The following is an 85,629-nucleotide window of genomic DNA, read 5'->3' as shown; positions in this document are numbered from 1 at the left end:
GACCCCGCACCCGCTTCCCCGCGTCGTAACCGATTGCCTCGCCACCCTCGCAACTCCTCACCGACTGGGAATCCAGCACCGCAGCCGAGGGCTGCGGGTCACGCCCGTCCACCGCCCGAACCCGATCGCGCAAGGTGTCGTGCACCCGCTGCCACGAACCATCCAGCGTCCACTCACGAAACCACCGGTACGCCACACTCCACGGAACCAAATCATGCGGCACCATCCGCCACGCACACCCACTGACCAGCACATACAAAATGGTGTCCACCACCAGCCGCCGATCATGCACTCTCGGTCGACCACCCAATCGCCGATGCACCACCGGCAACAACGGCTCGATCACCGACCACTGCGCATCAGTCAACGACGAGGCATACACAGGCACACAGCTACACCGACACACCCACAAAGATGACCACAAACCACCCAACAAAGATCAACTACCACACCCGCGTCCACCAACAGAGCCGGGTTTCACCACACCCTCTCAGCCCTCGCGGGTGATCACGGTGAACGGGCCGACGTCCTGCTTGCGGAACGCCGGATCGTCGAACAGGGCGGCGTCGAACGTCACCTCGCGGTACCCGATGTTGGGCTCACGCGGGAAGATGTCGAACGAGACGCGCATCGTGTACCCCTCGTCGGAGCGCCGGAAGACGAAGGCCTCGGGATCGCGGAACCTGCTCTCGTCCAACGCTTTCTTGAACGAGGCCGCGTCGGTGCTCGCCGCCCAGGTGTCGATCTGCTCGTTGCGGCCGAGGTAGTCGGCGAGCGGGTTGGCCCAGCCGGAGATGGTCGTCTGGAACCCGTGGTACGGCCGCAGCGCGAGCAGGTCGGTGAACGTGGTGAGCAGCGTGATGTCGGTGGGGGCCTTGCCCGTCATCGACTCGATCGTCCGCGTCAGCTCACCGGACCAGTAGCCGTCCTGGTCGGTCTCCCGGTCGGCGAGGGCGTTCGTGCCGTCGAGGTCGTAGTCCTTGGCGGCCGCGTCCAGGTAGCCGGGCACCAGGCTCCGCTTGTCCCCGCGTGCCTCCTGCCCGACGGCGACGACGGCCAGCACCGCGACCACGCCCATCACCAGGTTGCGCTGCAGCACCCGGGACGCGCGCGGGGCGGGAACCGCGTCGAAGACGTGGCCGAACCGGGTGAGCAGCCACCGCAGTACCTCCGTGGCGGCGAGCGCGCCCGCGCACCACAGCGCCACCTCCAGCAGGGGTTCCACCCGGAACGGCAGCAGCGTCAGTGGAACGAGCAGGGCGGCCGTCGAGATGGCGTACCAGGCGTAGCAGGCGAGCACGACGCCGGACAGTGCCCTGGCCAGTGCACTGCGTCGCCAGGCGAGCAGCAGCCAGCCGGTACCGGTCAGGCAGACCAGGCCCGCCACGGAGAAGTCCAGCATCGGCGTCGGCAGCAGCGCGCCGATCTCCGGAAGGTAGCGCAGAGCGGTACTGCCGGACACCGGATCACGCAGTACGGCCAGCAGATACGGCGTCCACAGCAACAGCGTCAGCGGCAGAGCCGCGACACCGATGCCGAGCACCCGTGGCACGAGCGTCCGCAGCACTGCCCCGGCGGACCTGCCCGAACGCCTGCCCGCCACCAGCGCGGCGACGGCGAACACCGCCAGCAGGAAGCCGAAGAACCCGAAGGCGAGCGTGTAGACGGCCGCACTGACCCCGAGGAACCCGCCGATCAGCAGCACCGCACCGAGGACGGTGCGCCGGGACAGCGTGCCCGCGTCCCGGAACAGCGCCCAGGCGATCGCGGCCAGCGGCGGGATCACCGCCAGCGTCAGCCAGGAGTACGGCTCGTAGGCGGCGCCGCGGATGGCGACCATGCCCGTCGCGACGGCGAGCAGCAACGCGATCCGGCGCGGTACGACCACGCTCCACAGCACGAACACCAGCGCCGCCGCGACGGCGACGGTGGCGATGGCATACGGCTTGTAGAACTCGTAGCCGGGGACGCCGAACAGGTCCGCCAGCCGTCCGCCGACCCAGAACCAGCCTGCCGGGTAGAAGGGCGGCAGGTCGGCGTAGTTCAGGTCGGTCAGCGCCGGGGATTCGGCCAGCCGCGCCAGGTACTGCACCCGCGGGGTCTGGTCCCAGCTCACGCCGCCGAGGTAGAACCGGCTGCCGGCGAGCGCGAACGACAGCCACAGCGTGCCGATCGCTCCGGCGCCGCCCCAGGCGAGGGGGGTGGCCCAGCGCGGCCAGTGGCTGCGCACGGCCAGGAGCAGGAGCAGCCCGGCGGTGGCGGCGATGGCGAAGCCGGAGTACGCGTTGGGCACCTGCGAACCCGGCGGGATCGGCAGCGCCTCGACCAGGAGCTGGAGGGCGGCACTGACCAGCGCGGCCACCAGGACGGCTGGGAGCAGTTCGACGGCGGCCCGGCGCAGCGAGCCCGCCTCGATCTGGACGGTCATCGGTGTTCGGCGTTCCGTTCGTGCGTGTGCTGACTCGATCTCGCCGGCCACCCTCAGTCCTGGACCGGGGCGACGCCCTCGGCGTGCCTGCGGGCGAGCTGCCGGTAGATCTCGGCGTTGTGCTCCACCCAGACGCGGGCCGAGTCGGTCAGCGGAACGTGCTTCTTCGCCGGGCTGCCCATGGCGATCACCTCGGGCGGGACGACGGAGCCCGGCGTCACCGTGGCTCCGGCGGCGACCAGCGCTCTCGCCCCGATCTCAGCCTTGTCCAGCACGGTCGATCCGTTGCCGATCAAGGCCTGCTCGCCGACCGTGCAGTCGTGCACCAGGCACATGTGCCCGACGGTGACGTTGCGGCCGATCTCGCACACGCCGTCGTTGACGTGCAGCACGGAGTTGTCCTGGATGTTGGCGCCCTCGCCGATGACGATCCGGCCGAAGTCGGCGCGGACGACCACGCCGTACCAGACGGAAGCGTCCTTCTCCACGATCACGTCACCGATCAACGTGGCGGTCGGGGCGATCCAGGCGTCCGGGTGCACGGTCGGGCTGACGCCCTCGAAGGAGAACAGCGGCATGCGCCCAGCCTAAGCGCCGCCTCGGCGCGGCCGGATGGGGGCCGGATGGGGGCCGGGGCGAAACCGTGGCCCGCCCTCGGCGACCGTCCACCGCAATTCGTCGGCGCATCGCGGTCGGGAGAACGCGATATGCCGACGAATTGCGATGCGGCAACCTCGAGTGACCGGTTGTCGCACCATTTCCGGTCACGAATTCCGCGCGATCACCTGCGGTGACGAATTCACGAATTCGCCACCCGTTCGTGCACCTGGCGTCCGGTAGCGGACTCTCCTACCGTGGGACCCCCAATTCCCGTCGCCTGCACAACCGATCGTGCTGCCGTCGTGGCGTGACACAACGGCGACTCCCGGAATCCGCTCCGCAAAGCTCTTCGTATCGGGAGACATCCGCACATGCACGAGCCCTCATCGGCCGCCAGAGCCGGGCTGCTGACCAAACGATCCCTGGTGATCGCCTCACACGCGGTGGAGCACGCCGCGCTCGCCGACATCGACCTCGGTGACGCCGTCGTGATCGCGATGTTCCAGCGGCTGCCCTATTTCGACCGCGAACGGGAGGTGTACGCGAAGATCGCCGCCCGGGCCGCGGTGACCGTCGTCGGCATGGTCGACCAGGGCCGTCCCGATCTGCCGCCGGGCGTCACCCCGGTGTTGCTGCGGCCGGACGAATGGCTCTCCCGCGAATGGTCCGTGGTCGTCCTCTCGCCCACGTTCGGCGCCTCGGTGATCGCACACGACCTCGAGGACGTGGACGGGCAGGGCGTCTCGCTGGAATCGTCGCGCTTGTTCCGTGGCCGCTGGGGAATGCGCCGGGACGAGGCGTACGCCGAAGTGGTCCGGCTGCGCGACCTGCTCAGCGACCGCCTCCCGCCGATGGTGCGGCAGCGCATCGACGCCACGCTGAACAGCGTGCTCAGCCCGGCGGCGCTGGACATCGAGCAGCGCGCCGAAGCGGCACTGCGGCATGTGTCCGGACGGCTGCAGGTACAGCGCGAGGAAGCGGCGAGAGCGATCGAACAGGTCCGGCAGGAACGGGGCCACGGCAGGGATCCCGGCACCGGGCTGCACACGCTCGCCTCGATCGAACCGTGGGTCGGCGTCGCCGCCGACACCGTCTCGCTGGGACTGACACTGGTGCGCGTCGACGAACTGGCGGACGTGCACGCCCGTTTCGGCACCAGGGCGGGAATCCACACCGAACACAACATCGCCGAACTGCTGCGGCACGACCTGCGCCCGCTGGACCGGGCCGTGCGGATCCGCACCGAGGAGTTCCTGCTCATCCAGCCGGCGGTCACCGAGCGGGTACTGGACGACACCGGCCGCCAGATCAACGACCGGCTGAGTTCCCTGCAGGCCACCTATCCGTTCGTCGAGCTCAATCCGAGCATCGCCAGCACGCTCACCCGGCGCCGTCCGCTGCCGCTGCCCGCGTTGCGGGCACAGCTCCCGGCGGTCGCGCACGCTCCGGTGTGGCCGCGCGCGGAGCCCGCACCACCCCGCGGACACGGGCGCACGGCGCTGGCGACCCGCTCGCACCGCTGGTTCGGTTGACGGGTTCGGCTTACCGGTTCGGAACCGGATCACCGGCAGCGGCTCGCGAGGACGCAGAACTCGTTGCCCTCCGCAATACCGCACATGTGACATCTTCGAGCCGGCGGAAGGTGATCGGACGACATCCGTTGTCCTCTTGTCCGGCCCACGGCCCGCCCGATGGGTCAACGTGACCCCTCGGGTTCCCAGGTCGGCAAGCTGTGCGGCACGCCGCGTTCCCGGAGCGGGATTCCCACTCCTCCGGTTCCGATGGTGAATTCCGGTGCCCGGCCGTCTCCGGGGCGCGGCGCGCACCGCCCACAACTCGTCGTCGCCTTTAACGGCTTCGGCCGAACCACCGGACCATCAGTCCTGGAGTGGTCCAACCTCCTTGGAGATCATTTCGTTAGGAGCTCCAGCGCCAACGAGGCCGTCACGAAGTGTCGTTGCGGTACCAACTGTCCACATGCGCGAGCAAGCAACAGTGGCGCGGATGAGTAGTCCCACTCAGCCGCGCTGAGCAATCATCGGCACATGCCACCCGGTGGGGTACTCGAATCACTTCGATATGGCTGACAGCATCCGAACGGTGTCGTAACGTCACAACCACATCGGCTCGGGAGGGGAAGCCTGGTCATGTCTGGGTACGAAGCGGTCATCGAGACGGTGCGGCAGGCTGGACAAGCCGCCAGCGGCGCCTCCGAGGCGATCGCGGGGGTCGACGCCGCTGGCCGGTTGCCGACCGGCGAATCAGGCATGCCGGGCGGCCGGATCGTCGGCAAGATCGACGCTCTCCGCTCAGCGTGGCAGGAGCGCACCCGGAGCCTGAGTACCGGATTCTCCGAGGTGTCCGGTTCGCTCGGCCAAGCGGCGCAGCTCTACAGCTCGAACGAGCAAGCCGCGCAAACCGACCTCCATCACGCAGCCAGTGCCGGCGGACGGAAGGCGCTCTGATGGTCACCTGGGCAGACGTCCTGCGGTGGGACCCAGCGCCGGCCCAGCAAGTGGTCGGCCCCCTCAACGCCGAGTTCCAGGAACTTCACGGTGCGTCGGACGAGCTGCGTGCCGCCGCGAGCGTCGAAGGCTGGTCCGGCCCCGCGGCCGAGGCCGCGACCGGCCGGGTCAACCAGCTCGTGGACGCGGCCGAGGAACTTGCCGCCGAACTGGGCGCGGCACGCCGCGCGTTCGGTGATATCGGCGACGCGATCACCGGAGTCGTGCACGCTCGGGAAGAAGCACTCGGACTCGCCCAAGCCCAGTGCTTCACCATCGGCCCGGACGGGGCGATCAGCGACCAGGGGCCACCGCCGGGCACCCCGCCCGACCAGGCCGAAGCCGTAGCCGCCGAGCGCCAACGCACCGCCGAGGAACTCAAGGACCGGGTCGAACAGGTGCTCCGGCAGGCCGAGGACATCGACTCCGACGCCTGCGCCGTTCTCGACGAGATGCTCTCCGGCACGATGGTCGACAGCTCGGGCAACGACAACACCAACACCAGCCTCTCCTCGTTCGGCGACGCCGGATTCACCCTGGGCGGCCTGTCCATTCTTGCGCCGCCCGCCGAAGGCGCGACCGTCGCGCAGAACGCCGCCTGGTGGTCCACCCTGTCGCAGAACCAGCAACGCCGACTCATCGCCGACCGGCCCGAACTGGTCGGCAACCGCGACGGCGTCACAGGCTGGGCACGCAACGACGCCAACCTCGCCCTGATCGGCAAGGAACGCACCACCCTGCAAAGCGCACGCGCCGACCTGCAAGGCCAAATCGACAAACTCACCAACGGCCCCGGCCATCAAAACACCCGTAACGTCCTGCAAGCCGAGATCACCAAATTCAACGACAAACTCGCCGGACTCGACTCGGTAGACAGAATGATGCTCGACCCACGAACCAAGCAGCCAAAGCCGGACCACCAACTTCTGTCCCTGGATATGAGCGGCGACACCGCCATGGCCGCCGTCGCCACCGGCAACATCGACACCGCCAAACACGTCGGCGTCTTCACCCCCGGAATGAACTCCAACGTCCAAAACGGCATGGCTGGCTACGTCAATGACATGAACGAGATGCGTCAATACGCCAACCAAATGCTCAAGGATCCCAGCAGGCAGTCAGTTGCGATGGTGACATGGCTGGGTTACGAACCACCCACGACGCGGGTCGAGGATCTGGACGAACTCCTTACCGGTAATCCTGCCAACGAGGGCGCGGAAAAGCTCGCCAAGTTCCAGGAAGGGATCAACGCTTCCCGGCTCGACGACGATCAGCCCCATCTGACCGCGCTCGGACACTCCTACGGATCGACCACGACAGGTATCGCGCTCACCCAAAGCCACGGAGTGGACGACGCCATTTTCTTCGGCTCACCCGGAATCTCCGAAGGCGAGAATCCCGCCCAGGTAGCCGCAAACCTCCACGTTCCCGAAGGGCACGCTTACAACCTCTCCGCCGAGGGCGATGCCATCGCCAACGTCATACCTTACGGCGACCGATACGGACCACCCCTGGAACACATGCAAGGAATGAACCAACTCTCCACCGAACAACACGGCCCAATGATCGCCTCACAGGGACACAGTGAGTACGCCGTGGGCGACGGCCAGATGTCCACCAGCGAACACAATATGGCTGCAATTATAGCCGGACAACCAGAACTGGCAGTACAAAAACAATGAAACGGCCCTTCGTGATCCAACAACGTACACGGCCACTCGCAAAACTGGCGGTCGCACTCGCCTGCACCTCCGCACTAGCTGCATGCGGAGACAACGACGCCGACCGCTACCTCAACAACGACACCTCACGAGAAGACATGAGCCTGCAACAACAATGGGACGAACTCATGAAACGCCCCAACATAGACGAGGCTAAAACTCGACACGACGAGATGCTGCGAAAGATCACGGAAAAACTGAGTACTGACCTACAATTGCCTCCCTGGCAGCAAAGTGACGAAGTCAGCACAAACACTGGTTGCAATGATTTCAAGGAAGTTGATGCGTGGGATGCGGTTAATCTATTACTAGGAGGCAGCACGAACCCTGTTCCAATTTCCACTGATCAATGGCCACAAGCCATTGAAGTAGTAAAGAGCGTGGCCGGTCAGCATGGTTTCACCGCGCCAGGACTCGAAGTAAACAAGGGCGACTACCACGAGTTGAATATTTCCGACTCCTATGGGGCAAGTCTACGGATAATTGCTGGCGCAGGAGAGGCAGATGGCAAGAAAGGCACCATCGTGGGTATCAACACCGGCTGCCATTTGCTTCCTGAATCCAAGCAGCGCGGCGTCCCGGCCAATGGTGCTCAACCAGGCTCATAACGGCATCGATCTCGTCGGCTGCTATCAAGACTGGATAGGTGTCGTCCACCCCCTGGGCGGCCAGGAACTCCCGGCGCACCTATGCGCCGGGGCTCCGTTGCTGCTGAGAACGCTGTGTCACATGTGAGGCAATCCCTCCGGGTCCAGGAGCACGACCCAGCTCGCATCGCCCTGACCGAGGCCGGCGTGCCGCACCCCCAGTTCGAGCAGGCGGTGGACCTCCTCGTCCTGTTCCCTGTCGACCGGGTTGACGTCAAGGTGCAGCCGGTTCTTGACGGTCTTGCCCTCCGGGACGCGCGCGAACGCCAACGTCGGTGGTACCGGCCACCGACGGTCCGTGCCCTCCGGTACGGCGGGCGAGCCGATGGTGACGATCCGTCGGCCTCCTGCGGCTCGGCATCCCGCATCTCGTAGCCGAGGACCGCGCACCGGACACCGCGACCCCGGACGGTTCACCGGGATTCGAACGCGATGCCACCCGTTCGAATGAAATTCCGCGGACGGCCCCGGCACCTGAAGCGCGGCGGCTCGCCCGGCCTCGCGGGAGATGACGGGAGACAGCCATCCGGCCGGCCGGACACACGACTCGGGGCCCCTTTCCGCGACTGCGGAAAGGGGCCCCGAGCTGGGAGCCGCCTAGGGGAATCGAACCCCTGACCTATTCATTACGAGTGAATCGCTCTGGCCGACTGAGCTAAGGCGGCACACTTCTCACGAACTCTCGTTCGTGCGCGGCCAAGTGTAGCGGTAGGGCGCGCGTCACCTCACGCCCCCGGTGTCGTTAGATGAACCGACGCCGGTACGCACTGGCTTCCCGACTCTTCCTTCCAGGAGGAACCTTCTGATGCGCGGACGCCCGCCACGCTCGTTGGCCCTGCCTCTCACGGCGGCCCTGCTGCTGCTGACCGCAGGCCCTGCCCTGGCGCAGGAGACGACGATCCCCACCACGCCGATCCCGGAGCCCGGAATGCCGGGCCAGCCGCCGATCTCCTCGCCCCAGGTGCCGACACCGCTCGGCCGAGCCGTCGGTGACGCGGGGGCCGCACTCGGCGTGCTCCGCCTGCTGCCGGAGGCCGTGCAGACCAGCGCGATCCTGCCCGGGCTCGGCGAGGAGCTGCCGAAACAGGCGCTCGCCGAGGCGGGCCTTGGCCTGTCCAGTGCGCAGGCCAACTCCGAGGCGTACCTGACCTACGAGCGGTCGATCGCGCAGGCGTCCCCCACCGGCCTCAGCGTGGCGGGCAACGCCCCGCAGACGCCGGGGTCCCTCGTGCAGACCGCGCTGCCGGACAACCCGGAACCGACCACCGGGGGCTTCAACGCCCCGGAGAACCCGCTGCTCAACGTCGGCCTGCTGAACGGCAGCGCCCACGCCCGCTGGAGCGACACACTCGGCCCGTGCGTCGGCACCATCTCCGACGCCACCACCTCGCTGGCGAGCCTGTCCGCGGTCAACGTCATCCCGACGATCCCCGGCGCCGACCAGGTGACCGGCCCGCTGCGGGAAGGGCTCGAGAACCTGCCCGGCCCGCTCTCCAGCCTCGGCGGCATGCTCGGCGGCGGCGCCGAGCCAAGCCAGACCGGTGACGGTTCGCTGCTGAGCCTGCCGAACACGCTGTCCTCACGCTCCACGGTGCGCCTGGTGGACATGCCGGAATCGGAGCGCAAGGCCGTCGAGTCGACGTCCACGCTGCAGGCGGCGGACATCAACATCCTGCAGGGCACCCCGCTGCAGACGTCGATCAAGGTCGCCAGCCAGCCCACGCTGCGGGTGACCTCGACCGGCGACAAGGAGACCTCGAAGGTCGACTACACGGCACCGGTGCTGACCGTGGCGCTTCCCGGGCAGGACCCGATCACGATCGACGCGGCCAACCCGACGGCGGACATCCCGATCGGCATCCCGCTGCCCGGCCTGGAGCAGATCACCGGCTTCGAGGGAGTCGAGGACGTTCCGGTGCTCGGTGACGTCGCGAAGATCGCCGGCGAGGGTGGCGGCCTGTTCAAGCCGCTGACCGATCTGGCGCAGGAGCGCGTGCTCGACATCGGCGTGCTGAAGCTGAGCATCGCCGCCCTGGACGAGAAGTCGATGGACATGACGGACCCGTTCACCGGCCTGCAGCTCGGCGCCTCGGCGCGGCTGCTCGACCTGCAACTCCTGCCGACGAACGCGCTCAAGGACGCCCTTCCGGAGCAGGTCCGCGACCAGCTCCCGTCCTCGCTGCTGCAGCTCTCCCTCGGCGAGCAGGTGGCCAGGGCGTACGCCCCGGCCGGTGGCGTCGAGTGCGGCACGGCGGCACCGCCCGCCCCCGCCCCGCCGGGTGGCGGCGAGGCGCCTCCGGGCGTGCCGGACGAGCTGGCACAGACCAGCGCCGCGTACTCCTCGGTGCCGATGTTCTGGACCGGCACCGCGATGCTGCTGATCGGCGCCGTGCTGGTGGCTGCGCTGCCCGGCAGGCGCAGGCAGACGGTCACCCTGACCGACCCGCCGCGCCCGTCACCGCGGCCACGCGACTAGATCCTGTCCCGCCGACGGCGGCTTCCTGGGAAGGGGAGCCGCCGTCGGCGTGTCCGGGTGTCGCTGGTGGTCCGCTCAGCCCTGGCGCAGCGTGGTGACCATGGCCTCGACGGCGATGCGCGGTTTGACGTTCCACAGGATCGCCTCGCGGCAGGCGAGCACCGCTTCCAGCCTGCGCAGCGTCGACTCCGGGCTCCACTGGGCGGCCGCGGTGGCCACCTCGGCCGCGCGGTCGGGATGGGTCAGCACGGTGCCGGACCGGCTGGAGGCGACCAGCACGTCGCGGTAGAACCCGGCGAGGTCCACCAGCGCCAGGTCGAGGGTGTCGCGGTGGGTTCGGGTGGCCCGCGACTTCTGCCGCTTCTCGAGCTGCTTGACGGCCGCGTCGGCGGAGCGTTTCGCCGAGGCGACGCCCTTCCCGGTGCCGTCGCCGCCCATCGCGGTGCGCAGTTCGGAGCGTTCCGACTCGTCACGGACCTTGCTCTCCTCGCCCGCGTCGGCCTCCGCGGCGACGATCAGCTCGTCGGCGCAGGCGAAGACGTCCGCGCCGGAGCGCAGGCCGAGCGGGATACGCAGCACGGAGGCCCTGCGGTCCCGGGCGTTCTGGTCGGTGGCGAGCCTGCGGGCCCTGCCGATGTGCCCGCCGCACACCGAGGCCGCCCACTCCGCCATGTCCGGTGCGACCCCGTCGCGTTCGTTCAGCACCCGCGCGATGGCCTCCGGCGGCGGGGTCCGCAGCGTCACCAGCCTGCACCGGGAACGGATCGTCACCGAGACGTCCTCCGGGTGGTCCGACGGCGCGCACAGCAGAAAGACGGTCCGGTCCGGCGGCTCCTCGACGGCCTTCAGCAGCGCGTTGGCCGCGCCCTCGGTGAGCCGGTCGGCGTCCTCGATGATGACGACCTGCCAGCGTCCCCCGGTCGGCCGCCTGGCCGCGGCCTGCACCAGCGCGCGCATCTCCGCCACCGAGATGGACAGCCCTTCCGGCACCACCAGCCGTACGTCGGCGTGTGTTCCGGCGAGAGCGGTCCGGCAGCCGGGACACTCGCCGCAGCCCATCCCGAGTGTGCACTCCAGGGCGGCGGCGAAGGTCCGGGCCGCCACCGAACGTCCCGAGCCGGGTGGGCCGGTGAGCAGCCAGGCGTGTGTCATCGAACCGGCCGCCGGGGTCTCCCCCTCGACGATCCGGGCCGCAGCCGCGGCCGCCGCGGCGAGCGTGTCCACCGCCGGTTCCTGCCCGACCAGTTGCCGCCACACGCCGATGCGGGCGGCGGTGGCACCGGGCCCCGCCTCGGTCACGGTCACGCGTCCTCCTTCGGGGCCAGCCCGGGCTGCCTGCCGACCAGCACCGCTCGCACCGCCGTGCGCACCCGTTCACCGACCTCGTCCGCGGTGCCCTCGGCGTCCACGACGACGTACCGGTCGGGGTCGGCGGCGGCCATCTCGGCGAGCAGGTTCTGTACCTGCCACTGGTCGCCGGAGATCGGCATCGACTGCTCGATCAGGGCACCGGGGTCGGTGTCCAGCAGGATCGTCACGTCCGGGCGCAGCCTGCCGGTTGCCCAGTCGGCGAGCCCTTCGAGTTCCTCCGAGTCCAGGCCAGCCACGGCGGAGAGGTGTGCCAGCGGCGAGTCGACGAAGCGTTCCATCACCACGATCGCGCCGGCGTCGAGGGCGGGCTGCACATCGCGTTCGACGATGTCGGCGCGGACCGCCGCGGCGGCGAGCGCCCTGGCCCGCGCACCGGTCAGCGAGGCACCGGACATCAGCGAGGCGAGCCGGGCGTCGTCGAGTGCGGGATCGGCGGCGAGCACCACCGGGTGGGTCCCGGTGCGCAGCCAGTCGGCGAGCCGGTCGGCGTGCGCCGCGGTGTCGGTGGCGGTGCTGCCCTCGACGGCGATCAGCAGGCCGTTGGCGCGGCGCGGCCTTCGGCGCAACACGTTGCGCAGATCGGCCAGGATCGGCTCGCTGCGGCGGGAGTCCATCTGCCGGTAGGCGAAGACGCCGACGAGCGCGGCCAGCAGGCCACCACCGAGCAGCACCGGCCGGGTGCCGTCGATGGTGATCGAGTTGCCGAGGAAGTCGAACGTGCGCGGCTGCGTGATGGCGACCAGTCCGGGGACCGCGGAGGTGGCGCCGAACAGGATCAGCTTCATCAGCGACTGGTAGATCGCGTTGATCCGGCCGCGGACCGCGTCCTCGACCTGGGTGCCGATGATGGTCACGCCGGTGAGGAAGGCGACGCCGGCACAGGCGCCGACGACCGCGACCGCCAGCAGCGACACGGCGAGATGCGGCGACAGCGCGACGATCAGCAGCGTCAGCCCGGCGGCGACGATGGAGATGCCGAACAGCCGGTCGTGCGGCAGCCGCCGCGCCAGCTTCGGCGCGGCGGCCATACCCGTCGCCGCACCGAGGAACGCGGAGACGAACAGCAGGGCGAACGAGGCGTCGCCACCGAGCAGGCTGGACGAGTACGGCTTGAGCGTGCCGATCACCGCGCCGCCCGCGGCGAAGGCGCCCATCATGCCGATGAGCAGGCCGCGGATCAGCTTGTTCGCCCGGATGAACCTGCCCGCGTCGCGGACCATGCTCCACAACCCGGACGGGCTCTCGTGCGAGCGTGCGCTCTGCTTGCCCGGCGCCGGCGGGATCTCCCCCGCCGGCTCGCCCATCGCCTCGCCCGCGGGCTGTCCCACCGGCTTGTCCGGTCTCGGCTCGCGCCGGGAGATCTCCGGGATGCGGGTGGCGACGATCAGCCCGCTGGCGAGGTAGAGCAGCGCGTTGATGAACAGGGCGATCTGGGCGAGGCCGAGTTCGCCGAAGATGTCCGGGGGCAGCCGGAACGTCGTCTCGATGCCGTAGAGGATCGCGAACAGGCCGCCACCGGTGAACACCGCGAGCCCGTAGGTCATCACCAGGCCGAGCTGTCCGGCGGTCTCCACCTGATCCGGACGGCGCAGCAGGTTCGGCACCGCCGCGTCCTTGGACGGGATCCACATCATCGCGCAGCAGCCGACGAGGAAGTTGCCGATGAACAGCCACCAGTTCGTGCCGACGACGGCGATGGAGATCAGCAGCAGGCAGCGCAGGACGTCGCAGATCACCATGACCTTGCGCCGGTCGAAGCGGTCGGCGAGCAGTCCGCCCAGCGGCGCGAACAGCAACCCGGGCAGGAGCTGGGTCAGCACCACGGCGCTGAACGCGAAGTTCTGCGCGGCGTAGTTGTCGGTGAGCTTGGTAGCGAAACTGGTCAGTGCCAGCAGCAGCAGCCAGTCGGCGGTGCTGCACAGGTACGTGACGCCCCACAGCCTGCGGAACGGCTTGATCGCCAGCACCCTGCGGGCGCGGTGCAGGGTCGAACCGTCGGAGTGCGTGGACGCGCCCGCACCGCTCGCATTCGCCTGTTCGCTGATGCGTCCCACCCCACACGTCTGCCCGGCACCCTGCGCACCCCTGTCGGCTCACACCGACGGTGACGACCAGGGTACTTCCGCAGACGCGCAGCTCAGCGCCGCACCACCGTTAGCACGGGCGGTAGTCGCGCCCGTACTGGTGGCGAACCCGTCCGGTTACGCCGCGAGCTGCGGCCGCGGGACGGTCGCGAAGCCCGCGCACGGGACGGTCAGAAGAGCGAGGAGATGCTGCTGATGAGGCTGGACAGCATCTGGATCGCCACGATTCCGAACACGACCATCAGCACGATCGCGATGATCACGCCGGTCGACCCGCTGGACGGCCGGAGGAAGCCGTCCCGGCGCGGACGGGCGGGAGGGGGCCGCTCGGCGGACCCCTCCGCACCCCCGGGCGCGGCCGTTCCCGGTGCGGGGTCTCCCGGCGCGGGGGCTTCGGGCCGGACGCGAACGTTGCGGCGCATCAGGTTCGGCCGGGTGGGCCAGTTCCGGCGCTGCTGTTGCGGCAGCATGCCCAGCGGCTCGGCCTGCGAGCCGTACGCCTCGACGCGGCCGTGGTCGGAACCCGGCTCGGAACCCGGCCGGGCCGGGGCCGCCGCGGGCTGCCCGGACTGCGCCGGGATGCGCGGCGAGGTCTGCTCGGTGACGTCCGGAGCCGGGGCCTGCGCGGCTTCGGCGGACTCCTGGGCGGGCCCGTCGAGTGGTCTGGTGTTGAACACGGGTCCCTCGTCGGCCATGGCCGCGTCGACCATCTGCCGAACCGCATCCGGATCCGGGGCGACCGGGTCGGCGATCCGCACGACCGACGAGTCGTTCCGGGATTCCTGGCTCTCGAATCCGGTGACCAGCCCGGACAAGGGGTCGGCGAAGTCTGCGGACGTCCCGGAGGCCTGGGTGCCGTCTCCGTTCGCCTGCGCACGCTCTCGCACGGTAACCACTCCTATACGACAGGTTTCCGTGTACAGGGTAGCGATCGCCCTTGCGGGCGCATCCACCCAACGGGCGCTGTCCACGTCACACGCCACGAGGCGCGCGTACGCTCGGTCACCCTCGCCGATCCCGCGACCCGCTCGACGCGGCGCGCCCCCACCTGGCCCGACGACAGCTCGACCGTCCACACAGGACACGATGCACGGCGGAACCGTCGTCCGGGCGGCGGCACCGGCGCTGCGCCGAATGCCGCCACGGACAGAGCAACGGCGGGTCAGGACTTCTTCGCGGCCGCCTTCGCCGGAGCCTTCTTCGCCGGGGCCTTCTTCGCCGCCGTCTTGGTCGCCGTCTTCGCCGGGGCCTTACGGGCCGGTGCCTTCTTCTTCGGCGCGGGCCCCTTGGCGCGCTTCTCCGCCAGCAACTCGGCGGCGCGCTCGTCGGTCAGCTCCTCGACGCTGTCGGACTTGCGCAGCGAGGCGTTGTACTCCCCGTCGGTCACGTACGGACCGAACCGCCCGTCCTTGACGATCATCGGCTTGCCGGACACCGGGTCGTTGCCCATCTCCTTCAACGGCGGCTTCGCCTCAGCCTGGCGGCCACGGCGCTTCGGCTCGGCGTAGATCTTCAGCGCCTCGTCGAGAGTGATGTCGAAGATCTGGTCCTCGGTGGTCAGCGAACGGGAATCCGTGCCCTTCTTCAGGTACGGGCCGTACCGGCCGTTCTGCGCGGTGATCTCGTCACCGGACTCCGGATCCTTGCCGACCACACGCGGCAGCGAGAGCAGCTTCAGCGCGTCGTCGAGGGTGATCTCGCTGATCGTCATCGACTTGAGCAGCGAGCCGGTGCGCGGCTTCGGCGCCTTGGCCTTCGCCGCCTTCTTCTGCGCGGGTGTGGCGTCCTCGGGCAGCGGCTCGCCTTCGGGCAGCACCTCGGTGACGTACGGCCCGAACCGGCCTTCCTTGGCGACGACCTCGTTGCCACTGACCGGATCCGTGCCGAGGGAACGTCCCTCCTGCGGTGTCGCGAACAGCTTCTCCGCGATCTCCACGGTCAGCTCGTCCGGCGGCAGGTCGTCGGGCAGGTTCGCCCGCTGCGACTTCTCCTCGACCTCGCGTTCCAGGTACGGGCCGTAGCGGCCGACGCGCACGAAGACGGTGCGGCCCTCGGCGTCCGGGAACATCGGGATGGAGTTGATCTCCCGCGCGTCGATGTCCTCGACGCCGGTGCCGACGAGCTTCTTCAGCCCGCCCAGCCTGCCGATCGAACCGTCGCCGCCCATGTCACCGCCGAAGTAGAACTTCGTCAGCCATTGGGTGCGCTGCTCGTCGCCGGAGGCGATCCGGTCGAGTTCGTCCTCCATGCCCGCGGTGAAGTCGTAGTCCACCAGCCGCTCGAAGTGCCTTTCCAGCAGGCCGACGACGGAGAACGCGACCCAGGACGGGACCAGCGCGGAACCCTTCTTCCACACGTAGCCGCGGTCCTGGATGGTGTTGATGATCGAGGCGTACGTGGAGGGGCGGCCGATACCGAGTTCTTCGAGCTTCCCGGTGAGGCTCGGCTCGGTGTAGCGCGCGGGCGGCGAGGTGGAGTGACCGTCTGGGCTCAGCTCGGTGGCGGTCAGGCCCTGGTCCTTGACGAGCTGCGGCAGGCGACTCTGCTTGTCGTCGGCCTCGCCACCCGCCTCGGAGTCCACGGACTCGACGTAGGCCTTCAGGAAACCGGCGAAGGTGATGGTGCGACCGGACGCCGCGAAGGTGCACTCTTCTCCACTGCTCGCGGTGCCGGTGATGCGCACCGACATCGTGGTGCCTTTGGCGTCGGCCATCTGCGAGCTGATCGTGCGCTGCCAGATCAGCTCGTACAGGCGGAACTCGTCGGCGCCCAGCTCGTTCGCGACCTGACCGGGCGTCCGGAAGGTCTCCCCTGCCGGGCGGATCGCCTCGTGCGCCTCCTGGGCGTTCTTCGACTTGCGGGTGTACTGCCGCGGCTTGTCCGCGACGTACTCCTTGCCGTACAGCTCGGTCGCCTGCCTGCGCGCCGCCGTCAGCGCCGTCTCCGACAGCGTCGTCGAGTCGGTACGCATATAGGTGATGTAACCGTTCTCGTACAGCCGCTGGGCGATGCTCATCGCGCGGCTGGACGAGAAGCGCAGCTTGCGGCCCGCCTCCTGCTGGAGCGTGGAGGTCATGAACGGCGGGTACGGCTTGCGGGTGTAGGGCTTCTCCTCGACGCTCGACACCGCGAAATCGCGGCCGGCCAGCGCCTCGGCGAGCCTGCCCGCGTCGGCCTCGGCCAGCACGCGCACCTCGGCCGAGCCGTCCTTGAGCCTGCCCTCGGAGGTGAAGTCGCGGCCGGTGGCGAGGCGGGCACCGTCGACGGAGACGAGACGGGCGCCGAAAGTACGGGGCGCCGAGTCCGCCCCGGCGTCCATCGTGGCGGAGATGTCCCAGTACTCGGCCGAGGTGAAGGCCATCCGCTCACGTTCGCGCTGCACCACGATGCGCGTGGCCACCGACTGCACCCGGCCCGCCGAGAGCTTCGGCATGACCTTCTTCCACAGCACCGGCGAGACCTCGTAACCGTAGAGGCGGTCCAGGATCCGGCGGGTCTCCTGGGCGTCGACGAGGTCGGAATCCAGCTCCCTGGTGTCCGCGGCAGCGGCCAGGATGGCCTGCTCGGTGATCTCGTGGAACACCATGCGGCGGACGGGGATCTTCGGCTTGAGCGCCTCCAGCAGGTGCCAGGCGATCGCCTCGCCCTCCCGGTCGGGGTCCGTCGCGAGGTAGAGCTCGTCGACGTCCTTGAGCAGGCCCTTCAGCTCGGTGACCTTCGACTTCTTGTCCGGCGTGACGATGTAGAGGGGCTCGAAGCCGTTGTCCACGTCCACGCCGAGCCGGGCCCAGGACTGGCCCTTGTACTTGGCGGGCACGTCGGCCGCGCCACGCGGCAGGTCGCGGATGTGGCCGACGGACGCCTCGACGACGTAGTCCTTGCCGAGGTAGGGCGAGATCTTCTTGGCCTTGGTGGGCGACTCGACGATCACCAATCGCCGGCGCCCGGCACCGTTGGACCCGGTGCCACTCTTGCTCGTCCGTGCCGATCCAGCCACGCTGTCCCGCTCTCCGCTCATCTTCGCCGCCGCCGCGACGCCTGTTCGACCAGTCAGTGTGCACCGCCGGAACCCGTCGACGCGCGTCGAGGGGCCTCAACACGCCGCCGACGTTGCGTGATGCGCATCGTCCGCGACCGGTCCGGCGTTTCCTTTTCCACACCTAGCACGCCCCGGACGGGGCCACTCGAACGGGTACTCGCTAGTCCCTCCGTTAGACGGTGGCGTGGGTCACATAGTGGCAGTTGACTCGGACCACGACGAAGCCGGAACGCACCGCCGACCCGAAGGAAGCACCGATGACCCGACGCCGTTCGATCGCCGCGCTGCTGCCCGCCGTGGCCGGCCTCGCGCTGTGCACCACCGCCACCCCCGTCCTGGCTGCCGAGGATACGGCGTCCGCGCAAGCGGCCGAGGTGAATTTCGCCGGCACCGTGGCGCTGGACAACTGCTCCGGCTCCGTCGTACGGCTCGCGTCCGCCGCCCCGGAGGATCCCGCCGTCGTGCTGTCCAACGGCCACTGCCTGTCCGAGGGTTTTCCCGGCCCCGGCCAGGTGCTCGTCGACCAGCCCTCGGACCGTACGTTCGAACTGCTCTCCGCCGACGGCGCGTCCACCGTCGCCACCCTCACCGCCACCAAACTGCTGTACGCCACCATGACCGGCACCGACGCCTCCCTCTACCAGCTCGACACCAGCTATGCGGAACTCGAGCAGCAGACCGGGATCGCCGCGCTGGAGCTGTCCGACACCAAGCCCGCCGCCGGGGCCGACATCAACGTCGTGTCCGGGTACTGGAAGGAGATCTACACCTGCGCGATGGACGGCCCGGTGTTCGAACTGCACGAGGGCGGTTACGTCTGGCAGGACTCGATCCGCTACACACCGGAGTGCCAGACCATCGGCGGCACCTCGGGCTCGCCGATCGTCGACGGGGCCACCGGCAAGGTCGTCGGCGTGAACAACACCGGCAACGAGAGCGGCGGCGAGTGCACGATGAACAATCCGTGCGAGGTCGACGAGAACGGCGAGAAGACGGTCCGGCAGGGCATCAACTACGGCCAGCAGACCTACCTCTTCCACGGCTGCCTGGTGGCCGGCAGCGAGATCGACCTGGCCCGGCCGGAGTGCGCCCTGCCGAAGCCCGCGGCGGCACTGCCGGAGGCCGCGTAACCGGCGCTCAGGCGGAGAGCAGGTCGAGCTGCCCTTCGCCGCCGAGTTCTCTGCCGTCCGTGCCGCCCGGGGCCGGGTTGGGCGCGACGGCCGGCCGTTCGGCTCGGGCCGCACTCGGCGGCGGGCACGGCCACAACTCCGTCACGCCCCCTGGCGAGCTGCCGAGCAGTTCGGCGAGCTGCTCCAGCCTGCGCCGCCCCCGGACGCACACGCCCGGACCGCCCGCGCGTTCGGTCAGCACCCTGCCCGCGAGCCCCAGCGCGTCCACCGCGGCGGCGAGCGGTTCGTGCGTCCACGGGGCGCCGGGGTCGAACGGCAGCAGGTAACCGGTCTCGGCGGGCACACCCGCGGCGAGCGCCCAGAGGCGCAACGCGGCCCCGTCGAGCCGGAATCCCCCCGGCACGGTCTTGCCGGAGGCGTCGCTCCACTTCTCCGCGAGCGAGATCAGATCGGCGCGGAACGCGGTCCGCACCAGGAAACGTCCGCACTCGGTGCTCATCACCTCGGCATGCACCCGTCTACGGCGGTACTCGGCCGCCAGCGCACGAGCCCGCGAACGTTGCTCGACCAGCACCGACAGCCGCGCGGTCGTGCGCGCGAAGCTGACGATCCGGCCCGGCCCGCACAGCACGCCGGCCAGGTCCTCGACCGCTGGGCCGCTCGCCTCTGCGGAGAACATGGAGATCTGATCCACCGGAGTAGCGTAGAACACACGTTCGATGCTGTCTCCCCACCGCACCGGTCGGTCCGGGGGCGGGCAGGCAGGCGGGGTGCGTCAGCGCGGTGGCGGCTCGGCCGCCGGGTCCCGCTTCGCGAGGTCGGCGCAGGACGGTGCGCGACGGGTCGCGGTGTCCAGCGCGGGCGTCGCGTCGAAGCCCTTCAGCAACCGAAGCCCGGCCAGCGCGTCCAGCGGCAGCTTCACCGCCCCGATCGCCTCCCGGCCGTCCTCGCTGCTCGGCGGCGTCTCGTCCACGTCCGCCTTGGTGGCCACCGCCCGTTCGCGGATCCTGGTGAGGTCGGCGCTGACGTTCTGCCGGGCGAGGTCGCCCTCCTGGCCGGGTGCCGGGCCGAGCTCGCCCAGCCCGTCGATGGTGCGGTCCAGCCCACCGATCATCACCGCCAGCAGTTCGCTGGAGGTCCGCGCGGCACTCTCCGGGCTCGACGGGTCCACGGCCGGCATCGTCGTCAGCGTCTGCACCAGGCCGCCGACGGTCGTGCAGTACCCGGAGGCCCACCTCGTCGTCTCGTCCTGGCGAACCGCCTCGTCCGCCGTGATCCCCGGACCGCCCGCCGGTGGCGGCTGGGCGGCGGGCGACATGGCGCTCTGCTGCCCGCAGGCGCTGATCGACACGACGGCGCCGATCGCCATCACTGCGACTCCGGTACTACGCGGCCGCACCGTGAACCTCCTGACGCGCCGTGGACAAACCCCCTCGACCGTACCGACCGGCAGCGGTTTCGCACGCCGCCGCGTTCGGCGGTGAGGCAGGACTCACGGCGGCGTCCCATGGCGAACGTGGCTACTTGGCGAGCTTCTGGCAGTTCGGCGCCTTCTGCCCGGCGGCGTTGAGGGCGGGCGAGCCCTTGATGCCCTCGATCGGGTTCTGCGCCTTGGTCAGCGAACCGCTCAGTGACTGCAGGCCGCCGACCGCCTCGATCATCGGCTGCGGGTTCTGCTCGGTGGCCGAGTCGATCTTCGTCTTCGCGTCGGTCACCTGATCCCTGACCGGGGTGAAGACGTCCAGCAGCGCCTGTTTCGCGTCGTCGCCCGCGGGCTCCGGGGCGGGCCCGAGCGCGTTCAGCCCGTCCAGTGTCTTGGTCACCGAGCCCTCGAAACCGCCCAGCAGGTCGGTCAGCGCGGCCTTGCTGCCCGCGAAGTCGTTCGGCTGGATGTCCGGTGCCTGCATGGTCTTCAGGTCCGCCAGGTTCACCACGGCACCGCAGAAGCCGTTCACCCAGACCTCGGCATCGTCACCGCCGGCCTCGGCGGCGGAACTGCTCGCGGGCGCGGAGGGGGACTGCTCGGGCGCTGGGGCGGGCGGGGCTTGGGCGGCGGGCTGGTCGTCGGAACAACCGGCCAGCACGACCGCCAGGCACGCGCCGGTGGCGGTGACGAATCCGAGGCGTCGCCTCATTGCGTGCTCCTTCACTGCGGAAGTCGATGTGGTTCGGTGTGCGCCGCCCGACGCTACCCGCCTGCCCGGCATGGCTCGGGCCCGCCACGCGAGTGCGTGACGGGCCCGAGCTCCGGTGTTGCGTGTCAGGCGGAGGTGGTCTGCTCCGCCGGGCTGTCCGCGATGGTCGTACCGCGGCGCTTCGACACCACGATCGCCACCACGATGACGGCGACCGCGACGAGCGCGATCGCGACCCGCAGGCCGAGCGAGGCGTCCGGGCCGACCGAGAACTGCACGACCGCGGGGGCGATCAGCAGCGAGACCAGGTTCATCACCTTGATCAGCGGGTTGATCGCCGGGCCCGCGGTGTCCTTGAACGGGTCACCGACGGTGTCACCGATGATCGTCGCCTCGTGCGCGTCCGATCCCTTGCCGCCGTGGTTGCCGTCCTCGACGAGCTTCTTCGCGTTGTCCCAGGCGCCACCGGAGTTCGCCAGGAACACCGCCATCAGCGTGCCCGTCGCGATCGCGCCACCGAGGTAACCGGCGAGCGCACCGGTGCCGAGGCCGAAACCGACCGCGATCGGCGCGAAGACGGCGAGCAGGCCCGGCGTGGTGAGTTCCCGCAGCGAGTCACGGGTGACGATGTCGACGACCCGGCCGTACTCGGGCCGCGTGGTGCCCTCCATGATCCCCGGGATGTCGCGGAACTGACGGCGCACCTCGTAGACCACCGCGCCGGCAGCGCGCGACACGGCGTTGATCGCGAGACCGGAGAACAGGAACACGACGGCCGCACCGAGCAGCACACCGACGAGGGTGTTCGGGCTGACGATCGAGTTGATGAACGAGTCCGAATCTCCCACCGCGGCACCGATGCGGGCCAGTTCCTGGCCGATGGAGTCCTGGTAGGAACCGAACAGCGCGGTCGCCGCGAGCACCGCCGTGGCGATCGCGATGCCCTTGGTGATGGCCTTCGTGGTGTTGCCGACGGCGTCCAGCTCGGTGAGGATGCCAGCCGCCTTCTCGTCCACGTCACCGGACATCTCGGCGATGCCCTGCGCGTTGTCGGAGACCGGGCCGAAGGTGTCCATCGCGACGATGACGCCGACCGTGGTGAGCAGGCCGGTACCGGCGAGCGCCACCGCGAACAGCGCGACCATGCCGCCGATCAGGTAGGCACCGAAGACGGCGCCACCGATGACGATCGCGGTGTAGACGGCCGACTCGAAACCGACCGAGAGACCGGAGAGGATCACCGTGGCGGCACCGGTCTCCGAGGTCTTGCCGACGTCCTTCACCGGGCCGTACTCGGTGCCGGTGTAGTAGCCGGTGAGCCAGAGGATGATCCCGGCGAGCACGATGCCGATGATCACCGAGACCGTCGCGATGAGGGCCGGGTTGCCGGTGCTGGCGGCGAACTCCTCGCCGAAGTCACCGAAGGAGCCGGGCAGGAAGACGAACGCCGCGATGGCACACAGCACGGCCGAGATCGTGGCCGATATGTAGAAGGCCTTGTTGATCGTGGTCAGCCCGCTCTCGCCGACCTTCGCCTTGGTGATGTAGACACCGATGATCGCGGTGATCACGCCGATGGCCGGGACGATCAGTGGGAACAGCAGGCCGTCGACGCCGAACGCGACGCTGCCCAGGATCAGCGCGGCGACCAGGGTCACCGCGTAGGACTCGAACAGGTCCGCGGCCATACCGGCACAGTCACCGACGTTGTCACCGACGTTGTCGGCGATGGTGGCCGCGTTGCGCGGATCGTCCTCGGGGATGCCCTGCTCGACCTTGCCGACCAGGTCGGCGCCGACGTCTGCGGCCTTGGTGAAGATGCCGCCGCCGACACGCATGAACATCGCGATCAGGGCCGCGCCGAAGCCGAAGCCCTCCAGCACCTTGGGTGCCTGGCCCGCGTAGACCAGGACGACGACGGCCGCACCGAAGAGACCGAGGCCGACGGTGGCCATGCCGACCGCACCACCGGTACGGAAGGCGACGCGCATCGCCTTCTCGCGTCCGCCGTCCTCCCGCGAGGCGGCGGCCACCCTGAGGTTGGCCTGGGTGGCGAGCCACATGCCGAGATACCCGATGCCGAAGGAGAATCCGGCACCGACGAGGAAGAAGATCGAGCGGCCGATGCGCTCGCTCATGTCCTCCGCGGGCAGCGCGAACAGCAGCAGGAACACGACCACGCCGAAGATGGCGAGGGTGTTGCGCTGCCGTTTGAGATACGCGGCCGCGCCTTCCTGCACCGCCTTGGCGATCTCCTGCATCTTCTCGGTGCCCTGGCCTGCCGCCAGGACCTCCTTGACCAGGAAAAAGCCGACAACAAGCGCTGCCAGCGCGATAACGGCGACCACGGCAACGATGCCGTAATCACCTCCGGACAGCTCTAAGCCGTCCGCGAGGAACTGCCGGGACATGCGTCCTCCTGAACATCGCCGGTGTCAGACGACGGTCGAGAATGCGTCACATCTGACATGGGATCTATGCCACAGGTGCTGTGGATTGGCGGAGTCTATTGGTACTGCTGCCCCGCTTTGCAAGGCGTCTTAGGTCCGATACTCAACGTAAGTCTGTGACTCCGGTCACGAATGACGGTTAGCGGGCACTCACGGCCGCCGTGCGCGGTGGTCGCGGGCCGTTTTCGTCGCGGGTGTGTGCGAGGCTCGAAGGGTGGACGGCGTCGTGGAGAACGTGGCGGCGCAGCGACTCCTGCGCCGCGTGACGGCGGGGATCCCGCACGATCGCAGCCCGGTGACGCACGTGGCCGGGCTGCCCGCGCGGCCCGCCCGCTTCGCCGACTGGCCGGACTGGGCTCCATCCGCCGTCGTGGACGCGATCCGCGCGGCCGGCGTCGAACGGCCGTGGGCACACCAGGAGGAGGCTGCCTCGCTCGCGTGGTCCGGAGCGCATGTGGTGATCTCCACCGGCACGGCCTCGGGCAAGTCACTCGCCTACCAGTTGCCGGTGCTGTCCTCGCTCGCCGCCGACCCCCGGGCGTGTGCCCTCTACCTGTCGCCGACGAAGGCACTCGGTGCCGACCAGCTCCGCGCGGTGTCCTCTGTGGGCGTTCCGGATGTGCGGGCGGCCGGGTACGACGGCGACACCCCGATGGACGAGCGCGACTGGGTGCGGGCGCACGCGCGCTGGCTGTTCACCAACCCGGACATGCTGCATCGCGGAATTCTGTCGAACCACTCGCGCTGGGCCCGGTTCTTCCGCAAGCTCACCTACGTCGTGATCGACGAGTGCCACAGCTACCGGGGCGTGTTCGGCTCACACGTCGCCCTGCTGCTGCGGCGGCTGCGGCGGGTGGCGGCGCACTACGGCTCCTCGCCGGTGTTCGTGCTCGCCTCGGCCACCGCCGCAGATCCGGGCGAGTTCGCCCTTCGACTGTCCGGTGTGGACTGTGCCGCGGTCACTCGCGACCACTCGCCGCGCGGCGCACGCACGGTCGTGCTCTGGGAGCCGCCGCTGATGGAGAACATGTCCGGGGAGAACGGGGCGCCGGTGCGGCGGTCCGCGGGCGCGGAGGCCTCCCGGATTCTGGCCGACCTCGTGGTCGAGGGCGCACGCTCGCTCGCGTTCGTCCGCTCCCGGCGCGGCGCCGAGCTGACCGCGCTGACGGCACGCCGCATTCTGTCCGAAGTGGACGATTCGCTGCCGCCGCTGGTCGCCGCCTACCGGGCCGGGTTCCTGCCGGAGGAACGGCGCGCGCTGGAGCGCGACCTGCTGGCGGGCAGGCTGCTCGGCGTGGCCACCACGAACGCGCTGGAGCTGGGCGTCGACATCGCCGGGCTGGACGCCGTGGTGCTGGCGGGCTATCCGGGCACGCTGGCCTCGTTCTGGCAGCAGTCCGGTCGCGCGGGGCGCTCCGGCGAAGAGGCGCTCGTGGTGTTCATCGCCCGCGACGATCCGCTGGACACGTACCTGGTGCACCACCCGGCGGCACTGCTGGACCGTCCGGTGGAGACCGCGGTGCTGGATCCGGCGAACCCGTACGTACTCGGGCCGCAACTCGTGTGCGCGGCGGCGGAACTCCCGTTGACCGGCGGGGAACTCGACATGTTCGGTGGCCAGGCGGCGCGGGACGTGCTGGAGTACCTCGTGGCGGACAAGGTTCTGCGGCGACGGTCGAGTGGCTGGTACTGGACCTCGCGCGACCGGCCGCAGCACGAGGTGGGTATCCGCGGCTCGGACGCCGAGCAGATCGCCGTGGTGGAGGCGGACTCCTCCCGGCTGCTGGGTACCGTCGATCCCGGCTCGGCGTGCGCGACGGTGCATCCCGGAGCCGTCTACCTTCACCAGGGTTCGTCGTACGTCGTGGACGAACTCGACCTCGCCGAGGGACTGGCGATGGTGCACGCCGAGGATCCGGAGTGGAACACCTCGGCCAGGGAGCTGGTGGATATCGCGGTGCTGAACACCGTGCAGCGGCGGGACTTCGGCGGTGTGAGCGTGTTCCTCGGCGAGGTAGCGGTCACCTCGCAGGTGGTCGCGTATTTGCGGCGGCTGCCCTCGGGAGAGATTCTCGACCAGATTCCGCTGGACCTCCCCGCTCAGGAACTGCGCACCCGCGCCGTCTGGTACACGATCGACGAGAGCTTGCTGAAGGAGTCGCGGCTCACCGTCGACGTCGCGGAAAGTGTTGCTGGGGAACGTGTTGGCGGGGAAGGGAACGGCGATCCGGAGACTGGAAACGCACGCAGGACGCCGGGGGGCGCCGGACTGGTTCCGGCGCGCATCCCCGGCGCCCTGCATGCCGCCGAGCACGCGGCGATCGGCCTGCTACCGCTGTTCGCTACGTGCGACCGGTGGGACATCGGCGGGGTCTCTACCGCCTTGCACGGTGACACCGGGGAGGCGACGGTGTTCGTGCACGACGGCCATCCCGGGGGCGCGGGATTCGCCGACCGCGGCTTTGCCGCGTTGGTCCCGTGGCTGGCCGCTACGCGGGAGGCGATCGTCTCCTGCGAGTGCCCGACGGGCTGCCCGTCCTGCGTTCAGTCGCCGAAATGCGGGAACGGCAACGAACCGCTGGACAAGGCAGGGGCTGTGGTCGTGCTCGACATCGTGCTCGGGGCCTTGCGTCATCAACACGAGATCGAGCGTGACCACGGTGGTTCGTGATTCAGTTGTCGTTGATCTGCCGCGACTTCATCGTCGCGATCCTGCCGTGACCGGAGCCGGCCGCGAAGGGACGGTGGAAGCCGTGGGGCTCAGGCCGCGGCGACCTGGAGAGCGTGTGCCCGGTCGGCTTCCTCGACCGAGGCCACATCGGCGGCGAGCGCACGGACCAGTACGTCGTGCATCGCCTCCGCGGCGGGCAGCCGCCAGCCCCACACTTCCGGCTTCACGCGCCAGTGCACGACACCGTGCGGAAAAGGCGTGGGAGGCAAGGGAACCCAGCTCCCGTCGCCGTGCCAGGTGATGCTCTCGTGCGCGGCGAGTTCGGCCGGGAAACGATCGGCCACGGTGGTGAGGAACAGCCAGCGACCGTTGGGCATTGCCACGATCGGCGCCGGCTGCCCGGATGCGCGCAGGAGCCGCGCGGCGCGACGGCCGAGTTTGTCGTCGACCTCCACGGCGTCCAGGACTATCCCAGTGGCGACCAGAAGGCTGAACGGCTGGCCGGTCCACCAGGCGGCCACCCGCTGCGGGTGGGCACCGAGACGTTCGCGCCAGTTGTCATGAGCGGGAACGGGGCCGGCCCACTCGGTCTCGTTCCCAGCGGACAGTTCTGCCGGACGGGTGCCGGGAAACACCGGCCAGCCACGCGAAGCGAGACCGATGGCCGCGGCGCGCAACTCGATGCGAAATGCGCCGTGCCAGCCGTCCGACCAGTCCATTTCTGACATTGCTCCTCAGACCTCCTTGGAACTCTCGTGCCACCCGTCCGCCTCCGCCGAACTCGGCGTGCGTGGCTGGCGTCACATTCCAATAAACGGCAACCTGCACGTTGCCGGTAGTTCCCTCTCGACAACCGGTAGTTACAACACGTTGAACGAGTGGGTCCGCCCAGTGCGGGTGAACGCCGGGGACCGGTCGTCGCGCCGAGTGGGCATCTCGTGCCTCACGGTGGCCCTAACCGGACGCCGAGATCGCCTTTCCGGCCGAGGACTGCCGAGCACGCCCAGGCCAAGGGGCAATTCTGCCGTTCGTCGTATGCAGACGACCGCTGCTCGCCCGTCCGGCGCGGCAGCTCGGCGAACCGCAGAGCCGTCACGGTGGCCGGTCCACCGGCCCGGCGCGGGCGCGTCCCGTCGCCGGCCCGAGACCGGCCAGCGGCCCCGGCAGGTCGACCTCGACCCGGATGAGCGCGTCCCACTCCCGCAGGGTGCAGTCGCGGATCCTGGCACCCATCCGATCGCTGATCGCCGTGGCTCGGGCACACGCCTCCGTCACGCCCAGGTCCGCCCGCCCGGCCGCGGCGAGCGCGGCGAGGTCCGCCGCCCAGGTCGCCCGATGCCGGGCCAGTACGGCGGCACCCAGCCAGAACATCGCCGCTGTCACCACCAGCAGGGCCGCGATCGCGATCGCCGACCACACGGTGGCGAACCCCTGCTCCGCGCGCTCGCGGTCAGCGGCCGACACCGGCCGCTCCCTCCTCCGGTGGCACGGGCTCCTGCCCCACACCCGGTTCGAGCATCGCGTGCGCCTCGGCCCTCAGTTCGAGCCCGGGCAGCAGGTCACCGGGCTCGGCGACGACCCGCACCGCGACGGAGTCCCCCGCGTCGGTCACCACCAGCCGGGCTCCGGCGGGTGCGGTGATCCGGACCGCCTCCTCGGCGAGCCCGCGTTCACCACGAGCGACGAGCCGGGCGGCCTCCCGTGCGGCATCGGCACACCGGAGCTGACCGGTGACCGCGGCGAGACCGGCGGCGATCATCGCGAACACCAGAACGAGCGCGGTCAGCGAGATCGCCGCCTCGACAGTGACCGCACCCCGGTCGCCCGGATCCGCCCGGCTCGCCGCCCGCATCAGAGCTCCACCGACAGCGCCTGCTCGACGAGTCCGGTCAGGGCGCCGATCACGGAATCACCGGTGACGACGGTGTACAGCAGAGCGCCGAAGGCCGCCGCGGCGATCGTCCCGATCGCGTACTCAGCGGTGCTCATGCCCTCGTCACCGCGGAAACGGTGTCGGTGGCGCGGTATCGGGCGGAGCGGGAGGAAAGGCGGAAAACCGTTGGGGTACATCATGTTCTAGTCCTCTCGACGATGGTTCGGGGTAGCGCGGGCGAGGTGGTTCAACTCAGGACGGTCAGCCGGCCGGCGAGACCGAGTACGACCGGGATCACCCCCAGACACAGAAAGGCGGGCAGAAAGCAGAGTCCGAGCGGGCCGGTGATCAGCACGCCCGCACGCTGAGCGGCGGCCTCGGCCGCGTCGTCGGTCGTGGACCGGACCCTGACCGCCAGCGCCGTGGCGACCTCCGCCAGCGCGGTTCCGGATCTGGCCGTGCGGCAGGCGGCCCTGGCCAGCTCGGCGGTCACCGGAGAGTCGCGCGCCGGTGCCCATGCCTCGGCCGGGTCCGCACCGAGGGCGAGCAGGTCGGCGGTCGCGCGCAGGGACGCCACCGCCGGATCCCGGGCCCCGTCCGCCACGGCGCGGACGGCGAGTGGCACCGGCATGCCGGAATGCAGACAAGCGGCGAGCAGGTCCCATCCGGCGGCGAGCCGCATCGCGCGGATCGGACCCGGCGCCTCGATCCGGCGGCGCCGGGCACGCCGGATCAGCCAGTAGACGGTGGCACCGGCAGGCGGGGCGGCCAGGAGACCGGCGGGCACGCCGGCAACCGCCAGAGTGACGGCGGCGGCCAGGACCGCGCAGCCTGCCGGGCCGGTGAGCCGTGGCCGGAGGACTCCCGGTGGCCGGGAGGGCCCTGACTGCACGATGGCGGCCAGCCGCCGAGCGGCCGAAGCTCCCGGAGGGAGCGCGAGGACCGCGACCGCCAGCAGGACGAGGGCCACCGGGTGTGTGGTCATCGCAGCACCGCCACGGTCGTCAACCGGACGCTCCAGGCGATCCCCGCACAGATCAGGGCGCTCCCGGCAAGCAGCAGGACCTGCCCGGCCGCCGTATCGGCGAGGACGCCGAGCGGGTGTGCCCCCATCGCCTCGCCGAGAGCCACGCCCACGACGGGCAGCAGCGCGAGGACTCCCGCGCTGGCACGCGGGCCGGCCATCCTGGCCTGCGTCTGACCGGTGAATCGCGCACTCTGCTCGACATCACGCCGCACGGAGTCGAGGAGCTCGGACAGCGGCAGGCCGTGCCGCTGGGCCAGCCCCCACGCCCGCAGCAGCTCCTCGACCACCGGCCCGCGGGCGGCGTCGCCAGGAAGGCTGCCCGGATCGACCTCGCCGCCGAGGCGAGCCGCCCTGGCGAGCACGGTGAACAACCTCGCCGTGCCGGGCTCGGCATCCACGGCGGCCGCTTCCGCCGCGGCGGCCGGATGCGCACCCGCCCGGAGTTCCGCGACCAGCGTCCGGAGGGCTTCCGCGGTCGCCTCGGCGGTCGCGGCCGTGGCCCGCGCACCGGCCCTGGCGCGGAGCTGCCGCCAGGCCGCCAGCGCGAGGAACGCGAACGCCCCGGCTCCGGCCGGGCCGAGCCACCAGCCCGCGGCGGACGCTCCGGCGACCGAGGCGGCGAGGGCGAGCCCCCGCGGCCGGGCCGACGCCGGACGGCCAGGCGCGGTGAGACGGGCGAGCCTGCGCGAAGCGAGGTCTCCCGGCCAGGCGAGCAGCGCCAGAGCCACCAGCGAGAACGCGATCGTCATCACGCCGCCCGCATTGGGGCCCGGAGCAGATCGGTGAGCAGCGCTTTCCGCGCGGTCCACTGCCCTGCCCGCCAGACGGTGACGACGTCGACGCCCGCATCACCGCGCCGCATCACGCCGATTTCGACGAGCTTGCGCTCGTACTCGTTGTCCCGCTTCATGTGCAGCACCACCTGGACCGCCGCGGCGAGCTGGCTGTGCAGCGCTTCCCGGCCGAGTCCGCCGAGCGCCGCCAGGGCCTCGAGCCGGGCGGGGACCTCTCGCGGCGAGTTCGCGTGCAGCGTGCCCGCCCCGCCGTCGTGACCGGTGTTGAGCGCGTTGAGCAGTTCGCACACCTCCTGCCCACGCACCTCGCCGACGACGAGCCGGTCCGGCCGCATCCGCAGGGCTTGCCGGACCAGTTCGCGCAACGTCACCCGCCCGGCGCCCTCGACGTTGGGCGGGCGTGCGACCAGGCGGACGAACTGCGGATGTTCCGGCTGCAGCTCACCCGCGTCCTCGACGCAGACGATGCGTTCGTGGGCGGGGACCCGGCCGAGCAACGCGGCAAGCAGGGTGCTCTTGCCCGAGCCGGTCGCGCCCGTGACGAGAAACGCCAGCCGCGCCTCGACGATGGAGTCGAGCACCGCCGCACCCGCCGCGTCGACGGTGCCGAGGCGGCGAAGCGCACCGAGGTCGTGGGCGGCGGGGCGCAGCACACGCAACGACAGGCAGGTGCCGTCCGCGGCGATGGGCGGCAGCACGGCGTGCAGCCGGATACGGCCGTGCGGTCCCGAACCCGGTAGCCAGCCGTCGACGTAGGGCTGGGCCCCGTCCAGGCGCCGCCCCGCGGCGAGCGCCAGCCTGCCCGCGAGCCTGCGGACGGCGTCCTCGCCGGTGAAGCGGACATCGGTGCGGCGCAGCCCGTGCGCACCGTCGACCCACACCTGGTCGGGCGCGGTGACCAGTACGTCGGTGGTGGCCGGGTCGTCGAGCAGCGGTTCGAGTGGGCCGGTGCCGACGAACTCCTGCCGGAGCAGGCGCAGCGCGCGGAGCACCTCGTTGTGCGTGGCGACGCCGCCGGTCTCGGCCCGTACCGCGTCGGCCACGGCGGCGGTGTCCATCTCGGCGCCCTCGCCCGCGAGACGCCTGCGGACCCGCTCGATGAGTTCGGAGTTCATCGCGCCGCCCCCGCTCCGGCGGTCTCCGCGGACAGCTCGGTCAGCACCATCGAGGCCGCGACGGCCAGTGGCCCCTTGGCCCTCGGCAGGAATTCGCCCCGGTCGATGGCGCGTTGCAGGCCGCGTTCCGAGGCCATCGAGGTGAGCAGCGGAATCCCGACCGTGTCGGCGACCTGGTCCGGTGGCAGCGTCTCGCCCGCGGGGCCGCGAACGACCACACCGCTCCGGGTGGCCGGACCTCCGATTCTGCCGAGCACGCCCGCCGCCGACAGGCTCGCCCGGACCTCGGCGGGCACGACGACGGCTACCAGGTCGGACTTCCGGAGCACGGCCCTGCCGACGGCGCCGACGTGCCGCGGCAGATCGCAGACCACGACATCACCCGCCCGCCGCCCGGTGTCCACGATCGCGGTCACCGCATCCGCGGTCGGCCCTTCACCTTCACGGGCGCAGGACACCACGGCCAGGCGCCCGTCGCCGTGGTCCCGGCCCGGCAGCGCGGCACGCAGGCCGCTGGTGGGCAGCCGCCCGGATCCCGTGCGCAGCCCTGGCCAGCGCAGCCCTCCCTCCTGCTCCATGCCCAGGAGCAGGTCGAGGCCGCCGCCCAGTTGGTCGCAGTCGACGAGCAGCGCGTCCCGGCCGGTGCGGGCAGCGGCGATGCCGACGGCCGCGGCGAAGACGGACGCCCCGGCACCTCCCCGGGCGCCGATCACCGCCAGCACCGGCCCGTGCCGGGCCCTGGTGCCTTCGAGCGCGTCCGCGAGCGCGCTGAGAAGGGTGGACTCGGCGTCGGGAAGCGCGACGACGCGCTGCACACCGAGACCGAACGCGAGCTGCCAGGTTTCCGGTTCGGGTGTGCTCTTGCAGACGAGCAGTACGCCCGGCCGGTGCTGCAGGTCCGGTGCCCGGCGGGCGGCGGTGTCGTCGAGCAGCACCAGCGGCGCATCCGCCCAGCGGGGGCGGGCCGATTCGAGGTCGGGTGCGCGCTCGGTCTCGCAACCCACCGCGGCCGCGAGCCGCAGTACCTCGTCGAGCAGTGCCTCGTCGCTGATCACGACGAGCGGTCGGTTGTTTGTCACGTGCCTGCCCCCAGTCCAACGGTTCCGTCCGGCTCCCGTGCCGTGGTTCCACCGTCCGGCTCAGCAGGCGCCGCGGGCAACGGCGCGTTCCGCGACCTGTGGACAACCGGGTGGCTGTGGACAACTGGGCGCTCGGATGCCGGTTCGCGACCGGAAGTGTCGGTGCCCGCCGGAACGATCGCGTTGCGGAATTCATGGGCGGGCTGCGCGAGAAACTCGGAGGAGAACACGAGTGTTCGTCGGAAAGTGTGACCCAGTAAGAAAAGGGGCGACCCCCGCCAGGGGGGAGGAGCGGGGGCCGCCAAGGTTCAGCCCCGGGGGGAATCGGACTGAACCGGCCTGGACTGAGCCGGGCTTCACTCCACTGTAGCTCGCGAAAGTAGCCAGTGCCGGTTTCTTGGTAATCCACAGGGAGATCGCTGCCGCGGCCTCTCTATGGTGGGACCGTGGCCGATCCCAGCAGCACGCCGACGAACGCGACGGAAGCCCGCCCGGATTCCTCCCCGGTCGCTGCCTTCTTCGACCTCGACAAGACGATCATCGCCTCGTCCAGCGCACTGGCGTTCAGCAAACCGTTGCTACGACAGGGTTTGATCAATCGTCGTGCCGCACTGAAGAGCGCATACGCCCAGCTCGTCTTCTCGCTCTCCGGTGCCGACGCGGGGAAGACCGAGCGCATGCGGGCACAGATCTCGGCGCTGTGCGCCGGATGGGACGTGGCGCAGGTCCGGTCCATCGTCACCGAGACCCTGCACGACGTCGTCGAACCGCTGATCTACGCGGAGGCGGCCGAACTGATCGCCGAGCACAAGGCGAACGGTCATGACGTGGTGATCCTGTCGGCGACCGGGGACGAGGTGGTGACCCCGATCGCCGAGATGCTCGGTGCGACCCTCAGCGTCGGCACGCGGATGCAGATCGTCGACGGCAGGTACTCCGGCGAGGTGGACTTCTACTGTTACGGCGAGAACAAGGCGCGCGCCGCCGAGCGGCTGGCCGCCGGCCGCGGCTACGACCTCACGCAGTGCCACGCGTACACCGACTCCAGCACCGACGTCCCGCTGCTGGAGGTCGTCGGACGCCCGCACGTCGTCAATCCCGACCGCGCGCTGCGCAGGATCGCGGGCGAACGGGACTGGCCGGTCTTGGCGTTCTCGAATCCGGTGTCACTGGGCAGCCGCTTCAACGCACCGTCTGCGGCCGCGCTGGCGCTCGGGGTCGGTGTCGGAGCCGTGGCGGCGGGCGCGACCTGGTACGGACTCGCGCGTCGGCGCAGGACCGACTGAACGCTCCCACCGAACGTGCTCGCGCCGCCCGCGACGGCCACCCACTCGGCGGTATCAAACCCGGTGATTTCCTTGCCACGAGGGGAAAATCGTACCTCCTGGCGACCGTCCGATCACTAGATCGTGGCTCTGTACCGGTGCACCCGCTCCAGGCCTTGAAGTGACGCGCGTCACTGAGTAGAAATGGGGGTGCGGACATCTTGTCGGCCAGGGACGCGACAGAAGATAAGTCTCGTCCACCCCGAGGGATCTCCGTGCGCGGACTCCGGGCACCCACGCGCAGCACGCCGCGGGAGGCTTGTCGTCAAGGGACTGCGTACCGGGACGCCGGACGCCGAGTCCAGGTAGGTACGACTCGAGTTGCACGCTTGGTAACCCGAGTGGCCCGCGCTCAGGCGGCGCCCGCCGGCAGCGATGCCGGCGGCGCCGCCTTTTTCGTGTCCACGTTCCGACGGCCCTGCCGCACGAATCCTCCGCTCGCGACGGGCGCCGGCGACCTCGAACGGATCCGTTCGCGAAGCTGGTCGAACGCGATTTCCTTGGTGACGCTGGATTTGCCGCGCACGGTGGGCCGAACGGCAGAACCGGCCGTTGACCAGCACCCCATTCGGTGAGTAGCTTCCCGTTGCCGGTCCGATCAGGTGAGAATCTGTCGAACGGACCGCAGACTTCGGGTCGCGCGACATCTCCGTCGAGCGCGACAGAAACTGGGAGGCAGCAGTGACCACTCGCAGCCGCAAGAGACGTGCCCTGGTGGCTTCTGTCGCTAGCCTGGTAGCCGTGACCAGCATCGCGGGCGCCGGCTTCGCCTCCGCCACGGACTCGCCGGATGCCGAGCCCCAGGCAGGCACGGCGGCCGAGAGCAAGGACAAGCTCGACAAGAAGGCCGAGAAGTTCGCCAGGGAGAAGCTCCAGGACCTCACCCTCGAGCAGAAGATCGGGCAGCTCTTCGTCGCCGACGTGTTCGGCAAGGCGGCCGACGAGGCCCACCCGACCAACCAGGAACGCTACGGCGTCGACACGCCCGCCGAGGTCGTGCAGCGCTACGGCGTCGGCGGCGTCATCTACTTCAACAACCAGGAGACCGACAACGTTGACGATCCGGCTCAGCTCGCGCGCTTCTCGAACGGCCTGCAGGAAACCGCGCTCGCCGGGCCGCAGAAGCTGCCGCTGATCCTCTCCGTCGACCAGGAAGGCGGCCGGGTCACCAGGGTCGGCAACCCCGCCACCGAGTACCCGAGCAGCATGGCGGTCGGCGCCGGACGCAGCATCGAGGACGCCACCGCCCTCGCCGCCGTCAACGGCAAGGAGCTGCGTGCCCTCGGCGTCGCACAGGACTTCGCCCCGGACGCGGACGTCAACTCCAACCCGCTCAACCCGGTCATCGGTTCCCGTTCGTTCTCCTCCGACCCGGCGCTGACCGGCGAGATGGTCGCCGCGCAGGTCGCCGGCTACCAGGACTCCGGCAAGCCCACCGAGACGGTCTCCGCCGCCGCCAAGCACTTCCCCGGTCACGGTGACGCCGCCGAGGACAGCCACACCGGCCTGCCGGTGATCGAGCGGAGCGAGGAGGACTGGCGCAAGATCGACCTGCCGCCCTTCAAGGCCGCGGTCGACGCCGGCGCCGACTCGATCATGTCGGCGCACATCACCGTGCCGAGCCTGGACCCCTCGGGGGAGCCCGCCACGCTGTCCAAGCCGATCATCGGCGGCCTGCTGCGCGAGGAACTGGGCTACGAGGGCGTCATCGTGACCGACTCCCTGCAGATGGAGGGCGTGCGCCAGCTCCACCCCGACGCCGAGGTCCCGGTGCTCGCCATCGAGGCGGGCGTGGACCAGATGCTGATGCCACCGGACATGCCGGCCGCGATCAACGGCGTCCTGGAGGCCGTCAAGAGCGGGCGGATCACCGAGCAGCGCATCGACGAGAGCGTCGTGCGGATCCTGAAGCTCAAGTGCAAGCGCGGCATCGTGGAGCAGCCGCTGGTGGACGAGAACGCCGTGGCCGACAAGGTGGGCACGCCGGAGAACCTGGAGACCATCCAGCAGCTCACCGACCGCACCACCACCGTGCTCCGCAACGACGCCGGGGTCCTGCCGTTGCAGCAGGCGCCGTCGAACGTGCTGGTCACCGGATGGAACCGAGCCGACTACCCCGGCTACCCGGCCGAGCCGGTGAACGCGCTGGCAGGCGCGATCGGCCCGGCCGCGACCGCCCTGCCCACGGGCGCCAAGCCCGACCAGGCCGCGATCGACGGTGCCGTCGCCGCGGCCGGTGACGCCGAGCTGGCCATCGTCCTGACCAACGGGCTGCGTGCCGATGAGGGGCAGCGCAACCTGATCAGCGCCTTGCAGGCCACCGGCAAGCCGGTCGTCGCGGTGGCCGTCCAGGAGCCGTACGACCCCGGTTTCGCGAATGTTCCCACCTGGATCGCGACCTATGACTGGCGCGCGGTCACCATGACCTCGCTGGCCAAGGTCATCCTCGGCGAGGTCAAGCCGACCGGAAAGCTTCCGGTCGACATCCCGGCCGGCGAGGACCCGACCCAGGTGTTGTTCCCGTTCGATCACGGCCTGAGCTGGTAGGAGCCGGAAGATGACAGTGAATCGACGTCGATTCCTCACGGCCGGCGCTCTCGCGACCCCGGCCCTGCTGGCCGCCTCGGGAGCCGGCGCGGGCAGCGCGTCGGCGGCACCGTTCGCATCGGCGGCCGCCGGCAGGCCGGGCGGCAAGGTCGTCCCGGCCGCCGACCAGCTCGCCGCGGAAGGCTGGAAACGGTTCGCGGGCCGCAAGGTCGGTGTGCTGACCAACCCGACGGGGGTGCTGGCCGACGGCGAGCACATCGTCGACTCCCTCGTCGCCGCGGGACTTCCCCCGGTGGCGGCGTTCGGGCCGGAGCACGGTTTCCGGGGCAGCGCGCAGGCCGGTGGCTCCGAGGGCGACTACCTCGACCCGCGCACAGGGGTCCAGGTCTACGACGCGTACGGACTCACCGCCGACGAGTTGGCCGCGCTGTTCACCAAGTCGGGCGTGGACACCCTGGTCGCCGACATCACCGACATCGGTGCGCGTTTCTACACCTACATCTGGTCGCTCTACACGGCGATGGCGGCCGCGACCAGGGTCGGCGCCTCGGTGATGGTCCTGGACCGGTCGAACCCGCTGGGCGGCACGGCCTACGGGCCGATGCTCGACCCGGCGTTCTCCTCCGGCGTCGGCCTGAAGCCGATCGTCCAGCAGCACGGCATGACCTCCGGCGAGCTGGCGAAGCTGTTCGACGCCGAGTTCCTGCCGGAGGACGGTGGCAGTCTCGATCAGCTCGAGATCGTCGAGGTCGCGGGCTGGCAGCGGAACTCGGTCTTCGCCGAGTCGGGTCTGGTCTGGACCCCACCCAGTCCGAACGTCCCCACCCCGGACACGGCACTTGTCTACCCGGGCACCGGGATCTTCGAGGGCACGGTGTTCTCGGAGGGCCGCGGCACCACCAGGCCGTTCGAGATCATCGGCGCGCCCGGCCTGGACTGGCGCTGGCGCGAGGACCTACAGGCCCTCGGGCTCCCTGGCGCGCACTTCCGGGAGAACTACTTCGTGCCGACCTTCGGCAAGTTCGTCGACGAACCCTGCGGCGGTGTGCAGGTGACGGTGACGGATCCGCACAAGTTCGACGCGATCCGGACCGCGGTGTCGATGATCGTCACGGCGAAGAAGATCTATCCGGACGTGTTCGCCTGGCGGCCGGACAATTTCATCGACAAGCTCACCGGCTCCGCGAGGTTCCGCACCATGGTGGACGCCGGAGCGGGCGTCGACGAGATCATCGGCTCCTGGCAGGCCGAACTCGAAGACTTCGATCGGTTGCGGCAGAACTATCTGATCTACCGGTGAGGTGCACATGCGGAGCAGGGTGACGGCGCTGATCGCGATCGCGGCGGTGGTGCTGACCGGAACGGGTGCGGGTGCCACGGCGGCTCCCGGCGAGCAGGGTGGCCACGACGGCACCGGCCGCTTCGATCGTCCGCAGCAGGGGTTCGCCCCGGCCGCGACCGAGCTGCGGGACGGTGCGCCGGAGGACGTGGGGCTCGACCCGGCTCCGATCCGAGCGGCGGAGCAGCAGCTCACCGCGTGGACCCAGCCCGATCCGGCCACCGGCCACCCGTTGTTCGCGGGTGCCGTCGGCCTGCTCGCGCATGACGGCACGGTCGTCGACACCTTCACCACCGGCTCGGCGGTGCGTTACGCCGACGCCGAGGGCACCGAACTGCCACCGGAGCAGCAGGTGCCCATGCGGGCCGACACGATCTTCGACATGGCCTCCATCTCGAAGCTGTTCACCTCGATCGCCGTGATGCAGCTCGTCGAGCAGGGCGGGATCGACGTGGAGGCCCCGGTCGCGACGTACCTGCCCGAGTTCGGCGTGAACGGCAAGGAAGCCATCACCGTCAAGCAGCTCCTGACCCACACCTCTGGGCTGGAGCCGTTCCTGAACCTGTGGAAGGACTGGCCGGACAAGCCGTCCCGGATCAAGGCGGTCATGGACGTGGCGCCCAAGACCCCGCCGGGCAGCGCCTACGAGTACTCCGACCTGAACCTGATCACGCTCGGCCTGATGGTCGAGCGGCTGACCGGCAGCCCACTGGACGCGGTGGTCGCCGAGCGGATCACCGGACCACTGGGCATGCCCGACACCGGCTACAACCCACCGGCCGAGAAGCTCGATCGCATCGCCGCGACGGAGTTCACCTCCGATCCGCCCCGCGGTCTGGTGCGCGGCGAGGTGCACGACGAGAACGCCTGGTCGCTCGGCGGGGTCGCCGGGCACGCGGGCGTGTTCTCCACGGCACGGGACATCACCGTCCTCGGCCAGGCGATTCTCAACGGCGGAACCTACGGCGGGCAGCGCATCCTCGGCGAGGAGGCCGTGCGCTCGATGCTGACGAACTACAACCAGCAGTTCCCGGAGGACTCGCACGGACTCGGGTTCGAGCTGAACCAGATGTGGTACATGGGCGCGCTGACCTCACCCGTCAGCGCCGGGCACACCGGTTTCACCGGTACCACCCTGGTCATCGATCCTCTGTCGCGCTCCGTTGCCGTCCTGCTCACCAACCGCGTGCACCCGACCCGGGACTGGGGATCAGTGAATCCGGCGCGCCAGGCCTGGGCCACCGGCCTGGCCCGCGCCATGGCGGTGCGGCCGCGACACGGCGAGGACGCCTGGTTCACCGGAATCGGTAACGCCGCCACATCGACCCTCACGACGAAGCCGCTGACGGTCCAGGGCGATGCCCGGATCGAGTTCTCCGCCTTCGTCGACTCCGAGCCGACCGACACCCTGGTACTCGAGGCCTCGCGCGACGGGGCGAACTGGACACCTGTGCCCGTCACGGCCTCCGGAGCCGGTTCGCCGGAGTCCGAGGTGGACGCACTGTCCGGAACCGGGCACCGTCAGTGGTGGAAGGTTGATGCCCGCCTGCAAGGTGAAACACTTTCCGCCCTCGGTGCGACATCTGATACCACCGGCGTCACTCCACAAGAGCAGGTAACGCTGCGCTGGCGGTACACGACCGACACGAACTACACCGGACGCGGAATCCATGTGGACGGCATCTCAGTAACCGGAAGTAACGGCACGATCCTCGACGGCGAGCGCGATACCGCTGCGTTCACCGGTGTTGACTGGCAGCTACAGGGTCGCTAGCTCCGTTGCAAAGTCGTTAGCATGAGAAGTTAACGACTGGCACCTGGTTAGCGACTTTCTTGACATCGAAGTCAGTCGCCACCAGGACCTGCCATAGCGATCTGGTTGCGTTCATCTTGAAGGGTGTGGGTAGCCTTGTCGCAAACTCCTACGGTTAGTAAGTTTCCCACGATGGCTAGTTCAGATTCCGCCCCGGAGGTCACCGCCGAGGTGCCCGAGCCGATCGCTGCCACCTCGCGTGACGCCGACTCGAGCCCGCTGGTGCGTATCCGGTCGCTGCTTCCCGGACTTGCCCGGGCGGAACAGCGCGTAGCCAAGGTGGTCCTCGACGATCCGTCGACCGTCGCCCGCCGCAGCATCACCGAGGTGGCACTCGCCGCGAACACCAGCGAGACCACGGTGACCCGCTTCTGCAAGGCCATCGGCGTCGGCGGTTACCCGCAGCTCCGCATCGCCCTTGCGGCCGACACGGCCCGCACCGAGGCACGGTCCTCCCGCAACCTCGGCGGCGAGATCGCCCTGAACGACGACCTGGCCTCCGTCGTGAGCAAGGTCAGCTACGCGGACGCCCGCGCGGTCGAGGAGACGGCCGAGCAGCTCGAGGTCGGGGTCCTGGAGCGCGTCATCGACCTGGTGGCCAACGCGGGCCGGGTGGACGTCTACGGCGTCGCCGCCAGCGCGCTCGTCGCGATCGACCTCCAGCAGAAGCTGCACCGCATCGGCCGGATCAGCTTCGCCTGGTCCGACACCCACGTGATGCTCACCTCCGCCGCGGTCCTCGGCGAGGGCGACGTCGCGATCGGCATCTCGCACACCGGCGCCACCACCGACACCGTCGAGGCGCTCCGGGTCGCCAGGGAGCACGGTGCGCAGACCGTGGCCCTGACCAACTTCCCCCGCTCCCCGATCACCGAGGTGGCCGATCAGGTTCTGACCACCGCGGCCAGGGAGACCACATTCCGATCCGGCGCGACAGCCAGCCGGATCGCCCAGCTCACGGTCATCGACTGCCTGTTCATCGGTGTCGCACAGCGGCACATGGACGAGTCGGTCAACGCGCTCGATGCCACTCGCGATGCGGTGGGCGCGCACCGGCTCGGGGTCCGCCCCGACGGCAGGCGACGGCCGCGGGAGACCGGAAAATGAGCGACAAAGTGAGGCGCATGATGACAGTGCCGCGTCAGGTGGTGCACGTCGATTCCCCCACGGAACAGCGCAATCCGAGAACGACGGGCATCGATCAGATGTCGACCGCGGGCATCCTCGCCGCGATCAACGCCGAGGACCGGCGGGTTCCCGAAGCGGTGCAGGCGGTGCTGCCGCAGCTCGCCACGGCGGTGGACTACGCCGTCGACGCGCTGCGCAGCGGACGCCGCGTGCACTACGTCGGTGCCGGCACCTCCGGCCGCCTCGCCACCCTGGACGCGGCCGAACTCGTCCCCACCTTCAACGTCCCGCCGGACTGGTTCGTCGCCCACCACGCGGGCGGCGAGAAGGCCCTCAAGCAGGCCGTCGAGAACGCGGAGGACGACGCCAAGGCCGGAGCGGCGGAGATGACGTCCTGCGTCGTTCCCGGTGACCTCGTGCTCGGTCTGACCGCGTCCGGCCGTACCCCGTACGTCCTGGGTTCGCTGCAGGCGGCCAGCCGCCGCGGGGCGCGCACCGCGCTGGTATCCGGCAACCCGGCCGCTGTCACCCCGCCGGGCCTCGACGTGCTGATCGCGGTGGACACCGGCCCGGAGGCGATCGCGGGCTCGACCCGGATGAAGGCGGGGACGGCGCAGAAGATCATCCTCACCGCGTTCTCCTCCGCGACGATGATCCGGATGGGGCGCACGTACTCCAACCTGATGGTCAGCATGCGCGCTACCAACGCGAAGCTCCGCGGCCGCACGGTGCGCATCCTCGTCGAGGCGACGGGAATGAGCCCGCACGAGTGCTCGCAGGCGCTGACCGAGGCCGACGGTGACCTCAAGGTCGCGCTGGTCCACCTGCTGTCCGGGGTGGACACCAGCGGCGCGACGGACGCCCTCGCGCGCACGGACGGCCACGTCCGCAACGCGCTGGCCTCACTGCACGTACGCGCGAGCTGACTTCGCGGGCCACCTGGTCGCCGCCGGAGAAGACGGCCAGGTGGCGGATTCCCGGGCGGCGGGCTCAGCCGGCCGCCTCGGCGATGCCGCGGGCTTCCCTGGCGCCGGCCTCGAACGCCTCGCAGCACATCAGCAACCAGTCACGCACTCCGTCCGGCTCGCCGCTCGCGAAACCGGCGAGCGCCTCGGCGTAGCGTCGCGGATGCCGGTAGCAGTAGACCTCCGGCACCGTCAGCGATTTGGGGTCGAGCCCGCTGGCCACCATCGTCAGCCGGGCAGCCGCGCGGGCCACCACCCCGTCCGCGGTACCGAACGGACGCAGGGTGAGCAGTTCGCCGTGCACTACGGCGGTGAGCACGGCCCCGGGCACCTTCGTCTCCCCGGTGCAGAGCTTCGCGAGCAGTTCAAGCCGCCGCGCCACCCCGGCGCCGGACCGGGGCCTGCCCAGCAGATCCGGGTCCTCGGTCAGGTCGGCCGCGGCCAGCAGGTGCAGACGGGCCAGCGCCTGCGAGGGCGCACGCCGCCAGGTCGGCAGCAGTCCCTCCGAGGACTCCGCCACCCGCAGCGCACCCGCGAGCACCGGATCGCCGACGTCCCCCTCGGCGGGCAGTTCCGGGTCGGCCCCGTCGATGCCCGCGGACGCCCGCGCCGCGCGCACCGAGGCCTCCGCCGCCGTCACGGACCCGCCACGCAGATTCGCGCCGAACCGGTGCACGGCGAACACTGCGTCCTGCGCGGATTTCACCGCGTCCGCAACGCCGTCGAGGTCGAGCAGCGGGGCGAGGGGATCAGTCATCCCGGCAGCCTACGAACCCGCCGAGGGGCGGCGGCGCACCGGTGGCCCGGACGACCACGGGAACTCGATCCAGCGTTCGGTACGCCGCCAGACGTAGTCGCACTTCACCGCCGAGCGGGGCTTCTCGTAGATCACCGCGCACCGGACCTCGGCGACGTGCTCGGCACAGAAGTCGTGCACGAGCTTCAACGTCGCGCCGGTGTCGGCGACATCGTCGGCCACCAGCACCTTCTTCCGGGTCAGGTCCACCGCGTTGGGCACCGGAGGCAGCATGACCGGCAGGTCAAGCCGCTGGTCGACGCCGGTGTAGAACTCGACGTTCATCACGTGCAGGTTCTTCACCTCCAGCGCGTAGCCGAGCGCGCCGGCGACGAACAGTCCTCCCCGCGCGATGGACAGCACCAGATCGGGTTCGAACCCGTCGTCGGCGACCGCTTGGGCCAGCTCGCGGCTCGCCGAGCCGAACAGTTCCCAGGTCAGTTCTTCCCGTACCTCCGCCATCGGCGAGCACCCTTTCCGCACGTGAGCCCGAACGGTCGCGAGCATACGAGCGCACCCGGCGCCCGGCCCGCGAGCATTGGCCTTCCGATCCGCCGAACGAGTGGATCTGCACCCACCCGGTGCCACGGCATACGGTTGGCGGGTGCGGGAGCCAGGTGTGCGGGAGGCAGACGTGCGGGAGACGGCGTGGGCGCCCGCGGCGGACGGCACCGGTTCGCCGTGGCGCGAGCGCCCGGTGCTGTCCGGGAGGCACGTGCGGCTGGAACCCCTTGGCCCCGAACACGCCGGGGGCCTGCTCGCCGCGGGCGGTGACCCGGCCGTCTGGACCTGGCTGAGCATGTACCCGCCGGCGGATCTGGCCGCCACCGAGGCGATGATCGACCGTGCGCTGGCCGAGGACGATCGGCTCGCCTGGGCACAGATCGACCTGGCGTCCGGGGCGGTGGCGGGCACCACCTCCTACTACGAGATCGATCCGAGACACCGCGGACTCGCCATCGGGCACACCTGGATCGGCGCACCGTGGCAACGCGGCCCGGTGAACACCGAAGCCAAGATTCTGTTGCTGCGCCGGGCTTTCGACGCTCTCGGGGCCGCCCGCGTCGCCTGGCACACCGACATCCGCAACGAACGTTCCCAGCGGGCGATCGAGCGACTGGGCGCCGTCCGTGAAGGCGTCCTGCGCGCACACCGCATCCGCAAGGACGGTTCCCTGCGCGACACGGTCTCGTACTCGATGACCGCCGGCGAGTGGCCCGCCGCCGAGGCCGCGCTCACCGCCCGGCTCCGCTGAGGCCCGGCTCCCCCGACCCGCGCCACCGGTCGGCGTTGGTCGCGGTCTTCGACCCTTCGCCGCACAGGGACGCCTCCGGCCGCAACCTCGCTGCAACCTTTGTCATCGCGTACTAACGTCGATACCGTGCCTTTCCGGCGGGTAGCCGAGACACCGCGAACCAGGAGGTCAAAGCACGATGGCCGAGCAGTCCCCAGCGTTGGACAATCTTCTCAACGAGAGCCGGACCTTTCCGCCGAGTGAGGAGTTCAGCGCGCAGGCGAACGCCACCGCCGAGCTCTACGACGAGGCGAACGCCGACCGGGACGCGTTCTGGGCGAAGCAGGCGGAGCGGCTGCACTGGGAGACCAAGTGGTCCCAGGTCCTCGACTGGTCGGGGGCCCCGTTCGCGAAGTGGTTCGTCGGCGGGAAACTGAACGTCGCCTACAACTGCGTGGACCGCCACGTCGACGAGGGGCACGGCGAGCAGATCGCGATCCACTGGGTCGGCGAGCCCGGCGACACCCGCGACCTCACCTACGCCGACCTCAAGCGCGAGGTCTCCAAGGCCGCGAACGCGCTCGCCTCGCTGGGCCTGCGGGCCGGCGACGTCGTCGCCATCCAGCTCCAGATGGTGCCCGAGGCGATCATCGCGATGCTCGCCTGCGCCCGGCTGGGCGTGCTGCACAGCGTGGTGTTCGGCGGGTTCTCCCCCACCGCACTGCGTGCCCGCGTCGACGACGCCGCCGCGAAGGTCGTCATCACCTCGGACGGTCAGTACCGACGGGGCAAGGCCGCGCCGATGAAGACGAACGTCGACGAGGCACTCGAGGGCGCCGAGTCGGTGCAGAAGGTCCTCGTCGTCCGGCGCACCGGCAGCGACCTCACCGACGAGGTGCCGTGGACCGATGGCCGCGACCTGTGGTGGCACGAGCTGGTGGACGACCAGTCCGAGGAGCACACGCCCGAGGCCTTCGACTCCGAGCACCCGCTCTACATCCTGTACACCTCCGGCACCACCGGGAAGCCGAAGGGCATCCTGCACACCTCGGGTGGTTACCTGACCCAGGCGGCGTACACGCACAACGTGGTCTTCGACCACAAGCCCGGCAAGGACGTCTACTGGTGCACCGCCGACATCGGCTGGGTCACCGGGCACAGCTACATCGTCTACGGGCCGCTGGCCAACCGCGCCACGCAGGTCGTCTACGAGGGCACGCCGAACACCCCGCACGAGGGCAGGCACTGGGAGATCGTGCAGAAGTACAAGGTCTCCATCTACTACACGGCGCCCACGCTGATCCGCACGTTCATGAAGTGGGGCAAGGAGATCCCGGAGTCCTACGACCTGTCCTCGCTGCGCGTGCTCGGCAGTGTCGGCGAACCGATCAACCCCGAGGCATGGATCTGGTACCGGGAGAACATCGGCGCGGGCAAGGCCCCGATCGTCGACACCTGGTGGCAGACCGAGACCGGCGCGATCATGATCTCCCCGCTGCCCGGCGTCACCTCCGCGAAGCCGGGTTCGGCCCAGCGCGCGCTGCCCGGCATCTCGGCCAAGGTGGTCGACGATCAGGCCCAGGAGGTCGGCAACGGCGGTGGCGGATACCTGGTGCTGGACCAGCCGTGGCCGTCGATGCTGCGCGGTGTCTGGGGCGACGAGCAGCGCTTCCGGGACACCTACTGGTCCCGCTTCGCCGATCAGGGCTTCTACTTCGCCGGTGACGGGGCGAAGTACGACAACGACGGCGACGTCTGGCTGCTCGGCAGGGTCGACGACGTGATGAACATTTCCGGTCACCGCATTTCCACCACGGAGGTGGAGTCGGCGCTGGTCTCGCACCCGACGGTGGCGGAGGCGGCCGTCGTCGGCGCCGCCGACCCGACCACCGGCCAGGGCATCGTGGCGTTCGTGATTCTGCGCGGCAACGCGAAGGACGGCGGCGACGAGGCCGTGCAGGAGTTGCGCAACCACGTGGCGAAGGAGATCGGGCCGATCGCGAAGCCACGACAGATCATGGTCGTGCCGGAGCTGCCGAAGACGCGGTCCGGCAAGATCATGCGCCGTCTGCTGCGGGACGTGGCGGAGAACCGCGAGGTCGGTGACGTGACCACGCTGGCGGACTCCTCGGTGATGGACCTGATCTCCTCCGGCCTCGGCTCCGGCAAGGGCGAGGAGTAACCGGCCGCTCGCCCCTTCGACGAGAGATCCGCCCGCCGTCACCGGCGGGCGGATTTTTCGCGTCCGGTGTCGATCCGGTCGTGCCGTGTTCGACGCGTGGGTGCACGGACCCGCGGACGCGGGAACGGCGGACGGAAGGAAACAGCCATGAAGCTGGTCGTCACCACGTTCCTCTCGCTCGACGGCGTGATGCAGGCACCCGGCGGTCCCGCCGAGGACACCAGCGGCGGGTTCGAGCACGGCGGCTGGCTGGTGCCGCACTTCGACGACACGCTCGGCGAACTGATGGACGCCGGATCCGGCGAGCTGGACGGACTGCTGCTCGGCCGCCGTACCTACGAGATCTTCGCCGCGCACTGGCCGCACGTCACCGACGAGGTCGATCCCTTCGCCTCGAAGGCGAACACCGTCCCGAAGTACGTCGCGTCCCGCACTCTCGACTCGGTCGGCTGGCACAACTCCACGCTGCTCACCGACGTGGCCGAGGAGGTGGCGAAGCTGAAAACCCAGCCGGGAGACGAACTCCAGGTACACGGCAGTGGTGAACTGGTGCGAACGCTGATGCGCCACGACCTCGTCGACGTGTACCGGCTGTTCGTGTTTCCCGTCGTACTCGGCGGCGGGAAGCGCCTGTTCGCCGAGGGGACGGTACCGACCGGGCTGCGGCTGACCGGCACGAGTGTGTCGGCCACCGGCGTCGCGATCCACTCGTACGAGCGCTCCGGCCCGCTGTCCTATGGCTCCTTCACGCTGGACACCGAGGGCGTCTGACGGGGCGTTCACGGGGCCGGGGTGGCCGAGTCCTCGGTGTCGTGCAGGTCGGCCCAGCCCAGCCCGCCATCGTCGATGTCCCGGATCAGCCCGCGCAGCCAGGTCAGTTCGGCCCGCCGGATCGTCTGCGCGTACTCGGCCTCCAGGACCACCGCGCGCGGGATACCGGCCGCGGCGACACGGACGAGATCGCCGTCGACGCGGGTCACCTGCTCGGCGAGCGCCTCCGACCGGGCGTGCAGCAGTTCGCTGGCCTCGCCGTGCGACAGGTGGCCGATGTGCGCCAGGCCCGCGGTGAACACCGGGTACTCCTCGGCCCGGGTGCCGAGGTACTCGCGCAGCAGCGAGTGGAGTTCGGCGCGTCCGGCGGCGGTGATGGCGTAGACGGTGCGCTGCGGGCGGGCGCCGCTGCGCGAGGTGCCCGCCACTTCGACGAGTCCGAGCCGGTCCAGTCGCGCGATCGCGTCGTACAGGGAGCCGCCGCGCATTCGCACGACGTCGCCCACCTGGCGCCGCCGGATCAGCGTCCGCATCTCGTACGGATGTCTCGGCCCCTCGTTGAGCAGGCTGAGCACGGCGAGTGCCAGCGGCGTACGGCGTGCGCGTTCCCCGGCCATGGCGCCAATATAGTCGAGTTCGACTGTTCGAGTCCGGTCATACGTTCGGCGGCCGACCCTGCCCGAGAGGGAGTCGAACGCATGTTCTAGGCTGTGCCCTGTCCGTAATCTCCATCCGGCAGGGAGCTGACCTTGACGACGACCGTTGATTCCTTGACACAGCAAGAAGAAACGGCAACCGAGGTCCCCGGCGCCGCAGCCAGCACGACTGAGGACACGACGACGCCCGACGCCGCGAAGGGCGCCGGCACGACCCCGGAAACGGAGTCGGAGAAGCCGAAGCGTGGCCGCCCGAAGGGTGCCGCCCCGAAGAAGACCCGGACGGTGGAGCTGACGCTCACGGTCACCGGCACCGCCGACGGCGAATGGCAGGCCGAGCTCAAGCACGGCAGCAAGTGGATCGCGCGCGGCCTGGACGTGCCCGCCGCCGCGGTCTCCCGCGCCGCCAAGGAGCTGCACGCCGAGCTGTCCGGCCCGATCGACGAGGTCATCGACGCGGCACGCGAGCAGCAACAGGCGAAGGTGGAGCAGCTCGAGGCCGAACTGGCCCGCGCCAAGCAGGCCCTCGCCGAGCTGGACAGCTAGAAAGCAGGCCATTTCCACAGATCGAGGCGGATACCGCCACGCGTACCGGTATCCGCCTCGACGACGGAAGAACCCGCACAGTCCTATGTGGACCGTGCGGGTTCTTCCCGTCTACGGGTGGCCGATCAGCGAATCCCGCCCATCAGGCGGCCGATGAACTTGCTGCCACCGGCCAGGAGCACACCGATGACGATCGAGGCCACGCCGAGAACGCCGAAGTAGGCGAACTCGTCCTCCGGCGAGTAGAACTCCGCCAGCACGCCGGACATCGAGGTTCCCAGTGCCACCGAAAGGTAGTTCAGCGCGACCATCTGGCTGCGGAACGCCTCGGGTGCCAGCTTCGTCGACAGCGAGAGCCCGACCGGGGAGAGCAGCAGTTCCGCGATGGTGAACACCAACAGGATCGCGATCATCAGGATCAACGGCGTCGTGTTGCCACTGCCGCCCGATGCGGGCAGGAACATCAGGAACGCCACGCCCATGATCACGTTGGCCATGGCGAACTTGATCGGCGTCGAGGGCTGACGAGGGCCGAGCTTCGTCCACAGTGTCACGAACACCCCGGCGAGCAGGATGATGAACACCGGGTTGATCGCGTTGATCCAGCTCACCGGCATCTCCCAGCCGAAGATGTTCCGGTCCAGCCGCTCGTCGGTGTAGATCGTCACCGCGGTGAACTGCTGCTGGTACAGCGAGAAGAACGCCGCGCTGGCAACGAACATCGGGATGAAGGAGTACACCCGCTTGCGTTCCACCGCGGTGACCTGCTTGCTGCTGAGAATCACTCCGAAGTAGACGATCGTGGCGGCGATGATCACGCCGGTGACGACGTTGGCGAGGTTGTCCGCCGTGACGAGACCGGTGAGGACCACGACCAGGATCAGCGCGACCACCGCGAGAGCGGCGACGGCGAGGGGCACGCGCTTCGCGGCGGGCAGGGGGTTGGGCACCCGCCCGGCCTCCTCACCGAGGTTCCGGCGGCCGATCGCGTACTGGACCAGCCCGGCGGCCATGCCGATCGCGGCGAGTCCGAAGCCGAAGTGGAAGCCGAGTTCCTTCTGCGCGAGCCCGGTCAGCAGCGGCCCGAGGAACGAACCGATGTTGACGCCCACGTAGAAGATGGTGAACCCGGCGTCCCGGCGTTCGTCGTCCTTCGCGTAGAGCCCGCCGACCAGCGTGGTGGCGTTCGCCTTCAGCCCGCCACTGCCGACGGCCACCGCCACCAGGCCCACTCCGACGCCGAGGAAACCGGGGAGCACGGCCAGGCTGATGTGCCCGGCCATGATGAGAACGGCGCTGTAGAAGAGGGTGCGCTCCGCGCCGAGGAGCCGGTCGGCGACCCAGGCGCCGATGATGGTGGACAGGTAGACCAGTCCGCCGTACGCGCCCACGATTCCCGCGGCGGTCGCCTGCTCGAGGCCGAGACCGCCCTCGGTGGACGAGTAGTACAGGTAGATCGTCAGGATCCCCTGCATGCCGTAGAAGGAGAAGCGTTCCCACATCTCCACGCCGAACAGGTTGGCCAGCCCGCGTGGCTGCCCGAGGAATTGTTTGTCCTGTGTCCCGGCCGAGGTACCCAAAGTGCCACTCCCTCTGGTTCAGACATGTTGCGTCCTCGGGCATCGTAGGAGCCTTCTCGGACCGACCGTTCGGACGGTTCGGTCCTCGTCCGATACGCCGGGATTCCACCGTTCGTCGCACCGGGGCCAGGTCAGCGAGAGTGTGCGGGTAGGGTGAAGACCAACGGAGCGCCGGGAAGTCTGGTCGGCAACAGAGTTCGCCGACCCCGTTTTCAGGAGCGCACGTGAGCAATTCCCCCGGCCAGGACGACGCCGACCCGCGCGGCCGCGCCACCCGGGCGGCCAGCGAGTTCGCCCGGTATCTGCGTACCGAGACGACCGGCGGGATCATCCTGCTCGTCGCCACCGCGATCGCGCTGCTGCTGGCCAACTCCGGCCTCGCCGACTTCTACCGCGCCGTCCGCGACACCGAACTCGGGCCGGAGTTCCTGCACCTGAACCTCACCGTCGGCACCTGGGCCAAGGACGGCCTGCTCGCGCTGTTCTTCTTCGTGGTGGGACTGGAACTCAAACGCGAACTCGTGGTCGGCGAGCTGTCCCAGCTCAGGAAGGCCGCGCTGCCGGTCCTCGCGGCGATCGGCGGGATGATCGTGCCCGCGGTGATCGCGCTGGCCGTGGCCTGGGGCGAGCCCGGCTACGAAAAGGCCTGGGCCATTCCGATGGCCACCGACATCGCGTTCGCGCTCGGGGTGCTCGCGGTGACCGCGTCCGCGCTGCCCACCGGCGCGCGCGTCTTCCTGCTGTCGCTGGCGGTGGTGGACGATCTGGGCGCCATCCTGGTGATCGCGATCGTGTTCACCGCCGGCTTCGATCTGGTCGCCGCCGCGGTCGCGGTCGCGGCACTGGCGCTCTACGCCTACCTTCAGCACCGCCGGGTGCGGGCATGGTGGCTCTACGTTCCGCTCGCCGTGATCACCTGGGTGGCCGTGCACTCCACCGGCATCCACGCGACGATCGCGGGCGTCGCCCTCGGCCTGCTGACCCGTGTTCGCCCGGACGACGGCGAGGAGCGCGCGCCCTCGGTACGACTGGAACACCGGTTACAGCCCTGGTCCGCCGGACTGGCCGTGCCGGTGTTCGCCCTGTTCGCCGCCGGGATCTCGGTGAACGGCGAGGCGCTCGGCGCGGTGTTCACCAACCCGATCCCGCTGGCCGTGATGGCGGGGCTGGTCGGCGGCAAGCTGATCGGGATCTTCGGGGCGAGCTGGCTGGCCGTGCGGCTCGGGCTGGCTGGCAGACCGGACGGGGTGTACTGGCGGGACATCGCCGCGCTCGCTGTTCTCGGCGGCGTCGGCTTCACCGTCAGCCTGCTGATCGCGGAGCTGGCGCTGCCACCGGACGCCGCAGAGGAAGCCAAGGCCGCGGTACTGATCGCCTCCGCGTTCGCCTCGCTCGCGGCCGCCGCGTTGCTCCTGCGGCGCGGTCGCGCACACCGGCTCGCGGACGACTTATCGACATAGCGGCGTGACCCGCGCGCCCATCGAGCCCCTCCCGGCGACACGTGGCACGATATGCGCGTGAGCAGCCCCAAGCACGAACTCAAGGACACCGACGGCATGGGGGCCGTGCCCTACATCCCCCTGTCGGACGACAACGCGGACGCGAACGGGCAGTCGATCGGCTCCCTCGTCAAGGACGCAACGCAGCACATGTCGACCCTGGTCAGGGCCGAGGTGGAGCTCGCGAAGTCCGAGGTCGTCGGCGAGGTGAAGAAGGGCATCAAAGGCTCGATCTTCTTCGTCGTCGCAGGCGTGGTCGCGCTGTACAGCTCGTTCTTCTTCTTTTTTTTCCTCGGCGAACTGCTGAGCGAGTGGCTGAAGCGCTGGGCGGCGTTCGGCATCGTCTTCCTGCTGATGCTGGTCATCGCCGGGCTGTTCGGCCTGCTCGGCTATCGCAAGGTGAAGAAGATCCGGGCACCCGAGCGGACCATCTCGAGCGTCAAGGACACCGCCGCGGCGCTCAAGCCGCACAAGCCGCAGCCGGAACTCGACGGGCTCCCGCCGCTGCCGGAGACCGTTCCGCCGGTGCCCCGTCCCGCTCCGCGCGCCTGAGCGCGGGGCTGGTGCGGGCTCCCGATCCGTCCAGCGTCCGGATCGACGGGCCCTGGACGCATCGTGACGTCTCCGCGAACGGGATAAGGCTGCACGTCGCCGAGGCGGGCAGCGGGCCGATGGTGCTGCTGCTGCACGGTTTCGGCGAGTTCTGGTGGACCTGGCGGGCGCAGATCCCGGTGCTGGCCGAGGCCGGATACCGGGTCGTCGCCGCCGATCTGCGCGGGTACGGCGACTCGGACAAGCCGCCGCGCGGGTACGACGCCTGGACGCTGGCGGGCGATGTCGTCGGGCTGATCCGCTCCCTCGGCGAACGCAGGGCACACCTCGTCGGTCACGCCTGGGGCGGCATGACCGCGTGGACGGCCGCCTCGCTGCATCCCCGCGTCGTCCGGTCGGTATCGGTGCTCGGCGGCGCTCACCCGCTGGCACTGCGCGCGGCCACCGCGCACACCCCCCTGCGCCGCGGGCCGGACAACCAGGCGCGCGCGCTCGGCCACCTCTTCCGTTTCCAGATCCCGAAGTCGCCGGAGCGCGGCCTGACCAAGGACGGTGCCGCCGCCCTCGGCGAACTGCTCCGCGCCTGGTCCGGTCCACAGTGGACGAACACGGCCGATTTCGCCGAGGTGGCAACGAAGTTCCGCGAGGCCATGCTCATTCCAGGAGTGGCGCACAGCGCGCTGGAGTACTACCGCTGGGCGTTCCGCGCACAGTTCCGCGGTGAGGGCAGGCGCTTCACCGACGCCGTGCGCGAACGGGTCGACGTACCCGTACTGCAACTGCACGGTGCGCTGGATCCCTGCGTGCTGCCCGCGACGGCGCGTGCCTCGGCGCCATGGCTCGGCCCCCGGTCCCGCTTCGAGACGCTGGACGGCGTCGGCCACTTCCCGCATCTCGAAGCACCGGACCGCACCGCCGCCGCCCTGCTGGACTTCCTCGCCCACTGAAGGACGCCCGCCGCACCACCTACGGCGTGCAGGGCCCGGTCTCGACCGGTGAGGTGAACTCCGCCGCCACCATGGCCTCCGGACGCACCTCGTCGGCCGTCAGCGTGAAGCCGGTCTCCGGATCCTCAACCGCCGCACCGAACACGACGCCGATGACACGGCCCTGCGGATCGACCATCGGCCCACCCGAGTTCCCGCTGCGTACCTCGCCGCGCACGGTGAACACGTCCCGCTGCACGGTGTTCGCGTCGTAGATGTCCGGGCCGTTCAGTGTCGTGCGCTGGCGGACCCGGGCAGGCGAGGCGATGTACGGGCCGTCCAGCGGATACCCCAGCACGATCGCACTGTCCCCGGACTGCGCCACCCCCGGCGCGAACTCCAGCGGCGTCGCCCGCAACCGCGGCACGGCCAGGATCGCGACGTCGGTGTTCGCGTCGAAGTAGACGACCCTGGCGGTCAGGTTGCCGTTGCGGGTCTCCACCGCGACGTCCTCGGTGCCGGCGACCACGTGCGCGTTCGTCATCACCCGCTGCTCGCCGACGACGAAACCGGACCCCTCCAGTGCCCGCGAGCACGACGGTGCCGTGCCACGGATCTTCAGCACGCTGTCACTCAACTCGCGGACCGTCCCGCTGTTCTGCAGCGCGGCGTCCGGCGGTTCGATCTCGCCGATCGGCGCCTGCTGGAACGGGGCCACGATGGCCGGGAAGCCGGAGACGTCCAGTAGCTGCCGCAGATCGTCGGACAGTCCCTGCGCCGAATCCGGCATCACCGAGTTGACGCCGCCGAGCACCTTCGAGTTGTTGATCGCCGCCGCCAGCCCCGGCAGGCCCGCGACACTGGTCAGCGGGAGCGCGACGATCCACGCCACGACGAACACCACGAGGCCCTGCACCACCGCGCCGAACGCATTGTCCACACCGGACAGTTTCGGCGAGGAGATCCGGCGTTTGATCTTGTGCCCGATCCACACGCCGACGGCTTCGCCCAGCGCCACCAGGAAGAACACCGTGCCCACCGCGAACGCGACCTTCGCCGCCGGGTGCTCGAAGATGTCGACCACCACCGGCGCCAGTCTGATTCCGGCGATCGCGCCCACGATCACGCCGATGAACGCGGGCAGCGCGACGACGACGCCCTGACGGGCACCGGAGATCGCGGCCAGCACGGCCAGCAGCACCACCAGCAGGTCGACCCAGTTCAAGCCCGCTACCCACTCTCCTCGTCGCGCACGGCCCGCACCCGCGCCTCGTGCGCGGCCAACGCTACGTCAAGCTCGCGCACGTCCTCGCGGTCCCATTCCCGCTCCCAGCCACCGAGCCGCAGCAGCCCCGCGAGCAGGCCCGCGGTGAAACCCCAGACGAACAACCCGCCCGCCTCGAAGGCAGGGCCGCGCCAGCCGCGGGCCGCCAGCCGGACCTGGAACCGGTTCGCCGGATCGACCAGATCGGCGATCGGGACCCGAGCCACCGCCGCCGTCTCGGCCGGATCCACCGCGTGCACCGGTGAACTCCGGTGCCAGTGCGCGAGCACCGGCGTCACGGCGAAACCGGACACCGGTACGTACAGCTCGGGCAGCGCGGCCAGTGGTTCCACCCCCGCCGGGTCCACGCCGGTCTCCTCCTGCGCCTCGCGCAGCGCCGTCGCCACCGGACTCTCGTCGCCGGCCTCCGCACCGCCGCCGGGGAACGACACCTGCCCCGCGTGCGAGCCGAGCGTGTCCGCGCGCAGTTGCAGCAGGACGTCCGGACCGTGCGAGCCCGCGCCCTCGTCGCCCAGCAGGACCAGTACCGCCGCGGGCCGGGTGGACGCACCGGCGGGCGGACGCAGCCGGGTGAACACCGAGGAGTCGAGTCCGGTGCTGCCGGCGACCAGCGGACGCAACCAGTCGGGCACCTCGTCCAGCCCGACCAGCGGGCCCGCCACCTCGGCCGTCATCGCGGCACCGCCGCGTCCGTGGGCGTCACGCCGTCGCTCCCAGCCTCGCCACCGCCGCCTCGACCTCCGCCGGATCGGTGAACAGGCGCGGCTCCTCGATCAACCGGGGCTGCCCGTCCGCACCGACCAGGTAGGACGCGGGCAGGTTCGGCGGCACCCGCAGCGCGGTGCGTACCGGACCGGAACCCCCGTCGCCGTCGTGCACCGTCGGCAGGCGCACGCCCAGCGCGGACAGCAACTCCAGGCCGTCCGCCGGATCGCTGGCCACCTGGACGGTCAGCACCGGGATCGCCCCCTGCCCGGCCGCGTACGCCGCCAGCACCGGCAACTCCTCCTTGCACGGCGGGCACCAGGTCGCCCACACGTTCACCAGCGTCGGCCGTCCGCCCAGCACCGCGCCCAGATCCACCTCGGTTCCGTCGCCGAGGCAGGTCGAGGGCACGCCGCCGAGACCGGTGACCGGGCCGGCCGTGGGGCACGGTGGCAGCGCGGCGGCGGAACGGGCCTCGGCCAGCCCGGCGACCTCCGGGCCCGCGGACGCGGGCGGACGGTCCTCGCGCGGCAGCAGCGCCACGATCAGCGCGAGCGCCAGCACCGCGGCGGCGAGGGCCCACTTGACCGGGGTGGTCAACGGTCCCCCACCATCGCCAGCAGGTGTTCCCGCTCCGCGCCCTTCACCAGCTTCGCGGCCTCGTCGAACTCGGTCGGCCCGGTGCCGAACGACGGGCAGTCGCGGGCCAGCGGGCAGGCGCCGCAAGCAGGTTTGCGGGAGTGGCAGACCCGCCTGCCGTGGAAGATCACGCGGTGGGACAGCATCGTCCACTCCTTGCGCGGGATCAGCTCGCCGATCGCGTGCTCGACCTTCACCGGATCGTCGAGCTCCGTCCAGCCCCAGCGGCGGACCAGCCTGCCGAAGTGGGTGTCGACGGTGATGCCGGGGACGTCGAAGGCCTCGCCCAGCACGACGTTCGCCGTCTTCCGGCCGACGCCGGGCAGGGTCACCAGCTCGGCCAGCCTGCCGGGCACCTCGCCGTCGAAGCGTTCGACCAGCGCCGCGCCCAGCCCCAGCAGCGAGGTGGCCTTGTTGCGGTAGAAGCCCGTCGAGCGGATCAGCTCCTCCAGCTCGGCACGGTCCGCGCCCGCGTAGTCCTCGGCCCTCGGGTAACGGGCGAAAAGCGCGGGGGTGACCTGGTTGACGCGCTCGTCGGTGCACTGCGCGGACAGGATCACCGCGGCCACCAGATCGAGCGGGGTACCGAAGTCGAGTTCGCAGTGCGCGTCCGGATAGGCCTCGTCGAGGCAACGTTTCATCCGCCGGGCGCGTCTGACCAATGCGAGCCTGCTCTCGCTCTCGACGGAGCGAGCGCGGGCGGCACCCTTTCGGGGGGCGTTTCTGGCACGGGGCGGCACCCCGCTAGCCTACGGGCGCCGTCCGAGGACCAAGGTTCGAGTGTCATCCGCCAAGCCGTCTCCGGCGCACCGACACGCCAACCGCCGGCCCGGCGCAAAGATCGATCCGCCATGAGCGAGGATCTGGAGTCAATGACTGTTTGGTTCGTCATCGTGGTCCCGCTGGTGATCATGTTCTTCGCGCTGTTCATGGAACGGGTGGAGAGCAGGCTGAAGAACGTCGCCGTGCAGGAGGAAGAGGTCGAGGAGTTCCTCGAACAGGCTCAGCCCAACGAGGTGCGAGCCCTCTACGGCCACGGCATCGGCCGCGCGCTCGAGATGTTCAGGCTGCGCAGGCTGGGCGGAAGGGCAGCCAAGCTGCGCCCCCGTCGGAGCCGGGGTTAGGCTGCCCCGTCAGAGGAGATCGTTTACGGCTTCGTCCCTGGTAGACGGCCATTCGGTTCCGGCGAGGACACCACCCGGCCGGGCGGTTGGCGACAGGCACGGCGAGCCACCTGGCGATCTGGCCGACGAGACCTACACTGCAGCTAGTGACCGGCGACACGTATCTCCGTCGAGGAGATCAGCGGTCGCCGCACCATGAGGAGGACGAGGTGGACGAGACCCTGGCCCGCGCGGGCATTTTCCAGGGCGTGGAACCGGCGGCGGCTGAGGCGCTCGCGCAGACCCTGGAGAACGTCGATTTCCCCCGGGGTCACGTGATCTTCAACGAGGGCGAGCCGGGCGACAAGCTCTACATCATCCAGTCCGGCAAGGTGAAGATCGGTCGCAAGTCGCCGGACGGGCGGGAGAACCTGCTCGGCATCTTCGGGCCCTCGGACATGTTCGGCGAGCTGTCCATCTTCGATCCGGGGCCGCGCACCTCCACCGCGACAACCGTGACCGAGGTCCGTGCCGTGACGATGGATCGTCCCGCGCTCCGCCAGTGGATCGGGACCCGGCCGGAGATCGCGGAGCAGTTACTGCGCGTGGTCGCCCGTAGGCTGCGCCGTACCAACAACATGGTGGCCGAGCTGATCTTCACGGACGTTCCGGGACGGGTCGCCCGCGCGCTGCTGCAGCTCGCGCAGCGCTTCGGCAGCCAGGAAGCCGGACTGCTGCGCGTCACGCACGACCTGACGCAGGAGGAGATCGCGCAGTTCGTCGGCGCCTCCCGCGAGACCGTGAACAAGGCTCTCGCCGACTTCGCGCACCGCGGCTGGCTCCGACTCGAAGGCAAGAGCGTGCTGATCCTCGACCCCGAGCGCATGGCGCGCCGCGCCCGGTAACGACAAGCCGATCCGCGGAACGGATCTCCGTGGTGGCGGCCCTGACCGGCGGCCACCACGGGACGTTCCGGACCCGCTCATGACGAAGGGCCGGGCGCCACCCCCGACGTGGCGCACCGGCCCTTCGCTGTGCACGGACCATCCCCCGACGGTCCGCGCTCCCCGCCCTCCGGTCTCAGGCCCCGAACCGTTTGCCGGAGGGAGTCACGCGTGTCAATTCTGGTGTTACAACCATCGCACGACCCCTACCCCTTACTTCAAGGCCGTTCACCCTCAAAGACGCTAACGACAACGTTTCGTTGCGCGATTCCTTCCTAGTTCCACCCACTGTTATCCAACCGAGACCGTTCGGTGCAACTTGCTGGTCCGGACGAGCCATGGTGACCGGCACCATCCAGAATTGAGTGGTACCGCCGTACCAGTAAGTGCATAATGGTACGCATGTCCCAGTCCGCCGACCCCGCGTCCGCCGATACCGCGTCCGCCGATACCGCGTCCGCCGATACCGCGCACGGCCGTACCACGCTCGCCGACTACCGGGTCGCCCTCGGCGTTCCCGGTTCGCGCCGCCCGGTCGTCTCCTCCCTGCTCGCGCGGCTGCCCATCGCCATGATCGGCATCTCGGCACTGCTCTACGTCCAGCACCAGACCGGCTCCTTCGCCACCGCCGGTCTCGTCTCGGCGAGCTCGCTGGTCGGCGTGTCCCTGGGATCGGTGCTGCAGGGCAGGTTGATCGACCGCTTCGGCCCGACCCGGCCGCTGGTGATCACCACGACGATCTTCACCATCGCGCTGACCGCGCTCGCCCTTGCGATCGAGTCGCGGGGTTCCACCGCCCTGCTGGTCACCCTGGCCACCGCGGTCGGCCTCAGTGAGCCGATGGTCGGCTCCGCCTCCCGCGCACTCTGGGGCAGGCTGCTGCCACCCGGCTCGGCCCGCAACGCCGCGTACTCCTACGAGGCGATCAGCATGGAGGCGTTCTTCATCCTGGGGCCGGGTTTCGCCGGACTGCTCATCACGGCGCCGTGGCCGGGCACCGGCATGGTCGTCGGCGGCCTGTGCATGATCACCGGCGCGCTGTCCTTCGCGCTCAGCCCGACCGTCCGCGCCTGGGGCCCGGCCACCGAACGCGGCGGGGGCAGGCTGCTCGGCGCGCTGGCCGCGCCCGGCATGCGCACGCTCGCGCTCGCGGCCCTCGGTTTCGGCATGGTGATCGGCTTCGTCGAGGTCGCCGTGCCCGCCGCCGCCACCGAAGCGGGCAGCCCGGCCGTCGGCGGTCTGCTGTTGTCCGCCTGGTCGGTGAGCTCGGTGGCCTTCGGCGTCGCGTACAGCCTGCGCCCGTGGCCACGCCGGATGGGGATGCGCTTGCCGGTACTGCTCGCCGCGTTCGGCGCCTGCGTGGCGATCCTGGCCTGGCCGTCGACGCTGTGGGGACTGGCGATCGCCATGCTGGCCGCGGGCGCGCTGATCACCCCGCAGTCCACCAGTCACTCGGCGGCGATCGAGATCGTGGCACCGCGGAACTCGGCGGCCGAGGCCTTCGGCTGGGTGCTCACCGCCATCACGCTCGGGCTCGCCTTCGGACAGTCGATCAGCGGCTACCTGGTGGAGCACAGTGGCCCGCCCGCCGCCTTCCTCGCCGCGGCCGTGGTGGCGATCGCACTGGCCGGAGTCGTGCTGGCCCGCCGGGGCACCGTGCGCGAACCGGAGACGCCGGTCGAACGGGTACCCGCCGTCGCCGGGGTCTGAGACGGACGCTCGGTGTCGGTGGCAGGTCCTAGCGTGCATGCATGGACCTCACCGCAGACACCGCCGCGCTCGCCGACGCCACCGCCGAGGCCACCCGGCTGCTCGCCCCCCGCTACACCGAACCGGTGCTCGCCGGACTGCTGCTGCACGCCACGGCGGACGGGCTGACACTCGCCGGGAACGACCGGGAGCGGGCCGTGTCGCTGTCCTGTGCGGCCATCGCGCACACCGAGGGCACCGTGCTCGTCCCGGCGAAGCCGCTCGCGGAAACCCTGCGAGCGCTGGAAGATCCGGCCGTACGGCTGGTCGTCGAGGGTTCCCAGCTGGCCGTGCGGGTGCCAGGTGCCCGTTTCGCCCTGCCGCTGCTGGACCGGGACCTGCACCCGGGAGCCGGAGCCCCGGCGACGGACCCGGTGGCCGAGGTCGACGCGATCGCGCTCGCCACCGCGCTGCGTACCGTCGCGGGCACCGCGGCCAAGGACGACTCCCTGCCGATGTTCACCGGGGTGCGGATGCACGGCGACGGGACGCTGCTGCGCCTCGTCGGCTCGGACCGGTACCGGATGGCGACGGCGAGCCTGCCGATGCGCGGCACCGCACCGTTCGACGTGCTCGTCCCCGCCGGGCTGCTCGGTGAACTGGCCAAGCTCGCCGGCGGCACCGTCCGGCTGCACACCGCGCCGAACCGGTTCGGCGCGAGCTGGGGTTCCGTCCACGTGAGCACCGCCGTGCTGGACGGCGGTTTCCTGTCCCCGGACGCGATCCAGACGTCCACTGTGGACACCACTCTGCGGATCGACGCCGGCGCGCTGGCCGCCGCCGTCCGCCGGATCGGGCTCTACACCGACGCGGGAGGCGTCCTGGAGCTGGCTGTCGCCGACGGGGAGATCCGGCTGTCCGGCGCGAACCAGCGCTCGGGTGAGGCCACCGAGCACGTCAAGGCGGACGTGTCCGGCGGGCGCACCTCGCCCTCGTTCCAGGTTCGGTACCTGCTCGACGCGCTGCGCCCGTTCACCGGGCAGGAGGTCTCGCTCGGCATCCAGCCCGGGATGCGGGCGACGATCGTGAGCGCCGTCGACCCCGGCGACGTGAACATCACCTACTACGTGATGCCGATGCGCGCGCCCGGCCGGTGAGGTCCTACTCCGCGGCCCGCAGGTAGTCGAGCTGCGCCCGCACACTCGCCTCGGCGGGCACCCACAGCGCACGGTCGACGTCGGCGTAGACGAGTTCCACCACCTGCCGGGCGGTGGCGTCCGGGCCGAGCCTGCTCAGCGCCGCGCGCACCTGGTCGAGCCGCTGCTCGCGATGCGCCAGGTATTCGCGGGCGGTGGCCGCCAGATCCGGCAGCTCCGGGCCGTGACCGGGCAGCCCGAGCGTGCCCTCCGGCACCGCGGCGAGCGTGCGCAGGGACGCCAGGTAGGCGCCGAGGTCGGAGAGCACCGTGGTGCCGCGGCCGAGCACGGTGTCGCCGGTCAGCACCTGTGCCCGGCCCTCGTGCTCCAGTCGCAGCGACACCGAATCCCCGGTGTGGCCCGGCGTGTACAGCACCTCGATGTCCAGCCCGGCGGCGGAGATCAGCGTGCCGTCGCCGAAGGCCGCCGCATCCCGGCAGAGTGCCCCGGCGAACGCCCGCACCGGGGCCCCGGTCTCGGCGGCCAGCCAGGGCGCGCCCTCGACGTGATCGGGATGGTCGTGTGTCAGCAGGATCAGCGCCACCGGGCCCGCGTCGCGCACCACCCGAAGATGCTCCACGTCCTGGTATCCGGGATCGACGACGACGCACTCCCGCGTCCCCGGCGCGCGCAACACCCAGGTGTTCGTGCCCTCCAGCGTCATCGAGGACGGGTTGTTCTCCAGGACCACCGAGGCGACCGCCGAGACGGGGCGCGGCACGCCGTACGCGGGATGGGTCACGAATCCTCCAGCACCACTCGGACGGTGTCGCCGTCGCGCCTCAGCGTCGGAACGATCTTGTCCAGCTCACGGTCGGCGGCCAGAGCCTCCTCGGCCGTGCCGAACTCGGCCAGTTCGGCGAGGGTGATCCAGGTCGGCGGCATCAGCATGCTGTTGCCGGCCTCCGCGTCGGCGAGCGCGTCGGCGGGACGCCACCAGCCGGAGGTCTCGGCTTCGGTGGTGGCTCCGTCCGCGTGCTGTCCCTCCGGCATGGCGGCGAGGAAGAAGCGGGTGTCGTAACGGCGCGGCTCGCCGTCCGGGGTCAGCCAGTTCGCCCAGCCGCGCAACAGGTCCGCGCGCAGGGTCAGGCCGTGCTCACCGAGGAAGGACGCCAGCGACAGTTCCCGCGCGACCAGCGCCTGCCGCTCGGCCGCGTACCGGGCGGTGTCGGTGACCAGCTCGGACTCGGTACCGGCGAACAGCACGCCGGACTCCTCAAAGGTCTCCCGGATGGCGGCGCAGACCAGCGCCCTTGCCAGCGACTCGGAACAGTCGAACCATTCGGCCCATCGAGCGGCGGGTGGCCCGGCCCAGCGGATCGAGGCGTCCGCGTCCCGCTTGTCGACGCCCCCGCCGGGGAAGACCGTCATCCCGCCGGCGAAGGCCATCGCCGTCACCCTGCGCTGGAGGAACACCTCGACGCCCCGGGCCGTATCACGCAGCAGCACGACCGTGGCCGCGTCCCGGATGGGCATCGGCTCGACCGGCACGGCGGACGGCTCGGGCAGCCCACCCGGCAGCGGCAGGTCGAAGTTCAGGTTCGGACGTCGTCGCGGCACGCTGGCAACATACGCCGATCACGCACCGCGGCCGTAGCTGCCCGGGATCAGGAACCCGAGTAGCCGTCCCACCACGAGCCCTTCGACTTGTCACCACCGTTGGCGCCGACCTTGTCCGACTCGGCACGCTCCCGTTCGGCCAGCTCCTCGTGCAGCTCCCGCAGCAACTGCCGGTCCCGGTCGCTGAGCTGCGGGTCGTCCAGGTCGAGCGCGGGCAGCTCGACGATGTCGTGCGGCTGAATGTTCGCCACCATCGCCCTGCCCTTCTCCGGGTCCTCGGCGAGCGCCTTGCGCAACTGCGTCACCTCGGCGGCGGACAGCTCGGCGGTGCTCACCCGGCGGTCGGCCCGTTCCTCCTTGGCCTTCTCCCGCGGCAGGTCCTGCTTCGGCGGGGCCTTGGGGTGCTGCGGCTTCGGCGCCTCGTGCTTGGGCGTCTTCGCGGCGTCGGCGCGCGAGGGCAGGTCCTTCACCGGGGCGAGCGCCCGCAGCGCCGGGGGTGCCTGCGGGACCGGCTTGGCCGGGACGTCCGGCTGCTGCTGGGTCCACGAGGACGTCGCGGGTGCGGCCGACGAACCGGAGGACGTCATGGCAGGCGGGGGCGGCGGGATCGACGCCGGCGAGGAACCGGAGCGCTCGGGCGGGTTCGCCGACGCGGAGGGCGACATCGACGAGGCCGCCGAGGACGCGGTCGAGGCCATCGGGGGCGCCATCGGAGGTGCCATCGGCGTGGCCGGGATCGGCGGCGCCGGGGCGACGGCCTGCGGGGCACGCGGCGCGGCGGGCGGCTCGGCGGCCGGCAGCGGCGAGGAACCGGAGTCCCACACCGGAGCGGCAACGTCGAGCGCCGCCTGGTGGTAGGCGGAGATCGGCGAGTCCGGACCGCTGACCTCCACCACCGCCCGGATCCCGGCGCGGCGCAGTGCCGCGTCGACCCGGTAGGCGGCGGCGGGCGGGTGGCCGTCTGCGCCCATGGTCACCAGCACCACGAGCTGCGGCAGCGGACCGGGCACACTGCCCGAGGGGGTGTTGCGCCAGACGGCGTGCACCGTCCGCAGATCCGGCAGCACCCGCAACGTCCGGTCGAGCGCCGAGACGATCCCGCGGTCCGGGTCGTTCATCCCGGTGAAGCGGTGCAGGGGCGCGTAGTCGCCGATGGTGAGCTGCCCGGCCAGCACCGCATCGGAGCGGCTCAGCTCCAGCACCGCCGCCAGCTCCCGCTGCTCGTCCGCCGTCATCGGGATCCGGCCGGCGATCAGCGCCCCGGCGACCAGCTCGACGGCCTCGTCGAGCCGGGAGCGGGCGACCATCTCGCGGGCCTCGGTGAGCGCGCTGTCGTCCAGCCTGCCCGCCAGTGCCAGCAGCAGGTTGTGCAGCCGAAGCGACACCCCGAGCCCGTCGTGAACCTCAACCATGCGCTACTCCATCCGCTCGCGGCGAAAAGCTAAGCCGGGACGAGCCGGTCACCGGCGGGCGCGGCACCCGCGCACACGAAGCGCGAGTTCTCCAGCGCCGCCTGGTGGTAGACCGGCAGGTCGATGTGGGGTGGCAGAACCTCGACGCTGGGCTCGGCATCGCCCAGCGCCCGCAGCAGCCGCTGCAGTTCACCAGTCAGCCGCGGCATGCCGGCGACGGCGTCGACCAGCAGGACACGCTTCGCGGGACGGCCCGCCTGCGAGCTCTCCCGCCAGGTCTCCCGGACCTCGCCGACCTCCGGTCGCCCACGCATCACCGCGTTGACGACCACGCCTACGGTGTCGACCGCGTTGCCCCGGTCGGGGGCGGTCATCGCGAACGAGTACCGGTTCTCCTCGACCTCGTCGATGCCGAGGGTGGAGCTGACCTGGTGCCGGTCGGCACCGTGCGGCAGCAGGGCCTCGACGAGCAACTGGTGATCGTGCTGCTCGAGATCGATGTCGTGTTTGAGCAGTGCGCGCGGCATGGTCCGGGCCAGCGTGGGCAGTGCTCCCTCGCCGAGCCAGTCCCGGAAACGCCACAGCGTCTGGTCCGGGAGCCTGCCCGCGAGCCGCAGCAGCAACTCGTGGCAGGCCTGCTCGGGATCGGTTCCGGTCGAGCTCATGTCAGAACGTGTCCTTCGCCTCGGGTTCGCGGACCGTCACTCGGCCACCTCCACGATCAGCTCCACCTCGACCGGCGCGCCCAGGGGCAGCTCCGCGACGCCGACGGCGGACCGGGCGTGCACGCCGGCGTCACCGAAGACCTCGCCCAGCAGCTCGGAGGCACCGTTGATCACGGCGGGCTGACCGGTGAACCCCTCGGCGGAGGCGACGAAGCCGACGACCTTCACCACGCGGACGACCTTGTCGATGCCGATCAGGGCGTGCACGGCGGCGAGGCCGTTCAGCACCGCGGTGCGGGCGTGCTGCTTCGCATCCTCCGGGCTGACCTCGGCGCCGACCTTGCCCGTCGCGGCCAGCGAGCCGTCGACGAACGGGAGCTGGCCCGAGGTGAACACCTGGGAGCCGCTGCGCACCGCGGGCACGTAGGCGGCGACCGGAGCGGCGACGCCCGGCAGCTCGATGCCCAGCTCGGCGAGTTTCGCGGTCCAGGTCATCGTCAGCCCTTCTCCCGCTTGAGGTACGCGACGTGCTGCTCACCGCTCGGGTTCGGCAGCACGGTCACCAGCTCCCAGCCGTCCTCTCCCCACTGGTCGAGGATCTGCTTGGTGGCGTGGATCAGCAGCGGAACGGTGGCGTACTCCCACTTGGTGGCACTCATGGGCGTGAGCGTAACCAAGAACCCCCCGGCGGCTAACCCTCAGGTTTGGTCTACCCCCGCCGATGTCCGTTTACCGACTTAGGTAGCAGGCCCCCGGACGCCTCTTGCCGATAGCGTGATCACCGTGGAGACCTGGCGCATCATCGCGACGATCCTGCTGGCCGTATCCGGCGTCATGGGCGTGCTGATCATCATGGCCGACGTGCGGGAACGCCGTCGCGCGCCGGGTGGCCAGGTGGCCACGGTCGGCGCGATCGCCTTCACCGTCGTGCTGGTGCTCGGTGTGCTGATGCTCACCGTGCTGCCGGGCTGGCTGGCCTGGGGAATCGTCGTCACGGTCACCGCCGTGGTCGGCATGCTGATGCTCGCCGGCTAGTCCGACCCGGCCGCGACCTGCGAAACCTCTCGCCGAGCCGGGTGCACGGCCAACGCGGGCACCCCGGTCGGCACCACCGGTGGCGGCCCCGGCTTCGCCGCTCGCCACCCGGGATCTTGGCTTAGGCTGGGCCGGGTGAGCACTTCGCTGACCGGCTGGACCGACGAACTCGCCCGCACCCGGCTGCACTTCGTCACCGGCAAGGGCGGCACCGGGAAGACGACGCTCGCCGCCTCGCTCGGGCTCGCCCTCGCCGCGGGCGGGCGCCGGGTGCTGCTCGTCGAGGTCGAGGGCAGGCAGGGCATCGCGCAGCTCTTCGACACCGAGCCGCTGCCGTACGCCGAGCAGCGGATCGCCTCGGCTCCCGGCGGCGGGGAGCTGCGGGCGCTGCACATCGACGTCGAGGCCGCCCTGCTCGAGTACTTCGAGATGTTCTACAACCTGGGTTTCGCCGGGCGGACGCTGCGCCGGATGGGTGCGATCGAGTTCGCCACCACGCTCGCGCCAGGACTGCGCGACGTGCTGCTCACCGGGAAGGTCAAGGAGTGTGTCCGCCGCACCGAGTCCGACGGCAGGTACACCTACGACGCCGTCGTCGTGGACGCCCCGCCGACCGGCAGGGTGGTCAAGTTCCTCGACGTCACGAAGGCCCTCACCGACCTCGCCAAGACCGGGCCGATCCGTGGCCAGGCCGAGGGTGTGGTGAAGCTGCTGCACTCCGGCGACACGGCCGTGCACCTGGTCACCCTGCTGGAGGAGATGCCCGTCCGGGAGACCGTGGAGGGCGTCGCCGAGCTGGACGGTGCCGACCTGCGCCCCGGCGCGGTACTGGTCAACCGGGTACGTCCGCCCCGGCTGCCCGCGCGCTCGGTGACCGCCGCCGCCGACGGCCGGGTCGACGCCTCGCGGGTACGCGACGGGCTGGCGGGCGCCGGGCTGAAGCTGCCGGACGCGACTCTGGAGGCGCTGGTCTCCGAGACCGTCGAGCACGCGATCCGGGTGGCCGCCGAGCAGCGCGCCCGCGAGCAGCTCACCGAGGCCGACCTGCCCACGCTGGAGCTGCCCGAGGCGGGCGACGGGATCGACGTCGCCGCGCTGTACGAACTCGCCGAGGCACTCGTCGAACAGGGGGTCCGGTGATGGCGCCCGTCCTCGACATCGATGCGCTGATCGACTCGCCGGAGACGCGGGTGATCGTCTGCTGCGGTTCCGGCGGCGTCGGCAAGACGACGACGGCCGCGGCGCTCGCGCTGCGCGCCGCCGAACGCGGCAGGCAGACCGTGGTGCTGACGATCGACCCGGCGCGGCGGCTCGCGCAGGCACTGGGCCTGCGCGAACTCGGCAACCACCCGCGTCAGGTCTCCGTCGCCGGCTTCGAGCCGAAGGGCGAGCTCTGGGCGATGATGCTGGACATGCGCCGCACCTTCGACGACATGGTGCAGCAGCACGCCGGGCCGGAACGCGCGCAGCAATTGCTGCAGAATCCCTTCTACCAGACCATTTCCACCTCGTTCTCCGGCACGCAGGAGTACATGGCGATGGAGAAGCTGGGGCAACTCGCGGCGAGCGGCGACTGGGACCTGATCATCGTCGACACCCCGCCGAGCCGGTCCGCGCTGGACTTCCTGGACGCCCCGAACCGGCTCTCCACCGCCCTCGACGGCCGGATGATCCGTCTGCTCACCGGCCCGGCGAAAGCCGGGAGCTGGGGGCTGCGCAAGGTGGTCAGCGCGGGCGTGACGATGTTCGCCAAGGCGGTGTCGACGATCATCGGCGGGCAGTTGCTGGCCGACGCCTCGGCGTTCATGCAGGCCTTCGACAGCATGTTCGGCGGGTTCCGTGAGCGGGCCCGCAAGACGGCGGAGCTGCTCCGCTCGCCGGGGACCGCGTTCCTGGTGGTCGCCGCGCCGGAGCCGGACGCGCTGCGCGAGGCCAGCTACTTCGTGGAGCGGTTGTCCAAGGAGTCGATGCCGCTGTCCGGGCTGGTGGCCAACCGGACCCATCCGGTACTGGCCGACCTGTCCGCCGAGGAGGCACGGTCCGCGGCGGACGCGCTCGAACGCGACGGCCGCAGCGCCCCACTGGCGACGGCCGTGCTGCGGCTGCACGCCGACCGGGTGGCGCTGGCCGAGCGGGAGAAACGCCTGCTGGAGCGGTTCACCAGGGCGCACGGCGAGGTGCCGGTGGCGCGGGTGCCCGCGCTGCCCAGCGACGTCCACGACGTCACCGGCCTGCGCGACATCGGCGACCGGCTCGCCACCCAGGAAGCCTGACCCGGACACGAGCCCCGGACACGGGAAAGGGGAACCCGTCGCCGGATTCCCCTTTCCGTAGCCCGTTGCGGCTAGCCGACCTTCATCGCCTCGATGTCGACGGCGAACTCACGTTTCGCCGTGTCGAGCAACTCCCGCCAGTTCGACACGTCCGGCCTGCGGCGGAGCAGTGCCCGCCGTTCGCGTTCGGTCATGCCGCCCCAGATCCCGAAGTTGATCCGGCCGTCCAGCGCCTCGCCGAGACATTCGGTGCGGACCGGGCAGCCCATGCACACCAGCTTCGCCCGATTCTGTTCCGCGCCCCGGACGAAGAGCCCGTCCGGATCGGTGTCCCTGCACGACGCCTTGACTCGCCAGTCCGACTGCTTGGTCTCCATACCCCCAGCTCCCTACCCTGTTGTGACCGGCGGCAGGGGTCGACAGAAGTGCGTTCGTCCCCCGCGAGCAGGTCTCCTGCGTGCTCACGTCCCCACCGGAGCCTCCCCAGGCACCGGTCGCCACATCCGGATCAGTCGCGGCTCCCACCACGGCTGGCCGTCTGTCGGCTGTTTTCGTGAGATGGACGGACTGTAGGGGGCGACGGTTCCCGTCGCCAAGATCTATGTGGGACTTTCGTTGGTCACGGATTGGTCAACGCCGGAGTGTCGTCCGTAGCTCAGTGCTACTTCCGCCGGTAGGGCGCGGGGTCACGGCGAACTCACCGCGCCCGCGTACCCTGGCAACGTGCGTAAGACGGATGGGCTGCTGAAACTGACCGGCCTCTGCCTGCTCGCGGGGGTGTTGGTAGCGGGGGTGCTGTTCCCGGTCGCGGGTGCCGCGGGCGTCGTCTCCAACCAGGCGAGTACCACGGTCGACTCCATGTCGTCCGACCTCGCCAACGATCCGCCGCCGCTGGTCACCACGGTGACCGACTCCGCCGGCAACCCGATCGCGACGCTGTTCAAGCAGTACCGCATCCCCACCGCGAGCGACGAGATCTCCGACGCCATGAAGTGGGCGCTGGTCTCCGTCGAGGACCGGCGCTTCTACGACCACCGCGGCGTGGACTGGAAGGGCACGATGCGGGCCGCGATCAGCAACCAGAGCGGCGGCGACACCCAGGGCGCATCGACCCTGACGCAGCAGTACGTCAAGAACTACCTGATCAACGTGGTGCACCGGGTCAAGGACGAGAACGACACCGAGGCCAAGGTCGGCCAGGAAAAGGCCCAGGAGCAGTCGATCGCCCGCAAGCTGAAGGAAGCGCGGATCGCGATCCAGCTCGAGACGAAGATGCCCAAGGAGCAGATCCTCACCGGCTATCTCAACGTCGTCGAGTTCTCCCGCCAGATCTACGGCGTCGGTGCCGCGGCCAAGTCCTACTTCGGGGTGAACGCCAAGGACCTGTCGGTGGCCCAGGGTGCGCTGCTGGCCGGGATGGTGAACAACCCCGGCGCGCTCGACCCGTGGAACCACCCGGAGAAGGCGACCGAACGCCGCAACTTCGTGATCGAGAAGATGGTGGAGAACCAGAAGCTGGCGCCCGCCGACGCGGAGCGGGCACAGGCCGAGCCACTGGGCGTGATCCCCGGCGGTCCGTCGAAGCCCGCCGCAAACTGCACCGGCGCGGGCACCGAGAACGGCTTCTTCTGCCAGTACGTCGAGGACTACCTGCTCAAGAGCGGGATGAACATGGACGACCTGTACACCGGCGGCTACACCATCAGGACCACGATGGACCAGCGCGCCAACCACGAGGCGAAGGTCTCGGCGGAGACGCAGGTCAACAAGACGCAGAAGAACGTGGCGAACACGCTCTCGCTGGTACGTCCCGGCAAGGAGAAACACGAGGTCGTCGCACTGGCCGCGAACCGCGACTACGGCGGCGACGCCGCGCAGGGCCAGACCACCTACGCCCTGCCCTCCGGCGTCTACAACACCGGCGGTGCCGGATCGAGCTACAAGATCTTCACCGCGGCCGCCGCACTGCAACAGGGCGCGGCCGGGATCTTCGGCAACATCCAGACGCCCGGCTCCTACAGCTCCAAGATGTTCGGCGGCGGCCCACCGCGATGTCCGCTGATCGCCCGCGGCACCTACGCCTACTGCCTGAACAACAACGAGGGATCCAACTATCCGGGCTCGATGAGCCTGCAGACGGCCCTGCAGACCTCGCCGAACACCGGCTTCGTCATTCTCGAGGAGAAGACCGGCATGGGCCCGGTGGTCGAGATGGCAAGCAAACTCGGCATGCGCGAGACGATGGCCAGCAACCTCGGCGGCGGCACCGTCGACCCGGAATCGGACGACGCGGGCCGCAACACCAGCCAGCAGGTCGCGTTCGGGCCGAAGGAGAACTCGCCCGGCAACGCCTCGTTCACCCTCGGCCCGGCCCCGCTGTCCGGGCTGGAACTGGGCAACGTGGCGGCGACGATCCTCAGCGGCGGCATGTGGTGCCCGCCGACGCCGATCGGCGAGGTCACCGACCGCGACGGGAAACCGATCCCGATCACCGAGGCGCCCTGCGAGCAGGTCGTCGAGGAAGGGCTGGCCAACTCGCTCGCCGTCGGCATGAGCAAGGACGACCTCCCCGGTGGAACGGCGGCCCCAGCGGCGGCCGCCGTGGGCTGGCAGCGTCCGACGATCGGCAAGACCGGTACCACCCAGGGCAACGGTTCGGCCACCTTCGTCGGCGGCACCCCGCAACTCGCCGGCGGGGCGATGGTCTTCCGCCCGGAGGGTGGCCGGGGCGGCCTCTGTGACGGCGGCCCTGGCAAGGTCTCCACCTGCGGCGAGGGGAACATGTTCGGCGGCAAGACGCCGGCCAGGACGTTCTTCGGCGCGATGAGCAAGATCCTCGAAGGGCAGGAGACCGTCCCGCTGCCCGCGCCGGACCCCAAGTACGAACAGCCACGCTGACACCCCCACAGCCAGCACAGCCACGAGGGCCGCGTCCGCCACGAGCGGGCGCGGCCCTCGTGCTTTCACCGAAACCAAGCCGAAATCGTGACCCAGCCGCGATCCCACGACGACTACACAAAGTCACCAACTCGGGCATGCGCTCGGACAATCGAGCCCCGCCATTGCGATTCGCCCGGCGAGCCACATTCCCCGCCTGCCAACGGTCACACCGACAGTAGGCGGGACCGCACACGGCGAGCGACGCCCTTCGCCGAACAGAACGCCACCGCCGGATCGCCGACATCCCACCCGCATGAGCACGTATCCTGAACAGGTGAACACGTTCGGTAATAGTCGTCCGGCGCGCACCAGCGCGACCGGATCGACGCTGCGCAACGTCGTCGTCGGCACCACCGCACTCGGTGCCGCCACCCTCGGCTACTCCGCCGGCATCGAACGCAGACACTGGACCCTGCGCACCGCCGAACTCCCCGTACTGGGCCCCGGCACCCGGCCGGTCAAGATCCTGCACATCTCCGACCTGCACATGCTTCCCACCCAGCAGTCCAAACAACGCTGGGTGGCCGCACTCGACGAACTCCAGCCCGACCTCGTCGTCAACACCGGCGACAACCTCGCCCACCCGCAAGCCGTCCCGTCCGTGCTCCGCGCCCTCGGCCCACTACTCACCCGGCCCGGCGTCTTCATCTTCGGCAGCAACGACTACTACGGCCCCAAACCCAAGAACCCGGCCCGCTACCTCCTGCCCAAGGGCCGCGCCAAACGCGTCCACGGCACTCGCCTGCCCTGGCGCGACCTGCGCGCCGCCCTCATCGAACGCGGCTGGCTCGACCTCACCCACGTCCGCCGCACCATCGACATCGCGGGCCAGAACGTCTTCGCCGCGGGCGTTGACGACCCGCACATCCGGCGCGACCGTTACTCCGACATCGCAGGCGCCCCCGACCCCGGCGCCGTCCTCCGGCTCGGCCTCACCCACTCCCCCGAACCGCGCGTACTCGACGCCTTCGCCCGCGACGGCTACGACCTCGTCCTCGCCGGACACACCCACGGCGGACAACTCCGCCTCCCCGGCGTCGGCGCCCTCGTCACCAACTGCGAACTCGACCGCTCCCGCGCCCGCGGCGCCTCCCGCTGGGGCAAGGACATGTGGCTGCACGTCTCCGCCGGCCTCGGCACCTCGCCCTACGCCCCACTGCGATTCGCCTGCCCACCCGAAGCGACCCTGCTGACCCTCGTCCCCCGCGACAACCCGAACACCCCCGGCAAGCAGGCGAAACGTCGCGCCAAACGCAGCAAAGCCCAGCCCGGCAGCGCGTAACAACCCGCCGTACAGCACCCGCCGGACCGTCCGCTAGACTCATCGACGACCCGCTAAGCAGTAACTCCGGGGTGTGGCGCAGCTTGGTAGCGTGCCTCGTTCGGGTCGAGGAGGTCGTGGGTTCAAATCCCGCCACCCCGACGGTAGATCTGGGAGGTCCTTGCCTGCGGAAAGCGCAGGCGGGGATCTCCCAGAGTCGTATTGGGGGGCCGAGCCCCCCAGGCCCCCACGGTGCGAGCTCCTCACCCTGGCTGGCGTGGTGACGTCTTTCCGAACCAGCCAAAAGCGCATCCAAACCTGATCGGGTAACCACCCCGTGTCGGGCGATACGGCACCCCGTGTCGCGCGCCCCAACACCCCGTGTCGGGCGCCCCAACACCCCGTGTCGGGCCAGGGGCCGCTCATGGTTGCGCCCCGCGCCGGGCGGCCGGACTACTTACCGGAACGCCGGCACGGGGCGCGAAAACCTCGCGAGCGGAATGGTCAGCTCGTTGTGCAGGTACCCGTGTCCGCGGCCTCCGCAGCGAAATCACTCACCGCGTTCACCTCGTCAACCGCGAACCGGAAACGCTCGCCGTTCTGACCACCAGGCGCGGGCGTGTCGAACACGAAACCCGTCGGCCCGGTCGGAGCCAGCGCCGGGTACGCGCCCTCCACATCGTCGAGCGGCGCACCGATACCGATACCCGCGGGCGTCCGGATCTGGTCCGTACCGCTGATCACCACCACACCCTTCGACGGCTCCACGAACACACCGCCGCCGAGATTCGACCTGCCCTCCGAGACCGGCATGCTGTAGTACACACAACCCTCGGCTGGCTGCGGATTCACCAGCAAACCCGTCGCCAGCGCATCCGCCTCGGACTGGCCAAGGTGCAAGGCCTTGTAGTTCGACGCGCGCAGGACCTGCTCGTCCTCCGGCGTCGTCGTCGCCGCGGCAGTACCGCCGGCGCCGACCGTCAACGCAACAACCGCTGTCATGACCCCGAACCGCGTCTTCATGACACCTCCCCGACTTGAGCACCGGAATCTCCGGCCCGTCTTGCCATGAAGACGGAACAGCACTCGAAAAGGTTGCAAAACAAGGAAAAGTCCCAGCTCAGCGCGTTGCCAGGACCTCCACCCAGCACTGCTCGAAGTCGCCACGGCCCGCACGCGCCCACACCCACGCCGAACGCGCCGCGCTGGCGAGCTGCTCCCGGTCACCGTCCGCCGAGGACAACGCCGACACCAGCCGCGATTCCACATACCTGGCCAGATCCTCGTACCCCATGTCCTGGCGATACCGGACCTTCGACCGCACGTCGGCGAAACCCGCCTGCCGCACCCGATCCACCAGATGCCTGCCCGCGAACGGATCGCCACCCGCCCGCCTGCGCAGCAGGTAATGACCACGAAGCGCCGCAACGACATTCGCCGTGGCCGGACGCAGCCGCGCTCGACTCCAGTCCGAAGTGGACACTGCCAGCACGCCGCCAGGCCGCAACACCCTGGCGAACTCCGCCAGCGCGGCGTCCGGCCGTCCGAGATGTTCGACGAGCGCGTGCGCGAAAATCGCATCGACGCAGGAGTCCCGCAAGGGCAACGCCTCCGCGTCAGCCACCGCGAAGTCCACAGTGGACCGGGACGGTCGCCGCGTTGCCGTGCGGGCGAGTTCGAGCTGGCCGGGCTCCCGGTCTACGCCCAGTACCCGCCCCGCCATCGTGCCGAGGCCCGAGGTGATGCTGCCCGGGCCGCAGCCCACGTCCAGCACCAGTGCGTCCGGCCGCAGCGAGGGCAGCAGGAACGACGCGTGCGTGTGCACCGTCCGCGCGGACATCATCGACACCGCGTCCTCGGCGAACCCGGGCACGTACTCCTCCGACACCATGCACACCCCTACGAGCGGCGCCTACCGGCAACCACCGGCCGGCTGGCAGGATCGCAGAGTGACCGCGAAGCCCGACACCCAGTACCCACCTGCCACCGTGCCGGACCGGCTGTTCGACGACCCCGCCGTCGAAGCGCGCTGGCAGGCCCGCTTCGACGCGGCGCGTGTGTCCGTGCCGGACTGGGCGCTCGACGCCCCGGACGCGAACCTGTACGTGTCCAACGCCAGCGGTGTCTGGGAGGTCTACGCCTGGAACCGGGCGACCGGCACGCACCGCCAGGTCACCGACCGGCCCAACGGCACCATGCACGCCACCACGTCCCCGGACGGCGAGTGGATCTGGTGGTTCGACGACACCGACGGCGACGAGTTCGGCTCCTGGGTCCGCGAACCCTTCGCCGGTGGCGGCACCGCCGAACCCGCCCTCCGGGACGTGCACGCCGGGTACCCCGCGGGCCTGGAGATCGGCCACCGGCTGACCGCGATCGGCGTCTCCACCGACGCCGGCAGTGCCCTGTTCACCAGCGTCGACGGCCGGACTGAACGCTTCTACAGCAGCGAGGACGACGCCGGCATCGCCGCGCTGTCCAGGGACGAGACGCTGCTCGCCATCGCCCATTCGGAGCACGGCGACTCCCGCCACCCCGCCATCCGGGTGCTTGCCACCGACGGCTTCGCCACCGTCGCCGACAAGTGGGATGGCGAGGGCAAGGGCCTGCACGCCCTGGAGTTCGCCCCCGTCGCGGGCGACCCGCGCCTGCTGGTGCTGCACGAACGCCGCGGCCGGGAGGAACTGCTCGTCTGGGACGCCGCTACCGGCGAGGAGACCGAACTGCGCCTCGACCTGCCCGGTGAGGTCGTCGCCGGGTGGTACCCGGACGCGAGCGCCCTGCTCGTCGTGCACTTTCATCGCGGCCGCAGCTCCCTGCACCGCTACGACCTCGTGCGCGGCGAGCTGACCGCGCTGGAGACACCGCCCGGCCGGATCGGCGGCGCGGGTGTGCGCCCCGACGGCTCCGTCGAGTACTCCTGGTCCGACGCCGCGACACCGCCCGCGGTACGTACCCGCGACGCCGACGGTGCCGACAGCGTCCTGCTGGAGGCCCCCGGCGAACGCGCACCCGCGTCGTCCCCGCTCACCGACGCCTTCGTCGACGGTCTCGGCGGTGAGATCCACGCCCTCGTCGCCCGCCCCGCAGACGCCCCCGATGGCCCGCTGCCGACCGTGTTCACCCTGCACGGCGGCCCGCACGCCGCCGACGAGGACCGCTTCTCCGCCTACCGCGCCGTCTGGCTGGACGCCGGGTTCGCCGTCGTCGAGGTCAACTACCGGGGCTCCACCGGCTACGGCTCCGCCTGGCGGGACGCCATCGAGGGCAGGCCGGGCCTGACCGAGCTCGAGGACGTCGCCGCCGTGCACGACTGGGCGGTGAGCAGCGGGCTGTCCGACCCGGACCGCTGCGTCGTCAACGGCGCCTCCTGGGGCGGCTACCTCTCGCTGCTGGCCCTCGGCACGCAGCCGGGACGCTGGGCGGCAGGCGTGTCCGGCGTCCCCGTAGCCGACTACGTCGCGGCGTACGAGGACGAGATGGAGCAGCTCCGTTCGTTCGACCGTGCGCTGTTCGGCGGCGCGCCGGAGGACGTCCCGGCCGTGTACAGCGAGTGCTCGCCGATCACCTACGTCGACGCCGTCACCGTGCCGGTGCTGGTGCTCGCGGGCGACAACGACCCCCGCTGCCCGATCCGGCAGATCGAGAACTATCTCGACCGGCTGGCCGCGCGGGACGTGCCGTTCGAGTTCTACCGCTACGACGCGGGCCACGGCTCCCTGGTGATCGCCGAGACGATCAGGCAGACCGCCATCGAGGTGTCGTTCGCGATGCGCGCCGTCGGGATCGCGTAGCCCCTCCCCCGAGCGCAATTCGTCGACGTATTGCGAAGCATCGTGCACAAGGCATCGCAATATGTCGACGAATTGCGGTGGTGGCGACCGCAATATGTCGACGTATTGCGCTGGGGACGGGGTGGAAAACGGGAGGCGCGGCGGGGCGCCGACGGGGTACGTTTCTGCGCGGTACCCGGACTCTCCCGAAGGACTGATGACCGTGATCCCGGCCCGGAACGGGCCGCCGCGCTGAGCCTGCGCGCCCTACCGGGCACGCCCCCCGTGGTGGCCGTCGACGCCCATCGCATCCACGCCTTCGGCCAGAGAGGCCATCACAGTGCGCTCCGACATCCAGTCGGCCCTGCGCGCGTCCGTCAGCCGTGACGCCCAGCGAGCCGGCCCTTTCCTGATCCACTTCGACGCCGACGACGGCCACCCGTTCCGCAACTACGCGATCCCGGACGACGGCGCGCGGCCGTCGGCGGCGGACGTGGCGGACCTGGTGGCCGCGTTCATCGCACGGGGCCGCATGCCCCGTCTCGAGTACGTCAGACCCGCACCCGCCGTGGACGCGGCGCTGGCGGAGGCCGGGTTCACCGTGGACCTGCGCCTGCCGCTGATGACCCTGCCGCCCGGGGGCCTGCGCGTCCCCGATCCGCCTGCGGGCGTGACGGTGACCGTCGCCGCGGCGGACGCCGATCTGCGGGCGGCGGCGCTGGTGCAGAACATCGCCTACGGCGGGCCACCGGAAGTCACCGCGGCGGACGTCACCCGCCTGCGATCCACCGGCACCGGCGGCGGCACCGTCGTCCTCGCCCGCTGCCACGGGGTCGCGGCGGGCGCGGGACTGTGCACCCCGCCGAGCGGTGGCCTCTCGCAGCTCGCCGCCGTGGCGGTACTGCCGGCGTTCCGGCGGCGCGGGATCGCCTCGGCGGTCGGCGCCGACCTGAGCAGGCGGGTACTCAACGCCGGGGCCACGCCGTACCTGGAGACGGAGAGCGTCAACGAGAACCGTCTCTACGGCCGGATCGGCTACGTCACCATCGGCGAGATGATCGCCATCTCCCTGCAGCCCTAGGTCTAAGCCACCGCCGTGCCCCGCCGCGGATTTCGGTGGGGCACGGCGGCCGGGCCGGGATCAGAAGACCGGGACGCCCTCGCGGACCAGCTTCCAGTTCGGCACGGCGAAGTCGGCCGGGTCGATGACGCCGGACTCGGTGGCCGTGTCGATCAGCGCCTGGCGGATCTCCACCTGCTCGTTGTAGACGACCGGTGCCGCGGGTACCTGCGGGAAGTTGCCGCCGCCGGAGCGCCGGTAGTTGTTGACCGCCAGCACGAACTCTTGCTCCGGCGTCACGGCCACCCCGTCCCGGCTCAGGTTGACGATCCGCTCGCCGACGGGCTTGGCGACGTCGACGTCGTAGTCGACCCCGGCGAGCATGTCGTAGTTATAGTCCGGCAGGCCGCCCGCGTTGGTCAGCGCCTCCGGGTCCACCGGCGCGCCGGGGGCGAGCTGGTTGTAGTACCCGGCCGAGAACTCCAGATACTCCTTGACCTGCGCACCGGTGAGCGTGACCGCTTCGAGCGTGTTGTCGTAGATGTAGAGCCCGGCGATGTCGCGGACGGTCACCGGCCCGGCCGGGAATTTCGCCGTCCGGCTGAAGGGCGACGCCTGCGACAGCACCGGCAACTCCGCCTGCGGAGTACCTTCCAGCGCGGCTTCCACGGTGTCGGTCTGCACCTTCTGGATGAAGTCGACGATCGGTGTGTCCTTGAGCCGCGACTCGGCCGCGGACAGTTCCTGCGAGGACTCGGCGACGGTCTCGTTGACGTATTCGACGGTCTTGTCGTGCTGGGGCCGGAGCAGTTCGGTGATCTTCGGGTCCTCCGGCACGGTGTTCGTGTTCACCGCCTCCGAGGACGCCCCGGCGACCTGCCAGCGGCCGTGCTTGCGCTCCAGGTCGAAGTCCACGACGGACAGTCGCTGGCCCCACTTCGCGGGCTCGGTGAGCAGTACGTCCTTACCGGTGAGCTTGTTCTTGACGAACCGCTGCGGAACGTCCTTGTGCTGGTGGCCGAACAGCACGGCGTCGATCCCGGGCACCTCCTCCGCGATCTGCGCGGAAGCGTTCTCGGTGGGCAGCTCGTCACCGTAGGAGGAGGTGCCGTCGTCACCGGCGTGCGAGCTGGCGACCACCACCTCCGCGCCGAACGCCTTCATGATCGGTACCCAGAACTTCGCCGACTGGACCATGTCGCCGAAGCCGAGCTTGCCCTCGACGTTGCCCTTGTCCCAGATCGCGCTGCCCGGCGTGGTCAGGCCGAGCACCCCGACGGTGACCGGCTTGCCCGCGCCGGTGTCCACCTTCTTCAGGGTGAACGGCTGGTAGGCGGGAAGATGGGTGCGCTCGTCGCTGACGTTCGCGCCGAGAACCGGGGCCTCGATCTGCTTGCGGAAGGTGTCGAGCAGATCCAGCCCGTAGTTGAACTCGTGGTTCCCGACGGTCACCGAGTCGTATCCGATGGCGTTCATCGCCTTCGCCATCGGGTGCGTCTCACCGGTCTCGGTGACCGGCTCGACCTTGGCGTAGTAGTACGACAGCGGGGTGCCCTGCAGGATGTCCCCGTTGTCGATGAGCATGGTGCGATCACGTCCGCGGTCGGCGCGCACTCCTTCGACGGCTGAGGAGATCTTTGCCAGGCCGACGTCGTTGGCATCGGAGTCGTCGTACTCGGCATTGGTGTAGTAGTCCCAGTTGAACACGTTGCCGTGCAGATCCGAGGTCTCCATGACCGTGATCGAGGCGTGTTCGGCGGCCGTCGCCGCGGGGGTGGAGGTGACGATCAGGGCGGCCGCCGCGGTGACGGCGAGGCCGGCGAGTCGATACGAGCGCATGCGCGTCAGCTTCGCGCATCATCCACCGAATGGGTAGGCATCGCGTCCGTTGTTGACTACCCGTGACCTGTTCAGAGGCCGCGCGACACTCCGTCGAGGGCCGATTTGTCTCCTTCGAAGGAAAGCTCCACTTCGTCCCTGCCGAAGGCGTACAGCAGCAGTTCCACCGGTTCGCCGCGGACGATCACCTGCCCGGAACCACGCTTCGCGGTCACCTCGGAACGCCCCGGCACGCCGAGGACGACACCGACCGGACTGCGCCGGAAAGCGAGCTTGCCGATCCGGGACACCGCGCCCCAGGCGGCCTTGTCCCGGTCCTCCTGAGCCGGACGCGGCTGCCAGCCCTGCCGCGCACGGCGGACGTCCTCGTGGTGCACCAGGAATTCGGCGCTGTTGACCAGTTCGTCGACGAAGCCGAGGGAGGTCGGTGCCAGTCGCGGCGGACCGGTCCGGACCAGTTCGACGAGGGCGTCCCACGGCTTGGCCGCGTAACCGTCCTGCACCCGCTGCGTGTACCCGGCGAGCGGTCCGACCAGGATTCCCGGAAGGGCGTCCGGCCGGCGCTCGCGCAGGACCAGGTGCGCCGCGAGATCACGGGTGGTCCAGCCCGCGCAGAGGGTCGGCGCCTTCGGGCCCTGCATGTCGAACAGTGCGCACAACGCGAGACGTTCGTCCTTGGCTACACCCATGGCCGCCACGGTATCCGCCCGCGGCACCGGGCGCGCGCCCACGAGCGGCCCGTTCGCCGGCGCCGCGAGAAATGTCACCGGCGGGAAGAGAAGGCCCGCCGCGCACGCTGAACCGCGGCATGAGCCGACTCTTCGAACCGATCTCCGTGCGCGGTCTGACCGTGCCGAACCGCGTCTGGGTCTCGCCGATGTGCCAGTACTCCTCGGTCGACGGGTTGCCGGACGACTGGCATCTCATGCACCTCGGCCAGTTCGCCGCCGGTGGCGCGGGCCTGGTCTGCACGGAGGCGAGCGCGATCGTCGCGGAGGGCCGGATCAGTCCGCAGGACGCCGGGATCTGGAACGACGATCAGGTCACCGCATGGCGGCGGGTCACCGGTTTCCTGCACGCCCAGGGTTCCGCGGCCGCGATGCAACTCGCGCACGCCGGCCGTAAGGCGTCGACGCACCGTCCGTGGGAGGCGGGCGGCACCGTTCCGGCGAGCGAGGGCGGCTGGCGGTCCGTCGGCCCGAGTCCGCTGGCGTTCGGCAAGTACGCGACGCCTCGGGAACTGACCGAAGCCGAGGTCGCGGCGGTGCCGGGACAGTTCGCCGCGGCCGCCCGGCGTGCCGTCGGGGCCGGTTTCGACGCCGTGGAGCTGCACTTCGCGCACGGCTATCTGGTGCACGAGTTCTACTCACCGCTGTCCAACCAGCGCACCGACCGCTACGGCGGTGATTTCACCGGACGTACCCGTCTCGCGCTGGAGGTCGCCGAGGCGGTGCGGGCCGAGGTGGGCGAGAACCTGCCGGTGTTCGCCCGGTTGTCGGCCAGCGACTGGACGTCCGGCGGCTGGGACATCGAGGACTCCGTCCGGCTGGCGAAGCTGCTCGACGAACGCGGGATCGACCTGATCGACACCTCCTCCGGCGGCAACACCGCGAACCCCGACATCCCCGTCGGCCCTGGTTACCAGGTGCCGTTCGCCGAGCGGATCCGCGCCGAGGCCGGAATCGCGACCGGCGCGGTCGGCATGATCACCGATCCAGAGCAGGCGGAGGGGATCATCGCGAACGGGCAGGCGGACGTCGTGTTCCTGGCCCGCGCGATGCTGCGCGACCCGCACTGGGCGCTGCGCGCGGCGGACGTTCTCGGCGCCGAGGTCTCCTGGGTGAACCAGTACGCCCGGGCCAGGAACCGGCGTTAGCGAGACCTCGGCGGCGAACGGCAACGATGGAACGCCGCGTCCGCGCGCCGGACCGGGCGGTGACGTTCGGCCAGCGGCCCGGCCGGGTCGTCACGTACCTCGCGGCGCGGTGTCGGCAGGCAACGTGAAAAAGCCGCCGATCCGGTGGGATCGGCGGCTCTGTGCCACACCGGTGCCGAGCGCACGACACGGGGTGCCCGAGCGCACGACACGGCATGCCCGAGCGCACGACACGGCATGCCCGAGCGCACGACACGGGGTGCCCGAGCGCACGACACGGCATGCCCGAGCGCACGACACGGCATGCCCGAACGCACGACACGGCATGCGGGTGGGTCAGGCCTGCTGGGCCTGCCACATCCAGTGCGCCTCTTCCAGCGCCCTGGTGATCTCGATCAGCAGGTCCTGGGTGACCAGGTCGCTCTTGTCGGTCTCGTCGATACGGGTACGCAGGCGCTCGACGAGCGCGGTCAGGATGTCGACGATCGCGGCGACGGTCTTCTCCACCGAGTTCCAGTTGTCCGGGTAGTCCGGCAGCCCGGAACTCTCGACGACCGTCTTCGCCTTGCCGTTCGGCGAGACACCGATGGCGTTGGCCCGCTCGGCCACCTCGTCGACGTACTGGCGTGCGGTCGCGACGAGTTCGTCGAGCTGGAGGTGCGCGCTGCGGAAGTTCGGCCCGACGACGTTCCAGTGTGCCTGCTTGGCGATCAGCGAGAGGTCGACGAGATCGACGAGCGTGGCCTGCAGGGCGTTGCCGGTGATCTCCTTGTCGCTCTCGCTCAACGGGCTCTTGATCGGGGACGTGCTCATGGTGTCCTGCCTTTCCCGGTTACCTGCGTGGAGTCCACTGTGGACTCCTCAGATGGTGGCGGTGACCTCGACGGCGATGTTGCCGCGGGTCGCGGTGGAGTACGGGCAGATCTGGTGTGCCTGCGCGACCAGTTCGTTCGCCTTGCCCTCTTCCAGGCCGGGCAGCGCCGTCTCCAGCGTCACGCTGAGAGCGAAGGTGCCCTGCTCGGTCTTGCCGATGCCGACGCGGGCGGTCACCGTCGAGCCGTCCACCTCGGTGCCAGCCTCGCTCGCCACGCGCTTGACGGCGTTGTGGAAGCAGGCCGCGTAGCCCGCGGCGAAGAGCTGCTCGGGATTGGTGAGCTGACCGCCGGGGCCGCCCATCTCCTTCGGCACGGCCAGAGTCTCGTCGATCACGCCGTCGGACGAGGTCACCTCGCCGTTGCGGCCGTCACCGCGGGCGGTCGCCTCGGCGGTGTAGATCGGATCAGCCACGGTTCGTACCTCCTCGAATCGCCGTCATGGCGCTTCTGCTGTCAGGTACAACGCGCAGCGGGGTTCGGCCATGCCGGCGGATGCCGAATGTCACCCCCGGCGGTTACCACGCCGGGGGCGGGGTCAAACGCCGTTGCCCAGCGGGGTCAGCGGGTTGCGCGGGTACTCGCTGCGAAGTCGGCGACCTGCTTGCCGATCAGCCGGAGGTTGCCCGCCACCTTCTCGTCCGAGGCGCCACCGACCTCGTCGAACTTGACCTCGGCGGTGTTCACCGCCCCGCCCAGCGGTGTGGGCCAGCCGCGCAGCGCGTGCGCGATGGTGCGGAGCTGGTTCAGCGTGGTGACGGCCGCCTGCCAGCCGTATGCCACCGAGACCAGGCCCACCGCGCGGCCGTCGAGGTAGGGACGCTCGTCGGGGCGCAGGTCCTCCACGTAGTCAAGTGCGTTCTTGACCAGCCCGGACAGCGCACCGTGGTAACCGGGCGAGACGATCACGATGCCGTCGGCGGAGCGCACGGCCTCGATCAGGGCGATGGCCTCGGCGGATCGTTCGGTCTCGCCGGCGTCGTAGAACGGCAGCTTCAGCGCGCTACCGGTGATCGCCGCGACCTCCGCTCCCGCGTCCACCGCGCCCGCCAGTGCGATGCGCAGGGCACGCTCCGACTGGGAGTCCGCCCGGAGCGAACCGCCGATACCCACAATCCTGACCGCCGATGCCGTACTCACCCCATCGAGGCTAGACCCTCGAGTTAGGTCGAGGACCAGGCCGTGGAACGGAGTGCCCCATCACATCTGGCATCGCAGGCTACTGACGAGTAACGTCGGCCGGGCGACCAGACGCGGGAGGAAAAGCATGGGCAAGCCGTTGCAGATCCGGATCCAGGCGGCGGGCGCGCAGCTCGTGTACGCGCTGCCGACAGTGCTGCGCAGGCTGATCGCGGGCAGGCCGATCCGCAAGGACGGCCAGGAACTCGCCCTGGACGCCCAGCTACTGCTGCGCCTGCAGCAACTCACCGGCACGTCGATGACCAAGGGCGGCGTGGCCGGGGCCCGCAAGGCCCTGGACGAGTCCGCCGGACTGGTCGCGGGCAAGCCGCTGCGGCTCGTGCACACCCGCGACGTCCGGATCCCCGCGGGCTCCGCCGACCTGGACGCCACCCTCTACACACCCGAGGGCATCGACGACCACTCCGGCCTGCTCCTCTTCTTCCACGGCGGCGGCTGGGTGATCGGCACCCGGGCCAGTCACGACAACACCGCGCGCTTCCTGGCAAACCACGCCAGGACCCGGGTGCTCTCGGTGGAGTACCGCCTGGCCCCGGAGGACCCGTTCCCGGCCGCGGCCGACGACGCGCTGGCGGCGTTCGACCACGTCTGCGCGAAGGCGGGCGAACTCGGCGTGGATCCGGCACGCATCGCCGTCGGCGGCGACAGCGCGGGCGGCAACCTTGCCGCCGTGGTCGCCCAGCAGACCGTCCGGCGCGGCGGGCCGTCGCCGGTGTTCCAGCTCCTGCTGTACCCGGGCGTCGACGCGACGGTGCGCAGGCGCTCGCGCGAGCTGTTCGGCGACGGCTTCTTCCTCACCGACGGGGACATGACCTGGTTCCTCGACCACTACGCCCCCGAAGGCGTCGACCGCACGGACCCGAAGCTGTCCCCGCTGCTGGCAGAGGACGTGAGCGGAGTGGCGCCCGCGTACATCGCGACGGCGGGGTTCGACCCACTGCGCGACGAGGGCGAGGCGTACGCGGAGAAGCTGCGCACGGCGGGCGTCCCGGTGGCACTGAGCCGGCAGCCGGACCTGATCCACGGGTACGCCAGCTTCCTCGGCGTCGGCACGCGATTCCGCGAGGCGACGGCGGAGGCCGCCGGCGCTCTGCGCGTCGGCCTGAGCCTGGCCGCATTCGGGGAGCCGACCAAGGTTGATCACTCAGCGTAAAACTACCGGCGAGTCACCATTCTCGAAGGAATGACGTTCATTAAATTGAATGACGGTTTCATTCACGCGATTCCACAGTGGACGCAATAGCAGCAGCCGCGCGTAAATGCCAAATTCAGAACCGTGAACACCCCCCATCCGAGTGCACAATCTCGGTCAGGGGTGACACAAACGTGCAAACGGCCTGCATTCATTCCGGCACAGCGAGTACGTTTCCAGTCACGGGGAATCACCGGCCCCTACCGGAGCGTCCCCCATCGGTAAACCCAAACTTAGGAGTGTGTTGCAGTGTTCAAGAAGGCCGGTTTCGTCACCGCCAGTGTCGCCGCGATCATGATGATCGGTGGCACCGCGTTCGCCAGCGTCGAGTCGGGCAACGACTGGCCGGGTCACCACGACGGTGACCAGGGACAGTCCATCGACTTCCTGAACGACATCGACATCCTGGAGAACGTCAACCTGTGCGGCAACCAGGTCAACGTCATCGCCGTGCCGGTGCTGAACCTGATCGGCGCCGACTGCTCGGCCGCCAGCGTCGACGAGTGATCATCTCGTCAGCTCCCGGCGAATGACTCGCCGGATCTGAAAAGGGGCGACGATCCCGGTCCAACGGACCCGGATCGTCGCCCCTTTTTCGTGTTCTGGCCAAGGTAAACCGATCGACAGCACCCGATGTGTAGCGCAGGCTGGCGCGATGGAGAAACCGGCGTCCGCACCACGTCCGGCGACCGATCCGGCACCCGCGAAGTGGGTGACGGATCGCGTTTCCGGCTTCGACCACACCGTCACGGCTCTGCTGCCGCGAGGATTCCCTGCCTACGTCCGCGTCCTGCACCCGGCCCACCTGCGCCCGGCCGGACCGCCCGGGAACGGTCGGCGCGTGGAGCCCGTCACCTGGACACGAATCGCCGAGGCGAACGGGCGGACCGCGCACCGACTCATGCAGTGGCCGGGCATCTGCGGTCCGGGCGGGCTGCGCGCGAGGCAGCCGGGCAGGTACGACGAGCCGCCCGTGGAGAGTGACCTGCCGTTGCCGGTAGCCGAGATACTGGTCGCGGTGCTGCGCAGGCACACCACGACACCACGACGATGCTGGTTCGGCATGTGGGACGGCTTCGGCCGTACGCCGGAACCCCCGCACGAGGCCGAGTTCGAGATGCCGGCTCGGCGGATGTGGCTCTACGAAGGCGAAATCGACGCGGGGATGGCGGATTTCGGCCCGGGAATCTGGCACCAGTCCCCGAACCTGTGGTGGCCGTCGGACCGCGCCTGGTGCGTGGCCACGGACATCGACCTGGAGAGTACCTACCTCGGCGTGAGCAACCGAGGCGCGGAGGAACTGCTGGCGCACAAGGGAATCGAGTGCTTCCCCGCGTACGAGACGGACCTCGTCTCCTGGCTCGCCGACACGCTCAACCCCCAACTCCACCAGGAAGGCCGGGCGATGCCCTGAGCCCGGACCCGCGACGGCCCGGTACGCGCTGGGCGTACCGGGCCGTCGTACCTCGTGGTGGGAGGGGCGTCAGTGCACCGTGATCACTTGAACGCGGCGGCGACCCTGTCGCCCAGGTTCTTGTCCACGCTGCGCCAGTACTCGAAGACGCGGTCCAGCACCGGCTGGGACACCTCGTTGGAGGCGTGGCCGATGATGTTGTTTGCCAGTCGTTCCCGCGCGGCGTCGTCCAGCACCTCGCGGACCATGGTGCCCGCCTGGCCGAAGTCGTCGTCCTCGGCGTGCGGCCGGTACGCCGAGCGCAACACCTCACCGCTCGCGCCGTAGGCCGAGGCCGTCTCGCCCGCCACCGCGGCGTCCGCGTGCGGACCGCCGTAGGAGTTGGGCGCGTACACCGGGTCCGGTGAGTTGCTGTACGCCATCGCGCCGTCCTTGGAGTACGTGTTCACCGGGGACTTCGCGGCGTTGACCGGGAGCTGCGTGTAGTTCGCGCCGATCCGGTAGCGGTGCGCGTCCGGGTAGGCGAACAGCCTGCCGAGCAGCATCTTGTCCGGCGACGGGCCGATGCCGGGCACCAGGTTCGACGGCTCGAACGAGGCCTGCTCGATCTCGGAGAAGTAGTTCTCCGGGTTGCGGTTCAGCGTGTACTTGCCGACCTTGATCAGCGGGTAGTCGCCCTGCGGCCACACCTTCGTCAGGTCGAACGGGTTGAACCGGTAGTCGGCGGCGTCGTCGTGCGGCATGACCTGCACGTACAGCGTCCACGTCGGGTGCTCGCCCGCCTTGATCGAGTTGTACAGGTCCTTCAGGTGGTGGTCCCGGTCGGAACCGGCGAGCGCGTCGCCCTCTTCCTGGGTGAGGAACTCGATGCCCTGGTCGGTCTTGAAGTGGTACTTGACCCAGAACTTCTCGCCGCCGGCGTTCTGCCAGAGGAAGGTGTGCGAGCCGTAGCCGTTCATGTGCCGCCAGGACTTGGGGATGCCCCGGTCGCCCATCAGCCAGGTCACCTGGTGCGCCGATTCCGGGCGCAGCGTCCAGAAGTCCCACTGCATGTTGTGGTCGTGCAGGTGGTTGTCGGCGCGGCGCTTCTGCGAGTGGATGAAGTCCGGGAACTTGATCGGGTCGCGGATGAAGAACACCGGCGTGTTGTTGCCGACGAGGTCGTAGTTTCCTTCGCTGGTGTAGAACTTCACCGCGAATCCGCGCGGATCCCGCACGGTGTCGGGGAAGCCGAGCTCACCGGCGACGGTGGAGAAGCGGATGAGGCTGTCGGTCTTGGCACCGGGCTGGAACAGGGCCGCCTTGGTGAACTGGCTGACGTCCTCGGTCACCTCGAGCGTGCCGAACGCGCCACCACCCTTGGCGTGCACCACGCGCTCGGGGACGCGCTCCCGGTTGAAGTGCGCGTTCTTCTCGATGAGGTAGTGATCCTGCAGCAGGATCGGGCCGTTGGCCCCGAGCGTCAGCGAGTCGTTGTCGCTGGCGACCGGGATGCCCACATTGTTCGTGGTCGGCTTGGTCACGCCAATCCTCTCCTAGTGGTGGTCGGTCTCGCGTCCGGGCGCCTGCCCGGCCGCGACGCAGTCAGGGCACAGGCCCCAGAAGACGACCTCCGCCTCGTCGACCTCGAACCCCGCCGTGGCGGACGGTTCGAGGCAGGGCGCCGCACCGTGGACGCAGTCGACGTCCCGGG

The 85,629-nt window shown here is 70.2% G+C and carries 79 protein-coding genes and 2 tRNA genes (1 of these 81 only partly in view); 36 read left to right on the top strand and 45 right to left on the bottom strand.

Annotation, left to right across the window (positions count from 1 at the left end; genetic code table 11):
- The 3 genes from CFN78_RS11365 to CFN78_RS11355 form a co-directional block, all read right to left on the bottom strand.
- Positions 1-406, bottom strand: a 406-nt coding sequence (locus CFN78_RS11365; protein ID WP_205660492.1) for a transposase, incomplete at its 3' end; no start/stop codon positions are given.
- 84 nt (positions 407-490) lie between these two features.
- Entirely contained in the window at positions 491-2,428 is a 1,938-nt protein-coding gene (locus CFN78_RS11360; protein WP_133116327.1) for an arabinofuranosyltransferase, read from the bottom strand.
- Between the two features lie 53 nt (positions 2,429-2,481).
- Positions 2,482-3,006, bottom strand: coding sequence for a gamma carbonic anhydrase family protein (locus CFN78_RS11355; RefSeq protein WP_094862672.1), 525 nt, complete (start codon positions 3,004-3,006; stop codon positions 2,482-2,484).
- 393 nt (positions 3,007-3,399) lie between these two features.
- Here CFN78_RS11355 and CFN78_RS11350 point away from each other — a divergent pair, with 393 nt between their 5' ends.
- The 4 genes from CFN78_RS11350 to CFN78_RS11335 all read left to right on the top strand — a co-directional run bounded on the left by CFN78_RS11350 (position 3,400) and on the right by CFN78_RS11335 (position 7,861).
- On the top strand, positions 3,400-4,560 hold the full coding sequence (locus tag CFN78_RS11350; RefSeq protein WP_094862671.1) for a DICT sensory domain-containing protein: 1,161 nt from the start codon (positions 3,400-3,402) through the stop codon (positions 4,558-4,560).
- Positions 4,561-5,175: 615 nt separating this feature from the next.
- The gene (locus tag CFN78_RS11345) at positions 5,176-5,493 is read left to right on the top strand and encodes a hypothetical protein (protein ID WP_094862670.1); all 318 of its coding nucleotides are present in this window, start codon (positions 5,176-5,178) and stop codon (positions 5,491-5,493) included.
- Positions 5,493-7,214, top strand: a complete 1,722-nt coding sequence (locus tag CFN78_RS11340; RefSeq protein WP_094862669.1) for an alpha/beta hydrolase — start codon at positions 5,493-5,495, stop codon at positions 7,212-7,214. The genes CFN78_RS11345 and CFN78_RS11340 overlap by 1 nt, the downstream gene beginning before the upstream one ends.
- An 11-nt stretch (positions 7,215-7,225) precedes the next feature.
- Positions 7,226-7,861: an LppA family lipoprotein gene (locus CFN78_RS11335; RefSeq protein WP_165777516.1), complete on the top strand. Its 636-nt coding sequence runs from the start codon at positions 7,226-7,228 to the stop codon at positions 7,859-7,861.
- A gap of 117 nt (positions 7,862-7,978) precedes the next feature.
- Here CFN78_RS11335 and CFN78_RS30200 read toward each other — a convergent pair whose 3' ends face one another.
- Both CFN78_RS30200 and CFN78_RS11325 read right to left on the bottom strand, forming a co-directional pair.
- A complete protein-coding gene (locus CFN78_RS30200; RefSeq protein WP_338065521.1) occupies positions 7,979-8,170 on the bottom strand; it encodes a VOC family protein in 192 nt (63 codons plus the stop codon).
- Positions 8,171-8,491: 321 nt separating this feature from the next.
- Positions 8,492-8,565 (bottom strand) — tRNA-Thr (locus CFN78_RS11325).
- Positions 8,566-8,705: 140 nt separating this feature from the next.
- Between CFN78_RS11325 and CFN78_RS11320 the strand changes: the two genes are divergently transcribed.
- Positions 8,706-10,376 (top strand): hypothetical protein, encoded by a 1,671-nt coding sequence (locus CFN78_RS11320; protein WP_094862667.1) that lies wholly within the window; start codon positions 8,706-8,708, stop codon positions 10,374-10,376.
- 75 nt (positions 10,377-10,451) lie between these two features.
- On the opposite strand, the gene CFN78_RS11315 is transcribed toward CFN78_RS11320, so the two are convergent.
- The 4 genes from CFN78_RS11315 to topA all read right to left on the bottom strand — a co-directional run bounded on the left by CFN78_RS11315 (position 10,452) and on the right by topA (position 17,849).
- On the bottom strand, positions 10,452-11,681 hold the full coding sequence (locus CFN78_RS11315) for a DNA polymerase III subunit delta' (RefSeq protein ID WP_240519388.1): 1,230 nt from the start codon (positions 11,679-11,681) through the stop codon (positions 10,452-10,454).
- Positions 11,678-13,801, bottom strand: coding sequence for a bifunctional MFS transporter/dTMP kinase (locus tag CFN78_RS11310; RefSeq protein ID WP_240519387.1), 2,124 nt, complete (start codon positions 13,799-13,801; stop codon positions 11,678-11,680). The genes CFN78_RS11315 and CFN78_RS11310 overlap by 4 nt, the downstream gene beginning before the upstream one ends.
- 200 nt (positions 13,802-14,001) lie before the next feature.
- Positions 14,002-14,718 (bottom strand): hypothetical protein, encoded by a 717-nt coding sequence (locus CFN78_RS11305; RefSeq protein ID WP_240519386.1) that lies wholly within the window; start codon positions 14,716-14,718, stop codon positions 14,002-14,004.
- A gap of 275 nt (positions 14,719-14,993) precedes the next feature.
- The gene (topA, locus tag CFN78_RS11300; RefSeq protein ID WP_205660488.1) at positions 14,994-17,849 is read right to left on the bottom strand and encodes a type I DNA topoisomerase; all 2,856 of its coding nucleotides are present in this window, start codon (positions 17,847-17,849) and stop codon (positions 14,994-14,996) included.
- A gap of 278 nt (positions 17,850-18,127) precedes the next feature.
- On the opposite strand from topA, the gene CFN78_RS11295 reads away from it, so the two are divergent.
- Positions 18,128-19,000, top strand: coding sequence for a S1 family peptidase (locus tag CFN78_RS11295; RefSeq protein ID WP_094862665.1), 873 nt, complete (start codon positions 18,128-18,130; stop codon positions 18,998-19,000).
- Between the two features lie 7 nt (positions 19,001-19,007).
- Here CFN78_RS11295 and CFN78_RS11290 read toward each other — a convergent pair whose 3' ends face one another.
- The 4 genes from CFN78_RS11290 to CFN78_RS11275 all read right to left on the bottom strand — a co-directional run bounded on the left by CFN78_RS11290 (position 19,008) and on the right by CFN78_RS11275 (position 23,546).
- A complete protein-coding gene (locus CFN78_RS11290) occupies positions 19,008-19,694 on the bottom strand; it encodes a hypothetical protein (protein ID WP_240519385.1) in 687 nt (228 codons plus the stop codon).
- Between the two features lie 81 nt (positions 19,695-19,775).
- Positions 19,776-20,369 (bottom strand): hypothetical protein, encoded by a 594-nt coding sequence (locus CFN78_RS11285; RefSeq protein WP_133116326.1) that lies wholly within the window; start codon positions 20,367-20,369, stop codon positions 19,776-19,778.
- A 151-nt stretch (positions 20,370-20,520) separates the two neighbouring features.
- Positions 20,521-21,135 (bottom strand): hypothetical protein, encoded by a 615-nt coding sequence (locus CFN78_RS11280; RefSeq protein ID WP_094862663.1) that lies wholly within the window; start codon positions 21,133-21,135, stop codon positions 20,521-20,523.
- A 125-nt stretch (positions 21,136-21,260) separates the two neighbouring features.
- On the bottom strand, positions 21,261-23,546 hold the full coding sequence (locus tag CFN78_RS11275; RefSeq protein ID WP_094862662.1) for a sodium-translocating pyrophosphatase: 2,286 nt from the start codon (positions 23,544-23,546) through the stop codon (positions 21,261-21,263).
- A 253-nt stretch (positions 23,547-23,799) separates the two neighbouring features.
- Between CFN78_RS11275 and CFN78_RS11270 the strand changes: the two genes are divergently transcribed.
- A complete protein-coding gene (locus tag CFN78_RS11270; protein WP_205660487.1) occupies positions 23,800-26,256 on the top strand; it encodes a DEAD/DEAH box helicase in 2,457 nt (818 codons plus the stop codon).
- Between the two features lie 89 nt (positions 26,257-26,345).
- Here the strand turns inward: CFN78_RS11270 and CFN78_RS11265 are convergent, their stop codons facing one another.
- The 8 genes from CFN78_RS11265 to ssd all read right to left on the bottom strand — a co-directional run bounded on the left by CFN78_RS11265 (position 26,346) and on the right by ssd (position 32,144).
- A complete protein-coding gene (locus CFN78_RS11265; RefSeq protein WP_094862661.1) occupies positions 26,346-26,984 on the bottom strand; it encodes a bifunctional DNA primase/polymerase in 639 nt (212 codons plus the stop codon).
- A gap of 364 nt (positions 26,985-27,348) precedes the next feature.
- The gene (locus CFN78_RS11260; protein WP_094862660.1) at positions 27,349-27,720 is read right to left on the bottom strand and encodes an Rv3654c family TadE-like protein; all 372 of its coding nucleotides are present in this window, start codon (positions 27,718-27,720) and stop codon (positions 27,349-27,351) included.
- Positions 27,707-28,108, bottom strand: a complete 402-nt coding sequence (locus CFN78_RS11255; protein WP_094862659.1) for a TadE family type IV pilus minor pilin — start codon at positions 28,106-28,108, stop codon at positions 27,707-27,709. Before CFN78_RS11255 ends, CFN78_RS11260 begins: the two co-directional genes overlap by 14 nt.
- Positions 28,108-28,245, bottom strand: a complete 138-nt coding sequence (locus CFN78_RS30300) for a DUF4244 domain-containing protein (protein ID WP_205660486.1) — start codon at positions 28,243-28,245, stop codon at positions 28,108-28,110. Before CFN78_RS30300 ends, CFN78_RS11255 begins: the two co-directional genes overlap by 1 nt.
- A 131-nt stretch (positions 28,246-28,376) precedes the next feature.
- Entirely contained in the window at positions 28,377-29,114 is a 738-nt protein-coding gene (locus CFN78_RS11245; RefSeq protein ID WP_094862658.1) for a type II secretion system F family protein, read from the bottom strand.
- On the bottom strand, positions 29,111-29,905 hold the full coding sequence (locus CFN78_RS11240) for a type II secretion system F family protein (protein ID WP_094862657.1): 795 nt from the start codon (positions 29,903-29,905) through the stop codon (positions 29,111-29,113). Before CFN78_RS11240 ends, CFN78_RS11245 begins: the two co-directional genes overlap by 4 nt.
- Positions 29,905-31,065 carry a TadA family conjugal transfer-associated ATPase gene (locus tag CFN78_RS11235; RefSeq protein ID WP_094862656.1) on the bottom strand — a complete coding sequence of 387 codons (1,161 nt, stop codon included), beginning with the start codon at positions 31,063-31,065 and terminating at the stop codon, positions 29,905-29,907. The genes CFN78_RS11240 and CFN78_RS11235 overlap by 1 nt, the downstream gene beginning before the upstream one ends.
- A complete protein-coding gene (ssd, locus tag CFN78_RS11230; protein ID WP_094862655.1) occupies positions 31,062-32,144 on the bottom strand; it encodes a septum site-determining protein Ssd in 1,083 nt (360 codons plus the stop codon). Before ssd ends, CFN78_RS11235 begins: the two co-directional genes overlap by 4 nt.
- A 446-nt stretch (positions 32,145-32,590) precedes the next feature.
- On the opposite strand from ssd, the gene CFN78_RS11225 reads away from it, so the two are divergent.
- The 6 genes from CFN78_RS11225 (at position 32,591) to CFN78_RS11200 (ending at position 41,222) form a co-directional block, all read left to right on the top strand.
- Positions 32,591-33,430, top strand: a complete 840-nt coding sequence (locus tag CFN78_RS11225; RefSeq protein WP_094862654.1) for an HAD family hydrolase — start codon at positions 32,591-32,593, stop codon at positions 33,428-33,430.
- Between the two features lie 780 nt (positions 33,431-34,210).
- Positions 34,211-36,016 carry a glycoside hydrolase family 3 protein gene (locus tag CFN78_RS11220; protein WP_240519384.1) on the top strand — a complete coding sequence of 602 codons (1,806 nt, stop codon included), beginning with the start codon at positions 34,211-34,213 and terminating at the stop codon, positions 36,014-36,016.
- A gap of 10 nt (positions 36,017-36,026) precedes the next feature.
- A complete protein-coding gene (locus tag CFN78_RS11215) occupies positions 36,027-37,316 on the top strand; it encodes an exo-beta-N-acetylmuramidase NamZ family protein (RefSeq protein WP_094862653.1) in 1,290 nt (429 codons plus the stop codon).
- 7 nt (positions 37,317-37,323) lie between these two features.
- Positions 37,324-39,129: a serine hydrolase domain-containing protein gene (locus CFN78_RS11210; RefSeq protein WP_094862718.1), complete on the top strand. Its 1,806-nt coding sequence runs from the start codon at positions 37,324-37,326 to the stop codon at positions 39,127-39,129.
- Positions 39,130-39,300: 171 nt separating this feature from the next.
- On the top strand, positions 39,301-40,275 hold the full coding sequence (locus CFN78_RS11205; protein ID WP_165777515.1) for a MurR/RpiR family transcriptional regulator: 975 nt from the start codon (positions 39,301-39,303) through the stop codon (positions 40,273-40,275).
- Between the two features lie 17 nt (positions 40,276-40,292).
- Positions 40,293-41,222 (top strand): N-acetylmuramic acid 6-phosphate etherase, encoded by a 930-nt coding sequence (locus tag CFN78_RS11200; protein WP_094862652.1) that lies wholly within the window; start codon positions 40,293-40,295, stop codon positions 41,220-41,222.
- A gap of 64 nt (positions 41,223-41,286) precedes the next feature.
- Here the strand turns inward: CFN78_RS11200 and CFN78_RS11195 are convergent, their stop codons facing one another.
- Both CFN78_RS11195 and CFN78_RS11190 read right to left on the bottom strand, forming a co-directional pair.
- Positions 41,287-42,018: a Fic family protein gene (locus tag CFN78_RS11195; RefSeq protein ID WP_094862651.1), complete on the bottom strand. Its 732-nt coding sequence runs from the start codon at positions 42,016-42,018 to the stop codon at positions 41,287-41,289.
- 9 nt (positions 42,019-42,027) lie between these two features.
- Positions 42,028-42,519, bottom strand: a complete 492-nt coding sequence (locus CFN78_RS11190; RefSeq protein ID WP_094862650.1) for a phosphoribosyltransferase — start codon at positions 42,517-42,519, stop codon at positions 42,028-42,030.
- 172 nt (positions 42,520-42,691) lie between these two features.
- Between CFN78_RS11190 and CFN78_RS11185 the strand changes: the two genes are divergently transcribed.
- The 3 genes from CFN78_RS11185 to CFN78_RS11175 all read left to right on the top strand — a co-directional run bounded on the left by CFN78_RS11185 (position 42,692) and on the right by CFN78_RS11175 (position 46,244).
- A complete protein-coding gene (locus CFN78_RS11185) occupies positions 42,692-43,312 on the top strand; it encodes a GNAT family N-acetyltransferase (protein WP_094862649.1) in 621 nt (206 codons plus the stop codon).
- Positions 43,313-43,490: 178 nt separating this feature from the next.
- Positions 43,491-45,473: an acetate--CoA ligase gene (gene acs / locus CFN78_RS11180; RefSeq protein ID WP_094862648.1), complete on the top strand. Its 1,983-nt coding sequence runs from the start codon at positions 43,491-43,493 to the stop codon at positions 45,471-45,473.
- 147 nt (positions 45,474-45,620) lie between these two features.
- Entirely contained in the window at positions 45,621-46,244 is a 624-nt protein-coding gene (locus CFN78_RS11175) for a dihydrofolate reductase family protein (protein ID WP_094862647.1), read from the top strand.
- Between the two features lie 8 nt (positions 46,245-46,252).
- Here the strand turns inward: CFN78_RS11175 and CFN78_RS11170 are convergent, their stop codons facing one another.
- Complete coding sequence (locus CFN78_RS11170; protein WP_094862646.1) at positions 46,253-46,861, bottom strand: PadR family transcriptional regulator; 609 nt, start codon at positions 46,859-46,861, stop codon at positions 46,253-46,255.
- A gap of 153 nt (positions 46,862-47,014) precedes the next feature.
- Between CFN78_RS11170 and CFN78_RS11165 the strand changes: the two genes are divergently transcribed.
- Complete coding sequence (locus tag CFN78_RS11165; protein WP_240519383.1) at positions 47,015-47,446, top strand: DUF6319 family protein; 432 nt, start codon at positions 47,015-47,017, stop codon at positions 47,444-47,446.
- 125 nt (positions 47,447-47,571) lie between these two features.
- Here CFN78_RS11165 and CFN78_RS11160 read toward each other — a convergent pair whose 3' ends face one another.
- Positions 47,572-49,026, bottom strand: a complete 1,455-nt coding sequence (locus CFN78_RS11160; protein ID WP_094862644.1) for a peptide MFS transporter — start codon at positions 49,024-49,026, stop codon at positions 47,572-47,574.
- Positions 49,027-49,250: 224 nt separating this feature from the next.
- Between CFN78_RS11160 and nhaA the strand changes: the two genes are divergently transcribed.
- The 3 genes from nhaA to CFN78_RS11145 are packed head-to-tail and all read left to right on the top strand — an operon-like array spanning position 49,251 to position 52,024.
- Complete coding sequence (gene nhaA / locus CFN78_RS11155) at positions 49,251-50,486, top strand: Na+/H+ antiporter NhaA (RefSeq protein WP_094862643.1); 1,236 nt, start codon at positions 49,251-49,253, stop codon at positions 50,484-50,486.
- Positions 50,487-50,543: 57 nt separating this feature from the next.
- Positions 50,544-51,077: a phage holin family protein gene (locus tag CFN78_RS11150; RefSeq protein ID WP_094862642.1), complete on the top strand. Its 534-nt coding sequence runs from the start codon at positions 50,544-50,546 to the stop codon at positions 51,075-51,077.
- A gap of 11 nt (positions 51,078-51,088) precedes the next feature.
- Positions 51,089-52,024 (top strand): alpha/beta fold hydrolase, encoded by a 936-nt coding sequence (locus CFN78_RS11145; RefSeq protein WP_094862641.1) that lies wholly within the window; start codon positions 51,089-51,091, stop codon positions 52,022-52,024.
- A 19-nt stretch (positions 52,025-52,043) separates the two neighbouring features.
- On the opposite strand, the gene CFN78_RS11140 is transcribed toward CFN78_RS11145, so the two are convergent.
- From CFN78_RS11140 to nth, 4 genes are read right to left on the bottom strand one after another with little or no spacing between them, the layout of a single operon-like run.
- Positions 52,044-53,228, bottom strand: a complete 1,185-nt coding sequence (locus tag CFN78_RS11140) for a MarP family serine protease (protein ID WP_094862640.1) — start codon at positions 53,226-53,228, stop codon at positions 52,044-52,046.
- Between the two features lie 5 nt (positions 53,229-53,233).
- Positions 53,234-53,950: an NUDIX hydrolase gene (locus tag CFN78_RS11135; protein ID WP_094862716.1), complete on the bottom strand. Its 717-nt coding sequence runs from the start codon at positions 53,948-53,950 to the stop codon at positions 53,234-53,236.
- 37 nt (positions 53,951-53,987) lie between these two features.
- On the bottom strand, positions 53,988-54,593 hold the full coding sequence (locus CFN78_RS11130) for a TlpA family protein disulfide reductase (protein ID WP_094862639.1): 606 nt from the start codon (positions 54,591-54,593) through the stop codon (positions 53,988-53,990).
- A complete protein-coding gene (gene nth, locus CFN78_RS11125; protein WP_094862638.1) occupies positions 54,590-55,273 on the bottom strand; it encodes an endonuclease III in 684 nt (227 codons plus the stop codon). The genes CFN78_RS11130 and nth overlap by 4 nt, the downstream gene beginning before the upstream one ends.
- Before the next feature lie 231 nt (positions 55,274-55,504).
- On the opposite strand from nth, the gene CFN78_RS11120 reads away from it, so the two are divergent.
- From CFN78_RS11120 to dnaN, 4 genes are all read left to right on the top strand, one after another.
- Positions 55,505-55,756 carry a hypothetical protein gene (locus CFN78_RS11120; RefSeq protein WP_094862637.1) on the top strand — a complete coding sequence of 84 codons (252 nt, stop codon included), beginning with the start codon at positions 55,505-55,507 and terminating at the stop codon, positions 55,754-55,756.
- Between the two features lie 209 nt (positions 55,757-55,965).
- On the top strand, positions 55,966-56,640 hold the full coding sequence (locus tag CFN78_RS11115; RefSeq protein ID WP_094862636.1) for a Crp/Fnr family transcriptional regulator: 675 nt from the start codon (positions 55,966-55,968) through the stop codon (positions 56,638-56,640).
- Between the two features lie 441 nt (positions 56,641-57,081).
- Complete coding sequence (locus tag CFN78_RS11110; RefSeq protein ID WP_094862715.1) at positions 57,082-58,389, top strand: MFS transporter; 1,308 nt, start codon at positions 57,082-57,084, stop codon at positions 58,387-58,389.
- A gap of 41 nt (positions 58,390-58,430) precedes the next feature.
- Entirely contained in the window at positions 58,431-59,525 is a 1,095-nt protein-coding gene (gene dnaN, locus CFN78_RS11105; RefSeq protein WP_094862635.1) for a DNA polymerase III subunit beta, read from the top strand.
- Positions 59,526-59,529: 4 nt separating this feature from the next.
- Here the strand turns inward: dnaN and CFN78_RS11100 are convergent, their stop codons facing one another.
- The 6 genes from CFN78_RS11100 to CFN78_RS11075 form a co-directional block, all read right to left on the bottom strand.
- The gene (locus CFN78_RS11100) at positions 59,530-60,306 is read right to left on the bottom strand and encodes an MBL fold metallo-hydrolase (protein ID WP_094862634.1); all 777 of its coding nucleotides are present in this window, start codon (positions 60,304-60,306) and stop codon (positions 59,530-59,532) included.
- Positions 60,303-61,040, bottom strand: a complete 738-nt coding sequence (locus tag CFN78_RS11095) for an NUDIX hydrolase (RefSeq protein ID WP_094862714.1) — start codon at positions 61,038-61,040, stop codon at positions 60,303-60,305. Before CFN78_RS11095 ends, CFN78_RS11100 begins: the two co-directional genes overlap by 4 nt.
- A 131-nt stretch (positions 61,041-61,171) precedes the next feature.
- Positions 61,172-62,536 (bottom strand): hypothetical protein, encoded by a 1,365-nt coding sequence (locus CFN78_RS11090; protein WP_094862633.1) that lies wholly within the window; start codon positions 62,534-62,536, stop codon positions 61,172-61,174.
- 29 nt (positions 62,537-62,565) lie between these two features.
- Positions 62,566-63,201 (bottom strand): hypothetical protein, encoded by a 636-nt coding sequence (locus CFN78_RS11085; protein WP_094862632.1) that lies wholly within the window; start codon positions 63,199-63,201, stop codon positions 62,566-62,568.
- Between the two features lie 36 nt (positions 63,202-63,237).
- The gene (locus CFN78_RS11080; RefSeq protein WP_094862631.1) at positions 63,238-63,696 is read right to left on the bottom strand and encodes a RidA family protein; all 459 of its coding nucleotides are present in this window, start codon (positions 63,694-63,696) and stop codon (positions 63,238-63,240) included.
- Positions 63,697-63,698: 2 nt separating this feature from the next.
- Positions 63,699-63,860 carry a Sp36 family protein gene (locus CFN78_RS11075; RefSeq protein ID WP_094862630.1) on the bottom strand — a complete coding sequence of 54 codons (162 nt, stop codon included), beginning with the start codon at positions 63,858-63,860 and terminating at the stop codon, positions 63,699-63,701.
- Between the two features lie 124 nt (positions 63,861-63,984).
- Here CFN78_RS11075 and CFN78_RS11070 point away from each other — a divergent pair, with 124 nt between their 5' ends.
- From CFN78_RS11070 to bagB, 3 genes are all read left to right on the top strand, one after another.
- Positions 63,985-64,236: a hypothetical protein gene (locus tag CFN78_RS11070; RefSeq protein WP_094862713.1), complete on the top strand. Its 252-nt coding sequence runs from the start codon at positions 63,985-63,987 to the stop codon at positions 64,234-64,236.
- Between the two features lie 135 nt (positions 64,237-64,371).
- On the top strand, positions 64,372-65,376 hold the full coding sequence (gene bagA, locus CFN78_RS11065; protein ID WP_094862629.1) for an ATPase BagA: 1,005 nt from the start codon (positions 64,372-64,374) through the stop codon (positions 65,374-65,376).
- Complete coding sequence (gene bagB / locus CFN78_RS11060) at positions 65,376-66,509, top strand: ATPase BagB (RefSeq protein WP_094862628.1); 1,134 nt, start codon at positions 65,376-65,378, stop codon at positions 66,507-66,509. Before bagA ends, bagB begins: the two co-directional genes overlap by 1 nt.
- A gap of 71 nt (positions 66,510-66,580) precedes the next feature.
- Here the strand turns inward: bagB and CFN78_RS11055 are convergent, their stop codons facing one another.
- A complete protein-coding gene (locus CFN78_RS11055; protein WP_094862627.1) occupies positions 66,581-66,886 on the bottom strand; it encodes a WhiB family transcriptional regulator in 306 nt (101 codons plus the stop codon).
- Between the two features lie 346 nt (positions 66,887-67,232).
- Here CFN78_RS11055 and CFN78_RS11050 point away from each other — a divergent pair, with 346 nt between their 5' ends.
- From CFN78_RS11050 to CFN78_RS11040, 3 genes are all read left to right on the top strand, one after another.
- Positions 67,233-69,407 carry a transglycosylase domain-containing protein gene (locus tag CFN78_RS11050; protein WP_094862626.1) on the top strand — a complete coding sequence of 725 codons (2,175 nt, stop codon included), beginning with the start codon at positions 67,233-67,235 and terminating at the stop codon, positions 69,405-69,407.
- A gap of 295 nt (positions 69,408-69,702) precedes the next feature.
- A complete protein-coding gene (locus CFN78_RS11045) occupies positions 69,703-70,731 on the top strand; it encodes a metallophosphoesterase (protein WP_420807872.1) in 1,029 nt (342 codons plus the stop codon).
- Between the two features lie 67 nt (positions 70,732-70,798).
- Positions 70,799-70,872, top strand: a tRNA-Pro gene (locus CFN78_RS11040).
- Positions 70,873-71,214: 342 nt separating this feature from the next.
- Here CFN78_RS11040 and CFN78_RS11035 read toward each other — a convergent pair.
- Positions 71,215-71,712 carry a hypothetical protein gene (locus CFN78_RS11035; protein WP_133116325.1) on the bottom strand — a complete coding sequence of 166 codons (498 nt, stop codon included), beginning with the start codon at positions 71,710-71,712 and terminating at the stop codon, positions 71,215-71,217.
- Positions 71,713-71,830: 118 nt separating this feature from the next.
- Entirely contained in the window at positions 71,831-72,598 is a 768-nt protein-coding gene (locus tag CFN78_RS11030) for a class I SAM-dependent methyltransferase (protein ID WP_165777525.1), read from the bottom strand.
- 61 nt (positions 72,599-72,659) lie between these two features.
- Between CFN78_RS11030 and CFN78_RS11025 the strand changes: the two genes are divergently transcribed.
- Both CFN78_RS11025 and CFN78_RS11020 read left to right on the top strand, forming a co-directional pair.
- Entirely contained in the window at positions 72,660-74,504 is a 1,845-nt protein-coding gene (locus CFN78_RS11025; RefSeq protein ID WP_240519382.1) for a S9 family peptidase, read from the top strand.
- 319 nt (positions 74,505-74,823) lie between these two features.
- Entirely contained in the window at positions 74,824-75,564 is a 741-nt protein-coding gene (locus CFN78_RS11020; RefSeq protein ID WP_094862622.1) for a GNAT family N-acetyltransferase, read from the top strand.
- 60 nt (positions 75,565-75,624) lie between these two features.
- On the opposite strand, the gene CFN78_RS11015 is transcribed toward CFN78_RS11020, so the two are convergent.
- Both CFN78_RS11015 and CFN78_RS11010 read right to left on the bottom strand, forming a co-directional pair.
- Complete coding sequence (locus CFN78_RS11015; protein ID WP_094862621.1) at positions 75,625-77,382, bottom strand: bifunctional metallophosphatase/5'-nucleotidase; 1,758 nt, start codon at positions 77,380-77,382, stop codon at positions 75,625-75,627.
- Positions 77,383-77,453: 71 nt separating this feature from the next.
- Positions 77,454-78,071 carry a TIGR03085 family metal-binding protein gene (locus CFN78_RS11010; RefSeq protein ID WP_094862620.1) on the bottom strand — a complete coding sequence of 206 codons (618 nt, stop codon included), beginning with the start codon at positions 78,069-78,071 and terminating at the stop codon, positions 77,454-77,456.
- A 119-nt stretch (positions 78,072-78,190) separates the two neighbouring features.
- Here CFN78_RS11010 and CFN78_RS11005 point away from each other — a divergent pair, with 119 nt between their 5' ends.
- A complete protein-coding gene (locus CFN78_RS11005) occupies positions 78,191-79,258 on the top strand; it encodes an NADH:flavin oxidoreductase/NADH oxidase (RefSeq protein ID WP_094862619.1) in 1,068 nt (355 codons plus the stop codon).
- Between the two features lie 336 nt (positions 79,259-79,594).
- Here the strand turns inward: CFN78_RS11005 and CFN78_RS11000 are convergent, their stop codons facing one another.
- The 3 genes from CFN78_RS11000 to CFN78_RS10990 all read right to left on the bottom strand — a co-directional run bounded on the left by CFN78_RS11000 (position 79,595) and on the right by CFN78_RS10990 (position 81,270).
- Positions 79,595-80,071 carry a Dps family protein gene (locus CFN78_RS11000; RefSeq protein WP_094862618.1) on the bottom strand — a complete coding sequence of 159 codons (477 nt, stop codon included), beginning with the start codon at positions 80,069-80,071 and terminating at the stop codon, positions 79,595-79,597.
- A 48-nt stretch (positions 80,072-80,119) separates the two neighbouring features.
- On the bottom strand, positions 80,120-80,545 hold the full coding sequence (locus CFN78_RS10995) for an organic hydroperoxide resistance protein (RefSeq protein ID WP_094862617.1): 426 nt from the start codon (positions 80,543-80,545) through the stop codon (positions 80,120-80,122).
- Positions 80,546-80,691: 146 nt separating this feature from the next.
- Positions 80,692-81,270, bottom strand: a complete 579-nt coding sequence (locus CFN78_RS10990; RefSeq protein ID WP_205660484.1) for an NADPH-dependent FMN reductase — start codon at positions 81,268-81,270, stop codon at positions 80,692-80,694.
- Positions 81,271-81,397: 127 nt separating this feature from the next.
- On the opposite strand from CFN78_RS10990, the gene CFN78_RS10985 reads away from it, so the two are divergent.
- The 3 genes from CFN78_RS10985 (at position 81,398) to CFN78_RS10975 (ending at position 83,936) form a co-directional block, all read left to right on the top strand.
- Entirely contained in the window at positions 81,398-82,483 is a 1,086-nt protein-coding gene (locus CFN78_RS10985) for an alpha/beta hydrolase (RefSeq protein ID WP_094862616.1), read from the top strand.
- Between the two features lie 288 nt (positions 82,484-82,771).
- Positions 82,772-83,029 carry a hypothetical protein gene (locus CFN78_RS10980; RefSeq protein WP_094862615.1) on the top strand — a complete coding sequence of 86 codons (258 nt, stop codon included), beginning with the start codon at positions 82,772-82,774 and terminating at the stop codon, positions 83,027-83,029.
- A 148-nt stretch (positions 83,030-83,177) separates the two neighbouring features.
- Entirely contained in the window at positions 83,178-83,936 is a 759-nt protein-coding gene (locus CFN78_RS10975) for a hypothetical protein (RefSeq protein WP_094862614.1), read from the top strand.
- Positions 83,937-84,019: 83 nt separating this feature from the next.
- Here the strand turns inward: CFN78_RS10975 and CFN78_RS10970 are convergent, their stop codons facing one another.
- A complete protein-coding gene (locus CFN78_RS10970; RefSeq protein ID WP_094862613.1) occupies positions 84,020-85,459 on the bottom strand; it encodes a catalase in 1,440 nt (479 codons plus the stop codon).
- A gap of 12 nt (positions 85,460-85,471) precedes the next feature.
- Positions 85,472-85,629: the final stretch of a Fur family transcriptional regulator gene (locus tag CFN78_RS10965; RefSeq protein WP_094862612.1), read on the bottom strand. It continues 301 nt past the right edge of the window; 158 of the gene's 459 nt are visible here — the last part of the coding sequence; its start codon lies off the right edge, out of view; it ends in the stop codon at positions 85,472-85,474.

Origin of the sequence: Amycolatopsis antarctica (genome assembly GCF_002262875.1) — a bacterium.
Classification (GTDB): domain Bacteria; phylum Actinomycetota; class Actinomycetes; order Mycobacteriales; family Pseudonocardiaceae; genus Amycolatopsis; species Amycolatopsis antarctica.
This window is presented reverse-complemented; position numbering and strand designations above follow the sequence as displayed.

Excerpts from the sequence above, each read along its gene's own strand:
- CFN78_RS11360 (WP_133116327.1), bottom strand. The coding sequence starts at position 2,428 with ATGACCGTCCAGATCGAGGCGGGCTCGCTGCGCCGGGCCGCCGTCGAA.
- CFN78_RS11355 (WP_094862672.1), bottom strand. The coding sequence starts at position 3,006 with ATGCCGCTGTTCTCCTTCGAGGGCGTCAGCCCGACCGTGCACCCGGAC.
- CFN78_RS11350 (WP_094862671.1), top strand. The coding sequence starts at position 3,400 with ATGCACGAGCCCTCATCGGCCGCCAGAGCCGGGCTGCTGACCAAACGA.
- CFN78_RS11345 (WP_094862670.1), top strand. The coding sequence starts at position 5,176 with ATGTCTGGGTACGAAGCGGTCATCGAGACGGTGCGGCAGGCTGGACAA.
- CFN78_RS11340 (WP_094862669.1), top strand. The coding sequence starts at position 5,493 with ATGGTCACCTGGGCAGACGTCCTGCGGTGGGACCCAGCGCCGGCCCAG.
- CFN78_RS11320 (WP_094862667.1), top strand. The coding sequence starts at position 8,706 with ATGCGCGGACGCCCGCCACGCTCGTTGGCCCTGCCTCTCACGGCGGCC.
- topA (WP_205660488.1), bottom strand. The coding sequence starts at position 17,849 with ATGAGCGGAGAGCGGGACAGCGTGGCTGGATCGGCACGGACGAGCAAG.
- CFN78_RS11295 (WP_094862665.1), top strand. The coding sequence starts at position 18,128 with ATGACCCGACGCCGTTCGATCGCCGCGCTGCTGCCCGCCGTGGCCGGC.
- CFN78_RS11285 (WP_133116326.1), bottom strand. The coding sequence starts at position 20,369 with ATGGCGATCGGCGCCGTCGTGTCGATCAGCGCCTGCGGGCAGCAGAGC.
- CFN78_RS11280 (WP_094862663.1), bottom strand. The coding sequence starts at position 21,135 with ATGAGGCGACGCCTCGGATTCGTCACCGCCACCGGCGCGTGCCTGGCG.
- CFN78_RS11275 (WP_094862662.1), bottom strand. The coding sequence starts at position 23,546 with ATGTCCCGGCAGTTCCTCGCGGACGGCTTAGAGCTGTCCGGAGGTGAT.
- CFN78_RS11265 (WP_094862661.1), bottom strand. The coding sequence starts at position 26,984 with ATGTCAGAAATGGACTGGTCGGACGGCTGGCACGGCGCATTTCGCATC.
- CFN78_RS11255 (WP_094862659.1), bottom strand. The coding sequence starts at position 28,108 with ATGCGGGCGGCGAGCCGGGCGGATCCGGGCGACCGGGGTGCGGTCACT.
- CFN78_RS30300 (WP_205660486.1), bottom strand. The coding sequence starts at position 28,245 with ATGAGCACCGCTGAGTACGCGATCGGGACGATCGCCGCGGCGGCCTTC.
- CFN78_RS11245 (WP_094862658.1), bottom strand. The coding sequence starts at position 29,114 with ATGACCACACACCCGGTGGCCCTCGTCCTGCTGGCGGTCGCGGTCCTC.
- CFN78_RS11240 (WP_094862657.1), bottom strand. The coding sequence starts at position 29,905 with ATGACGATCGCGTTCTCGCTGGTGGCTCTGGCGCTGCTCGCCTGGCCG.
- CFN78_RS11235 (WP_094862656.1), bottom strand. The coding sequence starts at position 31,065 with ATGAACTCCGAACTCATCGAGCGGGTCCGCAGGCGTCTCGCGGGCGAG.
- CFN78_RS11215 (WP_094862653.1), top strand. The coding sequence starts at position 36,027 with ATGACAGTGAATCGACGTCGATTCCTCACGGCCGGCGCTCTCGCGACC.
- CFN78_RS11210 (WP_094862718.1), top strand. The coding sequence starts at position 37,324 with ATGCGGAGCAGGGTGACGGCGCTGATCGCGATCGCGGCGGTGGTGCTG.
- CFN78_RS11205 (WP_165777515.1), top strand. The coding sequence starts at position 39,301 with ATGGCTAGTTCAGATTCCGCCCCGGAGGTCACCGCCGAGGTGCCCGAG.
- CFN78_RS11200 (WP_094862652.1), top strand. The coding sequence starts at position 40,293 with ATGATGACAGTGCCGCGTCAGGTGGTGCACGTCGATTCCCCCACGGAA.
- CFN78_RS11195 (WP_094862651.1), bottom strand. The coding sequence starts at position 42,018 with ATGACTGATCCCCTCGCCCCGCTGCTCGACCTCGACGGCGTTGCGGAC.
- CFN78_RS11190 (WP_094862650.1), bottom strand. The coding sequence starts at position 42,519 with ATGGCGGAGGTACGGGAAGAACTGACCTGGGAACTGTTCGGCTCGGCG.
- acs (WP_094862648.1), top strand. The coding sequence starts at position 43,491 with ATGGCCGAGCAGTCCCCAGCGTTGGACAATCTTCTCAACGAGAGCCGG.
- CFN78_RS11175 (WP_094862647.1), top strand. The coding sequence starts at position 45,621 with ATGAAGCTGGTCGTCACCACGTTCCTCTCGCTCGACGGCGTGATGCAG.
- CFN78_RS11170 (WP_094862646.1), bottom strand. The coding sequence starts at position 46,861 with ATGGCCGGGGAACGCGCACGCCGTACGCCGCTGGCACTCGCCGTGCTC.
- nth (WP_094862638.1), bottom strand. The coding sequence starts at position 55,273 with ATGAAACGTTGCCTCGACGAGGCCTATCCGGACGCGCACTGCGAACTC.
- CFN78_RS11120 (WP_094862637.1), top strand. The coding sequence starts at position 55,505 with ATGACTGTTTGGTTCGTCATCGTGGTCCCGCTGGTGATCATGTTCTTC.
- CFN78_RS11110 (WP_094862715.1), top strand. The coding sequence starts at position 57,082 with ATGTCCCAGTCCGCCGACCCCGCGTCCGCCGATACCGCGTCCGCCGAT.
- dnaN (WP_094862635.1), top strand. The coding sequence starts at position 58,431 with ATGGACCTCACCGCAGACACCGCCGCGCTCGCCGACGCCACCGCCGAG.
- CFN78_RS11095 (WP_094862714.1), bottom strand. The coding sequence starts at position 61,040 with ATGCCCATCCGGGACGCGGCCACGGTCGTGCTGCTGCGTGATACGGCC.
- CFN78_RS11090 (WP_094862633.1), bottom strand. The coding sequence starts at position 62,536 with ATGGTTGAGGTTCACGACGGGCTCGGGGTGTCGCTTCGGCTGCACAAC.
- CFN78_RS11085 (WP_094862632.1), bottom strand. The coding sequence starts at position 63,201 with ATGAGCTCGACCGGAACCGATCCCGAGCAGGCCTGCCACGAGTTGCTG.
- CFN78_RS11080 (WP_094862631.1), bottom strand. The coding sequence starts at position 63,696 with ATGACCTGGACCGCGAAACTCGCCGAGCTGGGCATCGAGCTGCCGGGC.
- CFN78_RS11075 (WP_094862630.1), bottom strand. The coding sequence starts at position 63,860 with ATGAGTGCCACCAAGTGGGAGTACGCCACCGTTCCGCTGCTGATCCAC.
- bagB (WP_094862628.1), top strand. The coding sequence starts at position 65,376 with ATGGCGCCCGTCCTCGACATCGATGCGCTGATCGACTCGCCGGAGACG.
- CFN78_RS11055 (WP_094862627.1), bottom strand. The coding sequence starts at position 66,886 with ATGGAGACCAAGCAGTCGGACTGGCGAGTCAAGGCGTCGTGCAGGGAC.
- CFN78_RS11045 (WP_420807872.1), top strand. The coding sequence starts at position 69,703 with ATGAGCACGTATCCTGAACAGGTGAACACGTTCGGTAATAGTCGTCCG.
- CFN78_RS11035 (WP_133116325.1), bottom strand. The coding sequence starts at position 71,712 with ATGACAGCGGTTGTTGCGTTGACGGTCGGCGCCGGCGGTACTGCCGCG.
- CFN78_RS11015 (WP_094862621.1), bottom strand. The coding sequence starts at position 77,382 with ATGCGCTCGTATCGACTCGCCGGCCTCGCCGTCACCGCGGCGGCCGCC.
- CFN78_RS11010 (WP_094862620.1), bottom strand. The coding sequence starts at position 78,071 with ATGGGTGTAGCCAAGGACGAACGTCTCGCGTTGTGCGCACTGTTCGAC.
- CFN78_RS11005 (WP_094862619.1), top strand. The coding sequence starts at position 78,191 with ATGAGCCGACTCTTCGAACCGATCTCCGTGCGCGGTCTGACCGTGCCG.
- CFN78_RS11000 (WP_094862618.1), bottom strand. The coding sequence starts at position 80,071 with ATGAGCACGTCCCCGATCAAGAGCCCGTTGAGCGAGAGCGACAAGGAG.
- CFN78_RS10985 (WP_094862616.1), top strand. The coding sequence starts at position 81,398 with ATGGGCAAGCCGTTGCAGATCCGGATCCAGGCGGCGGGCGCGCAGCTC.
- CFN78_RS10975 (WP_094862614.1), top strand. The coding sequence starts at position 83,178 with ATGGAGAAACCGGCGTCCGCACCACGTCCGGCGACCGATCCGGCACCC.